100 protein-coding genes are annotated in these 115,343 nt (G+C 39.5%); 50 read left to right on the top strand and 50 right to left on the bottom strand.

What is annotated here, in order from left to right; translation table 11 throughout:
- Nucleotides 1–107 precede the first annotated feature (107 nt).
- Nucleotides 108–1,265: an Atu1372/SO_1960 family protein gene (locus LC454_RS02985; protein ID WP_223579177.1), complete on the bottom strand. Its 1,158-nt coding sequence runs from the start codon at nt 1,263–1,265 to the stop codon at nt 108–110.
- Nucleotides 1,266–1,508: 243 nt separating this feature from the next.
- Here LC454_RS02985 and LC454_RS02980 point away from each other — a divergent pair, with 243 nt between their 5' ends.
- Nucleotides 1,509–7,145, top strand: a complete 5,637-nt coding sequence (locus LC454_RS02980) for a DUF3320 domain-containing protein (protein ID WP_223579175.1) — start codon at nt 1,509–1,511, stop codon at nt 7,143–7,145.
- A 7-nt stretch (nt 7,146–7,152) separates the two neighbouring features.
- Here LC454_RS02980 and LC454_RS02975 read toward each other — a convergent pair whose 3' ends face one another.
- The 4 genes from LC454_RS02975 to LC454_RS02960 form a co-directional block, all read right to left on the bottom strand.
- The gene (locus tag LC454_RS02975) at nt 7,153–7,515 is read right to left on the bottom strand and encodes a hypothetical protein (RefSeq protein WP_223579173.1); all 363 of its coding nucleotides are present in this window, start codon (nt 7,513–7,515) and stop codon (nt 7,153–7,155) included.
- Nucleotides 7,516–7,706: 191 nt separating this feature from the next.
- Nucleotides 7,707–8,078, bottom strand: a complete 372-nt coding sequence (locus tag LC454_RS02970) for a hypothetical protein (RefSeq protein ID WP_223579170.1) — start codon at nt 8,076–8,078, stop codon at nt 7,707–7,709.
- A 185-nt stretch (nt 8,079–8,263) separates the two neighbouring features.
- A complete protein-coding gene (locus LC454_RS02965; protein WP_223579167.1) occupies nt 8,264–8,755 on the bottom strand; it encodes a hypothetical protein in 492 nt (163 codons plus the stop codon).
- A 278-nt stretch (nt 8,756–9,033) separates the two neighbouring features.
- Nucleotides 9,034–10,245 (bottom strand): DUF1266 domain-containing protein, encoded by a 1,212-nt coding sequence (locus LC454_RS02960; protein ID WP_223579164.1) that lies wholly within the window; start codon nt 10,243–10,245, stop codon nt 9,034–9,036.
- Nucleotides 10,246–10,526: 281 nt separating this feature from the next.
- On the opposite strand from LC454_RS02960, the gene LC454_RS02955 reads away from it, so the two are divergent.
- From LC454_RS02955 to LC454_RS02945, 3 genes are all read left to right on the top strand, one after another.
- Nucleotides 10,527–11,051: a Crp/Fnr family transcriptional regulator gene (locus tag LC454_RS02955; protein ID WP_223579162.1), complete on the top strand. Its 525-nt coding sequence runs from the start codon at nt 10,527–10,529 to the stop codon at nt 11,049–11,051.
- Nucleotides 11,052–11,105: 54 nt separating this feature from the next.
- Nucleotides 11,106–11,702: a DinB family protein gene (locus LC454_RS02950; protein WP_223579160.1), complete on the top strand. Its 597-nt coding sequence runs from the start codon at nt 11,106–11,108 to the stop codon at nt 11,700–11,702.
- A gap of 91 nt (nt 11,703–11,793) precedes the next feature.
- Complete coding sequence (locus tag LC454_RS02945; RefSeq protein ID WP_223579157.1) at nt 11,794–12,444, top strand: hypothetical protein; 651 nt, start codon at nt 11,794–11,796, stop codon at nt 12,442–12,444.
- A 79-nt stretch (nt 12,445–12,523) separates the two neighbouring features.
- Here LC454_RS02945 and arsC read toward each other — a convergent pair whose 3' ends face one another.
- Nucleotides 12,524–12,880 carry an arsenate reductase (glutaredoxin) gene (arsC, locus tag LC454_RS02940; protein ID WP_223579155.1) on the bottom strand — a complete coding sequence of 119 codons (357 nt, stop codon included), beginning with the start codon at nt 12,878–12,880 and terminating at the stop codon, nt 12,524–12,526.
- Between the two features lie 471 nt (nt 12,881–13,351).
- On the opposite strand from arsC, the gene LC454_RS02935 reads away from it, so the two are divergent.
- Both LC454_RS02935 and LC454_RS02930 read left to right on the top strand, forming a co-directional pair.
- Nucleotides 13,352–14,260, top strand: coding sequence for a helix-turn-helix domain-containing protein (locus tag LC454_RS02935; protein WP_223579143.1), 909 nt, complete (start codon nt 13,352–13,354; stop codon nt 14,258–14,260).
- 82 nt (nt 14,261–14,342) lie between these two features.
- Entirely contained in the window at nt 14,343–15,344 is a 1,002-nt protein-coding gene (locus LC454_RS02930; protein ID WP_223579140.1) for an aldo/keto reductase, read from the top strand.
- Nucleotides 15,345–15,473: 129 nt separating this feature from the next.
- On the opposite strand, the gene LC454_RS02925 is transcribed toward LC454_RS02930, so the two are convergent.
- From LC454_RS02925 to LC454_RS02920, 3 genes are all read right to left on the bottom strand, one after another.
- A complete protein-coding gene (locus tag LC454_RS02925) occupies nt 15,474–16,559 on the bottom strand; it encodes a porin (RefSeq protein WP_223579137.1) in 1,086 nt (361 codons plus the stop codon).
- Nucleotides 16,560–16,757: 198 nt separating this feature from the next.
- Nucleotides 16,758–16,880, bottom strand: coding sequence for a hypothetical protein (locus LC454_RS26345; protein ID WP_262903021.1), 123 nt, complete (start codon nt 16,878–16,880; stop codon nt 16,758–16,760).
- Between the two features lie 548 nt (nt 16,881–17,428).
- Nucleotides 17,429–17,908, bottom strand: coding sequence for a hypothetical protein (locus LC454_RS02920; RefSeq protein WP_223579134.1), 480 nt, complete (start codon nt 17,906–17,908; stop codon nt 17,429–17,431).
- A 124-nt stretch (nt 17,909–18,032) separates the two neighbouring features.
- Here LC454_RS02920 and LC454_RS02915 point away from each other — a divergent pair, with 124 nt between their 5' ends.
- From LC454_RS02915 to LC454_RS02890, 6 genes are all read left to right on the top strand, one after another.
- Complete coding sequence (locus LC454_RS02915) at nt 18,033–18,764, top strand: class I SAM-dependent methyltransferase (RefSeq protein ID WP_223579132.1); 732 nt, start codon at nt 18,033–18,035, stop codon at nt 18,762–18,764.
- A 128-nt stretch (nt 18,765–18,892) separates the two neighbouring features.
- Nucleotides 18,893–19,624 carry a DUF1080 domain-containing protein gene (locus LC454_RS02910; protein ID WP_223579129.1) on the top strand — a complete coding sequence of 244 codons (732 nt, stop codon included), beginning with the start codon at nt 18,893–18,895 and terminating at the stop codon, nt 19,622–19,624.
- Nucleotides 19,625–19,988: 364 nt separating this feature from the next.
- On the top strand, nt 19,989–21,449 hold the full coding sequence (locus tag LC454_RS02905) for a S41 family peptidase (RefSeq protein ID WP_223579126.1): 1,461 nt from the start codon (nt 19,989–19,991) through the stop codon (nt 21,447–21,449).
- An 84-nt stretch (nt 21,450–21,533) separates the two neighbouring features.
- Nucleotides 21,534–21,689, top strand: a complete 156-nt coding sequence (locus LC454_RS02900; RefSeq protein ID WP_223579123.1) for a hypothetical protein — start codon at nt 21,534–21,536, stop codon at nt 21,687–21,689.
- Nucleotides 21,690–21,902: 213 nt separating this feature from the next.
- Nucleotides 21,903–22,463 (top strand): porin family protein, encoded by a 561-nt coding sequence (locus LC454_RS02895; RefSeq protein WP_223579120.1) that lies wholly within the window; start codon nt 21,903–21,905, stop codon nt 22,461–22,463.
- Between the two features lie 131 nt (nt 22,464–22,594).
- Nucleotides 22,595–22,975, top strand: coding sequence for a hypothetical protein (locus LC454_RS02890; RefSeq protein WP_223579116.1), 381 nt, complete (start codon nt 22,595–22,597; stop codon nt 22,973–22,975).
- A gap of 86 nt (nt 22,976–23,061) precedes the next feature.
- Here LC454_RS02890 and LC454_RS02885 read toward each other — a convergent pair whose 3' ends face one another.
- The 3 genes from LC454_RS02885 to LC454_RS02875 form a co-directional block, all read right to left on the bottom strand.
- Entirely contained in the window at nt 23,062–23,532 is a 471-nt protein-coding gene (locus tag LC454_RS02885) for a hypothetical protein (RefSeq protein ID WP_223579113.1), read from the bottom strand.
- Nucleotides 23,533–23,742: 210 nt separating this feature from the next.
- Nucleotides 23,743–24,060 (bottom strand): DMT family transporter, encoded by a 318-nt coding sequence (locus LC454_RS02880; protein WP_223579110.1) that lies wholly within the window; start codon nt 24,058–24,060, stop codon nt 23,743–23,745.
- A gap of 78 nt (nt 24,061–24,138) precedes the next feature.
- Nucleotides 24,139–24,696: a Crp/Fnr family transcriptional regulator gene (locus LC454_RS02875; RefSeq protein WP_223579107.1), complete on the bottom strand. Its 558-nt coding sequence runs from the start codon at nt 24,694–24,696 to the stop codon at nt 24,139–24,141.
- A gap of 152 nt (nt 24,697–24,848) precedes the next feature.
- Here LC454_RS02875 and LC454_RS02870 point away from each other — a divergent pair, with 152 nt between their 5' ends.
- From LC454_RS02870 to LC454_RS02860, 3 genes are all read left to right on the top strand, one after another.
- The gene (locus tag LC454_RS02870) at nt 24,849–25,211 is read left to right on the top strand and encodes a DUF1801 domain-containing protein (protein ID WP_223579104.1); all 363 of its coding nucleotides are present in this window, start codon (nt 24,849–24,851) and stop codon (nt 25,209–25,211) included.
- A 113-nt stretch (nt 25,212–25,324) separates the two neighbouring features.
- Nucleotides 25,325–28,591, top strand: a complete 3,267-nt coding sequence (locus tag LC454_RS02865) for a carboxypeptidase regulatory-like domain-containing protein (RefSeq protein ID WP_223579101.1) — start codon at nt 25,325–25,327, stop codon at nt 28,589–28,591.
- A gap of 62 nt (nt 28,592–28,653) precedes the next feature.
- Nucleotides 28,654–29,598 (top strand): MBL fold metallo-hydrolase, encoded by a 945-nt coding sequence (locus LC454_RS02860; protein ID WP_223579090.1) that lies wholly within the window; start codon nt 28,654–28,656, stop codon nt 29,596–29,598.
- A 142-nt stretch (nt 29,599–29,740) separates the two neighbouring features.
- On the opposite strand, the gene LC454_RS02855 is transcribed toward LC454_RS02860, so the two are convergent.
- Nucleotides 29,741–30,340: a nitroreductase family protein gene (locus tag LC454_RS02855; protein ID WP_223579088.1), complete on the bottom strand. Its 600-nt coding sequence runs from the start codon at nt 30,338–30,340 to the stop codon at nt 29,741–29,743.
- 142 nt (nt 30,341–30,482) lie between these two features.
- On the opposite strand from LC454_RS02855, the gene LC454_RS02850 reads away from it, so the two are divergent.
- The 3 genes from LC454_RS02850 to LC454_RS02840 all read left to right on the top strand — a co-directional run bounded on the left by LC454_RS02850 (nt 30,483) and on the right by LC454_RS02840 (nt 32,543).
- Nucleotides 30,483–30,782 (top strand): winged helix-turn-helix transcriptional regulator, encoded by a 300-nt coding sequence (locus LC454_RS02850; protein ID WP_223579086.1) that lies wholly within the window; start codon nt 30,483–30,485, stop codon nt 30,780–30,782.
- A 33-nt stretch (nt 30,783–30,815) separates the two neighbouring features.
- The gene (locus LC454_RS02845; protein WP_223579083.1) at nt 30,816–31,388 is read left to right on the top strand and encodes a Crp/Fnr family transcriptional regulator; all 573 of its coding nucleotides are present in this window, start codon (nt 30,816–30,818) and stop codon (nt 31,386–31,388) included.
- A gap of 72 nt (nt 31,389–31,460) precedes the next feature.
- Nucleotides 31,461–32,543, top strand: coding sequence for a DUF418 domain-containing protein (locus tag LC454_RS02840; protein ID WP_223579080.1), 1,083 nt, complete (start codon nt 31,461–31,463; stop codon nt 32,541–32,543).
- Between the two features lie 116 nt (nt 32,544–32,659).
- On the opposite strand, the gene LC454_RS02835 is transcribed toward LC454_RS02840, so the two are convergent.
- Together LC454_RS02835 and LC454_RS02830 are read right to left on the bottom strand one after the other, a co-directional pair.
- A complete protein-coding gene (locus LC454_RS02835) occupies nt 32,660–33,568 on the bottom strand; it encodes an NAD(P)/FAD-dependent oxidoreductase (RefSeq protein ID WP_223579076.1) in 909 nt (302 codons plus the stop codon).
- A gap of 142 nt (nt 33,569–33,710) precedes the next feature.
- Complete coding sequence (locus tag LC454_RS02830) at nt 33,711–34,307, bottom strand: class I SAM-dependent methyltransferase (protein ID WP_223579073.1); 597 nt, start codon at nt 34,305–34,307, stop codon at nt 33,711–33,713.
- 270 nt (nt 34,308–34,577) lie between these two features.
- On the opposite strand from LC454_RS02830, the gene LC454_RS02825 reads away from it, so the two are divergent.
- Nucleotides 34,578–35,240, top strand: coding sequence for a DUF1349 domain-containing protein (locus LC454_RS02825; RefSeq protein WP_223579069.1), 663 nt, complete (start codon nt 34,578–34,580; stop codon nt 35,238–35,240).
- Nucleotides 35,241–35,288: 48 nt separating this feature from the next.
- Here LC454_RS02825 and LC454_RS02820 read toward each other — a convergent pair whose 3' ends face one another.
- From LC454_RS02820 to LC454_RS02810, 3 genes are all read right to left on the bottom strand, one after another.
- Nucleotides 35,289–36,074: a response regulator transcription factor gene (locus LC454_RS02820; protein WP_223579067.1), complete on the bottom strand. Its 786-nt coding sequence runs from the start codon at nt 36,072–36,074 to the stop codon at nt 35,289–35,291.
- Between the two features lie 103 nt (nt 36,075–36,177).
- Nucleotides 36,178–38,733 (bottom strand): BamA/TamA family outer membrane protein, encoded by a 2,556-nt coding sequence (locus LC454_RS02815; RefSeq protein WP_223579064.1) that lies wholly within the window; start codon nt 38,731–38,733, stop codon nt 36,178–36,180.
- 280 nt (nt 38,734–39,013) lie between these two features.
- A complete protein-coding gene (locus LC454_RS02810) occupies nt 39,014–39,463 on the bottom strand; it encodes a DUF1572 family protein (protein ID WP_223579062.1) in 450 nt (149 codons plus the stop codon).
- 570 nt (nt 39,464–40,033) lie between these two features.
- On the opposite strand from LC454_RS02810, the gene LC454_RS02805 reads away from it, so the two are divergent.
- From LC454_RS02805 to LC454_RS02745, 13 genes are all read left to right on the top strand, one after another.
- Nucleotides 40,034–41,329 (top strand): ATP-binding protein, encoded by a 1,296-nt coding sequence (locus LC454_RS02805; RefSeq protein WP_223579046.1) that lies wholly within the window; start codon nt 40,034–40,036, stop codon nt 41,327–41,329.
- Nucleotides 41,330–41,433: 104 nt separating this feature from the next.
- Nucleotides 41,434–42,033 (top strand): TetR/AcrR family transcriptional regulator, encoded by a 600-nt coding sequence (locus LC454_RS02800; RefSeq protein ID WP_120258266.1) that lies wholly within the window; start codon nt 41,434–41,436, stop codon nt 42,031–42,033.
- A gap of 78 nt (nt 42,034–42,111) precedes the next feature.
- Nucleotides 42,112–43,308 carry an efflux RND transporter periplasmic adaptor subunit gene (locus LC454_RS02795; protein ID WP_223579044.1) on the top strand — a complete coding sequence of 399 codons (1,197 nt, stop codon included), beginning with the start codon at nt 42,112–42,114 and terminating at the stop codon, nt 43,306–43,308.
- 19 nt (nt 43,309–43,327) lie between these two features.
- Nucleotides 43,328–46,516 (top strand): efflux RND transporter permease subunit, encoded by a 3,189-nt coding sequence (locus LC454_RS02790; protein ID WP_120258268.1) that lies wholly within the window; start codon nt 43,328–43,330, stop codon nt 46,514–46,516.
- Between the two features lie 24 nt (nt 46,517–46,540).
- A complete protein-coding gene (locus LC454_RS02785; RefSeq protein ID WP_223579042.1) occupies nt 46,541–47,968 on the top strand; it encodes a TolC family protein in 1,428 nt (475 codons plus the stop codon).
- Nucleotides 47,969–48,257: 289 nt separating this feature from the next.
- A complete protein-coding gene (locus LC454_RS02780; RefSeq protein ID WP_223579039.1) occupies nt 48,258–48,740 on the top strand; it encodes a DUF4822 domain-containing protein in 483 nt (160 codons plus the stop codon).
- 469 nt (nt 48,741–49,209) lie between these two features.
- Nucleotides 49,210–50,316, top strand: a complete 1,107-nt coding sequence (locus LC454_RS02775; protein ID WP_223579036.1) for a sensor histidine kinase — start codon at nt 49,210–49,212, stop codon at nt 50,314–50,316.
- Nucleotides 50,313–51,074 carry a LytR/AlgR family response regulator transcription factor gene (locus LC454_RS02770; RefSeq protein ID WP_223579033.1) on the top strand — a complete coding sequence of 254 codons (762 nt, stop codon included), beginning with the start codon at nt 50,313–50,315 and terminating at the stop codon, nt 51,072–51,074. The genes LC454_RS02775 and LC454_RS02770 overlap by 4 nt, the downstream gene beginning before the upstream one ends.
- A gap of 230 nt (nt 51,075–51,304) precedes the next feature.
- Nucleotides 51,305–52,414: an efflux RND transporter periplasmic adaptor subunit gene (locus LC454_RS02765; protein ID WP_223579030.1), complete on the top strand. Its 1,110-nt coding sequence runs from the start codon at nt 51,305–51,307 to the stop codon at nt 52,412–52,414.
- A 35-nt stretch (nt 52,415–52,449) separates the two neighbouring features.
- Nucleotides 52,450–55,599 carry an efflux RND transporter permease subunit gene (locus tag LC454_RS02760; RefSeq protein ID WP_223579027.1) on the top strand — a complete coding sequence of 1,050 codons (3,150 nt, stop codon included), beginning with the start codon at nt 52,450–52,452 and terminating at the stop codon, nt 55,597–55,599.
- Between the two features lies 1 nt (nt 55,600).
- Nucleotides 55,601–57,022 (top strand): efflux transporter outer membrane subunit, encoded by a 1,422-nt coding sequence (locus LC454_RS02755; RefSeq protein ID WP_223579025.1) that lies wholly within the window; start codon nt 55,601–55,603, stop codon nt 57,020–57,022.
- A 386-nt stretch (nt 57,023–57,408) separates the two neighbouring features.
- A complete protein-coding gene (locus tag LC454_RS02750) occupies nt 57,409–58,287 on the top strand; it encodes a DMT family transporter (protein ID WP_223579022.1) in 879 nt (292 codons plus the stop codon).
- A gap of 186 nt (nt 58,288–58,473) precedes the next feature.
- Nucleotides 58,474–58,839, top strand: a complete 366-nt coding sequence (locus LC454_RS02745) for a VOC family protein (protein WP_223579020.1) — start codon at nt 58,474–58,476, stop codon at nt 58,837–58,839.
- A 72-nt stretch (nt 58,840–58,911) separates the two neighbouring features.
- Here the strand turns inward: LC454_RS02745 and LC454_RS02740 are convergent, their stop codons facing one another.
- The 3 genes from LC454_RS02740 to LC454_RS02730 all read right to left on the bottom strand — a co-directional run bounded on the left by LC454_RS02740 (nt 58,912) and on the right by LC454_RS02730 (nt 63,042).
- Nucleotides 58,912–60,141, bottom strand: a complete 1,230-nt coding sequence (locus LC454_RS02740; RefSeq protein ID WP_223579004.1) for a DEAD/DEAH box helicase — start codon at nt 60,139–60,141, stop codon at nt 58,912–58,914.
- Between the two features lie 127 nt (nt 60,142–60,268).
- Complete coding sequence (gene nhaA / locus LC454_RS02735; protein ID WP_223579002.1) at nt 60,269–61,453, bottom strand: Na+/H+ antiporter NhaA; 1,185 nt, start codon at nt 61,451–61,453, stop codon at nt 60,269–60,271.
- Nucleotides 61,454–62,055: 602 nt separating this feature from the next.
- Nucleotides 62,056–63,042 (bottom strand): hypothetical protein, encoded by a 987-nt coding sequence (locus tag LC454_RS02730; RefSeq protein WP_223578999.1) that lies wholly within the window; start codon nt 63,040–63,042, stop codon nt 62,056–62,058.
- A 267-nt stretch (nt 63,043–63,309) separates the two neighbouring features.
- Here LC454_RS02730 and LC454_RS02725 point away from each other — a divergent pair, with 267 nt between their 5' ends.
- The gene (locus LC454_RS02725; RefSeq protein WP_223578997.1) at nt 63,310–64,935 is read left to right on the top strand and encodes an ABC-F family ATP-binding cassette domain-containing protein; all 1,626 of its coding nucleotides are present in this window, start codon (nt 63,310–63,312) and stop codon (nt 64,933–64,935) included.
- A 155-nt stretch (nt 64,936–65,090) separates the two neighbouring features.
- On the opposite strand, the gene LC454_RS02720 is transcribed toward LC454_RS02725, so the two are convergent.
- Nucleotides 65,091–65,945, bottom strand: a complete 855-nt coding sequence (locus tag LC454_RS02720; protein ID WP_223578994.1) for an endonuclease/exonuclease/phosphatase family protein — start codon at nt 65,943–65,945, stop codon at nt 65,091–65,093.
- 332 nt (nt 65,946–66,277) lie between these two features.
- Between LC454_RS02720 and LC454_RS02715 the strand changes: the two genes are divergently transcribed.
- From LC454_RS02715 to LC454_RS02705, 3 genes are read left to right on the top strand one after another with little or no spacing between them, the layout of a single operon-like run.
- Nucleotides 66,278–67,453: a glycosyltransferase family 4 protein gene (locus tag LC454_RS02715; RefSeq protein ID WP_223578977.1), complete on the top strand. Its 1,176-nt coding sequence runs from the start codon at nt 66,278–66,280 to the stop codon at nt 67,451–67,453.
- Nucleotides 67,441–68,442 carry a lysylphosphatidylglycerol synthase transmembrane domain-containing protein gene (locus LC454_RS02710; protein ID WP_223578975.1) on the top strand — a complete coding sequence of 334 codons (1,002 nt, stop codon included), beginning with the start codon at nt 67,441–67,443 and terminating at the stop codon, nt 68,440–68,442. The genes LC454_RS02715 and LC454_RS02710 overlap by 13 nt, the downstream gene beginning before the upstream one ends.
- Nucleotides 68,429–69,688, top strand: coding sequence for a glycosyltransferase family 4 protein (locus tag LC454_RS02705; protein ID WP_223578972.1), 1,260 nt, complete (start codon nt 68,429–68,431; stop codon nt 69,686–69,688). Before LC454_RS02710 ends, LC454_RS02705 begins: the two co-directional genes overlap by 14 nt.
- On the opposite strand, the gene LC454_RS02700 is transcribed toward LC454_RS02705, so the two are convergent.
- From LC454_RS02700 to LC454_RS02675, 6 genes are all read right to left on the bottom strand, one after another.
- Nucleotides 69,645–70,865, bottom strand: coding sequence for a sterol desaturase family protein (locus LC454_RS02700; RefSeq protein WP_223578969.1), 1,221 nt, complete (start codon nt 70,863–70,865; stop codon nt 69,645–69,647). The genes LC454_RS02705 and LC454_RS02700 overlap by 44 nt on opposite strands.
- A gap of 340 nt (nt 70,866–71,205) precedes the next feature.
- Nucleotides 71,206–72,789, bottom strand: a complete 1,584-nt coding sequence (locus tag LC454_RS02695; protein WP_223578966.1) for an MDR family MFS transporter — start codon at nt 72,787–72,789, stop codon at nt 71,206–71,208.
- Between the two features lie 2 nt (nt 72,790–72,791).
- Nucleotides 72,792–73,895 carry an HlyD family secretion protein gene (locus LC454_RS02690; protein ID WP_223578963.1) on the bottom strand — a complete coding sequence of 368 codons (1,104 nt, stop codon included), beginning with the start codon at nt 73,893–73,895 and terminating at the stop codon, nt 72,792–72,794.
- A 14-nt stretch (nt 73,896–73,909) separates the two neighbouring features.
- Nucleotides 73,910–75,220 (bottom strand): TolC family protein, encoded by a 1,311-nt coding sequence (locus tag LC454_RS02685; RefSeq protein ID WP_223578960.1) that lies wholly within the window; start codon nt 75,218–75,220, stop codon nt 73,910–73,912.
- Nucleotides 75,210–75,827, bottom strand: coding sequence for a TetR/AcrR family transcriptional regulator (locus LC454_RS02680; protein ID WP_223578957.1), 618 nt, complete (start codon nt 75,825–75,827; stop codon nt 75,210–75,212). The genes LC454_RS02685 and LC454_RS02680 overlap by 11 nt, the downstream gene beginning before the upstream one ends.
- A 581-nt stretch (nt 75,828–76,408) precedes the next feature.
- Entirely contained in the window at nt 76,409–76,804 is a 396-nt protein-coding gene (locus tag LC454_RS02675; protein WP_223578954.1) for a DoxX family protein, read from the bottom strand.
- Between the two features lie 238 nt (nt 76,805–77,042).
- Between LC454_RS02675 and LC454_RS02670 the strand changes: the two genes are divergently transcribed.
- Entirely contained in the window at nt 77,043–78,107 is a 1,065-nt protein-coding gene (locus LC454_RS02670) for a tetratricopeptide repeat protein (protein ID WP_223578952.1), read from the top strand.
- Between the two features lie 21 nt (nt 78,108–78,128).
- Here LC454_RS02670 and holA read toward each other — a convergent pair whose 3' ends face one another.
- Nucleotides 78,129–79,136 (bottom strand): DNA polymerase III subunit delta, encoded by a 1,008-nt coding sequence (gene holA / locus LC454_RS02665; protein ID WP_223578949.1) that lies wholly within the window; start codon nt 79,134–79,136, stop codon nt 78,129–78,131.
- A 190-nt stretch (nt 79,137–79,326) separates the two neighbouring features.
- Between holA and LC454_RS02660 the strand changes: the two genes are divergently transcribed.
- From LC454_RS02660 to LC454_RS02625, 8 genes are all read left to right on the top strand, one after another.
- Nucleotides 79,327–79,788, top strand: coding sequence for a type I restriction enzyme HsdR N-terminal domain-containing protein (locus LC454_RS02660; protein ID WP_223578936.1), 462 nt, complete (start codon nt 79,327–79,329; stop codon nt 79,786–79,788).
- A gap of 170 nt (nt 79,789–79,958) precedes the next feature.
- Nucleotides 79,959–80,660 carry an ATP-dependent Clp endopeptidase proteolytic subunit ClpP gene (clpP, locus tag LC454_RS02655; protein ID WP_223578934.1) on the top strand — a complete coding sequence of 234 codons (702 nt, stop codon included), beginning with the start codon at nt 79,959–79,961 and terminating at the stop codon, nt 80,658–80,660.
- A 2-nt stretch (nt 80,661–80,662) separates the two neighbouring features.
- Nucleotides 80,663–81,913: an ATP-dependent Clp protease ATP-binding subunit ClpX gene (gene clpX / locus LC454_RS02650; protein ID WP_077435192.1), complete on the top strand. Its 1,251-nt coding sequence runs from the start codon at nt 80,663–80,665 to the stop codon at nt 81,911–81,913.
- A 250-nt stretch (nt 81,914–82,163) separates the two neighbouring features.
- Complete coding sequence (locus LC454_RS02645) at nt 82,164–82,988, top strand: AMP nucleosidase (RefSeq protein ID WP_223578932.1); 825 nt, start codon at nt 82,164–82,166, stop codon at nt 82,986–82,988.
- Nucleotides 82,989–83,439: 451 nt separating this feature from the next.
- A complete protein-coding gene (locus LC454_RS02640; protein WP_223578929.1) occupies nt 83,440–84,603 on the top strand; it encodes an efflux RND transporter periplasmic adaptor subunit in 1,164 nt (387 codons plus the stop codon).
- A gap of 73 nt (nt 84,604–84,676) precedes the next feature.
- On the top strand, nt 84,677–87,829 hold the full coding sequence (locus LC454_RS02635) for an efflux RND transporter permease subunit (protein ID WP_223578926.1): 3,153 nt from the start codon (nt 84,677–84,679) through the stop codon (nt 87,827–87,829).
- Nucleotides 87,826–89,292: an efflux transporter outer membrane subunit gene (locus tag LC454_RS02630; protein ID WP_223578923.1), complete on the top strand. Its 1,467-nt coding sequence runs from the start codon at nt 87,826–87,828 to the stop codon at nt 89,290–89,292. The genes LC454_RS02635 and LC454_RS02630 overlap by 4 nt, the downstream gene beginning before the upstream one ends.
- Nucleotides 89,293–89,318: 26 nt before the next feature.
- Nucleotides 89,319–89,531 (top strand): DUF6965 family protein, encoded by a 213-nt coding sequence (locus LC454_RS02625; RefSeq protein WP_120258298.1) that lies wholly within the window; start codon nt 89,319–89,321, stop codon nt 89,529–89,531.
- 29 nt (nt 89,532–89,560) lie between these two features.
- Here the strand turns inward: LC454_RS02625 and LC454_RS02620 are convergent, their stop codons facing one another.
- The 5 genes from LC454_RS02620 to LC454_RS02600 all read right to left on the bottom strand — a co-directional run bounded on the left by LC454_RS02620 (nt 89,561) and on the right by LC454_RS02600 (nt 93,949).
- Nucleotides 89,561–89,926, bottom strand: coding sequence for a response regulator (locus tag LC454_RS02620; RefSeq protein WP_223578920.1), 366 nt, complete (start codon nt 89,924–89,926; stop codon nt 89,561–89,563).
- A 256-nt stretch (nt 89,927–90,182) separates the two neighbouring features.
- Nucleotides 90,183–90,386: a YwbE family protein gene (locus LC454_RS02615; protein WP_046674525.1), complete on the bottom strand. Its 204-nt coding sequence runs from the start codon at nt 90,384–90,386 to the stop codon at nt 90,183–90,185.
- 242 nt (nt 90,387–90,628) lie between these two features.
- Nucleotides 90,629–91,954: an RIP metalloprotease RseP gene (gene rseP, locus LC454_RS02610; RefSeq protein ID WP_223578917.1), complete on the bottom strand. Its 1,326-nt coding sequence runs from the start codon at nt 91,952–91,954 to the stop codon at nt 90,629–90,631.
- A gap of 15 nt (nt 91,955–91,969) precedes the next feature.
- Entirely contained in the window at nt 91,970–93,127 is a 1,158-nt protein-coding gene (locus LC454_RS02605) for a 1-deoxy-D-xylulose-5-phosphate reductoisomerase (protein WP_223578913.1), read from the bottom strand.
- Nucleotides 93,128–93,142: 15 nt separating this feature from the next.
- On the bottom strand, nt 93,143–93,949 hold the full coding sequence (locus tag LC454_RS02600) for a beta-carotene 15,15'-monooxygenase (RefSeq protein ID WP_223578910.1): 807 nt from the start codon (nt 93,947–93,949) through the stop codon (nt 93,143–93,145).
- A 368-nt stretch (nt 93,950–94,317) separates the two neighbouring features.
- On the opposite strand from LC454_RS02600, the gene LC454_RS02595 reads away from it, so the two are divergent.
- Nucleotides 94,318–95,070, top strand: coding sequence for a hypothetical protein (locus LC454_RS02595; protein WP_223578907.1), 753 nt, complete (start codon nt 94,318–94,320; stop codon nt 95,068–95,070).
- A 102-nt stretch (nt 95,071–95,172) separates the two neighbouring features.
- On the opposite strand, the gene LC454_RS02590 is transcribed toward LC454_RS02595, so the two are convergent.
- Both LC454_RS02590 and dinB read right to left on the bottom strand, forming a co-directional pair.
- Nucleotides 95,173–97,299: a S9 family peptidase gene (locus LC454_RS02590; protein WP_223578904.1), complete on the bottom strand. Its 2,127-nt coding sequence runs from the start codon at nt 97,297–97,299 to the stop codon at nt 95,173–95,175.
- 118 nt (nt 97,300–97,417) lie between these two features.
- On the bottom strand, nt 97,418–98,515 hold the full coding sequence (gene dinB / locus LC454_RS02585; RefSeq protein WP_223578902.1) for a DNA polymerase IV: 1,098 nt from the start codon (nt 98,513–98,515) through the stop codon (nt 97,418–97,420).
- Between the two features lie 248 nt (nt 98,516–98,763).
- Here dinB and LC454_RS02580 point away from each other — a divergent pair, with 248 nt between their 5' ends.
- Complete coding sequence (locus LC454_RS02580; RefSeq protein WP_121121613.1) at nt 98,764–99,168, top strand: hypothetical protein; 405 nt, start codon at nt 98,764–98,766, stop codon at nt 99,166–99,168.
- Between the two features lie 21 nt (nt 99,169–99,189).
- On the opposite strand, the gene LC454_RS02575 is transcribed toward LC454_RS02580, so the two are convergent.
- The 5 genes from LC454_RS02575 to LC454_RS02555 all read right to left on the bottom strand — a co-directional run bounded on the left by LC454_RS02575 (nt 99,190) and on the right by LC454_RS02555 (nt 103,022).
- Complete coding sequence (locus LC454_RS02575) at nt 99,190–100,143, bottom strand: MBL fold metallo-hydrolase (RefSeq protein WP_223578887.1); 954 nt, start codon at nt 100,141–100,143, stop codon at nt 99,190–99,192.
- A gap of 4 nt (nt 100,144–100,147) precedes the next feature.
- Nucleotides 100,148–100,729, bottom strand: a complete 582-nt coding sequence (coaE, locus tag LC454_RS02570) for a dephospho-CoA kinase (protein WP_223578884.1) — start codon at nt 100,727–100,729, stop codon at nt 100,148–100,150.
- Between the two features lie 9 nt (nt 100,730–100,738).
- Nucleotides 100,739–101,689, bottom strand: coding sequence for a hypothetical protein (locus tag LC454_RS02565; protein ID WP_120258309.1), 951 nt, complete (start codon nt 101,687–101,689; stop codon nt 100,739–100,741).
- 125 nt (nt 101,690–101,814) lie between these two features.
- A complete protein-coding gene (locus LC454_RS02560; RefSeq protein WP_223578881.1) occupies nt 101,815–101,988 on the bottom strand; it encodes a hypothetical protein in 174 nt (57 codons plus the stop codon).
- 29 nt (nt 101,989–102,017) lie between these two features.
- A complete protein-coding gene (locus tag LC454_RS02555; RefSeq protein ID WP_223578879.1) occupies nt 102,018–103,022 on the bottom strand; it encodes a BtrH N-terminal domain-containing protein in 1,005 nt (334 codons plus the stop codon).
- Nucleotides 103,023–103,524: 502 nt separating this feature from the next.
- On the opposite strand from LC454_RS02555, the gene LC454_RS02550 reads away from it, so the two are divergent.
- A complete protein-coding gene (locus tag LC454_RS02550; RefSeq protein ID WP_223578876.1) occupies nt 103,525–104,160 on the top strand; it encodes a hypothetical protein in 636 nt (211 codons plus the stop codon).
- A 56-nt stretch (nt 104,161–104,216) separates the two neighbouring features.
- Here LC454_RS02550 and yajC read toward each other — a convergent pair whose 3' ends face one another.
- Genes yajC through LC454_RS02530 form a run of 4 tightly spaced genes read right to left on the bottom strand, consistent with a single transcriptional unit; the run spans nt 104,217 to nt 107,127 of the window.
- Nucleotides 104,217–104,537, bottom strand: a complete 321-nt coding sequence (yajC, locus tag LC454_RS02545) for a preprotein translocase subunit YajC (RefSeq protein WP_120258318.1) — start codon at nt 104,535–104,537, stop codon at nt 104,217–104,219.
- A 26-nt stretch (nt 104,538–104,563) separates the two neighbouring features.
- On the bottom strand, nt 104,564–105,025 hold the full coding sequence (locus tag LC454_RS02540; RefSeq protein ID WP_120258319.1) for a DUF1573 domain-containing protein: 462 nt from the start codon (nt 105,023–105,025) through the stop codon (nt 104,564–104,566).
- Nucleotides 105,026–105,039: 14 nt separating this feature from the next.
- On the bottom strand, nt 105,040–105,987 hold the full coding sequence (nusB, locus tag LC454_RS02535) for a transcription antitermination factor NusB (RefSeq protein ID WP_108632211.1): 948 nt from the start codon (nt 105,985–105,987) through the stop codon (nt 105,040–105,042).
- A gap of 60 nt (nt 105,988–106,047) precedes the next feature.
- A complete protein-coding gene (locus LC454_RS02530; RefSeq protein WP_120258321.1) occupies nt 106,048–107,127 on the bottom strand; it encodes a Glu/Leu/Phe/Val family dehydrogenase in 1,080 nt (359 codons plus the stop codon).
- A gap of 181 nt (nt 107,128–107,308) precedes the next feature.
- On the opposite strand from LC454_RS02530, the gene LC454_RS02525 reads away from it, so the two are divergent.
- On the top strand, nt 107,309–109,090 hold the full coding sequence (locus tag LC454_RS02525) for an ABC transporter ATP-binding protein (RefSeq protein WP_223578873.1): 1,782 nt from the start codon (nt 107,309–107,311) through the stop codon (nt 109,088–109,090).
- A gap of 134 nt (nt 109,091–109,224) precedes the next feature.
- Nucleotides 109,225–109,569, top strand: a complete 345-nt coding sequence (locus LC454_RS02520; RefSeq protein WP_120258323.1) for a hypothetical protein — start codon at nt 109,225–109,227, stop codon at nt 109,567–109,569.
- Between the two features lie 130 nt (nt 109,570–109,699).
- On the opposite strand, the gene LC454_RS02515 is transcribed toward LC454_RS02520, so the two are convergent.
- The 5 genes from LC454_RS02515 to LC454_RS02495 all read right to left on the bottom strand — a co-directional run bounded on the left by LC454_RS02515 (nt 109,700) and on the right by LC454_RS02495 (nt 115,307).
- Nucleotides 109,700–110,944, bottom strand: a complete 1,245-nt coding sequence (locus LC454_RS02515) for an MFS transporter (protein WP_223578871.1) — start codon at nt 110,942–110,944, stop codon at nt 109,700–109,702.
- A gap of 326 nt (nt 110,945–111,270) precedes the next feature.
- Nucleotides 111,271–112,362, bottom strand: coding sequence for a dipeptidase (locus tag LC454_RS02510; RefSeq protein WP_223578867.1), 1,092 nt, complete (start codon nt 112,360–112,362; stop codon nt 111,271–111,273).
- A gap of 1 nt (nt 112,363) precedes the next feature.
- Nucleotides 112,364–113,470 (bottom strand): D-TA family PLP-dependent enzyme, encoded by a 1,107-nt coding sequence (locus LC454_RS02505; protein WP_223578864.1) that lies wholly within the window; start codon nt 113,468–113,470, stop codon nt 112,364–112,366.
- A gap of 10 nt (nt 113,471–113,480) precedes the next feature.
- Nucleotides 113,481–113,945 (bottom strand): RidA family protein, encoded by a 465-nt coding sequence (locus LC454_RS02500; RefSeq protein ID WP_120258327.1) that lies wholly within the window; start codon nt 113,943–113,945, stop codon nt 113,481–113,483.
- A gap of 33 nt (nt 113,946–113,978) precedes the next feature.
- Nucleotides 113,979–115,307 (bottom strand): gluconate:H+ symporter, encoded by a 1,329-nt coding sequence (locus LC454_RS02495; RefSeq protein ID WP_223578861.1) that lies wholly within the window; start codon nt 115,305–115,307, stop codon nt 113,979–113,981.
- Nucleotides 115,308–115,343 lie beyond the last annotated feature (36 nt).

The following is a 115,343-nucleotide window of genomic DNA, read 5'->3' as shown; positions in this document are numbered from 1 at the left end:
GCGCCGTTTTTTTATTCAGGTATCAATGCGCTCGCTGCACTCGGTTTATTGGTCAGAAAGGTCCCGCAGTCGATTTTCACAGCTATCTATCACTCACAGCTATCTAGCTATTCAATTTCGAAGACCGCCTGTATCTCTACAGATGAATTTACAGGTAAAGATGAAGCTCCAAAAGTCGCCCGGGCATGTTTCCCTTTTTCGCCAAATACCGTAACAGCAAGATTGGATGCCACGTTCATCAGGTCGGCATGTTTACTATAATCGTCTTTCGTATTGAAAATTCCTGTTAACTGTACACAACGTTTGACCCGGTTTAGATCTCCACCGACCGCCTCATTAAGAACAGAAAGTACATTAAGCATTGTTATTTCAGTCGCTTCCTTCACCTCCTGCTCACTTACACCGGCCCCTAATTTCCCGGGTTTAAATATTTTACCATCCTTGAGTGCCACCTGATTAATAAAGACTAAATTTCCGGAACGAACATAAGGTTGATAATTCCCTGCCGGTTGGGGTACTTTTGGAAGTACAATATTGTTTTCCCGTAACTTATTATGGATTGCTATCATATCCGGATGAGCTGGGCTACTTTTTTTATCAAGAACCTTATTTTCCCTTGTACACGCTAGAGCTACGGCAACCTTCGCAAAGTTCATTCCCTGCTGCTCGGCCAGATAGCGCTCACTTTTGCTCGGTCTCTCGGTAGCTGTCAATGAAGCGAGACTTGTTGTCCCCAAGACTGTATTTCCCTGTGGAATGGATTTATCTATTTTGTCATTCCCCATAATACCTGTAGGAACCAGAATCATCCCATGTACCGTTAGGCTATTCCAGAATGACTGCAATGCCAACTCCTTTCCTGCACCACTCCCTGCAGACATAAATACTGTAGCAGGGATGCCCTCCAAAGCGTGCTGAGACCATAGATCTACTGTTTTGGACAGGAACTCACTCATTGCTGTACTTATATTGCCAAAATAAACAGGTGATCCAAATGCAATCCCGTCATAATTAGGCAGCTCTTCTACTGTTGCCACTGCAAGACTACTCAGCTTTGAATCAGATGATGGTTTCACCAGTTTAACCACAGCCTGTACCTTACCACTGCGCTCAATACCTTTTGCAACTTCCTTGGCTAATTCATACGTTCCGCCTTTATCGGAATGAATAAGAACCAAGACCTGTGTTTTATGAGCTTGTGCCATGACAACATTGGTCAGCACAGCTAACATTACCCCAATAAGAGGGGCATATAATTTTTTCATCTTAAATCATTTATTAAATCTGACACAAAATTAAAAATGCTTCCTTTATTTATTTTGCCAAAAATTACACTCAAAACGACATCTAGAAATAGCGTATAAAGCAATTGGGAGTATATAAATTTTCTATATCTTTAAACTAATATATTTTTTTTTAAAATGATCGAAACTAATGCTTGTTTTCAGGTTGCAATAGAGAAAGCCTCTCACTTTAATTATAGCTTCTGTTTCCATAATCTGTCGCTAGTGGAAAAAATTAAAATCACCGCAGTTACAAAGGATATTGAACAGATAAAAATTGAGATTACTTCTGAAATCGGATTGTTCAGCCCCTACACATTTTATATAGACAGGTTTTTGGAAGGAACACCAGTAACACTGGAAAATTTAGCTTTCGACTACAATATTTCATTTATCCGGAATCTGGTAGAGAAAGATTTGGATACGCTTACCTGTACGATTTATTCTAAAAATGAAATCTTATATCAGCAAAAATTCACCGTAAACGTATTACCGATGGATTATTTTGGCGGATTAAGTAATTACCCCGAGTTATTGGCTTCTTACGTTTTGCCCAATCATGATATCATCTATACGATTAAAGCTGAGGCGGTCAAAATTCTTGAGAAAAACAGGTTAACGCCAGCGTTTTTGGGCTATCAATCCAATAGCAAGGATCGTGTCCTGCAGGAAGTAATGGCCCTATATCAGGCTATTCTAAATATCAATATTACATACAGCGCCATGCCTGCAAGTTTTGAAACTGAAGGTCAGCGCATTCGTCTGGTGGATCAGATTTGGGAAACGCAGTTTGGAAACTGTATCGATATCTCGCTACTATTTGCAGCCTGTCTGGAAGCTATCGATCTGAATCCAATTCTTATTGTCACTCAAGGGCATGCATTTATAGGCGTTTGGCTCAGCGACCAGCGGCTAGAAGCTGTTGTCAATTATGATCAAGCCGCTATTTCAAAACGGATCGCCCATGGAATTGATGATATCGCTTTGATCGAGTCTACGCATTTATGCAGAGGAAATGCCTATACCATGCGAGAAGCGATGAACATCGCCGAAACGCAGCTATTACATGCCAACAATTTTATTTTATCCCTCGATATCAAACATGCCCGTTCGCATGGGATCCTTCCCTTACCTTTTACTGGAAAGGACGATCTGAACAACGCGGCATTAAAGAATACCACTGGATCAGCCAAAAAACAGGCTATCGATTATTTTAATATCGATGACAACAAACTGGATCTCGTTCTCAGTGAAGTCAAAGATCTAACAAAACAAAAAATCTGGGAACGAAAGCTGCTCGACCTTTCACTCAGAAATAACCTATTGAACCTTCGGTTCACTAAAAGTATGTTGCAGATAGTGGATCTGAAAACAGATCTCTTGGAAGATCATCTATCAAACGGAAAATCACTCACCATACATCCCAACAACAGTCAAGAGGTTTTACGTCGTTACAATCTTTATTTAGAACCCTTGCATTCTTCCGAGCCACTATTCAAGCTTGCTGACGACGAATTCAGATATAATCGCCTGCTAACACTTTATCATCAGGATGATCTGGATAATATCTTAACACACCTGTACCGCAATGCGAAATTGGCCGAAGAGGAAAATGGAAAGAGTACCTTGTATCTGGGCGTCGGTTTATTGAAGTGGTTTGAACCCAAAACCAATCAACAGCCTAGACTTGCCCCCATCCTATTGATTCCTGTTGAATTATCACGCAGATCTGTCAACACCAAGTTTACACTCCGAAGCCGTGAAGAGGAGGCCATGATCAATATTACACTGTTGGAATATCTCAAACAGGAATTTAAGCTTAACCTCAATGCACTGGAAGTGCTACCTATAGATGAGTCAGGGGTTGATGTACAAAAAGTATTCGCGATTTTAAGAAAGTCTATTTTAAATCTGGAAGGATGGGATATTCAGGAACAGGTTGTCCTTGGAAACTTCTCTTTTAACAAGCTTATTCTATGGCAAGACCTAACCAAATATGCAGAAGAAATTAAAAAAAGCACCATTGTAAAGAGCTTGATTGACGGGCGGCTTTCGGATCTATTGGATATCACCGTTGATTCGGAAAATCTTGAGCGGCTCCCCTCTTCCTTGTTAACATTACCCATTCCAACAGACAATTCCCAGCTTGAAGCTGTACATCACTCCAACGCAAATAAAAGTTTTGTACTACATGGCCCTCCCGGTACCGGTAAATCCCAAACCATCACCAATATTATCGCAAATGCACTAGCGAATGACAAAAAAGTCCTTTTTGTCGCTGCTAAAAAGGCGGCTTTGGATGTGGTACATCGCCGTTTGGAAAAAATTGGTTTAGGCTCCTTCTGTTTAGAGTTACATTCAAATAAATCTAAAAAATCAGATGTACTACGACAACTGGAACAGAGCCTGGAAACACCCAAGTATCAAAGTCATATCGATTTTCAGGAAGAAGCGCAACGTATTGACCAGCGAAAAGCAACTTTAAGTCAATATGTTGACTCCTTACATAAGCCCTTTGCAGTAGGTTGGAGCCTTTATGATTCCGTTTCCTATTTAGACAGTCATCATATCGAAATCAACACGGACTGGATGCTATCCCTGCAACTGGAACATATTGACAAAAAGACCTGGAATAATTGGCAGGACTGGGCAATCCCCTTCGGAGAGTTAACGCATAAATTACCAGCGATTGACAAGCACCCATTACGCTTGATCCATTTGAAAGATCAGAACTTTGCTCACAAAAATAATATCGAGAAATCTATCGAAGATTATATACAGGCGGACGCCGAGGCAACTAAAGCTCTATCGGATCTGCAATTAAATCTCACGAAGAATTGGATAGAAAACAAGACCTCGCTATGTTCACTTCTCGAAAAGATTACTCACTTTTCGGCGCATCAGACCATCGTCAATGTTTACTTTGATGTTCGCCAAAAGAATTTACTTGATCATTGGGTTGAACTGCAAAGCCAAAAACAGACACTAGAAAATGCGCTTGTTACAGATTTTGGCAACCGAATATTTACGACAGACTGGAATCTGATTGAATCTACCTGGAATCAGTCAAAACATTCCTGGTTTCTGCCCAAATGGTTGAAACAACGTAAAGTAAAAAAATTCTTAAATGGTTTTGCCACAAACAAAATTACTTCCGAACAGCAGGTTGATCAGTTCTTTTATCAGAAAAATTCCTTCGATCTGGTCTCAAAGAATTTAGCGGAACCGCAATTCTATCCGATAACAGAGGCGACGAGTTATTATCTCATAGGCAATACCTATAATTTAGCTACACTGCAACAGCATCAGCAAGAACTGCGGGCATTCAATGAACTGGCGCAACAGCTCAAATTTGAAAACTTTCAATCTTGGTTAAACTATATACTCGCACATATAGATCTAAAGTTGAGAATACCAACCATTATTTTAGCGCTCCAACATTACGCAGATAAGCATCAGGCCATTTCGGCATTTTTAGTTCATATTCCAGAAGTCGATGTTTTAAACCAAATAAAACAAGATTTAGATCAACTTGAAGACTGGATCCGATACAATTATTATAAGGATCAGGGTATAAAACTGGGACTATCCTGGTTGATTGATCTACTTGAAGCGAACAAAATCAATAAAGATGCACTGTGCATGGATATGGAAAGTGTATTGCATCTCAATTACTTTGTAAATTCTTTGGATCAGTCCAGCATTTTAAATGGTTTTGATGCGGCTGTATATGAGGCACAGATTTTACAATACAAGACACTTCATCAAGAGTTTACCCGATTGGTACGGGAGCAATTGGTTTTGGAGCTCAGCAACAAAATCCCCAACCTCTCCCAGGAAGCAGTTCATAGTTCGGAAATTGGAATCTTACAACGTGCGATCCGAAATCGAGGACGTGGAGTCAGTATCCGTCGTTTATTTGATCAGATTTCGACGTTACTTCCGCGACTCAAACCCTGCATGCTGATGAGTCCGATTTCGGTCGCTCAATATTTTGATGTAAATACCGATCATTTCGATCTGGTTATTTTCGATGAAGCATCGCAGCTACCGACATCAGAAGCAATCAGCGCCCTCGCTCGTGCTAAACAGGCCATTATTGTGGGGGATCCAAAGCAAATGCCACCAACGAGCTTCTTTGCCAGCAACAAAATTGATGAAGATCATCTGGAATTAGAAGACCTGGAAAGCATCCTGGATGATTCCCTCGCCTTGTCCATTCCATCGAAATACCTATTGCGTCATTATCGCAGTAAACATGAAAGCCTTATTTCTTTCAGTAACTCCAATTTTTATGAGAACAAATTATTGACATTTCCTTCCCATGACGATCAGGATAAGAAAGTAAGTTTTCAATTTATCGATGGTCATTATGACAAGGGGAAAACCCGAACAAACCTAAAGGAAGCTGAGGCAGTGATCCAATATATAAAACAGCATTTGGAACATCGTCCCCATCGTTCATTGGGTGTGGTCACTTTTAGTCAAACGCAGCAGAATTTAATTGAAGATTTGTTGCAGTCATTATTCTCAGCGCATCCCGACTTAGAAGAAACGGCACTACAGGGTGATGAGCCTATTTTTATTAAAAATTTAGAAAATGTCCAAGGCGACGAACGTGATTTTATTCTATTTTCCATCGGCTACGGCCCAGACGAAGATGGCAAGGTTTCGATGAATTTCGGTCCTTTAAATCGTGATGGCGGCTGGCGCAGACTCAATGTTGCTGTGACCCGGGCCCGATACGAAATGCGTGTGTTCTCTTCGCTAAAGGGAGATCAGATTGATTTAAGCCGTACCAGTTCGGCTGGTGTGGAGGGACTAAAAGCCTTTTTAAACTTCGCTGAAAGAGGCGTATTGCAGACAGCTGAAGCAGTAGCCCATGATCAGGAAAAATATACCCTCATCCAATCGATCGCGAAATATTTAGACCGACAGGGTATAAAAGTGAAAACAAATATCGGTACTTCGGGCTATCGCGTTGATATTGGTATTGTGGATCCGATGCATGCTCATCAGTATATTTTGGGGATATTGGTTGACGGGAAAAACTATTTCAATACACAGACAACCAATGACAGGGAACTGCTGATTCCGAATGTGCTGCAATCACTGGGCTGGAATATTTACCGCATCTGGACCTTAGACTGGATAAAAAACAGAGATAAAATACTGAATGAGATTAAAGCGGAAATTCAACGCATCGTAAACGATACAGCGGCAAAAGAGCCTATCATCATCGATGCTTCCCAAGCACAATCGAAAACCACTCTTTCAGTGCTATCCGATGAGGCCATTGTTTCATCTAAAATGAAACCTTATGTAAGTGCCAAAGTCAATCCAATGACAACAGCAAGTCCAGAATTAATTTATGATGTGGCCTATCGAACGGTATTGAGCGATCAGATCCTGAAGATCATCCGTACAGAATCTCCAATCAGTCAAAACCATCTCTTTCGCAAGGTGCTACGTTTATGGAACACCACAAGAGCCACATCAAAACTTGTGCAGTATCTAACTGAACTGACGAGAAAATTGCCCGGAGTAAAGGAGGAGCTTTCCCATCAAATTTTTTATTGGGATCAGGAACAATCGGCCACAGCGCTAACATATTACCGCGACAATAACCTTGAAAAACGAGCGATCGAAGATATTGCACCTGAAGAAATAGAGGTTGCACTTATCGAGGTCATGGACAACAGTCTCTCTCTATTAAGAGAGGATCTTGTACGCGCCACAGCCAGAGCTTTTTCCTTTTCTAAAACCGGTGCTCAAATTGATAGCATTATCAATACTTCAATTGATAAACTACTCCAACAGGGTTATTGGAAATCAATAAATGGGAGAATTGTTTTGATATAGATCAGGTTTAGTAGCCTGATCTATACAGTTGATTGATGTAAGCGGTATAAATTCCGATGGGAATCTTGCCAGTCACCGTTCCACGCATCGATTCGGGGCAGGCTGTCAAAATACTGTCCAATGAGAAAACAAATATATTTTCCACTGCATTTTGGAGTCTCCGCTCCCCTTTTTCGTGCATGTATTCCATCAGATGCAGTGCTTTACCCAACTCATCCTCACGTCCCTGCTCAATCATCTTTTCGATATACGATGTAAGGATGCGGATTGTTGTGATTGGATTGCCAGCATTTTCTGGCTGCGAAATTTCTGTTTGCGCCAATGGTATCACCGAAACAATGATTTCCTGAGCTTGCTTTATATTCATCATATATTCACTTTAAGCGGTTTAAACATTATTGTTATACAATAGCTTTTTATAAATCCGATATTAAATATCATCGGCTGTCATCCGAATTTTGGCCCGCAATCGATTTTGATTTGCAATCGGTTATACAAGTCCATCGTATGATTACATTAGTTATTTTCATAGGAATAGTATTCGCCAGGTTTGTTTTTCTCTTAGTCATTCCTACCTTCTGGAAGAATAAGCCGTTGTATCGAAAGCGGCAAACGAGCCTCCAGGTGACTCCATTCAATCGTGTTACATGCTTTTTTAAATCTGGAGAAGGTCTTTGGTAGTAATCCGTTTATTACAATCTGGAGTTCTGAAGTTCCGCGCTCAAGTACATAAGCCACGACCTGCATTACCCATTCAAAACGGCGCCAATCTTTGGCATAAATGACATCCTCCGCAAACTGAGATATGACATTGACAATATTTTTGTAGTCCTTTTTAAGTTCGGTTTTCCTTAGTCTAAGATTCAGCTCCGGGATTACAGCGGCAACAAAATCCACCGTCTGTCCTTCATCCATTTTTTTTCTTGCTTCCATTGCATTGTTTTTATGAATACCAATAATCCATTGTTACTGGTATAAGCCAAACAACATTCCAAAACAAAAAACAAGAAATAACAAACTGAAATACAGCTATATTGATTTATTTTACAAAGTTTTTAACAAGAAAAATGATATCAAAATGAAAAGGTTATTATCAAATTGGGATAAATCGATCTCCTTTACATTGTCCAAAGACTCCATTTCGATTTTATTGCGGCGGGGTTTATTTGCTCTATTTTCTTATAAAATTTAACAAAATCTTTATTCCATAGGGTATAGTTGTGCGTAAACTTAAATACTATTTTTTGATTGTCAGCCCCATGGATAATAACTTGCCAGACCCTATGATTTGTGATTGTTATCGAAGTCTTGCTCAGCTCGATGATTTCCGTTAGCAGGAAAACCGCCTTTCTCTGCTGTTTATTATCAATAGCATAAAAGTTTATATCATCAAAATAGAAATCTTCATCACTGACAAGATTATCTTTCAAGCCAAACAGGAAAGGACGGGATGAAATCTTTCTGATCTCTTCTCCTACCAAATCAGCTGAAGATTCATAACTGACCTGACTATTTTTAGGTTTAAATCCAGCAGTATACTGCCTGAAAATTAGGCCAAATAGTACAATGAATAGCGCAAAGCCTATCAAAAATATAAGGTATAAATGCATTCTTCTCTTTATTAAACGAAACTTGTCTTTCACTCCAGACATCAAAAAAACCGTCTAAATATGTAATGCAGTAATTAATTAGCAGCACAAAATTATCAAATTTAATCCAATATGCAGATTTTTATGGACGACAGCGAAATAAGATGGGCCGAAGGTTTAGATTGGGATGATATCGAGATGGGAACATAAAAAATCACTCAATGCTTGTCACTGAGTAATTGAAAAGCGGCATAATATGCCGCTATTTTTATAATAAACAACAGTATGCGATAAAAAAACTAGCTTCCAAAACTGATATAATACAAGGGTGTATCGCCGGAGTGATTCTCGACACGGTCAAGCCCTTCAAAGAATATATGATCCCCCAGTTCCTTGCCTATCAATTGTTTCTCCATTTGATACAATAGGTCCAGTGCGGTAAAATTCTTCCCATTGGAAGCTTGGACTCGGGCGCATATTTCTACTTGAAAATATCCATCATCTCCATTATCCTCATCAAAAGCCTCTTCTTCATCATCCATTAGTACCTCATTGGGATTCAAATCTTCCATTCCCTTGATCCAACACATATAACAAAGCTCAATTTCGGGCGCATCGACCACAATTTCATTGGCATCCCACTGTGCCCGATCGCCTAAAATATCACGCTGATACTCCGCAACATTGGCATCAAACTCCTGGGAATTATGATACGACTTGGCCTGAAATGTCCAGGCAATAGCTGACAGCACACGGTCTTGGACTGGTTGGGTATTCCAATCAATATTATTCCAAGGACTGCCTATCTTTTCCCTTAAATAGCCAACATATCTTTTTAAATAAGATTTCCCGATTTTATTGTTCAGCCCAACATGATGTTCTCCCTCCAAAAATTTTTCGGAGAAAGTATGCCAATCTTTAAAGTGCAATCTTGCGTAGGAAGAAAGCTTTTTCAAGATATCCAAAGCGGCTGATTTCTGCAGATACCCGACATCCGCTGCTGCAGTCGTGATATGACTACTGACAGTAATAGCAAGCGCATCCACACCGGGTTTGCTGATATCCCAGCTTCCACTGTCGATTTGATCTTCCCGACCTTCCAGAGCGGTTTCCCCTGTCCTAATTCCGAGCAAGTTAAAATATGCTGCTAATATTTGCAGGCAGCTTTCGGTATCTGCAATAGCGAAGTCTCTTTTCAATAGCTTCACCAGTTCATCGCGGTACTCCGCCTGTTTGGGATAAGTTCCGAACTGATATAGATGAACCGGATAAGTTCCATCGTCACCAGCACTGCCGAATACGGTAAACCAATCGCCAAAGACGATAACACGGAATGCCGCGCCCAACGCTGTACCGAATTGCTCTTCATAAGGAATATTGTTCAGCGTATCCTTACTGTTAATTTGCGGTTCTTTTGCTTTATCCAATTCCGCTTCCTGTGCGAGTTCCTCTTTCGCTTCCCTTACGCCCTCCTTTGCTGCACTCAATAATTCTTTGAAAAATTTAAACATAATTTTAAAATATTATTTTTAGCTAATTATTCTTATTTACATTTTATCGCAACCCCAAAAAGGCTTCATGCAGTGAGTTTAACTACTCATGATCACCTTTATGGACTTGAGATTTCAATTTACTGCTGTAAATCTGAAAATAAATATTTACTTTTTATTCAGAAATCCATATTAGTCTGGAGCCCGACCATATTTGTGGCCGAAGACTCCATATTTGAAGGAAGATAACAGGAGTAATTTTCATCATTACGAGAGCTCCATTCATTAAAGCAACATCAGACATGACTATATTCGAAGATCTAATTACACCTGCCGTTTTTAAGAGAACTCTTACATTCAAGCGGAATGAACTGATTAAAAGCAGCGGAACTATAGACTCAAAAATATACTTCATAAAAAAAGGCAGCCTTAAAATTTCCATCTTCCAACAAGATGCCGAACAGATTATCCGGCTAGGTTATACTGGAGATCTTATTGTGGCCATGGACTCCTTCTTTGATGGTTGCCATTCAGATTTTGTTATTCAAGCCATCAAGAAAACTGAAGTATTGGTCGCGGAAAAAGAAGATTTTATGCATTTCGTCTACGAAAGCCCTGAGAACACTTCACTTTACATCAACATATTAGAGGGATTGGTGAAGCAACAACTTGACAGAGAACAGGATCTATTGCAGGACTCCCCTAAAATCCGATATGAGCGTGTTTTTAAGAGAAACCCCACCTTGTTCCAAATTATTCCCAATAAACATATTGCCAACTATTTGAGGATGACACCTGAAACTTTTTCACGGATCAGTAAATCTTGAGTTCAATCAATTTTTTTGCCTTTTTTTTTCGTGTATTTTATCAAAAAAACGAAAATGAAATATAAATCTTTAGCATTACTTGAACAGCTCAGCGCACAGACAAGGGAACATATGGCTTTTGTTGAATCGTTGAAAACACTGTCGTTAGATAATCTCAATAAACGGCCCCATAATGGCTCATGGAATACCTTAGAGTGTATCGCACATCTCAATCTTTATGGAAACTTCTATCTACCTGAAATTTCAAGAAGAATGGCGGCTAGTCAATCGAAAACAGCAAGCTATTTCAGCAGTGGCCTTTTAGGAAACTATTTCGCAAAAAGTATACTTCCAAAAGATCGACCAAACAAAATGAAGACATTCCAGGAGATGGATCCTATATATAAGCAATTGGACAAAAATGTGCTTGCTGTCTTTTTGGAACAACAAGAGAACTTTCTTCAATTACTTGAGCAGGCAAAATCAAAAGATCTCGGCAAAATCCGTACAAATATTTCCATCAATAAATGGATAAAAATCCGTCTCGGAGATACCTTCCGTTTTCTGGTCAACCACAATATCAGACATATCGTACAGATAAAAAATATTCTTTCAAGCTGCTCCGTTATTGATCAGACCAGTCCGGTTTTACCGACAGTTGACCATAGTTAACCGACAATATCTGCTTATTTACCGAATTGTGTCGTACTACCGCCATGCTATTGGCTATTTTCGAAAAAAACACATAAGCAATAGATATTTTATGATGAATCGCCTTATAACAGTATGGACAATTTTACTCGTTTTTGTCAGTTTTCAGTCGATGGGACAGAAAAAAGATACGGATTATTTCTTGGAAAAAGATAATATTAAACATCCTGAAATGGGTAATATTCTGCCTATGCAAATGTTCAATTTCCATGTAAAACCGTATGAAGCATTGGGTACAATAAATTTAGTGGACTCATTGGCTTACAAAGGTAAGCGGTTTGCTATCTACTCATTTGGGATAACTAAGGCTGTTGATCAAAAAGAATACTATTCATTTTTTAATGTTGTCATTCAATTGGAAACCGGTGAATCTTTAATGGAATTGGCAAAAGCGAATAAAATTTTCGCTGCAAATGTATCTAGAAACCATCCTTATTATTTTGGGCAGGGCACCCTGATCAGGAACGACTATCGTGTCAATTTCGTCGCTTTCACTCAGCCTGACAATGATATTGCTATCATTAATACAAAAATTTACCAGTTATCGCAGGGGCGAACAATTTTACTTCGTCAGGATGATAAACATCAATTTATATTGAAAGACCATCAGTTTTCAGACAAAGAAATGCATGCCATAAAAGACCTTAAAGGGCATATTTCGATCCTTCTAGACAAGATTGCTAACGATACTTCAACTATGTAAATAATTTGAAAAGTTCAAGCACCGCAGCAAGTATATTTAGTAGCTGTTTCATGGAAAAAATAGCGCAATTATCGAACCATTAGGATGATCGCGGTGTGAAGAGCTCGATTACTCTTTCCAATGGACGGCCGACAACCGCTTTACCATCTTTAATAACGATAGGCCGTTCTATCAATATGGGATTTTGCAGCATCACCTCAACCCATTCCTCATCTGTCAATTGAAGATGTTGAAATTTTTCGAGGAATAGAGCTTCATTCTTTCGAATAAGCGCTAGTGGTTTAAGTCCGAGTTGTGACAATATTTCAATGAGCTCAGCTTTACTGGGGACATCTTCAAGATACTCTTGCACCTGCAGATCTACAGTATGCTCTTGCAAAAAATCCAACGCTGCGCAACTCTTGCTGCATTGTTTATTATGGTATATTTTAATCATAGTAGCTTGTTGTTGGGTCTTATTATTTGAGATTATTTTTCGAATCTAATAAAAATTCCAAAGGAAATACAGGCAGATTTCGTTTTCTCCCAAGGCGACGCGGTATTCTCCCAGGGGAATTTACTTTTCCCTTAGGGGATTTTGGTTTTCCCATCGAGGAATTTACTTTCCCTCGAAATTCACCCTCGATAAACCAATGCTACAAATCATGCGATTAAAAACAATAAAGCCACTTTTCACAGAAAAATAGCTTGTAATTCAATAAATCACAGGGGTAAAATTATGCCAAAAAGTTTTTTGTACTTCCTAAATTTTGGCACAATTTTACCCCTTCTATATGCTGCGAGTTGTTTATATGGGTGGACTAGTCTCTTATTTATTTGAGAGACACGGAAGTTATCATCAATTCCTCTGGCAAAATTGAACTGTAAATGACCGTGGTTTGTAAAACGAATTTTATAATTTAGTAGTATGAACTCAGCTGAAAGTGTAACAGATTTCTACAAAAGACAACCGGGCTTTGCGAACCTAGACTTCCCGCTTAATAATACGGGTATTGGTCACTTCAATGTGTTTAGCCGAGAATCCTGTACAGTAGTCTCCCCTTATAACCGTCGTGATTTTTATAAAACTTCATTGATTATAGGTCGGGGCAAATTATATTATGCTGATAAATGGATACAGATCGATCGACCGGCGATGTTATTTGCCAATCCGGTCGTACCTTACGCCTGGGAACCGGAGTCTACCACACAATCTGGATGGTATTGTGTCTTTACGGAAGAATTTATTCAACATAGTGAACGCATAGAGAGTTTAAAGGATTCTCCCCTTTTTAAAATTGGGAGCAACCCAATTTATTTTCCAAATACAGAACAACTGGATGAAATCTCAACAATTTTCAAAAAAATGTTGTCTGAGATGAATTCAGATTATGCGCATAAAGATGATGTCTTGCGCAGCTACCTGCATCTATTGATCCATGAGACAATGAAATCAAGCCCTGCTCGGGAGTTTGGTGCATATACCAACGCATCTACCCGGGTATCGAGTCTATTTTTAGAACTCCTAGAACGTCAATTCCCAGTAAATACATTGGATACTGGTTTGCAACTGAAAAGCCCAGGGGATTATGCTCATGCCCTTTCGGTGCATATCAATCACCTGAACCGTTCTGTAAAAGAAACAACAGGTAAAACCACAAGTGCACATATCGCCAGCCGCATTGCGCAGGAAGCGCGGGCATTGCTACTGCATACCAATTGGAACATCGCCGATATCGCTTATAAATTAGGCTTTGAATACCCTTCTTATTTCACGAACTTTTTCAAAAAACATACTGGAATGTCACCAAACCAATTACGGATGACAACTGTTTGAATAATATAATTATCTGTTTGATTGTCTTAAGTAAGACACAGGATACCTTCACTACTTTTGTATTGAACAAAATATAACAGTTATGAAATATAGAAATCTCGGAACAACAAACGAACAGTTATCTGCTATTGGATTAGGTTGTATGGGAATGAGTTTTGCCTATGGACCTACAGACGAAAAAGAGAGTATTGCTACACTTGAAAGGGCATTGGACCTCGGCGTAAACTTTTGGGATACAGCGGACATGTACGGCAATGGCGCCAACGAAGAATTGATCTCAAAAGTTCTGGTTCCCAATCGTGATAAGGTATTTATTGCAACCAAATTTGGCTTTCGTTTCAAGGATGGACAGGCGGGACCAAGTGGCACCGCAAACACCTATTTTGACGGATCACCTGCCTGGATAAAAATTGCTGTAGAAAATAGTCTCAGAAGACTTCGTATCGATACCATAGATCTGTATTATGCACATCGGGTGGATCCGAATATCCCGATCGAAGATACTGTAGGCGCTATGTCGGAACTGGTCAAAGAAGGAAAAGTAAGATATCTTGGACTGAGTGAGGCATCGCCTGCTTCGATCATCAAAGCCAATGCGGTTCATCCCATTGCGGCACTGCAAAGTGAATATTCTCTGCTAACACGTGATGTAGAAAAAGAAATACTACAGACTGTACGTAATTTGGGTATCAGTTTAATCCCTTATTCGCCACTTGCCAGAGGTTTATTTTCCAATACCTTAAATTTAGATAGTCTGGCAGCAGACGATTTCAGAAGGACACTTCCGCGCAACCAGGGAGAACATGCGGAGAATAACGCTCGTTTGATTGCTGAATTTGCGCTCTTAGCTCAAGATAAACAATGTTCGCCAATACAATTGGCGCTGGCTTGGGTGCTCGCTCAGGGGAATGACATCATTCCAATTCCAGGTACGAAAAAAAGAAAGTATCTAGAAGAAAATGTGGGTGCTATCGAAGTACAATTGTCGGATTCGGATCTAAACGCCATCGAAGAAATACTTCGAAAATACCCGAATGTGGGTGCTCGTTATAGCGATGGCGCAATGGCATTGGTCAACAATTAATAGATACATCAATCTGCTCCCACAACTGAGACAGAACTATACCGCTGAAAATGGGGTGCAGCATTTTTTGCGCATCATTTCGAAAACCTTGCTGTTGTCTATTGATCCAACAGCAAGGTTTGTTTTTATTTAGAAACTAACAGTTAGTGCCATAACAGCTGTTGTGCTATTTTTTACCAAACTATTATTCCGATTTAGGAAAATTGCTTCTTTATTGGTCAGATTACGTATTTCTGTCCGCCAAAGTACATTGGGGAGAATTGCATAATCAGCATTGATCGAGTAGCCAAATGTTTGGAACCCATTTTTTGCCTCGGTAGAGATAATGACTCCCTTTTTATCCTGATAGTATTCACCCCGAGCAGTAAGGCTGAATTTATCAGATCCTGCATAACGGGCAATTAATACCGGGGTATACCAGACATTGTATTTGCTGCTCCCTTTTTCCTTTTGCTCTGCACCGATGTCAAAACCCACCGTGAATCCGACCTGTTTATTTAGCTGATAAATAGCATATAAGTTATGAAAATAGCGCATCTGTCTGACACTATCCGCTTTATCACTGCCGATAAAAGATCCACTATTGATCGTTAAATTATCGGTCGGCTTATATACAAGCTGATGTCCGAAGGCAGGCAAACTATTACCATCGACACGCTGTATACGTTGCCAACCGTTTAATACAAGTCCGCTAAGAAATAATTTTCCAGATGCAGAGGTGTAAGATATTTTTGCGCCGGTTTCAAAATAGGGCGAATTATCGGCAAAAAGGCTCCTTGTCACTGTCCAATTGTCCTTTCCAATGGCACTTTCAAAACCCAAATGGGAAGAGAAAATACCGGCATCAATCCATAAATTATGCTTCTTTGAGATGCGTACACCAGCATTGGCTTCATAGATATTCTTCAATACTCCAGGTTCCGCCGCATAGTTGGCATTCATGTAGGTACCTGTTGCCAAGGTTACATTGGCTCGCGTGTTCTCCGTATTATAAGTAGCTTTTAGCAAGGCCAGATTGATATTCACTTCATTGTTCCTGTTATGGCTGTAAACAAAACCCGGACGTGTATTTCCAAGAGGGTTATTGAAATCCCGCATATAATAAGCTTCCACATATCCGTTGAATGAAAGCGGGTTATTTTTTGTTGTGTCTTCCTGTGCAAATATTGATGTTGACCCAAGTACAAGGGAGGTCAACAGGGTTAATTTCTTCATTTATTTAATTTTTGATTGTCATTTATTCTATTCGTATTGCTACGCTTTGGCATTTATTTTCCCATCATTGTCATTCTGCTATCACCTAGATTCGTTTTATTCCGGCTAAGGACTGCAGCCCATTATATACTCGACATAATGGCTACTCCGACTATATCCTTTCGCCAAAAGCTGATATCGCGATTGTTTTTTCAAAATTTAACCGAGATACAGCTGATAGATCATGGTAAGGATCAAGATGATCATCACAACCTTCGCTATGCGATCTATAGACAATTTCCGGGGCGACTGCTGCTCCTGATTTTCTTTTAAATCTTTCATGGCTAACGTTAACTTAAGTGTTGTTCTACTTTGTATTTTCTTAATTTTTCTCAAAGGGATCCATCAGATTTTAAAGAATAACTAAAAGCAATGTATTCCAGTTATTATCGGTACTAGTGTTTTCACTTTGGTGTGGATTATTAAAGATTCGTGAACTATTATTTTCAATCTTGGAGATGTCATATCATCCGCGGTCGGTATATCAGCTTCAATGTGGGCGGGCTCTGTGCCGATTCTTTTATTTTTCTAATCATTTTCATTTTTATATACGTTGTCCCTATATGCCAAACAATATTCCACAGTTTTCACAAACAACGTAAAACACTAAAAGACAATAGATTTAAAAAGAAAAGACTAAAATCAAAATAGCTAGATCCTATCAAAATGACAGGGTTATTTTATCAAAATGAGAATTGATTTGTGAGATGAGCTATCCAAAATGAGGGATACAGTCCCTGTCAACGGCTAATTGATTGATTGATTGATTGATTGATTGATGACTACTACGGCATTTTTATCGGTAAGAATTGGTCAATCGCTAAGGAAAATTAGATTTCCTCACTATCTTCTAAGTTGTCTACCGAGATTGGCATATCTGAAGAAAAATTTATATTGATACCATAAGGATCACAAATGCTAAATAAACCTTCAGCAAAACGCAGCACCCATTCCTCCTGGTCATCGTAAAGAATAACTTCGGGGAGATCCACTGGAAACTCTTCGATCTCCCTCGCTAAATACTCCCTTTCCCTATCGCTTATTTTGAAATCAATAGCTTGTTCGGTCAATGTTCTCTTCAAAAAGGATATTCCAGTTTCGAGATAACTCTCCATATTACCAAGAATAGCTTCGGCAAGCCTTAGCATGTTAACACTTGGCTTTTCTGCTTTGGTTAGTATATAAAGCGGAATTTCTCCATCAAAAAAACGGTTGTCCACAACAATCCGGATAGACCACACGGATGTTTCCTCTGGACCTTCGCTGCGTTCTAGTACACCAAAACTTGTCATAAAACTTTTATCAACCATGCCATTAATTTAATAACAAATCGTATTACTACGCAAAAAATAAGCGTAATAAAAACAAAAAACATGAATAATCTGTAAATTAGGCAATCAAGAATAGGGAGCAAACTTAACCCGCAACAATTAGATGCAAGAAAATAAATACGACGATCCAAAATTTTTCGAAGAATATAGCAAAATGTACCGGTCACAGAAAGGCTTATTGGGAGCTGGCGAATGGCATGAATTTCAAAAGCTCTTACCAAACCTGAGAGACAATGCTGTGCTCGATTTAGGCTGTGGATATGGTTGGCATTGTCGATATGTGATTGAAAATGGCGCAAAATCTGTTATTGGTGTAGATCTATCCGAAAAAATGCTGGAGAAGGCCAACGAGATCAATAAACTGGAGGGAATCAAATATCAACGAAATGCAATTGAAGAGCTTACTTTCAGATCCGGACAATTTAATCTGGTGATCAGTTCTTTGGCATTTCACTACATAAAAGACTTTGATGCACTCTGTCGGAATATTTACAATTGGCTCCAACCTGGAGGGCAATTTTTATTCTCGATAGAGCATCCTGTTTTTACCGCGCAGGGCAACCAAGATTGGATATACAACAAAGATGGAGACAAACTCTATTGGCCTGTAGACAACTATTTTCTCATGGGGGCCAGAGAGACAACATTTTTGGGAAATACGGTTCTGAAATACCATAGAACAATTACTTCTTATCTCAGTAGCATTCTACAAAGTGGATTTAAAATAAACGCTTGTGTTGAACCTGAACCCAGTACAGAAATGCTCGAAAATTTTCCAGCAATGGGCGACGAATTGAGAAGGCCAATGATGTTGATTATTTCCGCTGAAAAGTAGTTCCCTACATCGGCTTCCTCTGTAACAAATTTGCATAAGAGCCTGTATTTATAATGGAAAGCAAACATTAAAATTTATTTTAGTATATCAAGTCCCTAAAAACATTCATATACGACAAACTTTAAACAATGATAAACTTAAACCTATTCAAAAAAATTGCAGTGGCTGCCTGTATCAGCTGTCTATTTTATTCGTGTAATAAGGAGGCGAGTGCTCCAAATACATTGACTGAGGAAGAACAAAAAGAAGGCTGGCAGCTCCTATTTGATGGCACTACCCTGAACAATTGGCATACCTACAACAATGAGAAAAAAGCACCGACAGCCTGGTTGGTGCGGAATGGTACAATCTATTGTGATCCAAACAACGAAAGTCAAAAATATGATCTTGTGTCCAACACTGACTATAAGAATTATGAGTTCAAATTTGAATGGAAACTGGAAAAGGAAGGCAACAGTGGCGTTTTCGTCAATGTACAGGAACAGCCGGATATCAATGCGACTTATCACTCAGGCCCTGAATATCAATTGCTCGCAGATTCGCACCCTGACTTTGACAAACCATTGAAACGTGCTGGTTGTCTCTATACGTTTTTACCACAACAAAATTTTGTCAGCACCAAAGCTAAAGATGATTGGAACCAATCAAGCATTATACAAAAAGACGGTAAAATAACCTTCTACCTGAATGGTACAGTCACAGCTGAAATGGATTTCAATTCGCAAAAATGGAAGGATCTGGTAAAACATAGTACTTTCAAAGATTTTCCGGAATTCGGTCAACATGTTAGTGGCAAGCTCGCTCTTCAAGACTGGTCAAGGGGTGTATCCTTTAGAAATCTAAAGATAAAACAATTATAATCACCCCTGCATATAGCCTCAAAAATCCTTCGTTTTTTGTATGAACGAAGGATTTTTTTTGGCCTGATTTTATTTATTCACCCCAAATACCTGATTATTTATTTCTGATCTGGACAGGTTAAATCACAATTAAAGTTCAGCTAATTTTAGCACGATTTACAATCGCTCCTCATTTTAAAATTGAGTCCCGTTGTACCGAATACCCAGCAAAATTTCGCAACATGCACCGTTCGTAAACGAACAATTATGCCCGTCATCGAACATTTTTAAAATCCATAGCAAAGCATATCTGACTCAAAACAAAGCAACTATAAACTTGGCTAAATAATTGTTATACCTCAGCTAATTAAAAACCCTAAATAATATGTTTAAGCTTATTCTATCTTTTGTTTTTATTTTCATTTTCAGCTGCAATTTACAAGCACAAAACTGCAATTGTGCTGAAAACCTTAAATGGGTTAAAAAAATTATCGAAGAAAATGATGCTGGTTTTCAATATGTCTTAGACCAAAAAGGGTTGGACGCTTACCAAGCGCATAACACTAAAATAGAGCAGAAATTAGCAGGTGTTAAATCAAATTTAGACTGTACAAAACTCCTATCAGAATGGCTACAGTTTATCCGCAAAGGCCATTTGTCGATCAACCGAATCGATGGAAAAGATGTTGATGTACTTGTCTCCAAAGACGATCATAGCGTCAAGATAGCTCACCCTTCCATCCCTTTCTCCGAAGAAGAATTTAAGCTTTATCTCTCTGCGAAAAAAAGACAAGATTTAGAGGGAATATGGGACTCTCCTCCATACAAAGTAGCTATCAAAAAGTATCCTGAAGGATATAAAGGCATTATCGTCGGATCTACAGCGGATAATTGGGTGGTCGGTGACGTCAAATTCACCCTAAACAACGAACTATCAGAAGGCACTTATTATCTTAGAGATAAATCCCAGGAAAAAATATCCTCCACATTAGCCATTGGGAAAAATATCTTTCAATTGGGTAATTACCTATACACTAGAAAATATCCGACAGTAGAAAACACGCCTTTAGAAGCTGATTTTGCAAGATCATACTCAACAGATAAACCTTATCTGCAAAAGATTAATACAAAAACAATTCTGTTACGTATCCCCAGCTTTAACGGTAGGCAAAAACAAACAATTGATAGCCTTACCGCTGTGCATAAACCGCAGTTGGAAAAAACAGAAAACTTAATTATTGATATCCGAAATAACGGTGGTGGTAGTGATGGCAGTTATGCTGAAATTATTCCTTTTTTATATACAAACCCTATTCGTACCGTTGGTGTAACATTTTATTCCACAAAATTAAATAACCAACGGATGTTGGACTTCTGTGAAAAGTATGAAGAATATGGTATTGATCCAAAAGACGTTCCTTTCTATAAAGCTGCATATGATAGTTTAAGCAATCATTTAGGAAAGTTTGTCAATCTTAGGCCAAACCGAACAATGATCAATATTGATTCAAGCCACACAGCACTTCCCTATCCAAAACAAGTGGCTATCATTATCAATGGTGGAAATGGAAGCACGGCAGAGCAATTTTTACTTGAGGCTAAGCAAAGTAAAAAAGTAAAGCTTTTCGGTACAACAACCGCTGGTGTACTTGACATCTCAAATATGTATTTTGTTGAATCCCCGTGCAAAGAATATAGGCTGGGCTATTCACTTAGCAAAAGTTACCGGATCCCTGAAATGGCCATTGATAATAAAGGGATACAACCCGATTTTTATATAGACAAAAGTATACCTGCCCACGAATGGGTTGACCATGTCAGAAAAGTACTTGAAGATTCGAAATAACTGTTAGTTTTAACAAATTATACAGTATTAAAACAATTGTGATATGGTATTAACCATATATAAAATAAACTGACCTCTAAGTACATGAACACAAGCAAATCATTATTTAACCTATTACTTTTCTTTGCAATTGCCTCTCCTGTAGTCGCACAGACAAAAATTGAAATTGACCAATCTATTTCTCAGGTAGAATCAGGATTAATGCCAGCGATACGATTTGACGAGTGGGCTGTTAGATAATAGCCTGTCTACTATGTACAGCAACCTGATACTTATAGATTTTATCTTCTTCATTTATCAATATTCAGCGACACATCTATATTTCAGAATTAAAATTCAAAAAATAGAAAATAAAAGAAATAAAATATTTGTTAAACATTAATGTATCGAATTAAATTCCGAACACGTTAAGAGTTAGAGAGTCACCAAAATCGTGGCTTCTACATATATTAAATGAAAAAAATGATCATGATTTGCCTTATTGCACTCTCGCAATTAAAAGGCTACGGACAGGAAATCCCGCAAAGAAAATCTGAAATCAGAGTTGGCTATGGGCTTGTACCTGTCCAAGAAATCGGAACACTATTGGGAGATTGGATTACAATGGGGATCGTGGGCAGAAGAGTGGAAAGTACCGAGGGTACCGGTGCTATTTCCACAGGATACTCGCTCAATTTAACACAACGATTTTCAGTGGGAATCGACGGTTTTTATGGAAAAAATACAGTCCGTTACAAGGATGATCTTGGAGATTCCAAATGGAGCGCTTATGGTGGACTGGTAAATGCAAAATATCTCTATCTGGATAGGGGAAAATTGAACTTATACGGTAAGGGTGCTGTTGGATATGCACAATACCACAACCGTCAAAAAGATAACTCCGACAACTTTGGCGCACTATCCTACCAAGCTTCACCATTCGGTATTCGTTATGGTAATAAAATCGGTGTATATGGCGAATTTGGTTTCGGATATCTGGGTATCGCCAATGTTGGTGTACCTTTCAAATTATAATATTTCATACTATAAATTAGTATAGTTTTTCAAACATTTAAATAAAAATTACAATGATCAAATCTATCATATCATTACTATCTGTTGCGCTTATAAGCAGCAGTTGTTCAACAATCCAACATAAAGAAAAAATGGATTCAACTAAAAACAGTGTATCGGTAAAACTTCAGAATTCCAATCCCGTTACCATCAAAAATCCTTCTGGTAAAATTACCCTCTATGCTGTGGCTGCAAACATCGCAGATGTACCAGCAACGATAATAGCTGAAAAAAGCTTTAAACAAAGTGAATTACCATTTGAGATCAAATTGGATCTTCCAAAAAATCATTACAAATTAATCAAACCGGCAGTTAATGAAACTGATCCCATAAAATATTACGTCGCTTTGGAATGGGATTCTAATGGTGACCTTACAGTGGGTAAAGGAGATGTGAGGGTTGACTTTAACAAGAAATTTCCAACCATATCTCTTGGAAATAATAATGAGGTATTTGTCTTACAGGCAGAGTAGTACTTTTTACAGCTTTCCAAAAGTATTTTCTTAAAAATGCTTTTGGAAAGTATCATTATAGACGGCCCTATTGTCCGTCGAAACTATTATCGCAAATCGATACGGGCATCTATCCAAAAGTACGCCCTGTTTTTGCGGAATAAATCATCGGGTAATTGATGGTTATAAATCAGTTCTTCCAATGTATTAAAATTATAACGCAACACCTCATCGCTCTTAAACTGGATCGGACGTAAAATCGCGTCTTCATCATCAATAAAAATATCAGATTCGAAAAGATTAATTTGATTTGTTGTGACCCAGGCTATAGCCGCTACTTTATCCATTTTTATCAAAGCCTTGGACGCTTCTTGATATTGTTTCATTTCCCAAGGGAGATCTTCGGGATAATGGGAGGCTACATAGTCCTGATATATTTTTATATCCCCTACTCGCAGGCATTCGTTGCGAATCAACAGCCTTGTTGTATCGCGGGCAAAGCTCACATAGTCGGGATGCATAAACAAGCCGTACCGTTTACTATACAATGCAATCTTATCTGCTAATTCTTGCCTCATAATTTATGTACGCAACAAAAATCATCCCAACATCCTCTTTTATAGTAGGTTTTAAACCAGATTATTGATTTTTTAGGTAAAAAAATATGATTTATTCAAAATCAAGCAGTATATGGGAAATATAAAGAGTTAGTTTTTCCAATAAAAGAGAAAGGATTCTGATATCACTCCTATTTATATGCATAGTGATATCAAAATCCCTGATTGTTATTAAAATATTTTTAAGCCTACAATACCCGCCACAATTAGCATCGCCGACAAAAGTCTAAAGACATTTGCTGAATCGCCGAAGAAGAATATCCCGACCAACAATGTACCGACAGCACCTAAACCAGTCCAAACCGCATAGGCTGTACCGATTGGGATAGCCTTTTGCGCATAAAACAATAGTGCTCCACTGATAGTCATCGAGACAACAGCCAATATAATCCAACCAAATTTATTGCCATCTGGCTGTTGTGCCATCTTTAATCCTAAAGGCCAACCAATTTCAAAAACACCAGCGATAATTAATGCAATCCAATTCATTTTCAATTATTTAAATGATCCACTACAAAAGTAGTGACTTGATTGACGGCATTTTTTGATCTATATCAAAATCGTTCGTTAACGTCTGATCCGGCTCAAGGTCTCCTGCGTAATTCCCAAATAGGATGCAATGTGGCCAAGATTGACTCGATTTAGCAAATTTGGTTGCAACTTAATCAGCGATTGATAGCGTTCTATAGCAGATTCGGTGTGCAACGAGATAATACGTTCTTCTAAGACAATGCATACTTCCTCCGCAATTTTTCTTCCGATAAGGTTTAACGCCGGATATTTACGATAGAGTTCATTCAGATCATCCACAGCAATTGCATAGACCTCCGAATCTTCTAGAAATTGAATATTCTCAAAGGAAGGTTTTTCTGTATATACAGGTAATATCGATCCAAAAATTTGATTTTCTTCACCAAACCAGCTGTTGAGTTCCCGCCCATTTTTGAAGAAATAGGCTCGAATCAGACCTTTACTGAGCACAAAATAACTGGATACATGCTGCCCCTCTTTTAGAAAATGTTCTCCCTTACGCTTCGAAAAATACTTGATCCTTTGTTCGATCTCCTTTTCGGCGGCTTCATTGAGATGCCCATATCTTCTGAGCTGCTGGATTAATGGATTCATGACTTACTATAAACTAATGGATCTGAAGATACAAAACTCTCAAAAAAACAGTGAAGGATATGATAAAAATTCAGGTGTAATGTATCTTTGTCTAAACGGCAAATCAATAAAAATTAATCCGTTTAGAAAAAGGCAGTATAAAATCTATAAGTATGCAAGAACTCAACCAGTTTTATTTAAGCCAGCAAGAGCCCAATAAGAGTTGCTTGTTGGCACTAAAGCATATTATTCTCCAACAGGATACAGAAATCAGGGAAACGGTAAAATATGGAATGCCTTGTTTTTGCTATAAGAACAAAGCATTTTGTTACCTGTGGACCGATAAAAAAACAAAACATCCTTATCTGCTAATGGTAGAAGGAAAATATCTGAATTATCCTGTGCTCGAAACCGGAACACGTTCACGGATGAAGGTATTTCCTGTTAATCCAAATGAGGATCTTCCACTGGAGACCATTAGAACTATTTTAAATGCAGCGATCAACCTATATCGCGATGGAAAAATCGGCATTTAGCACCATCCTCCAAAACATTTAAATAATACTTACTTAACCTAAGATCAATAATACAGCACTACCTTTACCGCGGTTTAAAAAATCACCTAGTCATTTAAACAGCTACTAAACAAATGAGAAAACATTTGATTACCAGCATTTTGCTAAGCACAATTGGTACATCGATTACCTATGCGCAAAATGAAACTACCTCTGCCCTAAATGGAACAGTCAGAGAGGGGAACACTCCTATCAATGGTGCAACAATTGAGGCTATCCATTTACCATCTGGGACAAAATACACGACTTCATCACGCAACGATGGCCGTTATAACCTTCCGAATATGCGTATCGGTGGTCCTTATCAAATCACGGTAACTTATTTAGGTCATACACCAAATGTCAAGCAAGTAGAAAAACTGGCATTGGGACAAAGTTCAACACTTGATATTCAGATGATCGCCAATGATCGGCTTTTGGAAGAAGTAGTTGTCGTGGGCACAAGGCAGGGAAAAGTCTTCAATTCAGGTCGAACTGGAGCTTCACAGAATATCTCACGTACGGCAATACAGAATCTACCCACACTCAACCGAAGTTTTACAGATTTCGTCAAGCTGACGCCTCAATTTTCAATGCAATACGGCAATCCTTCATTTGCAGGAAGAAGCAATCTTGCGAACAACTTCACGATTGATGGCGCATTGTTTAACAATGCTTTTGGACTACAGGGGACAATTGGAAGCCAGACAAACTCGCAACCGATTAATATGGATGCTTTTGAAGAGATCTCTGTTAATATCGCTCCCTACGATGTGAGACAGAATGGCTTTACAGGCGCTGCAATCAATGCTGTCACTCGAAGTGGTACAAATGAAATACAGGGTTCATTAAACTATTATTTCAGAAATCAGGATCTCGTCAATAAGTATAATTCAGCGGGTCTGAAAGCTCCTGTCAATAATTTTAATCTCAAAGGATATGGGTTTACAGTCGGCGGTCCAATTATTAAAAATAAGCTTTTCTTTTTTGCTAGTGGAGAAATTGAGCGAAGGGTGGATCCCGGAACAAACTTTATCGCTTCACGCGGAGGCAACACGGGCCCGAATGTGTCAACTGTCTCAGCCGAAAAACTAGATGATCTAGCAAACTATCTCAAATCTATCGGATACAACCCTGGCTCCTATCAAGATTATCCTTTGAATACACGCAGTGACAAGTTTTCGATCAAATTAGATTACAACATCGACTCCAAAAATACGCTGAGTGCCAAATACTTTTACTTCCGCTCTTATCGGGATATCCTGCCGTCAAATAGTGGGGCGCCAAAAAACAATAGACAACCCTCGAATATAAGCCTACCCTTTAGTTCAGCGGGCTACGGTATCAACAACAATATGGATAATGTGAATCTGGAGCTGCGTACGCGTATCAGTAGTAAGTATTCCAACTCCCTAACCGTAGGCTATAATGTGATGGATGACTATAGAGAATCTAAAGGTGGACAGCCATTCCCTTTGGTAGATATTATGAATCCTGATGGTAGTAGCATGACTGCTTTTGGCTATGAACCCTTTACGGCATTTAACAGTCTAAAAACAAAAGTTTTTCAAGCGACTAACAACTTCAATATATATGCTGGTAAGCATGAAATTACACTAGGCGCTAACTTTGAAAATTATAGAACAAGAAACGGCTTTGCACCAAACTACTATGGAGCTTATACTTTTGCCAGTCTTGACGATTTTTATAATTCAGCCAAAAAAGGCGTTTCAAATGCAACAAAATACCAGATACAGTATTCTGTATTGGCTGATGGATCGTTCCCTTATGCAGAGGTTTCTGCCAATATGTTTGGCCTGTATGTGCAGGATGCCTTTGCTGTAAATAATCATTTTAAACTCACCGCTGGACTACGGGCTGATTACACACACTTATCATCACCCAGTGATCTGAAAAATGATAATGTCAGCAAATTGACCTTTGATCAGGGCGAAAAAATTGATGTTTCAAAATACCCTAAAGGAACTATTCTTTGGTCACCCCGTATTGGATTTAACTGGAATGTCAATGGAACCAATCAAACTCAAATACGTGGGGGTTCAGGGATCTTTACCGGTCGCCCGCCATTGGTATGGATCTCCAACCAAGCTGGCAACAATGGTGTTATGTTTGGATCTGAAACAATAGACAAGCCCACCAATCGTCCTTTTACTCCGGATGTGGATGCCTATCGCAATGTGAATCATCAAACTGCGGCAAACAATTCGAGTTATAACCTTGCTGTTACGGCCAATAACTTCAAATTTATGCAGCTATGGCGTACAAATCTTGCCGTAGACCAAAAATTGCCAGGCGGAGTCATCGGTACATTTGAGGCAATGTATTCCAAGGATATCAATTCTGTTTATTTCCGAAATGTCAATCTAAATACGACAGATGGTACAGCTTTAACCGGTGCTGATAACCGTATGCGTTATACGACACAACGTATATATGGTGCTGCGAAACCTACTCCTGAAAATCCAAATATTTCAGATGCGATCGTCATGTCCAATACTTCAAAAGGATATAGCTATACGCTGACAGGAACATTATCCAAAGAATTTAAAGGTGGATTTTTTGCTAATATCGGTTATACCTATACTGATTCAAGATCCGTTAACGACGGCGGTTCTATTGCACAATCGATGTGGCGGGATCGGTATGTATCTGGGAACCCGAATAATGCGGACCTCTCCTATTCAACTTACCTGGTAAAAAACAGATTTATTGCCAACTTCTCTTACCGGAAAGAGTATTTTGATCATTTGGGAACAACATTCTCCTTGTTTTATCAATTGCAGGATGGCCCACGCTATTCTTATACTTATGGAGGCGACCTAAATAATGATGGTCTGTCTGGTAACGATTTGATTTATATTCCAAATAATAAGGCGGAAATCGCATTGGTAGGTGATAATGACAAAGATATGCGTACGCCAGATCAACTGTGGTCACAATTGAATGGCTATATCAATCAGGACAGCTACCTGAATGCACACCGGGGTCAATACGCGAAACGCAACGCGTTGGTCGGAAAAATGATCGGTACGCTTGATATCCGCGTTGCTCAGGATGTATTCTTAAATGCTGGTGGAAAAAAACATCAATTACAGCTTACATTCGACGTATTCAATTTTGGAAATATGATCAATAAAAGTTGGGGTGTGGCACAATTTGCCAATAAGGCGAATGGTATCCTAAATTATAAAGGACTCAATGCGGAGGGCCAACCAACTTTTTCTTTCCCTTATTTAGATGCGACGAATCAGATTCCATTGACCAGTACATTTTCAAATAGTGTTGACGAAACATCGCGTTGGAGAATTCAACTTGGCGTCCGTTATCGCTTCAATCAATAAGTAAAAAATAATGTAAATTTGACCCATCCTTGTTTAAGGATGGGTTTTTAGTTTAATATGGTATGAAAAAAATAATACTTTCTTTTGTTACTCTCTTTGTATATATTTCCTCCCAAGCACAACATTTCGACTTAATCCCTTTAGGTATATACGGTGGTGAGCAAGAGGATAATCTATCGGCCTACCTGGTTGGGGCTCCAAAGGACACTGCATTTCTCTGTCTTGATGCCGGTACAATAAATACCGGGATACGAAAAGCCATTCAGCTGAAAAGTCTCTATGGAACAGAAGAGACGATACTACACAATCAAATAAAAGGGTATTTTATTTCTCATGGTCATTTAGATCATCTATCCGGTCTGATTATCAATTCTCCAGCGGATAGCAAAAAAAATATTTTTGCTCTTGCTCCTGTACTTCAAATTTTGCAAAACCATTATTTTATAAACGATACCTGGATTAATTTTGCTGATCAAGGTCAAAAACCAATTCTTGGAACGTATCATTACAGTGAATTGCAAGAGGGAATAGAACTTGCGGCACAAAATACCTCTTTCTTCCTGACGGCATACGAATTAAGCCATGTAAATCCATATAAAAGCAGTGCTGTGCTGGTGCGCCATCATGATCATTATCTGCTTTATCTCGGAGATACAGGTGCTGACCGGGTTGAAAAGGCTGACCGACTTGACAATCTTTGGAAAAATATTGCGCCATTGATTAAAAAAGGTCAATTAAACACGATATTAATTGAGGTGTCTTTTCCCAATAGCCAAGCCGAAAACCTCCTGTTCGGTCATCTTACCCCTAATCTGTTATTGGAGGAGTTAAACAAACTAAAAGATAAGATCGGGCAAAATGATTTAAAAGGATTAAACATCGTGGTCACTCACCGAAAACCAACAAGAGATAATCCAGAAATCATAAAAAAGGAGCTCTTAAAAAATAATCCTTTAAAAGTAAATTATATTTTTCCTGAGCAAGGAAAAAAGATTAGTCTACCTTAACCATGTCTGGCAACAAGATGTCGAAAAAGTGCTATTACACTGAAATTTAATTGCTGAAAGAAGACGATTGAGGTTACGAACAAAATTAAAGAACAATAGGGATGACCAAGTTTTTTGGCCATCTCTATTGCTATTAAGAGAACTATATTGCCTGAATAATATCCGCCATATTCAAACGTGATTTAGCTGTTATGCTAGGTTGATTTGAATCCTCCACATTTCGATAGCCAATGGCGACGGCAAATAAGGTATGGTATTGCTCGAGTCCCAGAATTTGATCATAACGTTCATTCTCAATTCCCTCCATTGGTGTTGCATCAATATTATTTGACGCACAGGCCGCAAGAAAAAATCCCAAAGAAAGATACACCTGCTGTTTCATCCAGGATTGCACATGTTGTTCTCCCTGTGATTTTAAAAAACGATGGTAATAATTTATCGATCCCTCGGGAAGCGTGCTGTTGATCTGTTCCTCAAACCGTTGCACATCGTTAAGAGCACTAAAGACGACAAGATGACTTGCCTCATTAATTTTCTCTGCATTCCAATAGGATGCTTCTGCTAATTTTGTTTTTGTCTCTCCATCTGAAATAAAGAAAAACTTCCAGGGTTGGCTATTGATAGATGATGGACTCAAGCGGAGTATTTCTTTTAGCTCAGCAATCTTGTCCGCTGAAATTCTTTCTGTTGAATTATACTTTTTTGTTGTATAACGTTGTTTTGCTGTTTCTATAAATGCCATAACATACAATTTTAAATTAACTATATTTTTTATAGTTGCAAACTTAAATATAGTGTTATATATTTGCAATAACGGTCAAAGTTGATAGTAACAGATGTATTTGATAGACAACAAACAATACCCATGCAGTACCAGCCTGACAATGAAATACATAGGCGGAAAATGGAAAGCAGTCATCCTCATTCATTTAATTGAAAAAAAACGTTATAATGAGTTGAGAAAAGAATGTCCAATGATTACCGAACGTACATTGAGCCTACAGCTAAAGGAGCTGGAAGCAGACGGCTTGGTCACACGGACAGTACACACGGACAAAGCGCCATTAAAGGTCGATTATGAACTTACGGAATTTGGCAGGACACTTATTCCTCTATTGGAATCTATTGCACTATGGGGCAGAGAAACGGCAAGTAGAACCGGAGGAGTTCAACAGGTTAAATAGAATCCAGGTAGTGGCTGTGCTTATCAGTGACATATGAATGAACATCTCCTTAAGATCAACAGCATTATTGAACAGCTCGACGGGGACACCCTCGGTGCTCTCGGGGCTGTCTCAAAAATAAAAACCTATAAAAAGGGTGATTTTCTACTCTATCAGGGTGAGGTCTGCCGATATGGCTTTTGGATCGAATCTGGTATCGCAAGAAAATTTTATCTGAACGAGAACAAAGAGCTAACGACTGAGCTGCTCTTTGAGAATGACCTTGCGGTTGCGTTTAGCAGTTATGTTACCCAACAGCCCAGCCAAGAGTTTATACAAGCGGTCACAGATGTTAGGGTATCATCAATTGATAATAGCTCTTTCCAGCGTATAAAAGGTCAATTTTCGGCTTTAATGGAGCTCGATCTCTTGATGACCGAGTATTACACCATGTGGCTGGAAAAAAGACTATTTGATTTTCATACACTTGACGCTTCCACGCGTTATTCTCAGCTCCTGAGAGATCAACCCAATATTATACAACAGGTTCCCCTTACCTATATCGCATCTTACCTGGGCATTTCATTAGAAACCTTAAGCAGAGTCCGTGCAAAAATCAAATACTGATTATTTGACTTAAGTCAAATGCCATATTAATACATCTTTCAAAATTTGCATAACATTTTGAAAGCAATTATCATGGTAGAAAAAACGAGATTTATAGGATTTGACTTACTAAGAGCATATGCAATCTTTGGGATGTATATCGTGAATTTTAACATGGTGTTTGGAGACCATAACGATACCAGTTGGCAGGGACAATTCCTCTCCCTCTTTAGCGGCAACTCGAGCACTATATTTGTTATGTTAGCAGGTATGGGATTAACCCTGATGACCAAAAAACATGTATTTGGCACCGCTGAAGAACAGCTAAATCAGAAATATATTGTAATTAAACGAGCCGGATTTTTATTTGTTTTGGGATTATTACTCGCTATCTGGTGGCCAGCGGATATTCTACATTTTTACGGGTTTTATATGTTCATTGCCTCCTTTTTCCTTTTCCTCAATAAAAAACAATATATCTACGGCGCAATTATCTTTGCCGTCGTCTTCCATCTGCTACTTCTTTGGATTCCCTACGAAACAGGATGGAATTTTGACACACTGGAATATAAAGATAGGTGGACTTTAGCTGGTTTTATACGAAACTCCTTCTATAATGGCTGGAATGCTGTTTTCCCTTGGATGAGTTATTTTATTACCGGAATGTACTTGGCAAAACTAGACTGGACGGATTTAAGTATACAGAGGAAAACATTTGGTATCGGACTAGTACTGTACTTATTGATCCAACTATTGCAATGTATCCCCAAAAATCTGATGACTCCTGAGGTTGATTTTTTTCTGAATGCAGATTATCTCCCCCCTTTTCTACCGTTTTTAATCAGTACAATCGGCTTTGGATTAATGTTAATTGCTTCTTTTATGTATATCAGCAAATTTATTGCACATCAAAAATTTGCAAACGATTTGGCCAAAACAGGACAAATGACATTAACACATTATATTTCCCATCTAACAATCGGATTAGTTTTCTTCTCATTTATAATAAAGCAGGGATACTTTGCCAAGATCAACCCATCTAAATCACTATCCCCAATACTCATATTTATTATTTCGCTGCTCTATTTTATATGCAGTTACTATTTCAGTAAACGTTGGACCAAAAGATTTAAACATGGTCCGTTCGAACTTCTACTAAGAAAAATTTCTGCTTAAGTTTGGCTAAACACAACGGCTCTTAAAAAGTTCTTCATTCGGAAGCGTTCATCCCAGATCGCTTCCGAATGAAATTAAGATTAAATTTGTTGTAGCTACGATCTTGCAAGTTTATATCAGAAGCTTGCTTCAACCAATTCTTTATTGACCATTGCTCCCGCTAAATTGCCTGCTGCTACAGCACTGGAAACGGACCGCATCATGTTCGTATTATCGCCGCATGCAAAAACTCCTTTAATTGTTGTTTTCTGAAAACTGTCAACGACAATATGCCCTTGTTCAGTCAAGTCACAGCCCAACTCAACAGGAATACTTGAATGCTGCCTAAAAGGGATTGCTGCATATACGGCATCAAATGCTATTGCTTTGTTGTCCTTGAAAATCACTTTTTCCACCCAGCCATTCTTGTGCTGGATTTTACTCACCTGTTCTGTTATGACAGTAACACCGTGCTTCTTCAATTTTGCAGCCTGCTCCACACTGAAATTCGCTTCTCCAGAAGTCAGTATTGTCAGATCGGTGGAGAGGTTGTTGACTAAAGATGCCAAATGTAAAGCCCGTTCACCGTTAGCCATAATTGCTGTTTTCTTGCCCCTGAATTCATATCCATGGCAGTATGGACAATGGATAACTGAAATCCCCCAACAGGCCGAAAAACCTTGGATACCTGGCATGATATCTTCTACACCAGTCGCAAAAATCAACTTTTTTGCACTAAATAGTTCACCATTTTCAGTATTGATTTCAAAGCCATTGCTTGTTTTCTTTCCACTTACAGCAAGTCCTTTCTGGAATCTTACTGTTGGATAATTTAATACCTGCTCTTTCGCTTTTTTAGCAATAACCGATGGTTTTTCACCGTCATGAGTTATAAAATTATGCGAATGCGGTGTTTGTCTATTACATGGTAGACCACTATCAATAATAAGCACCCGACGTAGTGATCGCCCCAGTGCCATTGCCGCCGAAAGTCCGGCATAACTTCCTCCAATAATGATGACATCAAAATTTTTATCGTCTTTCATCTTTCTAAATTTGATTTTAAATGCTGATGATACTAACAGATTTATGAACCTGTAAGTAAAGTTTTCGTCCACCGGACCTATTCATTTCAGCGGGTGAATTAAATAAATCAGAATAGTTTCATCTATGATTGTTTTGTTTATTCTATTTTTTACAAATGATCAAATAGAAAGGATAATTCTCTTCTACTTCCTTGATTTCAATCAATCCGTATTTTTCAAATTCTGAACGAATAGACGCCAAGTCATAAAAGAATATGCTAACACCTCCAAACATTTCAAAACGATCTGTGTCTATGGCAATCCCTTGCCTATAAATACTTGCCTGTTTTGACACAGTCGTAAAGATCATATAACCATCGTCGGATAACTGCTCGTAACAGTCACGTATAAATTTCGCCCGCTCCTCAGTTCCCAGAAGATGGATGAGTGCATAACAAAATATACCACCATATTTTTTGGTATCAAATGGCATATCTACGACCGAACCATGATGTATGATCGTCTGACTTCCAACATATTTTCGGGCGATTTCAATTGCTGTATTGGACAACTCAATTCCAGTAACAGCTATTCCATTATCTAGAAATATATGACCATTTCGCCCATAACCAAAGCCCGGAATAAGGATTTCCTTGATATTTTCTGTTATAAAGAGATCTTTCGCTAGGTGTGCTGAATGGGCAGGACTGCCTCCCCACATCTCCCCCTTTTCTATAAAATTACGTTCCCAAAACTCCATATCTGTAGGTTTTTACATTAAGTATACGGTCTATTTTTGATTGAATTCTGCTTCCGATAGACTCTTTAATTTCAATAATAGAACGAAGGTAAGATATTTTATTATTGCAACTATGTAGCAAAATCATTAAATGCAATTAAATTGCAAATAAATTACATTTAAAGACCGCTATCCACATAATGGTTATTTATCAGTATTGAAAAAGACAGTACACCGACGATATCTTTGCCTTTAGAAAAAAGAAATACACCTCTTGCTAAAAAGAATAGAATGAAAAAAATAAAGACACTTTTTGCGGCTTCATTGCTTCCTTTCTTCGCCACACAGGCCTCCGCACAACAATTGGACAAGATGACCTGGTTTAACGAACCTACGGAATGGACAGTCAGTAACAACTCCCTTTCCATGTTTGTCACACCCAAGAGCGACTACTGGCGAATATCACATTATGGATTTACCGTAGATGATGCACCTTTTTTCTACACGGAGAGAGGGGGTGAATTTGAAGTGAAAGTCAAAATTTCGGCCAAGTATAAAAATCGTTTTGATCAAGCAGGTATCATGCTGCGTATAGATCATGAAAATTATATAAAAGCGGGAATAGAATTTGTCGATGGCAAGTACAATCTGAGTACTGTCGTCACGCATCGAACCAGCGACTGGAGCATCGTCCCAATAGATAAAGAAATCCCTTTTATATGGATAAAAGCAATTCGAAGATTAGATGCTGTAGAATTCTTTTATTCTTTTGATGACAAGGAGTACGTGATGATGAGAAATGCCTGGTTACAAGATAATCATCCTGTCATGGTTGGTTTGATGGGTGCATCCCCGGATGGTGATGGCTTCCAGGCTAAGTTTGAACACTTTGGGATCAAGCATCTTCCAGACCAGCGCAGAACCAAATGGCTAAAAGAAAATAATTCCAATTGAGCAGCTTAGTCAGGTCTGTCAAAAGCCACTCTTTTGACAGACTCTTTGCTATAGCGAAGTATCATCTTGATTATACATTTTGTTGTATATACTGATCGCTTCATGCGAGTTGCGCACCCGTAGTTTTTGCAGAATATTCTGTCGGTGTCGATTGACGGTATTAACACTCAAAGCTAGCTTCTCAGCAATATCTTTACTGCTCATACCTGCTCTTATACACCGTAAAACCTCCTTCTCCCGCACACTCATGACATCCTTCATCTCCTCTTTGTCAAGCGGAAAAACTTCGCCGCTGACCTGATTAAAAATATAGTTTTTCTTACTTTGACGATCTTCTCGATCAGGCATCAACGTATAGCAGCATAATGCCAGTTGGGGAAATTCTTGGCCGGGGGTATCCAAATAGATAATCTGATGCGACATCAACATAATTTGCCCATCTTTTCCTTCTACACGGAGTACACTATTTGCCTGATATCGAAAACGTTCTTTCGGTTCGGTTTTCTTAACCAGATCAAGAAACTGCAGTTCAAGTGCATGTTTTACAGCCAGATCTTCAGGGTGTACGCGCTCTAAGAGAAAATCCTCCCATATACTGTTGATCTCCAATTTTCTTTTGGGCGAACTCAAATGTAAACGTTCAGCAATCTCGCCCATAAAGGTAAAACTCCAATTGGCTGTCAGATCACTCAATACTACAATGCCGTTATGAATCTCGGCATATGTTTTAGCATATTGCTTATAGTATTTCAAGACAGATAGGTCTACACTTGTATTTCGCAGTCCTTTCCCAGCAAGATTTTTATTTAGTGTCTTTTTTAAATCCGATCCCATAGTTAAATGTTTCGCAAGTTCATGGACATCCCTGGACCATTTATAATTTATATACAACCTGACCGAACTTTTCGATTCTCCCTTGTTAGGCAAACATTTACGCTTAAAAAGAAAGACCGATCCTAATATATGGCAAAGTCGCCTCTTTGCTAAAACCCAGCACTCCTTGAATCGTAAGAAGCTCTCCCGGCATAAAATAAATTCCTCCGCCATAGCCCATATGCCATGTATCTGAACTTTCCGCTGTCATCCAAACCCGCCCAACATCGTAAAAACCAATCGCTCCTACCGTTCCTGGAACAAGATAGGATGAATAACTGAACAGTTTCAATCGCATGTCAAAATTATTATATACAGCTGTTTTCCCCGTAAAGCGTCTTGAATTATATCCACGCAGACTCATCTCACCCCCGATTTGTGCGTGCTGATAAAAATATGGATCTCCCCAAACAGCATCTATCCCTGTCCTATTCGCAAATGTGATGTAGTCATTAGCAATTGTTTTATAAAAACTCATCGCATGATGCAGCTTTGTATATTTCCGTGTCTCTCCGCCGATCTCAGCATTCCATCCTACTCTGGTATAGATATGTATACCAGATTTTGGATTTGCAGCGTTATCACGTGTATCATAATCTATTCCCCCAGTAATTCCTGTAAAAAAATTGCTCCCATAAATAGGTTCAGAAGGAAACTTAGTACTAAACTCCTCAAAGTATTTTCCAATATTATTAGCCTCTTTACTGTTGTAATATTCAGAAGATGAACCATAAAATAATTTCAGTTTAGGATTTAGATACTTTTCCAGAAAAAGGTCGCCACTTACAATATCAAATCTATTTCGATAGTAAGAAATACTCCTTGAATCCGATTTTTCAAACAAGGTGTTGTTTCCATAACCAAAAAAATTGCTCAGATTTCTAGGGCCAAGTGATGAAAGGTGAATAGAAAGATCCTGATCTGCAATCAGTTTCTTAAAGTGGCCTTTGTAATCAAACATAAATGATTCGCGTCCTGTTAAATAACTGGCCATAAATTGGTGCCGATAAGCATAGGGTTTCTTCCTAAACCCTTGATTTTCTATCAGGTATCCTAACCCGAAAATTAAACCGCGGTCAACACCATAATCCAGATTGACCACAACTCCTTTACGATCGTATACAAAATTATCGTACTCAAATTGGTGAATAGCGGTATCTGTACTCAGCTTTAGTCGCACATTTTTATCAACCTGAATATTGGAAGCCCGTTGATTTTTAGCGTCATAAATATAAACCTTATGTCCATTGTCAAATTTATCAGAAGTACGATATAGATCTTCACCTTTTCCACCTATTAAACGAAGTTTGATGGGAGATCGGCCAGATCCATGGATTTTATATTCATCCGAGCCTGAAATCCCATAGATTCTGATTTCCTCGGTTTGATTAGGTAAAAAAGTACGTTTTATAAGTTTTCGACCCTCAGTACCATCCTTTTTCTTATTGTGTATATCGACCGATACAGAACCGTCTTTATTGTAATCGATATCAACGAATTCAGATTTGGCAGATAAGGGCAAATCAACAACTCGGGCAAGAAAACGGTAATAGGTTAACCCACTCTCCATGAGATCGTCCCTTCTGGATCGAATATTTGTTTCCAGTTCATTCGCGCTTAATTTTACGATAGTATCAGGCATAGTAAGCATAGCCTGGTGAATCAGCGAATCGGTAAGTGTTTTCTGAACAAATTTTATTTCATCGATCCATTCGTCTTCTGTAAGATGGGTAAGAAAAAAGTGATCAAAATGACGTGCGTTAAAATTCCAATGGGCCACATTACGTATGTGTGGGCTAAATGGTTGTAAGTGGGCCTTTAACCATTGATAGGAAAGTAAAGTCGGAAACAGACCCGAGGTTTTATAATAAACCTTATCCCTATCACGTGGTACAGGGGTGTAAATCTTCTTGCCCTTCTCTTTTTCGGGATCCCATCGCCAATTATCTTGATGACGGTCCCAATCCCCTAACGTAAAATCGAGTAATCGTGACCTTAAAGTCAGTTTTTGATCAATCTGTGTATCATTATCTTCCAATACCTTTCGGATAACTTTTGCACTATTATCTGTTTTTTGGTCTTCAAAGGGCGTACGTGCCTCAAACATATAAGGCCTATTTTTAAAGACCTCGCGATACTCGCTAAATCCAGGATCATCACCAACAAAAACGAGTTCCGGAGATGCATGTGGAATACCTAAGGCTTTATTAAATGGCGGAACAGTCAAAGCGCCAAATGGATGGTGTATTGATATTTGATCCTGAACGATATCTTTTGCAAATGTTTTTCGAAGACTTTCCGGAAGACTCCGTTCCGGATATTTCTGTATAGACCGAAGCACCCATTCTCTACCAGAAGGATCGGCCATCCGAAGTGATTGGGTCTGCATCCCCCCGCCCAGTTTTATGATATGAAGTCCCCCTTTTTCTGTTTGAAGATCCATCACACGCATTTTTACAGGCGTATTATATAATTTACGGTAGCTATCGCCCAACCAGAAACGATGAACCAAGCCCACTTGGTCATATTCAGGTGCAATAACAGATGTAATACTGTCAACTTGTTGACCCTGTGAATTTAACGCACAACAGCAAGCAATTAAAGTAAATATTCTTCTCATTTTATCTAAGTCGGTCTTCGGGGGAATCAACATTCAAATTAATAGCATATGCAGATTCTCTTTCTGTATTAAGCAATAGATCAATAGTCACCTGTCCTAAATAATTAAAGTGCTAACAGTCTATTCAGGCTAAAGTTCATGTTTTAAAGCATGGAATCAAAAACTTTCTGTCCCTTTTTTGGTTTAAACCTTATATTTTTATGAAATTTATTACTTTCTATTCATAGGACATTACATCTCACACGCAAACGAAGACAACGTAAGATAATCGAGTGCAAAACTAGTGTATATCCAACAAACGACGATGATAATTTATCTGCCCTAAATGATAGGTTAAATGCGTAGTTAAATGTACCAACAAATACTCTGTTGTTGTCTTCTCCTCAAACACCAAAATGGGATATATTACAGCAAGATCATCTTCTTTCAGTGTATCCAAAGCTTGATCAACGACGCTAATGGTATCGTCTATACCAGCTAAAAGTACTGATCTTGGAATATCCCGTAATGAAAACTCCGCCACCCTATTTCTTACATAGTCAGTTTTTCCGATCTCCACTCCAATATACGTCTGCAGATTTCCGATTAAATGCAAGCACAAATTTCCGGCTGAGTTAGCAATTCCCTGATCAACAATCCAGATATTCTCTTCTCGACTATAGGATTCAATTTCTGTTTTCAACCTATTTAGATCTCTATAAAAAAGAGCTTTTAATGTTTTTATAAGCATAATCCACTTTTTAAAATAACGCCTTTATTATTTTCTCAATCAAAACTAACGCTTTTAAATTATAATCGTTTTCTTATGCAAAAGAAATTGAGAACACACTTCATTCAGTTTACAAAAGGTTGAAAAAAGATAGACCAAAACCTATTGAAAAGTACATGCATCAAATATTCATAAGATATTGTATTTTTATTTATAACAACAATTGTCTTTATGCGTATGTTTCCAAAGTTTCCCAGAGCAACTTGGCTCATTTTTTTTATTTTAACGGTAATCATAACCATCCTATTTTCGAGATTTGACAGTCCCTCGGATGGTAACGATGCGATTGGTTTCCCCTTTCCATTTTATACATATTTGGGAGGAAAGCGTTACCCAGAACCACCGGACAGAACATATTTCAACGGCATATATCTTCTTCTGAACCTTATCATCTATTTCGGAATCTCTTATGCATTAACTTACTCTATAAAAAAGTTTAGAAATAAAAGAGCTAATACGAAGTAAACAATCTATTTGTGAAACCTGTTATTTTTAACACCTTAAATTTTAATTACAAGAATTGCTATCACCATGAAAAAAAACACGCAGATAACCAACCTGAGTATAGAATCCGCTGGTTTACCTAAAGATCCGAAACTGGTCATTGCTGAATATATATGGAACGGCTTTGACGCAAGAGCTACCGAAGTCGATATTGCAATTGATAGCAACGAGCTCGGTTATATAAACTGCATTAGTATCAACGATAATGGTGAGGGGATCGTTTTCGATACACTACCCTATTCATTTGGTAATTTCCTCGATTCAGTAAAGAAAAATAGTATCAAGCGAAGTTCCTATACAAGAGGAAAGAAAGGAAAAGGCAGATTTTCATTTTCATTGTTTGCAACAAGAGCGATCTGGAATACAATTGTAAAAGAAGAAGGAGTTTTAAAAACATACCGCATCCAAATTGATAGGGACAGCAAAGAACAATATGACGTTAGCGAAAGTATCCTGGTAGAAAATCAACAGACAGGTACCCGAGTGAGATTGGAGGGAGTTTTCGGGCTAAATTCATCCCATTTAGAATCAAAAGAATTTATAGATTTCATGGCGCAGGAATTTGGCTGGTTTCTATACCTTAACCGCGATTTAGGCTACACCATACGAATTAATGGAGCACCGTTGATATATGATCATCTGATTCAAGAAACAGATCACCTATCTTGGACTTTATATAGTCCAGAAGGTGATTCCTCCTATACTTTTCAGGTCAATTACATTCGTTGGAACCAACAGATCGGAGACCGCTATTACTATTATTTGCGCAATAGCGAAAAAAGAGAAGTGGCAAAAGTTCTCAGTAGTTTTAACAATAATGCAATAGATTTCCATCACTCGGTATATGTAACATCCAACTTTTTTGACACTTTTGAACAGGAAGATATCAGCATATCTACAGACGTAAATCTCTTCACGGGCAAAGAAAAACAAGTTGTCTACCGTAATTTGCTTGCTGAATTGCGTGATTTTCTGGATCGTAAGCAGAAAAAATACATTCGTGAAAACGCCGTTGCTGTCAAACTCAGTGAATTGGAAAAGAAAGGATTTCTACCCCATTATGGCCAAACGGAAAACGACAGGAAAAGAAAAGAAATACTGCTCGCATTGATTCAGGAAATCTATATCATCGATCCACGCATATTCTTTGGAGTCAAAACCGACCTGATCCGTACCTATTTAGGGTTCTTGGATCTCCTACTACAAACAGAGAAAAGTGCAGAGATCTTGCCCATACTGGAAAAGGCAGTTTCATTGTCTGACAAAGAGAGGAGCCGAATAAAACAGATACTTCCAAATAATCCCAACAAAGGAGCCATTTAAGCCAAATTGAGCGGTATTTTTATTTAATGACTTTTATATGTCATTAAATAAAATAAAAAGTTTCAATTTTGCTTAACACTGTTAAATCATTTATGCATTAAGGCATGGGTAGTAAAGAACGCATACAACGTATCAAAGATGAGAATAGAACTAATATTCTCGACGCCGCTCTTCAGATCGTAAAAGAGGAGGGATGGCAGGCATTGAGCATGCGTAAAATCGCGGATATCATTGAATATACCGCACCCATGATTTATGAGTATTTCGCAAATAAAGATGCAATTTTAAATGAACTCGCCAACCAGGGTTATCTCTTACTTGCCAAAAAAGTCAGACAAGCCAAATCAACTCAAACCGACCTGGAGAAACAGCTGGAAGCGATGTGGTTCAGTTATTGGGATTTTGCATTCGAGGAGCGCGAATTGTACCAGCTCATGTTTGGCGTTGGAACAGCCTGTTGTGGATTTGAAAAGACCTATAAATGTGCGGAATCTCATGGTAGAATGATCAGTGATGTGATTCGTGAGATCATGAAGGATAAAAACCCATCGGAAGATTTGATCTGTAGAAAATATTTTACATATTGGTCAATTATACATGGGCTAATATCAATCAACTTAGTTAACCAGGGTAATGGTGAAAATACCAACCAAGAGGTTCTAAAAGATGCAATCTACGGTATCACCCGCTCGCTTACTGACTAAATTTTTTTAAACAAGAAAATACAACGTTAAAAAATCTAACACCGTTAAATACACCAAAACTTCAATTTTTAATATCACATGAAAACAAATGTATCACCAAGTCTTAAGAAGATTTACATTCCAGCACTTAACAGTGTTAAACGAATTAATATCGTAAAGACCGCATATGTGCTTAGTGCAATCTTTTTATACAGCTGTTCAACAGGAACCAGCAAACCTATTGATCCTCCCCCTGTTAGCCTACCTGTTGTTGCCATCGAAAATGGTAACGAGACAGTCTATCAGGAATATCCAGCAACAATAGAAGCTTCGGCTAATATCGAGATCAGACCTCAGGTTGAGGGGATTTTGGAACAGATTTTTGTCGATGAGGGTGCGAAAGTCAGTAAAGGACAGGCGCTTTTTAAAATTAATGACCGACCATTCCAAGAGCAATTGAATCAGGCCAAAGCCAATTTATTAGCTGCAAAAGCTGCGTTGGAAAACGCCGAGTTGGAAGTTGAGAAAAAAACAAAATTAGTCAATACCAAAGTATTGACTGACTTTCAATTAAAGACAGCGATCAGTGCACGTAATGCTGCTAAAGCGAATGTTCAATTGGCATTATCTGCTGTGGAAACAGCTAAAATCAATGTTGGTTATACGCTGATCCGTGCTTCGGCTGAGGGCTATATCGGAAGACTACAACGAAAACAAGGAAGTTTAGTTGGACCATCAGATCCGCAACCTTTAACTGCACTGTCAAATGTCAGAGATCTTCACGTCTACTTCTCATTGGGAGAAAATGATTTTATTGCTTTCAAAAATAATACAGAAGGCAATAATCTTCAACAAAAATTGAACAACCTCCCCCCGATCAGTTTAGTGCTTTCCGATCAAACAATCTATGATCAAAAAGGAAAAATAGATATGGTGGATGGTCAGTTTGACAAAAACACAGGCGCAATTACATTACGTGCGACATTCAGTAATCCTGAAGGAGTTTTACGTAATGGAAATACGGGCCGTGTCAGACTCCAAAAGAAATACGATCAGGCTTTACTGGTGCCACAACTTGCTACACTTGAAATGCAGGACAAGATCTTTGTGTATACTGTCGGAAAAGAAAATAAGGTTGTACAGCAGCCCATCACAGTCATCGGAAAAAGTGGCGCAAACTATCTCGTAAGCAAGGGAATCAGTGCCGGAGATCGCATTGTTTACAAGGGTATTGATTTACTTCAAGATGGTCAAAAAATAACACCACAACCTTTATCAAAAGACAGCATCAATTAATATTATAAACAACAAACTTATGCTTAAGAAATTTATAGAAAGGCCAGTACTTGCCACCGTAATCTCCATATTACTTGTGATATTGGGAGTGATCGGTATCCTAAAGCTGCCCTTACAGCAGTTTCCAGATATTGCCCCACCAGCAGTACAGGTAACAGCATTATATCCCGGCGCAAATGCCGAAACGGTACTTCGTGCCGTAGCCCCCTCTTTGGAGGAATCCATCAATGGTGTCGAAAACATGAGCTATATGAGCTCTACCGCCAGTAACGACGGATCATTGATGATTACGGTATATTTTAAGCTGGGCACTGATCCTGATCAGGCTGCTGTAAATGTGCAGAATCGTGTGGCGCAGGCTACCAGCCAACTCCCTGCCGAGGTGGTTCAGGCGGGAATTACAACGGCCAAACAACAAAATAGCTTGATCATGGTATTGGATCTATATACTGAGGACGAAGGTAAATATGACCAAACTTTTATCACCAACTATGCGCAGATCAATATTATTCCAGAACTTAAACGTATCCCTGGAGTGGGACAAGCATTGGCTTTCGGTGGTAGTAAAGATTATTCCATGCGCGTATGGCTTAATCCTAATCAAATGGCCGCCTACAAATTAACTCCGGAGGAGGTTATGGGAGCAATTCAAGATAAAAACGTCGAAGCTGCTCCAGGAAAATTTGGAGAAAGCAGCCGTGAAGCTTTTGAATTTGTCATCAAATATAAAGGTAAGCTTAACCAGCCAAGCGATTACGAAAATATCATTATCAGATCAAATACCGATGGTTCCGTCTTAAAGCTTAAAGATGTGGCTCGGGTTGAATTGGGATCGTACACCTATGCAAGTCATACGCGTATTGATGGTAAAGCAGGGCTCAATATTGGGGTAATGCAATTAGCAGGATCCAATGCAAATGAAATCCAGATTGCTATCCAGGAATTTATGGAGAAAGCTTCCTTAAGCTTTCCAAAGGGTGTAAAATATCTTGTTTTATATAATACCAAGGATGCGCTTGATCAGTCTATTGACCAAGTTAAACATACCTTGATCGAAGCTTTTATTCTGGTCTTTTTAGTTGTTTTTCTATTCCTTCAGGATTTTAGATCAACACTGATACCGGCCATTGCTGTGCCTGTGGCGATTGTGGGGACGTTTTTCTTTATGCAGCTTTTTGGCTTCTCCATCAATCTATTAACATTATTTGCGCTTGTACTGGCAATCGGTATCGTCGTGGATGACGCAATCGTGGTGGTTGAGGCCGTACACGCCAAAATGGAGCATAATAATCTCCCACCCAAATTAGCAACGACCTCCGCCATGAGTGAGATCACGGGAGCCATTATCTCCATTACCCTTGTCATGTCCGCGGTCTTCCTCCCTATTGGTTTTATGGAAGGTTCGACAGGAGTTTTCTATCGACAATTTGCCTTTACACTGGCCATAGCAATTGTAATTTCAGCGATCAATGCGCTGACTTTAAGTCCAGCCCTCTGTGCATTATTTTTAAAACCTACGCACCATAACCACGACGAGACTAAAAAACTTAATTTCAAAGAACGTTTCTTCACAGGATTCAACGTTGGTTTTGATCGCCTGACCAAAAACTATTTAGGCAGCTTACGTTTTCTGATCCGTTACAAATGGGTAGCTTTTGCAGGTTTAGGTATCACCTTGTTGCTGACAGTTTTTATGATCCGTCGTACACCTACGGGATTTATCCCTTCCGAAGACCAAGGTTTTATCGCAGTATCGTTGTCCATGCCTGCAGGTGCCTCTTTGGACCGTACTTCGGGGGCATTGGCAGAAGCTGAAAAACAACTTCAACATGCTGATTTCACTAAGACACTAAACGTTTTGGCTGGTTTTAATATTTTAACGCAATCAACCAGTCCATCGGCTGGTGTAGCATTTATTTTGCTGAAACCACATAAAGAACGTGGCGGCATCAAAGATATCAATGCTATTATGGCTGATGTGAATCAACGCTTAGCAAATATCAAAGGCGCCAACTTCTTCGTGTTTACCTTTCCCACAGTCCCTGGATTTAGTAACGTCGATGGTCTCGATATGGTTCTTCAAGATAGAACAGGTGGACAACTTAGTAAGTTCAGTACAATAGGTCAAGGTTTTATTGGTGAACTCATGAAGCGTCCCGAAATCATGATGGCCTTTACAACCTTCAAAGCCGATTATCCGCAGTACGAACTACAAGTTGATGATATTAAAGCTGAACAACTTGGTGTAAGCACCAAGAGTATCTTACAGACGATGCAAGCCTATTTTGGTAGCGCGCAGGCGTCAGATTTTAATCGATTCGGAAAGTACTATCGTGTTATGGTCCAAGCGGATGCAAAAGATCGTAGTGAACCAACTTCTATGGACGGAATCTTTGTTAAAAACAGATTAGGCGACATGGTACCTATCAATACATTAGTTAAACTGGAGCGTGTCTATGGCCCCGAAACGGCTTCGCGTTACAATCTATTCAATTCGATCGGAATAAATGCAATCCCAAAACCTGGTTATAGCTCAGGGGATGCAATCCGTGCCGTGGAAGAAGTGGCCAAACAGCATTTGCCAACTGGATTTACCTATGAATTTTCGGGTATGACGAAAGAAGAAATTGTCTCCGGAGGTCAGTCTACGCTTATTTTTATCCTCTGTTTGATCTTCGTTTACTTCCTTCTCGCGGCGCAATATGAGAGTTACATTATCCCATTAGCGGTTATACTATCTATTCCAACAGGTATATTTGGTGTCTTTGCAGCAATTAGCCTCACCGATACTGCCAATAATATTTACGTTCAGGTAGCTTTAGTCATGTTGATCGGATTACTGGCGAAGAATGCTATTTTAATTGTCGAATTTGCCATTCAAGGTCGAAAACAGGGGCTTTCAATACCAAGCGCTGCGCTTAAAGCTGCACGCTTACGTCTGAGACCTATTATCATGACATCTTTGGCTTTCATTGTAGGTATGATTCCTATGATGACCGCAGTGGGTCCCTCAGCTCAAGGTAATCACTCGATCAGTATTGCAGCGGCAGGCGGAATGCTTAGTGGGGTTGTATTGGGGCTTTTTATTATTCCTATCCTCTTCATTGTATTCCAGTTTATACAAGAGAAAGTAAGCGGTACGCCAAAAGAAAAACAACTAGAGAATGAGCATATTTCTTTGGAAATTCCTGTGCATACAAATAATTAGTAAACAATGACAACATCGAAATATATGAATAGAAAAGTAAAGCTACTGACGGTTTTCATCTTATCTTTTGTCGCGTGGTCTTGTAAAACAGATAAACTGGTTAGCAATAAACATCTTGCACCAAATCTGCCTGAGCAATACCGTGATCAGGGAAAAGCAACACAAGAAAACAATATAGGTTCTATTCCATGGCGTGATTTCTTCAAAGATCGTGTTTTACAAAGCTTGATCGACAGCGCAATCCAGCATAATCTGGATATGCAATTGGCACTGAAAAATATAGATGCATCTCAACTGAGCTTGAAACAGGCAAAAGCGGGCTATCTTCCCACAGCACAGTTGCAGGTCAGAGGAAATAGTACCAACCCATCCAATAATAGCATGAACGGATTGAGCTTGAATCAATTTTTAAAACAACATCACGTCGAAGACTATACAGCATCCATTGGGTTATCCTGGGAGGCTGATCTATGGGGGAAAATCAAGAATCAAAATGTGGCAGCCTTGGCTTCTTACCTGCAAACTGAAGAAGCAAAAAAAGTTATACAAACACAATTAATTGCCCAGGTGGCGCAAGGTTATTATCAACTTTTGATGCTCTATCAATTACGAGATATCGCACAACAAAATTTACAGTTGAGCGATACCACGCTCCGTATTGTCAAGCAACAATATGAAGTTGGTGATATTACACTACTTGCTTTGGAACAAGTCGATGCGCAACGTCTTTCTGCTGCTGCGCTTATCCCCGATTTTGAACAACAAATTCATCTTCAAGAGAATGCGATCCAAATTCTCAGTGGTAAACTCCCAGCGGAAATCAAAACGCAAGAACAATTGGTTAACGTTCGTTTTCCTGAAGATCTTGCAACAGGAATACCAGCAGATTTATTAAGCCATCGTCCTGATGTTAAACAGGCAGAGCTTGCTATCACTGCTTCTCAGGCCTATCAAAAATCTGCTAAAGCAAGAATGTATCCTTCGCTGGTCATTAGTGCTGAGGCAGGTGTCAATGCATTTAAAGCAAGTAATTGGTTTAATCTGCCTGCATCTTTATTTGGTGCAATCACAGGTAGTATTACGCAGCCTATTTTTCAGCGTAGAGAGCTGAAAACGCAATATGAGCTTGCCCGCATAGAACAAGAGAAGAATGTAATGATTTTCAAACAAAAAGTTATTTCAGCTGCCGGAGAAGTTTCCGATGCCCTGATTTCAATCCAAAAATTGAAGGAAAAACAACAGATTACTTTGGATAGAACGACTCGTCTAAAAGAGGCTACAAAACATGCCAACCTTCTCTTTGAAACTGGTATGGCAACTTATCTGGAAGTAATCACCGCACAAAGCAATATATTACAAAGTGAACTTGAGCTGGCTCAAGTGAAGAAAGCGGAACTTTCGGCTGTAGTAGATCTGTATCGCTCCTTAGGAGGTGGATGGAGCAATAACTAATTTTAAAAATTTGCAATTTTTCTAATTTTATATCACATATCTGGGAGACAGGGGACCGCGAGGGTCTCCTGTCTTATTTTATAGCAACATCCTTAAACAATGACCACTCCCCGTTCATTGGCTTACTCCTACTCCTACTAAGCATCAAAACAATAAAGTAGACGCCCTTTTTAGAGGATATTGCCTGTCACTATAGTCATCGTTATAAATCCTTCAAACCTTGGAATAAAAAAGACAAATGCAACAGTTACAAGGCAATTACTTTTGTAATACAATAAATTTAATGATTATGAAAGATTTAAAAATGATTGCATTGGTATGTTGTATTGCCATTTGTACTTTACTGATTATGAGCTGCAGTAAGGATGATGAAGTTACACCAGAGCCTCAGCTTACACCAAGCGAAGTATTGGCTAGTACCGCTTGGGAAACAACAAGCGCCAAAAATAACAAAGGTGAAAATGTGGTATTGACAGATGCCAATGTCTCAAATTTTGTAGGTTTTGCCTACTTCAAATCCGATGGTACCTTTACCATGTTCAATCTTGATGACTCTCCCAAAATGAGTGGAGACTGGTCTGTTTCAGCAGATGGTAAAACACGGACTATCGTTGCTAAAAATGCAGCAGGAGAAACACTTTTCACACGTGTCGTTGATATAACGGTATTAACAAAAAAAGAATTTACCTACCGGATTTATCCAAACAACGACAATAAAAACGTTTATTTCGATATTATCCATACACCAACTACACACAAAGAACCGAAATAATCAATAGGGAATATTTGATTATATAGAGGCATAATCCCTCTTAAACCATAAGGATTGACAAAATGAAACTTTGTCAATCTTTATTTTTTTCAGCAAAACGCTCAACACTTTTTTAGATTATATCAACTGAGAAAATCGTTAAATTCTTCAATGTGTGATAACCGAAAACTTTAATAAAAGCATATCAAAAAAATCACAAAATATAGTGAGAGCTCCATATCAATTTTCTTGGCGATCAATTTAAGAAAATAATGGATTAAATACCTTTATTTTAATTGTAAAACAGAAGAGAATTCCTTATATTATATACTAAGGACAGGGATCAGAAGATTTAAGCAATATACGGCTGGGTTATACCAAAGTGATATTTCAGCTTGCTCTTTGTACGTTTCAGAATAAATTTGTGATTCAATCCTTAAACGAATTGCGAAATTTGTAGTGATTTAATAGCTATATACAAGTAAAACGAATGCAGGATAAGACTATCTATAAAAATGAGAAAAATCTAATCAGTACAAACAAGAAAAGGTTATTATTTACCCTACTATCTTTTTTTCTCATCTATCTTGTTGCCTATATTATAGACCCATTTTCTAGTTGCTGGAATGGCTATTTTCAGCGAAATATGTTTGAAATATTGGGAGAATGGACCTTTACCATTATTTACAGTTTCCTTATTTCAGAGTTCAGTATTATTGTCCACAATAAATTGGATCGTATCTTAACATGGAAAGACAATCCAACAGAAAGGCTTCTGATTGAAACCGTCATTAACCTCATCGTGGTTCTTCTTATCAATTTATTACTGGTTTACATTATTTCCCGTTATTATTATGAGCTACAAAACCTCACCATTGCAACATCCTTAGAAGAAAAAAGAGGCGCCATACAAAATATCTCCATCAGTGTTATGATCGCTTTAATGATTATGGGGATTAACATTGGCATTCATCTGATCAACAACTGGAAGAATGAATCTATACGCGCCGCCAAACTGGGGCAGGTTATTCTAGAAACAGAACTTCAATCACTGAAGCTACAGATTGACCCGCATTTCGTTTTCAACAATTTGAGCGTATTATCCGAAATAATTTTAGAGGATCAGCAACTTGGCTATGAATATGCTGAAAATTTCTCCAAAATATACCGTTACCTATTGGTGAATTCAAAAAAAGATGTTATTTCTCTTGAAGAGGAACTCAATTTCTTAGATTCCTATATTTTCTTAATAAAAAATAGATTTGGAGAAGGAGTTCACTTTGAAATAAATGTAGATCCTACAAAATCCAATTATCAACTACCACCACTCACCTTACAGCTTTTGGTTGAAAATGCACTAAAGCATAATCAAACCAATAAAAAACGGTCGTTAAAAATTAAGGTATACACCAATGCACATAACCAGTTAGTTGTCGAAAATATTTTGATACCAATAGAAAATGTATCAGAGTCATCGGGAATAGGTATTTCGAATATCATTAAAAGATATGATTTATTGTCAAATCTGCAACCAGAGATCTTGAACAATGGAAAGACATTCAAAGTTAATCTACCACTTATAGAACAAAACTCATGAGTATTACCAACGTATTGATTATTGAAGATGAAAAACTTAATGCTGATCGTCTAAAACGACTATTGAAAGAAATAAAACCATCAATACAGATACTGGATGTCTTGGATAATATTGCCGACAGTATCACTTGGTTTCAAAGTAATGAGTCTCCGGATTTGGTCATGATGGATATCCGTCTTTCTGATGGTCTAAGTTTCGAGATCCTGGAAAGTATTAAAATTGACTGCCCCATTATCTTTACGACAGCATTTGATGAATATGCCGTCAGAGCCTTTAAATTCAACAGTATAGACTATCTCTTAAAACCTGTAGAAAAAAAAGAATTAGAAAATGCATTGGTCAAATTAGACAGTCTACAACTTCAACAGATGAGTCAGGCTCCGATCCAAGGCCTATTGGATTTTATCTATCCCAAAGATTTCAGAACCCGGTTTCTCCTGCCCTACAAAGACGGTTATAAAACAATACTGGTTGAAGACATTCAATATTTTTACTCAGAGTTTAAGTTAACACATGCCAAGCTGAAATGTGGTACCGTCGAAATTGTGCCGCAAACCTTAGAAGAGCTGGAGCAGCAATTAAATCCCAAAGTTTTTTTCCGTGCCAATCGACAATTTATAGTGCATATAGATGCAATAAAGAGATTGCATAACCATTTTAATGGCAAACTTAAAATCGAAATCAAACATAGCGAAGATGTCGAAATCCTTGTCAGTCGGGAAAAGGCCCAGCTCCTAAAAAACTGGTTGGACTATTAGTAAACAGTGGTTCTTATCTCGAAATTTTTGGGCACAATCAACGAACTGCAGTCAGGTGTTTAGTTAGCGTCTTTCTAAGGAAAACGACAAAAAAGACCTGTTTTGATTAAATAATATCAAAATTCAGCGCATTATAGCTACGTTTCAGTAAGCAATTGTTACGTCTCGGTAGATTTCCTTATTATATCCCTTAAAAGAATTCTTTCTTTTGCTTTAAATAAAATGATAAAATGGCACTAAGAACGATGACTTTAAAACCTATCCTTACATTTATTACAGCAGCTACACTATTATCGTCCTGTGGAGGCAGCCAAGAACAACCGCAAGAGCAGGCAGTTACTGTTGACTTTATCGAATTATCCCCCGCACAAGCGGAGACGGAAAAAAAATACCCCGGTACTCTGGAGGGCGCCGTCAATGTTGATGTAAAAGCTCAGGTAACAGGTTACTTGGAGCAAATCTATGTGAAAGAAGGGGATTATGTCACAAAAGGCCAAGCCCTTTTCAAAATAAAAGGCGATGTATACAATGAACAGGTAAATAATAGCAGAGCAGCCTATCAAGCGGCACTATCTGCGGAACAAAATGCGAAACTGGAAATTGAAAAAATCAAACCACTCGTAGAAGGTAAAGTGTATACCGACCTTCAGCTTAAAACTGCAGAAGCGAACTACGCTGCGGCAAAAGCGCAGGTTGCCCAAGCACAAGCGGCTTTAGGTTCCTCGCAGATCAATGCAAGATTTACATTAATCAATGCACCCGTAAGTGGCTACATTGGACGGATTCCCAATCGTATTGGAAATCTGATCACTGCAGCAGACGCAATGCCATTAACAACATTGTCTGAAATCAATACCGTGAACGTTTATTTTTCGTTGAGCGAGGCTGATTTTATCACCTTTATGAAGGATCATAATACGAAATCAAGCAATCAACAAGCAACATTGATTCTCGCTGACGGTACAGTATATAATCACCCTGGAAAAGTAGAAATGGCCAGTGGTAATATCGATAGGACGACTGGTAGTATGACACTAAAGGCAGTTTTCACCAACCCAGATAAGATACTTCGTTCTGGCGGTTCAGCCAAGGTTGTCTTAAAAAAGGCGCATGATAATGTATTGTTAGTCCCTATGGCAGCTGTTAAAGACATTCAGGATCGCTATTTTGTCTATGTTATTGGAGACAAAAACAAAATTGCCATGAAGCAGATCGAAATCGCCGGAAATACGGCCAATGAGTATCTACTCAAATCAGGTCTGACAGCGGGCGAAAAAATCGTAATGAATAGAATTGATATGCTTAATGACGGAATGCAGGTTCAACCTACTAAAAAATAAAAGCCTGTATTAGATTTATCTAAAATTAAAATAAAATGCTGAAGAAATTTATTGACAGGCCAGTTTTGGCAACTGTTATATCTATCATATTTGTCATACTCGGGATAATTGGTCTTTTAAGGCTACCGCAGACACGGTTTCCCGATATCGCTCCACCTACAGTCCAAGTTACGGGAAGTTACCCCGGTGGTAATAGTGAGACCGTATTACGGTCAGTTGTCACACCGCTGGAGGAGCAGATCAATGGCGTTGAGGACATGGAATACATTACCTCAACAGCAAGTAACGATGGTACATTCTCCGTACGTATTGTCTTTAAGGCTGGTGTAAATCCGGATCAAGCAGCTGTAAACGTACAGAACAGGGTGCAACAGGCAACACCGATCCTGCCACAGGAAGTTGTGCGGATGGGATTGACGACCTCCAAACAACAGAATAGTATGATCATGATTTTTAATATCTATACTGTGGATAACAAAAAATATGATGAACTATTCCTACAGAACTATGTGAATATCAACCTGATTCCACAGATCAAACGTGTTCCGGGTGTAGGTCAGGCTATGGTATTTGGTTCGAAAGATTACTCTATGCGCGTTTGGTTGAATCCTCAGAAAATGGCGAGTTATGGTCTTGTACCCCAAGAAGTCATCGCTGCCATTTCCAAGCAAAGTCTGGAGTCCGCACCCGGAAAACTAGGTGAAGAATCAAAGGCACCATTGGAATATGTGATTCGATATAAAGGGAAAAAGAATCTTCCGGAACAATATGAAAACATTATTGTTAAAAATAATGATGTTCAGATCGTCAGGTTGAAAGATGTTGCCCGGATAGAATTCGGTTCGATAAGTTATAGTGGTAATTCGCAAAACAATGGTTTAAATACAGTTACTATTGGTATTTTCCAGACTTCTGGTTCCAATGCCAACGAAATTGAAATAGGTATCGATAAACAGATCGAAATAGCGCAACGCTCATTTCCTCCTGGAATCAAGATATTTAAACTGATAAGTACCAAAGAGCGCCTAGATGAAAGTACCGCTCAAGTCCGTTCGACATTAATTGAAGCGTTCATTTTGGTCTTTTTGGTTGTTTTCTTATTCTTACAGGATATCCGATCGACCATTATTCCGGCGATCGCGGTACCAGTAGCCATCGTAGGTACATTCTTTTTCTTACTGGTGTTTGGGTTTACCATCAATATATTAACCCTTTTCGCCTTGGTATTGGCCATCGGTATTGTGGTCGATGATGCCATTGTCGTCGTCGAAGCTGTCCATGGTAAGATGGAAACATCGACCATGACCGGTAATGAGGCCACACACAGTGCCATGAGTGAAATAACCGGTGCGGTCATCTCGATTACATTGGTCATGTGTGCAGTATTTATTCCTATCGGTTTTATGACCGGTTCATCGGGAATGTTTTACAAACAGTTTGCCTATACACTGGTTATCGCCATTGTGATTTCAGCGATCAATGCATTGACGTTGACGCCGGCTCTTTGTGCCTTGTTACTGAAAAACACACATGCCGAAAATCATGATGGTCAAACTCAAAAAACAGGATTCTCACAACGGTTTTTCAAAGCCTTTAATGCTGGTTTTGAAAATATGACAAATAGATACGTTGGCTCGCTGAAATTTCTTGTTAAGAAAAAATGGTTAGCAGCGTTATTAATTATCGCTACAATAGGCGCTGCAGGATATCTCATGACAAGTACGTCAAAAAGCTTTGTCCCTATGGAAGATGATAACTTTGTCGTGTACAGTTTGGAGATGCCTCCGGGTACCGGTCTCGATCGGACAACAAAAGCTGTAGGAAAAATAGAGAAACTATTGGCTGACTTACCTTCTATTGAAAGCCATACGAGTATCACTGGTTTCAATATGATTGGTAACAACTCCAGTGCAGCTTACGCAACAGGATTCATCCGTTTAAAGGATAAGAAAAAACGTGGCGAAATGAATGATATCGATCAGATTCATCAGGTGATTTCTCAAAAGCTAACTACGGTTAAAGAAGGTAATGCAATGGCTTTCCGCTCCCCTCCTGTTGATGGTTATGGTATGATGAACGGTGCCGAACTTGTACTACAAGACAGAGCCGGAAAATCTCCGGTAGAGCTTAAAGCGATGTCCGATTCTGTTATCGCGAAGATTATGCAACAACCAGGTGTACAATTTGCCTACACTATGTTTAGAGCGGATTATCCACAAATGGAATTGGAAGTTGACGAAGATAAAGCGGCTCAGCTTGGTGTCGATGTCAGTGAAATGCTTTCGTCTGTTCAGACGTATTTTGCCGGCGACCAGTCATTGAATTTCAATCGCTTTGGTAAGTTCTACCGTATCGCTGTAAAAGCGGACGGAATTTTTAGGACAGATAAGGACGCATTCAATGAAATATTTGTCAAGAACAACAAAGGGGAAATGCTACCGGTAAATACATTGGTAACACTTCGCAAAGTCTATGGACCAGAGTCCGTGACACGTTACAACTTGTACAATTCGCTTACCATTAACGTCGTTAGTAATCCAGGTATCAGTAATGGTGCTATTATGGAAACACTGGAGAAAAATGTGCTGAACAAATTACCAGGAGACTATAGTTACGAATGGACAGGACTAAGTTTGGAAGAAAAATCTTCTGGCAATCAGACGATGATCATTTTGACATTGAGCTTATTGTTCGTCTACTTCTTACTTTCCGCGCAGTATGAGAGCTACCTATTGCCACTGGCGGTGCTGTTATCTATCCCGACAGGGATAATAGGATCGTTCTTAGGAACACGTGCTATCGGTCTGGACAATAACATATACGTTCAAGTCGGATTGATCATGTTGATTGGTCTCTTGGCGAAGAATGCGATCCTGATCGTTGAGTTTGCATTGCAGCGTAGACGGGCGGGTTCTTCACTCATTGATTCTGCCCTGGAAGGTGCCAAAGCGCGTCTTCGCCCAATTTTAATGACTTCATTAGCCTTTATAGCGGGTATGATCCCGCTGATGTTTGCTACTGGAGGAACAGCAACAGGTAATCACTCTATCAGTACTGGAGCAGCTATGGGTATGTTAAGCGGGGTGATCCTTGGTGTTATCGTTATACCGTTATTGTATCTGGTGTTTCAATATTTACAGGAGAAGGTTTCAAGAAAAAAACTCGTGGACAAGACAAACGATTAAAATGAAAAAATTTCATCACTATATTACTATTTTAGCAGGTACTTCCCTACTTCTCGCTTCGTGCAGTGTGGGCAAAAAATATACACGTCAAGACATGGAGTTACCGGACAATTTCAGAAATAACGAAATTGTCCTGACCTCAGATACACTGGCATTATCGTGGCGGAAGTTTGTGAAAGATCCTAATTTGACCGCGCTCATTGAAAAAGCACTGATCAAAAACACTGACGTTAGTGTAGCGCTCTTGAGCATGCAGCAGCTGGAGCTCTCCTATAAACAATCAAAAAAGGGTCTTTTACCAACACTTGATCTAAACGTAGGAGCGAATAGGACTTGGTTATCTACCAATTCCCTGAATGGATCGCTCAGCGATCAATTTATTGGGACACCTTATATGGATGACTATAACGCTACACTCCGACTTTCTTGGGAGGTAGACATCTGGGGAAAGGCAAACATGCAGAAAGAAGAAGCATTGGCAAATTTCTTTGGACAGAAGGAGAATTTATCTGCGTTGAAAACCCGTATTATAGTTCAGGTTATCCAATCTTACTACAATCTGATCGCATTGGACGAACAGTTAAAGATTGCACAAAAAAATGTACAACTTAGTGACAGTACATTAAGTATGATACGTCTGCAATACAATTCCTCGCTCGTGAGTTCATTAGCTGTAGAACAGGCCGAAGCGCAAAAGAAAACTGCCGAATTGCTGATTCCACTGGCAGACCAGAATATCGCTATTGAAGAAAATGCCATAAGTATACTATGTGGTGGTTTCCCCGATAAAATCCAGCGTTCCGAAGGTCTTGATGCAACTGTTGTCGGTGGGACATTGGCAACGGGAGTTCCAGCCGAACTGCTTAGCCGGAGACCTGATGTCAAAGCGGCCGAGTATGCCGTTGTTGCAGCTAACAGTAGAATAGGATTGGCCAAAGCAGCGATGTATCCTTCAATAAGTTTGACTCCTTCGATTGGAACAAACTCTTTTCAATTCAATCGCTGGTTTGATCTACCGGGGTCTATTGTGAAAACAATAGCAGGAAACATCACCCAACCGATCTTTCAAAAAGGTGCGTTAAAAACGAACTATGAGATTTCGATAATCGAACGGGAAAAATTAGCGGTACAGTTTAAACAGTCTGTTATGCTTGCAGTTTCGGAGGTATCGGATGCCTTAGCGAAAATAAAGCATAGCGACCGGAGACTTCTGCTGATTGAAGCTAAATCCAACTCATTGGCCAAAGCGACTTCAGACGCTGCCCTGTTGTATAAAAGTGGCATGGCAAATTATTTGGAAGTCATTACTGCGCAAAACAACGCTTTACAAAATGATCTCGAACAGATTAGCATTAAACGGGAAAAACTTAATGCCGTGGTGGATCTATACCGTGCATTGGGAGGAGGAAACGATACCGAGTAATAAATCATCGCTTGTACCGACCTTGGTTCGCTCAATTCTTGAGGATATTCAGGATCATAATAGTTTAATTTAAGAGGGCTAACGAAAGTTTAGCCCTTTTTTATTCGCTTTTAGTCATCATATAAAATACAATTCCCTTTAACTAGTTACTGATATTCGCTAAAATTATTTGAATTAAACCACTGGATTTTATTATCTTCGGATAAGAAATAGAATGTTATGAACAGAACAAGCTGTCTTCCTCCTCCAATCGCTTAATATTTTTTTAAATATTAATAAAGCATGGCACCGAATAATCGGCTGATTCCCCATGTTTTATATTCTCAATCAAATTTTATAACAATAGTATCTGTCTTTTCAAAGATAGATCTGGAAGACGACATTTTATGAAACATTCATATTTCATACTACATCTCGCTGTGGTATGTTTGGGCATATCCGGAGTATTGGGCAAAGTCATCAGTCTCAATGAAGGTATGCTAACTTGGTATCGTGTATTTTTTTCGGCAATTTTCCTTTTTCTTATTTCAAAATGGTCAAAAGCAACCAATGAAGTCAGCTTGCGTGAAAAATTAGCGATTGCAAAAAATGGCCTATTGATTACCGCCTCCTGGCTACTTTTTTATGCCAGTATCAAATACTCCAATATTTCAATCGGGGTAGTTTGTTACTGTATGGCAAGTTTCTTTACTGCAATCTTTGCTCCTATCATTAACAAAACGAGATTTAAAAGTTCAGAGTTTTTTCTGAGTGGACTAACGCTTTGTGGTATAGCTTTAATATTTCATTTTGATACAGCACATCAATTGGGTATTATTTTCGGGATCATTTCACCGGCCTTTGCTTCGCTTTATGCAATTTATAATGAACGCCTGGTCAGGCGACACAGCAGTATAGTCATCAACTATTATCAAATGATTGGTGGAAGTGTTGGTCTTGGGTTGATCCTCCCCTGTTATCTTTATTATTATCCGATATCATCTTTTATCCCCAATACAATGGATCTCATTTACCTGCTAATTTTGTCGCTGTGTTGTACCGTTGCTGTATACCTTGCTTTCACAGAAATCTTAAAGAAAATTTCTGCCTTTACACTCAATTTAAGTCTCAATCTAGAACCTGTATATGCCATCCTGATTGCATTTTTATTCTTCAATGAATCCAAAGAGCTCAATCTTTCATTTTACATCGGGCTTTCCCTGGTTATGCTTTCTGTACTTATACAGGCGCTCATCAGTAGAAAAAAAGAAAAACCAGAAAATTAACACATAAAAAGTGGCTTTTGAGTAATATGGTATGGTTGATATCGGATTAAACGATGTCAATTCAAACAAAGAAGCCTAAATTCTGTTCGGAGAAAATCCTATATTTACATAACATCCGACATCCACTTGATGTTGGAAATTCAGGTAGATTCTTCCAATAAATGACAATATCAATTAAACAATATCATGAGCAATTCTTCTTCAGAAAACAAACTTATCCACGAACAAATTCAATACCTTGAATTTATATCTAGCGATCTTGAGAGAGCCAAAAAATTCTATTCAGCAAGTTTTGGCTGGAACTTTACAGATTACGGCCCTGAGTATACAGCCTTTGATGGTAAATATGTAGATGGAGGATTTACAGTCGGTACACCGGTAAACGGTAGTATTTTGGTTGTCCTTTATTCGAATGATTTGCTATCCACACGTGATAAAGTCGTCCGTGCGGGTGGCACTATCGTTAAAGATATCTTTAGCTTTCCTGGTGGTAAACGATTTCAATTCAAAGACCTCGATGGTTATGAATTGGCCGTATGGGCAACAGAATAATCCCTATCATATATAGAATAGGCCCCATCGAAGCGAACATTGGGTAAAAACAGAAAAGAGCTTAATTTATCATTAAGCTCTTTTCTGTTTTTGGTAATTTTTATTTTTGTTCTTATTGAAACGTCTTCGATTTTGTGGATTGCTGCTTTTCTTAGCCGGATTATATTCAGGCCCAGCTTCAAAGCCTTCCGGTAAAGCGATTTGTTCTACGGGATAACCGATCAGGTTTTCGATCTGGGAAAAGCGCTGCTGATCTTTATCATTCACAAAAGTAATCGCTGTACCCGTTGTCGCTGCACGTGCAGTACGTCCGATACGGTGTACATAATCTTCGGGATCTGGTGGGACATCGTAGTTTACAACCAGACTGATACCTACGATATCGATACCACGCGAGATAACATCTGTTCCCACAAGTACCCGCACCTGACGTGATCTAAATCTACTCATGATATCCTCACGTTTAGCCTGCTCAAGATCTGAGTGAAAGCCCTCGGCATCTATACCCTGCTTTTGAAGTTCTTGCGCCAGTAATTTAACTGTAGTTTTTTGCGAAGCAAAGATGATCACAGAAACATAATTAACGTCTTGTAAGATGATCTTCAAAAGATCCATTTTTTGCTTATCATATACCAGATATGCGCGCTGGTCTATACCTTCTGAAGGTTTTGAAATGGCGATATTGACCTCAACAGGTTGATAAAGGATTTTTCTCGCAAAATTTCTGATCTTGAGGGGCATAGTTGCTGAAAAAAGCAACATTTGCTTTTTCTTAGGTAAGTAACTGACGATACGCAATATATCATCTTGAAAGCCCATATCCAACATGCTATCTGCTTCATCCAGTACGAAATGCGTCAGATGAGTTAAATCGACTTTCATCGACGTAAGATGGCTGATCAATCGACCGGGGGTAGCAACAATAATATTAACCCCTTCCCGAATAGCTCGTTTCTGTTGTTCGTAGCCCATTCCATCTCCACCTCCATATATGGAGATAGATGTCGCCCCTGTATAATAAGACATGCCCATGATCTGTTGATCTATTTGCAGTGCCAATTCCCTTGTCGGAACCAGGATAATCGCGCGAATAGACTCCTTTGCATCTCTCGCAACAGCATCTAAAATTGGCAACATATATGCGGCCGTTTTACCGGTACCTGTTTGCGCACAGGCAATCATATCACTACCCTTCTTAATGACGGGGATTGTCTGTTCCTGAATAGGCGTAGCCTCTTCAAACATCATGCTTTCTAAGCCCTCTTCCAATTCCGGAACAAAACCAAATTCAGTAAATCTCAAATTTTATTATTTTATTAAATATGCGCTAAGTTACTAAAACTAATCTATATATGATGTCAGCATTTGTTACGCTAGGAGTTACATAGAAAATATGTCCTCAGAACTCCCCTACCGAATCTTCGTTATTTTAACCTAAGTTACTTTTGGAATTATCAGCCAATCTCAACAATGTGTATCCTAATATACCTGCACAAAGAGAAGCAATGAGCACCGCAAATTTAGCTTCCTCAATCAAAAAGGCATCGTTAAAAGATAAGATAGATATGAAGATAGACATGGTAAAACCAATACCTCCCAATAAACCAACGCCGAATATCTGCGGCCAACTTGCACCTTCTGGAAGTTGCGCTATTTTCATTTTTTTAGCAATAAAACAAATCACGAATATACCAATTGATTTTCCTGCAATCAATCCCGCAATAATACCCAGCCCCAATTTGGATGTTAAACCGCCAACCATTTCAGCATGAATTGGAATTAATGTATTTGCGAAAGCAAACAAAGGAATGATTATAAAATTTACAGGCTTGGTCAGCAGATGCTCCAGTTTTTCCAGCGGAGATTCTTTTTCATCTGGCGTTGTAGGTAGCGTCATGGCAACCAAAACTCCGGCTATAGTTGCATGAATGCCCGAATGGTGGATAAAATACCAAATGAATACTCCGGGAATAAGATAGGCCCATAGGGCTTTTACACCAAGTTTATTTAGAATGATCAGAAAAGCAAATATCCCTAGCGCAATAAATAGATAGGTCGCATGAATTCCACTGCTATAAAACAAAGCAATGACTAAGATCGCAAGCAAATCATCTACAATAGCCAAAGCTGCTAAAAAGATCTTGAGGCTTGCCGGAACTTTATTTCCCAAAAGGGTGATAACAGCAAGCGCAAATGCGATATCCGTAGCCATTGGGATCCCCCATCCGTGTGCGGTATCGGCGGCATCTTTATTGATCACAAAATAGATTGCCGCTGGCAGGAGAGCTCCCCCTACTGCTGCCAGAATAGGAAGAACAGCTTTACTTGCTGAAGATAATTCCCCCTCAACGATTTCTCTTTTGATTTCCAATCCGACTAATAGGAAGAAAATAGCCATCAGCCCATCATTGATCCATAGCAGCCATGAATATTTTAAATGGATATTATCCGTTTCAAGTCCCACCTCCCGAAGAAGAAAGTCCATTACCGATCCATATAGCGATGTATTTGCTACAATGAGTGCCAAGATAACACAGGAAAACAGAATAATCCCACCAGCAAAGCTAGATTTCAAAAATTCTCGGAATACAGTTAAATTAACAAGTTTTGACATGACGATAATATCTTTAAACACTTAAAAGGTTCACAATATACAACTTTACGTCCATTAATCCGCCTTCGGAGCGGCATTACCTGAATCTGCTCCATTAGCAGGCTAAAAAAATCTTCTTTTTCACCGGTCCGCTCTAAATCCAATATTTTAACAACAACTTTGGCAATTATAGGAGTGATTTGACTTTAAAGCCCCTTTTCAAAACATGTATATTTCGCAAAATCAACAGCTTACATTACAATGTATATAAAACCACATTTAAATATTGTCATTTTTGTAAAATTAATTTGTCTTTATTGCAAAAAATAGTTAGCTTGCTAATATAGTTAATAAACCGTTTATTATGTGCAAGAAGTGGATTTTCATGGTGCTTCTTTTCGTAGCAAATTTTACATATGCGCAGACGACAGAGGATACAACCCAACATCAACAACAATCAGGCTCCCATTACATCATTTTAGGGATCATAGCAATTATTGTCATCGTTTTTATATTATACAGGAGGCAAAAGAGGAAATTTAATGAATAAGGGAGATCAATTGATCTCCCTTATTGTTTCTCCCTAAATTTCTATAGAAATAAATCCCTTTTTTTTATCCACATCATTCTTCGTGTTTAATTGGCTCATTTGTCTGTGCCAGGCGTTGCGATCCTGTATTTGCTGGACAAGCAATATCATCTGTCGCGTCGTAAACCAGCTTTTTACCTTTCAATTTCGTGATCAGTTCCTCCGGTACATACACTTGTACTTTGGTTACGGAGTAACCACTCGGAAAATAACGTACGTAATAGCCATCCGGATGCAGTGTCCAGATTCCACTCGGAACATCCGAACGAGGTTCGGCCATACCTGCCATAATTGCATACTTTTCAAACTCAGCATAAGAATAGTTGCCTGAAGAGACCAGCTGTCTGATATTATTTTCTGCTTCAAATATCGCCTGCACAGCTGGGGGCATCTGGTCTTTAGCCTTTTGCACCACATCAAACGGCAATATGCCTAGCGCTCCGCCTTCCAGCAATAATAATTGCTCTGGTGTCAACAACCTCAATGCCGTTTCCTTGACCTCCCCGGAATAGTCTATAAATTTAGTTTTAGCAATAATTGTCCATAATAACATCTGTATTGATGATTGTTCAACTTCCGGATGTTTTTCCGCACTTTTCAAGATAGCGATGACAACCTCCCGCTTTTTCCCTAATGTAGGGGCATACATATAGCCATCCCCCTTAGAAGGTGCGTAAGTCCCTGCTTTTAGGCAATAGCTTTTGTTAGTCATTTCAAAATGTCCTGCTTCAAGCAAATAGCCGTCCTGGCCATTTTTCTGCAGATTTTCCAGCGGCTTATAAGTAACCGTATTTTGAAAATCAGGCATCTGTTCGCCTTTCCGATTTACATCCTCAAAACTTGTGCTTATCGCTTCAGGTTCCTTTAAAAGTTTGTCTAGTCCTAACGCTTTACTCCCTTTCGAAGCAACTGCCTTGCTTGCTTTGTCAAGCAATCCCCCAAATTGAGCATAGGCACCCTGCAAATTCAGCAAAAATGCAACAACGAGTACCAAAGCATACGTAATGCTATTTCTTTTCATAATTGATTTCATTTCAACACCAATGCCACAAAAAAGAAGCCAATTTATTAGCAAAATCCCAATTCATAATTTATTAATCTGGTACACATCCTTTTCAACGATATGCGGTTATCTGAACTGTCTCAAATTGTTATATTTCATTTTTTCGTCCGTTCGTCAATCACTTGGAAAGTGATATTTCTCACAATCCATTATTAGGGTTATTCGGTAAGGAATTGATGTTTGGAAATAGTTAAAAAATACAAGATTAAAACGTATCTTTGCAGCATGATTAATGTGTCAAATCTCTCCCTTCGTTATGGTAAACGTGTACTATTCGAAGATGTCAATTTAAAATTTACACCTGGCAACTGTTATGGCATTATTGGTGCCAATGGAGCTGGTAAATCTACTTTCTTAAAAATTATTTCTGGCGAAGTTGATCCCTCTACAGGTTCGGTGGCATTCACGCCTGGCGAACGTATGTCTGTATTGAGTCAGGATCACTATGCTTTCGATGAATATACGGTATTGGAAACTGTCATGATGGGTAACCAAGAGCTTTACAAAATCATGAAAGAGAAAGACGCTATTTACATGAAAGAGGATTTCTCTGATGCAGATGGTGAACGTGCCGGTGAACTCGAAAGTCTTTTTGCAGAAATGGACGGATGGAATGCAGAATCCAATGCAGCTACCCTATTGAGCAGCTTGGGCATTAAAGAAGAGCTCCACTACAAGTTAGTCTCTGAAATTGATGGTAATCAAAAAGTACGTGTCTTATTGGCACAGGCACTCTTCGGTAATCCAGATATCTTGATTCTCGATGAGCCTACCAATGACTTGGACATCAATACAATCGCTTGGTTAGAAGACTTTTTGGCTACCTATGAAGCAATTGTACTCGTTGTATCCCACGACCGTCACTTCTTAGATGCGGTGTGTACTCACACTGTTGATATCGACTTTGGTAAAATGACCATCTATACAGGTAACTACTCGTTCTGGTACGAATCTTCCCAATTAGCGTTAAAACAACGGTCTGATCAAAACAAAAAGATGGAAGACAAGGTTAAGGAACTTCAGGAATTTATCCGTCGTTTCTCGGCCAATGCATCCAAATCAAAACAAGCTACTTCCCGTAAGAAAGCTTTGGATAAGATCAATATTGATGAGATCAAACCTTCTAACCGCAAATATCCTGCAATCATGTTCAATACAATGAACCGTGAACCGGGTGACCAAACATTACAAGTAGAAGGTTTGAGCAAAACGGTCAATGGTGAGGTCTTCTTCAAGGATATCACATTTATGATTAATAAAGGTGATAAAATTGCAGTGTTGGGTCCTAATTCCCTAATCACAACAGCTTTTTACGATATTATCACAGGTAGAGACACTGACTTCGGTGGTGAATTCAAATGGGGTATTACCATCACTCCTGCCGATATGCCAATTGAAAATGCAGCATTTTTTGAAGGCAAAAACGAAAATTTGGTCGATTGGTTAAGAGACTATACAACAAACCCTGAAGCGGATGAGCAGTTCCTACGTGGATTCTTAGGAAAAATGCTATTCTCCGGTGAAGAAGTTATGAAAAAAGTTTCTGTCCTTTCCGGGGGTGAAAAAATGCGTTGTATGTTTTCAAGAATGATGTTACAGGGAGCTAACTTCTTGATTTTTGATGAACCAACCAATCACTTGGACTTAGAGTCAATCACGGCATTAAATAATGGTATGTCAGATTTTAAAGGATCAATGTTATTCACATCCCGTGACCACGAGTTGACTGAGACTGTTGCAAACAGAATCATTGAATTGACACCAAAAGGAATCATCGACAAGTTGATGACCTATGATGAGTACATTAACAGCGATGTTGTCAAAGCACAACGCGCAGAGATGTATAAATAAGATAATTTATCCCAATTTTATAAAGGCTCCATAATTCATTTTATGGGGCTTTTTATTTATACATCCCCCTTGGACAGTCTAAAATGCCAAAACACAAAAAAGCACTGAAGGGGACTCAGTGCTAATCGCGATTGATATGAAAGAATTGAGAAAGTCTATTGAACTGAAGGTTTTATCAGATGCCACCCCAATTGTAGCGATACCGCGCAATGGTCAGACAGGTCCTGTCCCGCCCTATTTTGAAAAAGTTTCTTTTGAACCTGATAGTTCTTTGCTTCAAATACCATCTGATCATTATTACGATAATAGATCTTATCAATGCCCTCACAGTCATCTGTTAACTCTAATGCGGCCATGGCAACAAAGTTTTGCTTGCTCTGAGGTATCTTACCACTATTTTTCAAATTCACCCATGCATCTACCAAGCCTAATTCTCCTTGAAAGGAAACGATATTATCCAATGCGTACGCATAATGAGCATTAAAATCTCCCATGATTAACAAAGGCTGTCCTGCGGAGATCTTTTGAATATAGTTTTTCAATTGATTCAAGTTTTTCTGACGTGCTATTGCCGCATCGGGATCATCCTGGGCTGTTGCATGTACATTGTAAACATCAATAAAAACTTCTTTTGCCAATTGAATGCGTGCATATGAAAAACCTTTAGGAGTCAAACAATCCGCTCCATTACAAGCGTCCCACCTTACCCGCTCAAAGTCTTGTATCGGATATTTCGACAACGTACTCAATCCGTCACCAAAAGGTACACCACCCATATTTTCCGTTCGATAGCTATGTCTATTCTTACTGTACAAAAATTTATTGTAGTTGAAATCCTCTTGCACATTCACTATATCAAAAGGATTTACCAGCTCGCCAATGGAAGTAATACTCGGAGCTCTTTCCGTTACAGCGCTTGAAATTAACTCTGGAAGACCTGCAATATTATAAGTTAATAAATTAAGCTTTCCTTCGCTGACATCAGGCATATCGACATACACCATATTCATTGGTCTAACTTGTTTAGGCTTCAATTTGAATCCTAACATGATGCCTGCAGAAGCACAAACAGATAAAATAAGAACTTTACGAAGACCTTTAAGTCTAGTTTTCCTTTCGAACAATAAATCTAACAACATGGACGGAATAATTTGTTCATTTCAAAAGTAAAGCACCAAGATTAGCTTAACTATATTCTTAAATTAATTTTACTTATAAAAATTATTTACAAATTATTAATAATAAACAATTTATAAACACTTTGATGATAAAATATTAATATCAAAATAGCTTTTGAGTTATCCTTTTCGAATACTTTTATGAAACCCCTAATAAGAATAAAATGAGAAAGGTAGCCTTCTTTACAGAAATACTCGTTGAGGATTTCGACGGTGCATCTCGCACAATGTTTCAGCTGATAAACCGTATTGATCAACAGAATTTTAAGTATTTCTTTATTTATGGTGGTGGTCCCACACAATTCCGGGACTTTCATTCTTACAAAGTGCCTACATTTAAAATACCGGTCAATGATGATTATTGTCTGGCTATTCCGCAGCTCATCAAAAAAAAGCTCGAACTGGCTTTGGATGAATTCGCACCGGATATCATTCATATCGCGACCCCCTCTCTTCTCGGTTTTTTTGCGTTAAATTATGCCAAACGTAGAAATATACCTGTATTAACGATCTACCACACACATTTTATATCCTATATCGCCTACTATTTCAAAAATATCCTACCTCTGGTCAAACCCACCGAACAATGGATGAAACGGGCAATGAACAATTTTTATAACAAATGTGATATTGTCTATGTTCCCACCAAATCTATCCTAACCGAGCTCCAACAGATTGGACTTGAACAGGACGGCTTAAAACTCTGGCAAAGGGGCATTGATACGCAATTATTTACACCCCAAAAAAAGAATAGCAGTTATATTCAACAACTGACTAAAAATAACAAACCAACGGTATTATTCGTTAGTCGGATCGTTTGGGAAAAAAATATCAAAACCCTAATTGACATCTATCAGCAGATACAAACCCAACAACTGGGCTACAATTTTATAGTTGTCGGAGAAGGAACGGCCAAAGTAACGGCAATGCAAGAAATGCCTAATGCTATTTTTCTGGGAAAAAAGACACATCAGGAACTTGCGGTGCTGTATGCATCAGCAGATGTATTTGTTTTTCCTTCAGTTTCAGAAACCTATGGCAACGTTGTCGTCGAAGCATTGGCATCGGGGCTTCCATGTGTGATTGCTGATGGTGGCGGTTCAGCATCGCTTATTCAACATGGAGTATCCGGGTTTAAATGTCAGCCTGAAAATGCAGCTGGATATGTCTATTATTTAAAGAAAATTCTCTCTGACAAAGTGCTAAGAAAAAATCTGATTAACGCCGGACTTTCCTATGCAGGCCAATTAGATTGGACACGACTATCCCAACAGTACTTTGATGACATTGAATTACTTGCTGGCAAAACGCAAGACGCGGACCTCGCATGGGCAAATTAACAACATCCCGTCAACTGATCAAAGCTGTCTTTTTACTTGTGATCTTGACATCTATGGTAATTTTTGTAATCCACAGTGATCTTTCGGCGTTGAAAAAAGAGCTGTCAACGATTGGCTACCGCTTTATTTTTATCGTATTTACGACTTTAGTTGCCTATCTTTTTGGAACGCTAGCCTGGTGGGTTTGTCTAGGCCCTTCAAAAAAAAAGATCAATATTTTCGAACTTTTTGCCGTGCGTCAAATTGGCGAAACTGTTGGACTCTTTAATCCCACCAGTATTATTGCAGGCGATTTACTGAAAGCCGAGCTGATAACCCGCTATGACATCCCTTTACAGCACGGACTCCGCTCTGTCGCCATCTCACGCATTACAGCCATACTTTCCCAGTTAAGCATTTTCTTACTGGCCATGATCTGGCTGATGCTTTCGCCCTTAAAAAACGAGGTAATGCAGTATACGGGCCATGCTATCTATGTCGTATGCATAGTCTTGCTGCTATTCGTCGTTTTAATATTCTACTGGCTAGTTTCCACCAAAAAACCTCCTAAAAATAACCCTGCTGATACTTCATTTTTATCGAAATCAAAAAATCAGCTCCAGAAATTACTTTGGGATACGAAAGACTTCTATCAACAACAAAATAAAGTATTTTGGTACTCCTACCTGCTGTTTGCGATACATTGGCTAATTGGTAGCCTGGAATTCTATCTGATCTTAAAATTTCTGGCTGTCGATGTCAGGGTTATTCACGGATTAATTTTAGACATGAGCGTCATCCTATTTAAGAGTGCAGGCGCATTTATTCCCGGCCAATTGGGCGTTGAGGAAATATCCAACAAACTACTGCTTAGCATGATCGGAATTTCAGGTGGAAGTATCTGGTTGAGTGTCTCTCTCCTGCGTCGTGGCCGCCAGGTATTCTGGACAGCTATTGGCGCTATATTTTATCTATGCATCAAAAGAAAAACCGTTCATGTTACCATCTGAAATAGAAATTTTGTTTATCAGCCATAAATATCCACCTGCGATTGGAGGGATGGAAAAACAGAGCTTTGAACTCATTAATAATGCTGCGCTCTATCTCAAGGTTCATACACTCGTTTATGACAACGAAGAATCCATTTTGACATTCTTCCTTCGCCTAAATCAACGTATCCTGTCCAAAATTAAAGACAATCCGGGTATTCGGCTTCTTCATTTTAACGATGGATTAATTGCTGCTCTAGCATCTTTTCACAAGGGCTACGATCATCTAAAAAAAGTTGTCACCCTTCATGGACTTGATATTGTTTTTCCATTTCCTTACTTCCAACGTAAAGTGATCCCCCGCTTCAATACATTTGATCAGGTTATTGCGGTCAGTCAGGCTACCGCCGAAGCCGCTCAATCGCGTGGTATTGATTCTTCCAGGATCTCAGTTATCCCAAATGGAGTAGATCCTGCCCTTCCCAACACTGCTTTAATACCAGATAAGCACAGGGATTTCACCGAAACTGAGCATCTTCAATTAAAGGGGAATACCCCAACTCCGCCTTATTTTATCACATTGGGTAGGCCTGTAAAACGCAAAGGGTTCTCCTGGTTGATGCAGCAAGTCATTCCTGCCCTTCAAGGCGATTTCAAGCTCCTGATGGTAGGCCCGTTTGATCAAAGACCAACCTTGAAAGAGCGTGTGCTCAATCTTTTACCAGCTAAACTCTACAATCTCTCCACCTTATTCTTGGGGTATCCAACTGATCAACAAGAAATGCGGAGATTGTTGAAAGCCTATCCTGAAAAAATCCAGCACCTGGGGAAAGTTCCCTTCGCCCAATTGCAGCATCTTCTTGCAAATGCGCAGGCTTTCCTGATGCCCAATATCCACGTACCGGGAGATATGGAAGGTTTCGGTCTGGTTTGTCTTGAAGCATCTTCAGCAGGCACTGTTGTCGTAGCCTCCGAGTTGGAAGGAATCACGAGTGCAATTACACATAATCACAACGGCCTTTTGCTCAACAGTCAGGATACCAATGCCTGGATCGGGCAATTGCAATCCATTTTGGATAATCCCGACTATTATCAAAATATTGGACAGCAATTTAAGAACAATACCAGTGCAGATTTCAGCTGGGATATCATGGCCAGAAGCTATTGTCATACCTTCGTCGAACTCTGCCAAAACTACCAATCAAACGACAAACTTAGCTCTTTCACAAATGAAGAATCCGTTCGTAGTAATGTTTTATTGGCTTAAAGAAGATCAACTGAGTTATCGTGCATGCAGAGAGGACAAACAGCGCTGGAAAAGAAATGAAAGTAATTGCTATAAATAGCAACAACAGAAAAAGACGTAACATTTCGAGTGGAAAGACCCATTTCTCATGTTCCAACAATCCACCAATACAGATGACACTGCACAGAATAAAAAGACCACCAACAAGCAATTGTACAGTATTTTGATAATTACCATAAAGCAAAAAGAAAAACAGAAGTCCCATGGTTAGCATCGATTGAAAAAAAATATATTGACTCAATCTCTTTCCGTGTACCTGAACTTTGGTTCCCGCAAAGATTTTCTGTTCCAATTCGTCCCTAATTTCAGGTTGTATATCATCGGGGCGGCCAAATATCGTCCGAATCTTGTTTCTAAATCCCTTCGCACGATTAAAAGACATCCCTATTTCAAAAAGATAATGAAAATGCTGCCAAAGGAACGTATACCGATGAATAGGTTTGGTCAGTCCATAGACACAGGGCTCTTCTTTCTTCTCATCAATAAAAGTTCCAAACATTTTATCCCAAATAATCAAAATATCACCGTAGTTCTTGTCCAAATAAATCTCATTGCTACTATGATGTACACGGTGATGAGATGGGGTGACAAGAATTTTTTCAAGAATCCCCAAACTACCCACCGTTTGCGTATGAGAAAAAAATGGGTACACACCGTGAATCAATAAGATTGTGGTCATCATAAAAGGTGGAAAACCCAAAAGTGGAATAAAGGCCCAGAACAAGGAACGAAATACTGCCTGAAAAATAGTGATCCTTGCTGCAACGGTAAAATTATAATCTTCACTTTGATGATGAACCACATGTGCTGCCCATAGCAGATTTATCTCATGACTGTAACGATGATACCAATACCACAAAAAATCTGTGAATAGAAAAAGTAGGATCCATGTCCAAAGATTCGCTTCAATATGGAAGATTGCAAATTTTTGATAGATCCACACAAAGAAAAAGTAGAATAGGCTAACTGAAAACATGTCGCACATGCGTTCGACGATACCGACATTGAGATTAGCGATAGATTCATCAAACGTATAATATCGCTTTTGTTTCTTCAGACTATACCAATACTCCAACAGCATCAACACCAAAAACAAAGGGATAATAAAAGCTAAAAAATTAAGTCTTCCTGTATCCATGCTTGCTTATTTTGAAATAATAACTTCTTTGCATCGACCACCTTGTGGAACTAAATTCCAAAGATTTTTTTTATTATTTAACAATCAATTCCGAATCAGGTTTTCTTTTTATATCTTTCTGTTTATAAAAACCTGCATTCTCCCACGAGCATCAACAGTTATGAAAATCGATTGAAGGTTCTTGCTAGCCAATTATCCGGGTATATCGATCACGTTGATACCTTAATTAAAAAAATAAGAGCTAATAAAAACAGGTATTTCCACAAAAAAGCCCTCAAAAAAAATTTCTGAGGGCTGATCAAATTATATAAATTCGAGAATAACGTATTCCTTACGATCGCTAGTGCACACTTGACATATCCACCTGGGTTTTGCCTTGTTTGATCATCAGTACAAAAGGTACACAGATTAAAAATACAACACCCAAATACAGGAATACATCCATGTACGACAATACCGTAGCCTGTTTCATGACAGTCATGTCCAGTATCTGGTGAGCTTTGGCCAAGGCCTCATTTGGGGCAAAGCCTTTCGCCTGAAAACTCATTTGCAACTGTTGCACACGTTGCTGTACCTCAAACTTACTGGGATCCAGATTAGCAACCAAATCAACACGATGCTTTTGAGAGTCACGCGCGATAAATGTTGTGATCAACGCAATACCAAATGAACCGCCAAGCTGACGCATCATACCAGTAAATGCCGCCCCCTCTCCGATGGATCTTCCATGTAGCGTCGATAACGACAATGTCATTACTGGCACAAATAATAAGCCCAGACCTACACCACGAAGGATAAGTGGCCAAAACATATGTTCAGATCCCGTGTCATTCGTCATCAGGCTGTACATCCAAAAACAAAAGCCAAAGAATATGCTCAAACCAACCGCAACCATATATTTTTGCGGAACACCATTCTGGATCATTTTACCAATAAAAGGCATCATGATTCCGGTCATGATTGAACTTGGTAACAGTAGTAAACCTGCGTCTGTGGCGGTCCATCCCAATATGGATTGTGTGTAGATTGGAATAATAAAAGTCGATCCAAATAAACCAAATCCAAGGATAAAACTCATCACAACCCCTACCTGGAGGTTTTTATCACGCAATACCCTCAGGTTCACGATAGGTTTGTCATACACCAATTCTCGCCAGATGAAGAACAGCAATCCGAATATAGATAAAATCGACAATCCTAAAATTAACGGGTCATCAAACCAATCGTCCTGTTGACCATGTTCTAATACAAACTGGAGTGAACCGATAAACATAATCAAAAAAATCATACCGAACCAATCCACCTCTTTTGCCGATTGCTTCTGGCTATATTTAGGACTACGTACAAAGGACAGTGTCAGCAAAGTAGCAATAATTCCCAAAGGCACATTGATATAAAAGATATAAGGCCAGGAGAAATTGTCTATGATATAACCACCCAGTGGTGGACCCAAAGTTGGTCCAATGATAACCCCCATCCCGTAAATCGCTTGCGCCATACTCCGTTTCTCTTTGGGGTAACTTTCGGTGATAATGGTCTGTGCGGTCACCAATAAGGCTCCCCCACCCATCCCCTGCAAAAAGCGAAATGCCACAAGCTCCCAGATATTGGTCGCGTTACCACATAAAAATGAAGATATTGTAAATATGACAATTGACGCCGCAAAGTAATTACGTCTTCCAAACTGTTGGGACAACCAACTGGTCATCGGAATAACGATTACGTTTGCAATGGCATAAGCCGTAATAACCCAAGCCACGTCTGTCAATGTTGCCCCCAACGAACCTTTCATATCGTTTAAGGCCACATTCACAATCGTCGTATCCACGATTTCCAGCAGGGCACAGAGCACAGCCGTAATCGTGATGACTACGCGTCGAAAACCATATTCAACCAGACTATCTTGTTGATTTATATTTTCCATAGTTATTGAACATGCACATCTACGTCAGCATTCATGCCCGGTCTGAGCAAAGCCACATTTTCAGCTTTATTATCTTTTGACAATTTGATTTTTACCGGCAGACGTTGTACCGTCTTCACAAAGTTACCCGTCGCATTATCCGGAGGCAACAAGGAGAAACGTGAACCTGTAGCTGGAGAAAATGAATTGACTTCGCCTTCAAATTCGATATTTGGATAAGCATCCACTTTAATACCCACCTTTTGGCCAGGTTTCATTTTTTGTAATTGTGTCTCTTTAAAATTTGCCACCACCCAAGTTTCAATATTATCAACAATGTAAAATAAAGACTGACCAGGGTTGATCATCTGCCCAGGTTGCACTTTGATATTGGATACCTGACCATCTACCGAAGCCAATACTGCGGTATAAGACAAGTTCAATTTCGCAGCTTCCAACTGTGCTTTTGCTCTTTTTATATTTGCCTCAGCGACAGAAGTTTGTTTCGAAGCTACTGTAGTCTTACTCACGATTGCATTACGTTGAGAAGCACTGGCATTACGTTGTTGTTGCAGGATTTCGACTTGTTTATCCGCTTCCAACTTGGTCGTCAAAGCCTGCTCATATTGCTGTTTTGTAATCGACTGATTGTTATATAGATTTTGGTAACGAATGTAATCGTTATTCGCCTGTTTCGCACGGATACGTGCGGCATCAATGCTACCTAAATTTGATTGTATTGTTGCGTCAGAGATGGCTACATTGGCAGATGATGCTGAAACGTCCGCTTTTGATACATCAAAGCTACTTTCCGCAGCAGCCAATGCAGCAGCAGCTTCATCTACTCGAACTTGATAATCTTGGCTTTCGATTGTGAACAAAGTATCCCCTTTCTTCACCAAATCGTTGTCTTTGACATAAACCTTGGAAATAAATCCACCAACCCGAGGGATGATCGGACTCATATTTTTCTCAACCTGCGCATCGTCCGTGGTCTCATGTGCTTGACCATGCAAGTATTTATAACCACCATAAGCCCCGCCAAAGATGACCAAAGCGGCTAGAATAATTGTGAATTTTTTATTTGTACCTTTTTTTTCAGGTGCGTTTTCAACTGTATTTTCCATGTCTAGATTAATTGCTATTTAATGTTTAACGACCCATTTGCCAATTGCAGGTCATAGTATTTTTCAATTGTGTTTGCCTTGCTTATCGCTAGATTTATTTTGCTCTGAAGCTGTTGTACATCAGCGGTCAATAAGTCGTCCGTATCAGCAATACCATTATCATATTTATCCTTCGTGATGCGATAATTTTCAACGGCTTGATCTACCGCCTGGTGGTACACCACATCCTGTTTTTGGGCCAACATGTAGTTTTCATTTGCCTGTTGCACCTGAACCTTTACCCGATCGTTGAGCAGTTCCAAATTTTCATCAATTTCCTTGATCCGATTTTTGACGACATTGACCTCCCTTTTGTTTTTATACAAAGATCCAATATCATAAGATACCCCAACACCTACCATTGCCGCGTTGGTTACCGTAACGACCTTCTGTAGACCAAAAGCATTGTAACCTGCCGTTGCCGAAACCATTGGCAATGTCGAAGACTTGGTAACTTTCAATTGATCTTCGGCAACCTTACGTTGAGAAGCCAACGATTTTAGATCCGAACGCTCAGTTTTTGCAGTTTCATAAGAAGCCTTCAATCCGAGATCAATTCCAGTTACCTCAGCCAGATTAATCTGATCCAATTGTGTATCCTCCGCAATTTTTAGCAAATTGGCCAATTGATAATTTAGCACCTTAATGTTCTTCTGCGCTTCTTGGAGCGACACCTGATAATTAGACAGCTGCAATTCCGCTTTAAGGAGATCGTTTCTTGCGATCAGCCCATTATCCAACATCGCTTTAAAGTCTGAAACACGTTGCTCAGACTGCTTAATATTTTCAGCGATCAACAAATTGGTTTGCTGCGCTTTATATAAATTCAGATAAAGTGCTATCGCACGTGAAGCCAATTGTTCTTTGCTTGCTACGGCGTTCCATTGTTCGGCTTGTAGCGCATCTTTTGCTATCGCTATTCCCCCTTTAATCCTACCCCCGGTATAAATAGGCATGCTGACAGATGCCTGCCCCAGCCACAGCTGATTTGCTGCAATATCCGGAGCCGAGCCACCCTCGCCAAGTGCCAACTTCAGATTCACATTAGGTGTAGTCATCGCCATGTATTGCCCGCTCAATTTTGCATCAGGAAGCTGTTTCGATTTGGCACTTTCGACCTCTAGCTGTCTTCCCAACACTTTGGTATCGGCAGTTTTCGCTTCCACACTTTGGTTTGCAGCCATGTGAATTATTTCTTCCAAGCTTAGGTGTTTGTTGTCTTGTGCCAGCAAACCCAGAGGACTCAAAAGCAATAAAGCACTTAAATTGGCCAACTTATTTTTCATATGTCAATAAAGCTTTAATTGTTTTCTGTATAAATTGTGTTAATGTTGTTTCAATATATTTCCCATAGCCATCATCATCGGCTATACCCAGTTGATCCTGTAAAAAGACCTGGTTCATCTGAAAATTCATAAAAGTCCCCATCATCATGGAATGAATTAATATGGGATCATTTCCTGTTTTAAATACCCCCTCTGCGATACCACTGTTGATGATAGAAGTTATTACGTCAAGATTATGAATCTTTAATTTTTTAAACGCTTCTGATATCAACATTCGCTGTTTTAGGGTACTTTCTATTGCAATAACCCGGTAGAGCTTCCGATGAGAGCTCATCGATTTGACATACCTATCTACCATCACATCTACTTTATCGAGGGCATTATCTACCAAAGCGAGCTCATCCACATTGATCATAAAATCTGGAACACGCCATTCAAAAAAGGTATCCAGCAACTTATCTTTCGATCCAAAATAATAGTTGATCATGGCTACATTGACATTCGCCTCCTGCGCAATATCACGCACCGAAGTCCCGTCAAACCCTTTTGTTGCAAAGAGTCGCTCCGCGGCAAGGAGGATATCTATTTGCTTCTCGTTAAATTCCATTTAAAACCCAATCTTTTTATAGATAATTATACCCACTGTTTTGAAGGATAAAATCATCATTTGTTAAATGCGGAGCAAATTTAAACAAACGTTTAATTTAAACAAATGTTTAATTATTAAATTTATGTAAAAAAATACATCAAAACCTGAATACAGACAGCCAAAAAAATATTTAATAAGCTATATTACAACACATTACACATTAAAAAAAATAACACCCATTTATTGCTATTTCAAATAGAATACAGATCGTATGAAAGAAAAAGGGTACACAAAAGATAGAATAGAGTCAATCATAGCTTAGAAAAGGGGTTAGAAAAAGATTATCGGAACTGCACGAAAGGGACTACCTTACTATATAAAAGTTTCATCCTCTTATAAAATGAAAGCGGATTATCCGAATTATCTGAAAACATGCGCTGTCAATAAGCTGCTGGAAAGACCATTACTGAATTTATGGTTTGTTTATATATCGCTATTGGGTGAAGCGACAGAAAAATATTACTATAAAAAGTACAAGTTCGATCCCCAGCCGCCTATAATGTTCGGGCAAACAGTATAGGCGACTGATAAGGATAAGACTAATGGTTGTATAAAAACTTCTTCTCACTGGGCCTAAAATACCAGGACACAGCAATAAGGACCAGATAAAGTAGTGCCGGAGCTATGAGGCCAACAGAATCCTCTACAACAATGTGTGAATATAAAGCACCAGTCACTGTGAAGAAAATACCCGCATAAGCCCATTCTTTCAATAGGGGTCTCTTTGGTGACAGCAGTGCTACTACCGCTAATATTTTCCAGAGCCCCAATAGCGGGAGGATATAGTCCGGGTAACCCAGATGATCTACATTTTGCCCCCCTCCTGCTCCCTCAGTTTTTATCCCAAAGATTTGTATAATGGCGGTAGATACCAACCCCAAGGACAACCATACGGTTGCAATCCAATAAATTATTTTATCCCTCTTTTTCATCATTATTTTGTTTTAGTTTACGATTGGCTATTTGTTGTGATCACCTTGAAAATTAGCAAGGCTTAAATAAGTAGCTACTTGACTACAAATATACATGTAGTTATTTAACTACGAAACATTTTTTGTTTTTTTTACGATTGATGCAAATTTGAATAGTTTTTATTTTCGGTGCCAATTCAGCTCTGAAAAAAGATTGGAACAACAATTGTATGCAGTTGAGTCAATATTAAACTTTAAAAGCATGCCATTAAAAGCTTATTTTTTTATCCTGTTCATGGGCCTATCTCTGCTTTCGGTAGCTCAACCCAGACACATACGATTAGTAGATGCTCTTTCAGCCGAAAATTTCGCAAAACATTTTAATACAGATACGGTACAACTAAGCCGAATAAACACAAGCGAAACACCTGCAGGAGTTTTTGTTGCTTACAGAAAAGCTGATACCCTTAATTTCAAGCATGAATTTTATAAGAGCTTTGATGGCCCAGGTTACACCAAAGTCGGATTGGCTTTTTATGCCAGAAAGGGAAACGACTATCAGCTGTCTTTTCATAATGATAACGCTTTCTATTGCGAGTCATGCAATAATATGCGTGATTACCATGTAAGTGTCAGTAGCGATACTGTGTACATCTCTATTTCATGGGGAACGAACGATTTTGGTCAAAGTGAGGGGTTTTATTTTGTCTATCGGCCAATTCCAAAACGCTGGCAATTGGCAGAAATACATAGATCTGGCTCAGGTGATATAGGCGAAAGTCGCAAAGAGTATAGGACCTATACTAAAAACACCAAGGTATACTTGGATGACTATTACGCCGAGGGGCTTCCTTATGATTCTACAGTGATCAGCAATCAGGCCATTAGTCTTACTTACCAACCGGGCAATTATGCAGCTTTGCTCCGATCATTCAAAGAAATACCTAAAAACAGTCTATTCTTGCTCCCTAAAGTTTTTAACGAGAACACTGCACAGTATTTTATGGAAGCCGGTCTTGATGAGGATCAGCCTGACAATGCAAATCCTATTCATGCCAAAAATGTCCTTGCAGCTAATGAGATCGGTTATTTTCTGGAGCAGGCGAATCAACTGGATGCGGCACAAGTGTTTTTGGATAAGGTAATAGCACGTTTTCCTGAGCGTGAGGTTGCCTATTTAAACCGCGGTGATGTATTTTTCAAAAAAGGCCAATCTTCTTACAAAAAAGCCCAAAAAGATTACCGCACCTATATTGCACTAATGAATAAACGCGGCTTGCAGGCAAAAATTCCACAAAGAATAGCGACATTTTTGAACGCACAATAGTCTTTGATAGACTGCAATTACCTAATTTAAGATCCTATAGACCATTTCTTTTAGGATCTCCTCGCTATTGAAATTGCTAGGCACGTTGACACCCTTTGATTTCAGATCGGTCTCTTTGAGGACATTCAGTACACCAAAAGTTTTCCGCCGATTGTAATTTCGGGCAGCCAACTCGTACTCTTTGAGGAAAAACGGATGCACTCCCAACTCTTTTGCAGCAACGGATTTATCAATGAGGTAATGATATTTTAGTATTTTAGTAAAATAAGTGGCCACCTGTCCGACCACCATTACCAGCGGGTTATTCTTTGGATTTGCCACAAAATAATCTACGATCTGATAGGCCTTCAAGGCATTACGTTTTGCTAGAGCCGTATTGAGCTCAAATACATTGAAATCTTTTGAAATACCGATGTTACTTTCGACATCATCCATACTGATCTCCTGACTCTTGGGTACATTGAGCATCAGTTTATCCAGTTCATTGGACACTTTCGCCAGATCATTCCCAAGGTAATCCGCGATCAGTGTCGCCGCCTGTGGGTGGATGCGCCAGCCGGCATCCTTTAGATAGCCACCGATCCAGGGGGCAACTTTATCATCATATAATTTAGCTGCATCGATAACCAATCCGGCTTTTTCAAATACCTTATAAATCTTTTTCCGCTTATCGAATTTCCCGTGTTTATAGCAAAAAACCAAGATGGTTGTTGGTGTCAGATGTTCGAGGTATTTCGTTAACATCTCCTCCGTGTCCGATTTCCACTTTAGTTCCTGCGCTTCCTTTACAATAATCACCTGATGGTCGCTCATCATCGGGTATCGTTTTGCCGCATTCACTACTGTGGAGATATCAATATCCTTCCCGTAAAAAACTGATTGATCAAAGCCTTTTTGAGCATCATTGAGCACAGTAGATTCCAGTGCGTCTGCGATGGTATCAATAAAATAGCTTTCCTCCCCTTGTAGTAGATAGACAGGCTTAAAGGATCTGTTCTTTATATCGGATAAGATCGGATTTATATTCATATAGGCGAAATTACGATTTTACTATCAAATCCGTAGCAGCCCAGCGATTAGAATTCGACTTATTATCCAATTTATTTCGATAAAAAAGATCTAACCGACTGATTAAAAGAAGTAATTTTAAAAGCGAAAAAAACCACTTAAGAGAATCGTTTGATGTACTTTTTTTGCTAAAATTTTAGTATATTTGTGTATGTTTTCACCGACACCACTCAATTTGCCTCCATTCAAAGCCAAAATATCCAAAAAGAATAATGCGGTTTATATTTTTGATGAGTTGCGAAAAAAAGAACTGGTATTAACGCCAGAGGAATGGGTCAGACAACATTGGATAAACTATTTAGCATTGATCAAGAATTATCCAAAGGCACTGATGAATATTGAGGGTGGATTGAAACTAAATAGTCTCCAACGACGGAGTGATTTACTGATTTATAATAATGCGGGACAGAAGGTAGTTTTGGCCGAATTCAAAGCACCGCACATCAAGATCACACAAAAAGTATTCGAACAGATCGCCAATTACAATTCTGTGCATCGGATTCCATACTTGTTGGTGAGCAATGGCATAAATCATTATTATTGCAAAGTTGACTTTGAGAACGAATCATATCAGTTTTTAGAAGAACTTCCCGACTATAACGAAATCGGTTAAGGACTTCTATTTGAAACGGATAAAGCATAAGCCCTATTATAAAAATGCCTTTCTTTGCTGAAAGAGGCGGTATCGAAAAAATGTAAAGTGGATGTAAAACATCTTTGCAATTTATTTGATTTTTAAAATATAGTTTTATATTAGTCCTACAGAATAGAAAAAATAAAAAGATGAATATAGATAAAAACGAATTCAGAAAATATGCAGTAAAGCATCACCGTATTGGAAGTCAACATGTTGACAGTTTCATTGCCCGTACAGAGACTAGCATTCCGACAAATCTCACACCTTACATCGTTGAGGAGCGTCAGTTAAATGTTGCACAGATGGATGTGTTTTCACGTTTGATGATGGATCGTATTATATTCTTGGGAAGCGGTATTGATGACCAAGTAGCAAATATTATCCAGGCACAATTGTTGTTTTTACAATCCACAGATGCACAACGTGACATCCAGATTTACATCAATTCCCCAGGAGGAAGTGTTTATGCAGGTTTGGGTATCTACGATACGATGCAATATATTACACCAGACGTAGCGACTATCTGTACAGGAATAGCAGCATCTATGGGTGCAGTTCTTCTTGTGGCAGGAGCAAAAGGCAAGCGTGCTGCATTACGTCACTCACGTGTGATGATTCACCAACCATCTGGCGGCGCTCAAGGGGTTGCGGCAGATATGGAAATCAACTTACGTGAAATGATGAAATTAAAAGAAGAATTATATACCATTATTTCAGAACACTCCGGACAATCCTATGAGTGGGTAGAAAAATCTTCCGATCGTGACTACTGGATGAAAGCCAATGAGGCCAAAGAATTCGGTATGATTGACGAGATTTTACTTCCTAAGAAGGAGATTATTAAATAACGATGGCGAAGAATAACGATAGAGACATTCATTGTTCGTTTTGTGGAATAAGCAAAAATGAAGCTCAGATGCTCATTGCTGGAAATGGAGCGCACATCTGTGATAGATGTATCCAACAGGCAGGAGAAATCTTGGCAGAAGAATTAAAACAACGGAAAAGCAAGACATTACAGACCGCATTAAAATTAATACGCCCCCAAGAGATCAAAACACACTTGGATCAGTATGTAATTGGACAGGATGATGCGAAGAAAGTAATCTCAGTAGCTGTCTATAATCACTATAAACGTTTGAATCAAAAAGTGGATAAAGATGAAATTGAGATCGAAAAATCCAATTTGATTATTGTTGGTGAGACAGGTACCGGTAAAACATTGTTAGCAAAAACTGTTGCCAAAATATTGAACGTTCCTTTCTGTATCGTTGATGCGACGGTACTAACCGAGGCCGGCTATGTTGGAGAAGACGTGGAGAGCATTTTAACACGCCTGCTTCAAGCAGCAGATTATGATGTTGCCTCAGCAGAACGTGGTATCATCTATATTGATGAAATTGATAAAATCGCGCGCAAAAGCGACAACCCTTCTATCACGAGAGATGTCTCTGGTGAAGGTGTACAACAGGCACTATTAAAGATTTTAGAAGGTACAGTTGTCAACGTACCACCTCAAGGTGGCCGTAAACATCCAGACCAGAAAATGATCGCTGTCAATACCAGCAACATCCTATTTATCTGTGGTGGTGCATTCGATGGAATCCAAAAGAAAATTGCAAACCGTCTACGCACACAGACAGTGGGTTATAAGATGAATGAAGACGAAGAGGAAATCGACTTGAACAATCTATACAAGTATATTACACCTCAGGATCTCAAAAACTTTGGATTGATTCCAGAGTTAATTGGACGTCTTCCGGTCTTGACCTACTTAAATCCACTGGATAAAGAAACCTTGTTGAGTATTTTGACTGAGCCAAAAAATGCATTGGTCAAACAATACAAAAAATTATTTGAGTATGAAGGCGTCGAATTGAAATTTGATCCCGAAGTATACACGTTTATTGTAGATAAAGCTGACGAATTTAAACTTGGGGCCAGGGGCTTACGCAGTATATGCGAAGCAATTATGCTGGACGCCATGTTTGAAATGCCGTCAACGAAAGAGCAAACGGGACAGAAAAGTTTGGAAATCACCTTGGATTATGCGAAGAAAAAATTCGAAAAATCCGATCTGAAAAAGCTTAAAGTCGCTTAAAAAAAATCCCGTTCGCTGAACGGGATTTTTTTTTACCCCTTGCGTTTAAACTGGTTCCCCTTGATGCTGGTTCATCTCATGAATGCTATCCAACGACATTTTATTGAAAGAATTTAATGGATAAAAGCGCTTAAAACAAGCTAAAGCATAATAAAAAAAGAATTAAAAATCTTATATTACAATAATAACATAGCCATAACGGAATGTTGACAGACAGATAAGAGATTAGTGAAATTAAAATTTAATGACTATGACAAAGAAAACTACAAAAAATACTGTAAATAGTCCGATAACACCAGGTTTAAAAACCAAAGAGGAAATCGTGAACAACTGGCTTCCACGTTATACCGGGAGACCTTTGGAAGAGTTTGGGGAGTATATCCTATTAACAAATTTTTCAAAATATATTCATCTATTTTCGGAAATGCATGACAATGCCCCTATCTACGGGGAAGACAAACCTATGCAATCCGTGACCGCTGGAGGGATCACCATTATCAATTTTGGAATGGGTAGCCCGATGGCCGCAACGATAATGGATCTGCTATCCGCCATTGCCCCTAAGGCCGTGCTATTTTTGGGCAAAACTGGAGGAATCAAGAAAAAGATTCCTGTAGGAGAATTGATCCTCCCTATCGCGGCGATCCGTGGTGAGGGAACATCAAATGATTACTTTCCACCCGAAGTGCCTTCATTACCTGCATTTGCTATGCAAAAAGCGATCTCCACGACAATCCGTGACCATCAACGGGACTATTGGACGGGGACAGTCTACACCACCAATAGACGCGTATGGGAGCATGACAAAGCATTCAAAAAGTATCTGAAGTCGATTCGGGCCATGTGTGTCGATATGGAAACAGCCACAATATTCAGTGTCGGTTTTGCAAACAAGATCCCGACAGGTGCTTTGCTTTTAGTTTCCGATCAACCGATGGTCCCAGAAGGAGTAAAAACATCTGTAAGTGATGTCACGGTAACAGCGAAATACGTAGAAGAACATATCAGTATCGGTATTGATGCCCTAAAACAACTTATCAATAACGGACTGACTGTAAAACACCTTAAATTTTAAGGGGTTGATACAATAAGGAACCCGTTATTGAAGTTCACATAAAAAGTTGGATAAAGTTAAAAAATTAGTTACAGTGATGAGTCCGATATGAGATATGCCCCAAAAAGTTAGAAACTATTTGGGGCATATCTATATATTATTGGGCTCATTTTTTTGGATGGAGTTTTTTATTCCACCCTCTCCTTCTAGTCCGTTCGGACTGCCTACAACCTGTCTATTTTGGCCGATTATGGTTCGCTCAATAAACCTATTGTACCGACTAGCTAATGCCCCCTGAAAACTAGACAGTTAAAACTAATACATAGAATACTTGATTATTAATTGAGCGATTATTAACTACAAATTGAAACGTTAACAAATGTTAATTTACACAATAATTAAACTATTTGGCGTTATATCTTGTATTAATAACATTACAAAAGCACATATATCAAAAATTTAATCAAATATTGTGAAGAAAAAAACATTATCTATTTTCAGCGTATCCTTATTGATTTGTTCAGCCTTAGCCACCCAGGTAAGTTGTTCTTCAAGCTCTTCCAAAGAAAATAATACCAATGAAAAACCTGTAGCCCTCCCCGTTTATACGGTTGTAAAATCTGATGCCACCACGATCAAGGACTATCTAGGTACCATTGAGGGAAAAGTGAATGTGGAGGTCCGTCCCCAGGTTGAAGGCCTACTGCAAGAAATCTATGTCGATGAAGGTTCTTTTGTACAAAAAGGGCAAAAATTATTCAAAGTAGATCCTTCTACCTATCAAGAAAATTTAAACAATATGGTAGCCACGGAACAGGTTGCGCGGGCCAAACTTAAAAATGCGCAATTAGAAGTCGACCGTCTGAAACCGTTGGTTCAAAATGACGTTATTTCAGATGTAAAACTGGCATCAGCCAAATCTGACTATCAAGTAGCAAAGGCAACCCTAGATCAGGCCAGTGCCGCTGTACGTTCCGCACAGATCAGTAAAGACTTTACGATCATTACAGCACCTGTAAGCGGATATATCGGGCGTATTCCTAAGCGTATAGGGAATCTAGTTTCCAAAGGCGACAAAGAGCCTCTCACCTACCTCTCCGATATACAAGAAGTGTATGTTTATTTCTCCATGAACGAATCCGACTTCCTCTACTTCTCAAAAGCACAGGCGAAAAAAGACAGTATTGAGGGCAAGAAATACAACCAGAATCAAAAACTGGTATTTCCTCAGGTAACGCTGGTTCTCGCCGACGGTGAAGAATATGCGAAAAAAGGGATTGTCGATGCCGTCAATGGGCAGATAAACAGAACCACAGGGGCAATTTCTCTACGTGCAACTTTCCAAAACCAAGACAATATTTTACGTTCGGGAAGTAGTGGCACACTAAAAATTGCAGAAGTAAAAAAAGATGTCCTACAGATCCCTCAGATTGCTATCAATCAATTACAGGACAAAACTTTTGTCTATATATTGGATCAAAACAATAAAGCACAACGCCGTAATATTCAGCTTTCAGGCAAAAGCAAAGGCAATTATATCGTAGACTCAGGTCTCAAGGAGAACGACCGTGTCATTACCAGTGGATTTGACAAACTAACCGATGGTTCGGCCGTCGCCCCTATTCCTCAGAAATAATTATCGCACATTTTTACATCGCTGTGTTAACCTATTTTCAGGTTTGCCCGAGCTATGTCTAAAATTCTATTATATGTTAAAAACCTTTATAAATAGACCCGTTTTAGCCACGGTTATTTCTATTATTTTAGTCATATTGGGTTTGGTGGGATTAAAGCTGCTCCCTGTATCTCGATTTCCTGAGATAGCACCACCTAGTGTCCTTGTATCACTGAGTTACCCCGGTGCAAATGCTGAGACAGTAGCAAAAAGTGTTTTATTACCTATTGAGGAGGCCATTAATGGTGTGGAAGATATGACCTATATCAAATCGTCTGCATCCAACTCCGGTTCGGGTAGTGTGTCCGTCTATTTTAAGACCGGAACAAATCCGGACATTGCCTCAGTCAATGTGCAGACCCGTATATCCAAAGCGATCAGCTCTATTCCTGCTGAAGTAAACGAAGCAGGGATTACCGTCATGCCACGCCAGACAGGGGTTATCATGACCATTAATCTTTACTCGGATCATCGAGATAAGGCCTACGATGAAACCTTTTTACAAGCTTACGCACAGATCAATCTTATGCGTCCTTTATTACGTGTAGATGGCGTAGCACAAGTATCGCGGCTCGGTGCAAGGGATTATGCCATGCGGCTTTGGCTAAATCCAGAAAAGTTGGCCCTTTATAATCTGGTACCACAGGACATCATGAATGCCATCAAAGATCAAAACTTTGAGATAGCACCAGGTAAATTTGGTGAAACTTCCGATGAGGCATTTGAAACGGTCATTCGGCACAAAGGACGCTTTACCACACCCGAAGAGTTTCAGGGTATCGTCATCAAGACAAACAATGATGGTTCGGTGCTATACCTCAAAGATGTTGCACGTGTAGAATTTGGTGCAACAAATCTTAGTAGTGACAATAAGGTCAATGGTCATCCCGGACTGACACTCAATCTGACGCAAACCAGCGGCTCCAATGCCCATGATATTGATATCGCTGTACGGAAAGTACTCGAAGAACAGGCCAAGACATTCCCAAAGGGATTGCATTATGAAGTGACTTATTCTGTACGTGACCAAATTGATGAGTCCATCAGCCAGGTTGAACACACACTTTTCGAAGCATTCATTTTGGTCTTTATCATTGTTTTCATCTTCTTACAGGACTTTAGATCGACCTTAATTCCAGCGATCGCTATACCTGTTTCGTTGATTGGTACCTTCTTTTTCCTCCAGCTCTTTGGTTTCTCGCTCAATGTATTGACGATGTTTGCCCTTGTATTGGCCATCGGTATTGTTGTCGATGATGCCATTGTGGTTGTGGAGGCCATCCATGAGAAGATGCATAGTACGGGGTTAAAAGCTAGAGCGGCGACATTGTCGACCATGTCAGAAATTACCGGTGCCATCCTCTCCATTACCATGGTCATGGCAGCGGTATTTTTGCCTGTTGGTTTTATGGAGGGTCCAGCGGGTATCTTTTATCGACAATTTGCTTACACGCTGGCGACAGCGATCCTAATTTCAGCACTAAATGCATTGACATTGAGCCCTGCCCTATGTGCATTATTGCTCAAAGCCCCCAAGCAAAAAGAAGAAGAAGAAGCTAAATCAAGAATCAACCAGTTTAAGGATCGTTTCTTTAAAGCATTCAATACCTCGTTTGATCGCCTGACCGCTCGATACGTATCCATTGTACAGTTATTGATCAACCATAAAAAAATAGCTTGGATAAGCCTGGTATTGATTACTGCAATCGGAGTCATTTTAATGATCAAAACGCCAAAGAGTTTTATCCCAACTGAAGATGACGGTTTTATCACCTATAACATTGCTCTTCCCCCTGGGGCTTCATTAAACCGTACGACAGAAGTACTCTATCGTGCAGACAGTATATTGAAAAAAAGAAAAGATATCGAGGGTATGACGACAGTCTCTGGTTTCAATGCACTGGACGGTAGTTCGAGTCCAGCCTTTGCTGCGGGGTATATTACACTTAAACCACATGCCAAACGCAAGCACATCAAAAACATAAACGCCTTTATGGATACAATCAGGAATGACCTTGCACAAATAAATGAGGCTACATTTACGGTATTTCCCAGGCCCACAGTACAGGGATTCGGTGATTTTGCCGGTATAGAGATGGTTCTTCAAGATCGTATGGGCGGTGATGTGAGGGACTTTAATACGATTGCAGATACTTTTATCAGCCAGCTGAATACCTGTCCTGAAATCCGTAGTGCTTACACCAGTTTTAAATCAAATTTCCCCCAATACGAAGTGAATATTGATGCTGTCAAAGCAAAATCACTCGGTGTTGAGATCAAAGACTTAATGTCCACCATACGCTCCTATTTTGCACGGGTGCAAGCCAGTGACTTTAATCGTTTTGGCCGTCAGTACCGCGTGTATGTACAGTCCGATTTTGATTTCCGCAAAGATCCAGCGTCTTTCAATTCGATTTTCGTACGGAACAACAAAGGCGAGATGGTGCCCATCAATACCGTTCTGACACTGGAAAAAACTGTCGGCCCCGAAACCATTACCCGTTACAATCTATACAATGCAATTTCCGTCAATATCACACCAGCAGAAGGCTATAGTACCGATGATGCTATGCAAGCCATCCAAAAGCTAGCCGATGAAAAACTACCCGGAAACTATGGCTATGAATGGACTGGTATGAGCTATGAAGAAAGTCAATCTGGATCTCAGACTATCCTGATTTTCGTATTGAGTATCTTATTTGTATACTTTTTACTGTCCGCACAGTACGAAAGCTATATCCTGCCCTGGGCAGTTTTACTATCCATTCCTGTCGGTCTAATCGGCGTCTTTTCGGTCATTAACCTTGTTGGCCTACAGAACAATATCTATGTCCAGGTTGGATTGATCATGCTGATCGGTCTACTGGCTAAAAATGCGATCCTCATAGTCGAATTTGCCGTACAGGAACGCAAAAATGGAAAAACTATTGTGGAAGCCGCCATCAGTGGTTCAAAGCTAAGGTTAAGACCAATCCTAATGACCAGTCTTGCCTTCGTTGCCGGCCTGGTTCCACTGATGTGGACTGTTGGCCCTTCGGCTATCGGCAATCACTCCATCAGCTTCAGTGCCGCAGGCGGTATGCTATTGGGAGTTGCCTTTGGCATCTTTATTATTCCGGTACTCTTTGTTGTCTTCAAAGGTCTGGATGAAAAACTACACGATAAACTAGCTAAAGAAGAAGAATGAAGGACATAAAAAAATACTTTTCAGCACTATTTATAGCTACGGGCTTATTGATTTTGATGAATGCCTGTAAAGTCGGTAAAGATTACGTTCAGCCCAAACTAAAATTGCCCAGAACCTTTCGTGGTGACACCTTAGATTATTTTGGTGATACCTTAAGCATGGGGTTGATTCATTGGAAATCGTTCTTTCATGATCCTACCCTCAAGTTACTGATCGATTCGGCACTGACCAATAATTTTGAAATGAAAACAGCGCTGCTCAATTTACAGATCTCCAACAGGCTAATGGCTCAAAATAAGTCAAATTATCTACCAAGTGTCAGTGCCACCATAGCTAATGGAAACCGTACCTGGCGATCGAAAGATTTTGCGAGTGGACCATTGGCAAAATATTATGAACACAAAGGTGAAAAAGCGCCAGAAAATATGTTTGTTTACCAATCTCAATTTGGATCTGACATCAGTTTCAGCTGGGAAATAGATATCTGGAAAAAAATTAGCAGCAAACAAGAACAGCTGCTGGCGGAATACCTAGACACACAGGAAGCCAAAAATGCCATTCAGACCAATATTATCACGTCTGTTGCTAAAGGTTATTTCAATCTGTTGATGTTAGATGCTAAAATTGAAGTCGCCAAACGTAATGTTCAATTGAACGATAGCACATTACGTATGATTAAGCTCCAATACAAAGCAGGTGAGATTACCGCACTGGCCATTCAACAGACAGAATCGCAGCGTCTATTGGCAGCCTCCCTTGTCCCAGAATTGGAAAAACAGATTACGATCCAAGAGAATGCACTTCAGACATTAACAGGAAGGCTCCCGGACAGCATCAAGCGAAGCACTTCATACGAACATCTGTTTGCAGAAAGCAAGGATATATCGCTTGGTTCGCCCATTGAAATCATACGCAATCGACCAGATATCCGTTCCTCCGAGTTTCAATTGATGGCGGCCAATGCCAATGCAAATATACAACAGGCTATGCGTTATCCTTCGCTGAATATAGGCGGTGTACTGGGCGTAAATTCCATGCTTCCCCGAAATTGGTTCAACATCCCCGGTGCACTATTAGGTGGCATCACCGGCAATCTGACCACCCCTATTTTCAAAAACAAAACATTAAAAACACAATATGAAGTTGCAAAACTTGAACGGGATAAGGCCGAAATTCAGCTTCAACAGCGAGTTGTCGAAGCAGTTGCCGAAGTCTCCAACGCTGTAGTTACGGTAGACAAGCAGCGGGAACAGCTCGAGCTTGCAAAAAAAAGAGTGGATAACGCGCATCTTGCGGTAAAAAATGCAAACCTGCTCTTCAAAAGTGGCTATGCTACATATTTAGAAGTTATCACAGCCCAAAGTAATGCCCTGGATAGCGATCTGGATCTGGTTGAGCTACGCCAGCAGCATCTGGATGGATTTGTGGATCTTTACCGTTCTTTAGGTGGTGGTTGGAGATAATGAATTAAAAACGCTATTTTTGTCTTATGACACCAGAAGAATTACAACAATATTTCCAGTCCAGGGAATTACCCAAATCACTGGAAATACAACAAGATATGCAAGTGTTTGATGTGGAAAGATTTATCAGCACAAGCTTTATCCATGTTGGATTATGGAAAAAAGATCTGAGCAAATGCCCGGCATGGGTCAGACTTTTAAAATTTAAGGAAGCACTGGAAAATAACGAAAAAGCCTAACAAATTGTTAGGCTTTTTTATGCTTTTTGCTAGAGTTGTTGTAACAATGCGGACATATCCTCTTTCGCGAAGATCTGCTCCACCCCTCCGGCCAACATTTCAATCCGTTCGCTTTCATCACTACTCGAGGTCAGACCAAATATACGAATCGAAGGAAATTTGTCTCTAACGATCTTTGCGGTTTCGATACCGTTCAAAATCGGCATGTGCAGATCCAATATGCACACCTCAGGAAGCGCTTTATTATGTTCAATCAAATAGTCGATAAGTTCTCTACCATTAGAGGCACAATAAACTAATTCCAATGAATGGGATTGGGCCATGGCCTTCATCATAACATGATGGATCATCGCATCATCTGCGTAGACAATCTTACATTTACTTTTGGTATCCATTCGAAAAAGAGATCATTCAACTAATTAATACAATAAAATTCTATAAATATGTAATAAAATAAAAAACTTAGAAATAAGTTAATAAGAATTATGTTACTATGCAAATCTTATTTGAAAAAAGTGCAACACAACACAACTATTAAATTCAATTTAGATCGAATAATAAGAACATCATTAGGTAGCAATAAATTCATTTAGACAACACATCTAAAATATTAGGAGTAGTCGAGAGAGCTACTATAGCGATACGATATTGTTAAAAGTCATCCTCTATAATTTCAGCCACTCGTCCTACTTGACCATCTGTCAGCCTTACTTTTATCCCTCTTGAATGATAAGATGAGGATGTCAGTAAATCCTTTACAATGCCCTCTGTAAGATTCCCCGTGCGCTGGTCTTTTTTCAGAATGATATTAACCAACATTCCGGGCTTTACATCCGCTCTATTTCTTCCGTCCATGGTCAAATGTAAGAAATAAAAAAGGAGTTTTCCAAAAGAAAACTCCCCTATTTTTTGTTGAATTATTTATTTTTATCATCTCATATAGCCGTTGAAACCATTAACATCAAGATTTTGATCTATATTTTTTATTTTCAACAAGATACATAAGTGACTTTTTATTGTTGTTTATTCCAAATGCTACGAACCTGTACTGTATCCATCCTATTACAAGAAATACATAGGGACATCTGGGCGATAAATTATTTGAACAATTTAAAAATATCATTTCCGAATATAAACACCATCAGACCCAAAAGGATAAAGAATCCGACCATTTGTGCTTTTTCGAGAAATTTTTCACTCAGCGGTTTGCCTTGAATCATCTCGATCAGTAAGAATACGACGTGACCACCATCCAGTGCCGGAATAGGCAACAAATTCATAAATGCAAGCGCCATTGAAAGCATACCAACCAAAGACCAGAACCGAATCCAATCCACTTCAGTACCGAATAATGTGGCAATACCGATAGGTCCAGATAGCGCTTTATCAGCACGTACCTCCCCTTTGAAGATTTTACCGAATCCTTTCGCATTATCTGTGATTACCGTAAATGCTTTTTTAGCACCGATCGGAAAAGCTTCCATAAGCGAATAATTCGTTGTAAACGACTTGATCGAATTATCATGATTGACACTGATACCTAACATTGCATCCGCTGGTACGTTTCCTTTTAGGGGAACCTCCGTTCCCGAACGGATTACTTTAATGACAACAGGTTTATTGATATTTGCTTTAACTAACGTTCTGAATTGATCAAAGAAAGGCACTGGAGTATCATTTAGGGCGACAATACTATCCCCTTTGGTAAAACCCATCTTGCTTGCCACTGATCCTGGAGCCACTTGTGCGATACTTGTTGTTTTAAAACGAGGTTCAATAAATTTCTCTCCCTTTTTATCAGACAAGGTATTCAATAAGTCTGCTGGAACCTTGATTTCTGTTGTCGCACCGTCACGCTCTATTGTAAGGACTACACCGCCCATCAATACTTTAGAACCGAGCAACTCGGAGTAGTTTTCAACACGGTGTCCATCTATTGCGATTACTTTATCACCGGCTTTAAGACCGATAGATTCACCAATGGATCCCGGTACGATACCGTTTACTAACTGATCCATCTTGACATCTGTATTACCCATCTTAAAGGTCAACATCCAAAAGACAACGACACCAACGACGATATTAACGATAATACCGCCCAACATCACGATCAGACGCTGCCATGCTGGTTTTGAACGGAACTCCCAAGGTTGCGGCTCGCCCTTCAATTGTTCAGTATCCATCGATTCATCAATCATACCGGCAATCTTCACATAGCCACCAAGAGGCAACCAGCCGATACCATACTCACAGCCTTTATAATTGAATTTAAACAATTTCACTCCCCATGCATCAAAGAACAAATAGAATTTCTCCACTTTAATTCCAAATGCACGTGCTGCTAAAAAATGTCCTAACTCATGTAGAACAATTAAAATTGACAAGCCTAAAATCACTTGTCCGACCATAATTAAAACACCCATGTATGCTTTCTATATTTAATCTTTGATTATTTCTTTTGTTATTAACCTTGCTAGCCTATCCGTCTCCAGATAGTCCTCCAGTGTTGGATTGGCTATAAATTCCACTTTTTCCAATGTACTTTCGATGACGTCGCTCATTTCCAGGAAGCCAATTTTATCAGCGAGGAAAGCAGCCACGACAACTTCATTTGCTGCATTCAATATACAGGATTTATTTCCACCGGCGCGAAGTGTTTCGTAAGCCAGGGCCAAGTTTCGAAAAGTCTCCATATCCGCTTTTTCAAAATGAAGCGTTGGATAGTCCATAAAATTGAAACGTTCAAAATTATTTTCAAAACGGGCGGGATAAGTCAATGCGTATTGAATAGGCAGCTTCATATCCGGAACACCCATTTGTGCTTTCATAGATCCATCTTTAAATTGAACCAGGGAATGCACGATCGACTGTGGGTGTACGATGACATCCACCTGATCGATAGCTAGATCAAAGAGCCATTTGGCTTCGATCACCTCCAGTCCCTTGTTCATCAAAGAAGCTGAATCTATGGTAATTTTGGCCCCCATAGACCAATTGGGATGTTTTAGGGCCTGTGTTTTCGTTACCTGCAGCAACTCCTCCCGCTTCTTCCCACGAAAAGGACCGCCAGATGCCGTCACATAAATTTTTTCAATCGGATTTTGGTCCTCACCGACCAGGCATTGAAAGATTGCCGAATGTTCAGAATCTACAGGCAACATATTGACACCGTATTCTTTGACCAAGGCCATAATCAATTCCCCGGCAACAACAAGGGTTTCCTTATTTGCCAAGGCAATATCTTTTCTGGATTGAATAGCCATTACCGTAGGTTTTAAACCTGCGGAACCCACGATTGCATTTAAGACAATACCGATTTCGGCATATTGCACCACTTCAATCAATCCCTCTTCACCAAATAATACCGTCGTATCCTGAAACGCTAAGGCTTCTTTAACTTTTTTATATTGGATTGGATCGGTCACAACGACCGATTTTGGTTTAAACTCCAACGCTTGTTTGATCAATAGTTCAGCATTGCTACCGCAAGTCAGAACAACCGCTTCAAACTTATCCGGAAAGGCTCTAATAACATCCAAGGCTTGTGTACCGACACTACCCGTTGCCCCTAAAATGGCAATTCCTTTTTTACTCAAAACCTTCTCTCTTTATTAAAATATATTATTCAAAATCTTCGGGTCCTCTCCACCGTGATAGTCCGACATCATTTCCCGGTACGCAACCGAAACAACAATACTAGCCAAAGGTACCACTAAGAACGAGCTCACAAGGTTCAAAATAATAAAAATTATGTAATATTCTAAATAATTAAAATACATCTGCAGCAATTGAAAAAAAGCAAATACGGCCAAGATTAATAATAATTTGAAAACATTGCCTTTGGTCAACGCAAAGCTAAAGCGTAGTGATTTAAAAGTTCCCGCATGTTTATCAATAATAAAAAAAGGATAAAATGCGATGCGAATAATCAAAATAAATGTCAGTATTGCTGCCACAAAAACGACAAAGACAGTAAACTTACTCATGATTTCTGCCCGATTTTCGCCATTTTCAAATAAATACAAAAATGGAAGCGATACAGCTCCTAATATCATCAATAAGGCAATAGACAGTACCATGATACTCAACATCGCACCGAAAAAATAAGCGATTTCTTTTGAACTTGGTATACAATGGATCAATTTCTTATCCTGGTTACCATCGATCAGATTGAGGATGTATTTAAACAATGTAAGGTTCAGCCCAAAATACATGATCATAAAAAAGAAGGCCATAAAACCACTGAGTACCACATTAAAATCACTGATCGTCGTTGCCAGGAAATTGGATAAACCAGAGGTTATAAACAGTAAAAAACATAGGCCAGCAACAGAAAAATAATGCTTTTTCAATAGTTCCCACGACCTATTAAAAACTTCATTTACGGCAAAAGTACTTTCCTTTAGGAATTGAATCATTTTTTCTTTGTATAAACTTTTACAAAGATGCCATTATTTTTAATTTTCAACAATTTACACCCACATAAAATTGACATTTTTTAAGTTTTTTAACATCATATTCGATCCAACTATTTTTTCAGGGCATCTATAGCCTCAGCTTTATTTCAATGCCTGTAAAAATCCACGTCAAATGTGTTAAAAAAAACGTATGACGGTCTAAACATTCAATTCATTTTCTGGGATTTTTGCTATTTTAGAACATCCGGACAAAGTCATCTACCGTTTCAGCGAGAGATGCGATTGATCGGAAAAATACGGTTTCGCAGAACGACCAAACAGCCAAAAATAAGTTAAAGCAAAATCACTATAAGACACAACCAACAGGTATGGAAACAGAGGATGCCTATCGTCACATGGAATTTGAAGAATTTCAGCTTTTAAAAACACCCTGGGAGCTTCATAAATTAGCGACACAATGTTTTTTCTACATCCAACAATGGATCGTTGAAAGCCCATTTTGTAGTGAGGCTACTGCCCTGATGTTATTCTGGGATAACTATCCTTTTGAAGCTATTCGTCGAAGCTGGAAAACAAGAAAAGGAACTGACGAAAACTTCGATATTATAAAAACGGTTATAAACAACTCTGAAAAAGGGTTTTATCTCAAAACAGACATCAGTTACGATCCCGCTGAAAAAATTGCACAAGCTCCAAAAATACCAGCAGTCGTTTTGCAAGCAAGCCAGGGAGAGGAACCCTATATTTATTTAGAAGAAACGGAAGTTCATAGCTGGTTTGGAGAACATCTGATCAATCAGATCAGACGGAGTGATAGCACCATTGAATTGTACAACATCGCCGTCTTATTGAAACATCGCGAATTCGACGTATATCAAACTGTAATTGAACATAAATACTGCGATAAAGCAATCGCTCTTATGGTTTATTGGCTGCTTGAAAGGTACTCGACCTTGGCATTATATGCCGAAGATTGGCCCGAAATAAGACCTATTTTGAAAAATATTGTTGATAAGCTCGAACGAAATGAATACCCTGAGATTTTAAGTTATGATCCGGTCAAAGAAGTAAATCCCATCAAATGGGAGATTCCCGATTGCTTATTTAAAAGAATCAACTAACCACACACAAAAAAAACACGCGCTTTAGCTGAACCGCGTGTTTTTCTGTAATCACATAGAGATACTGAGATTTTCCAGACTCAAATTCCGGACCCCAGCAATCTACTTAAACTCTTTTGGAAGAGGTTTCTCCAATAGATATTGATAGTAGAAGCGTGCACGCTCGTTAAAGTCATATTTACTTTTTGAACGGTCAAATCCATGACGGCTGCCCGGATAGATCATCAATTCAAAAGGTACACTTCTATCTGTTAATTTATCAACCAGTTGCGTTGTATTCTGTAGATGAACATTATCATCCATATCACCATGCATAATGCGCAGTACGCCCTTATAATTGTTTGCATAAGTCAATACCGACCCCGCTTTATAACCTTCAGGATTATCTTGAGGCGTATCCATCCAACGTTCGGTATAATGGGTATCGTATAACTCCCAAGACGTTACCGGCGCACCAGCAATACCAAAGTCAAATACATCGGCAGCTTTAGTCATCGCCAGACAAGTCATATAACCACCATAGCTATGGCCTGTGATCAATACTTTGTTTTTAGCTACCCAAGACTGAGATTTCAACCATTTTACAATCGTAGAATAATCGATAATTTCCCAATGTCCTAGATTACGGTGCATATAAGCTACGCCCTGTTTACCGAAATGACCAGAAGCCCTGTGATCCGCTGATACCTGGATAACACCTTCATTCGCCCAATACTGATTGCCCGTACCTTTCCAGGTATCCTTCACAGTACCCGCATCTGGACCACCATAGATACTGAAAACAACAGGATAAGTTTTCGATTTGTCAAAATCCGTAGGATAAGTGATCGTCAATGGTAAATCAAATAGACCGTCATCCGATTTAATATGTAAGTACTCCGTTTTACCGTAGGTGTACGAACTAAAGTCCGCAGCTTTGCTATCCGCCAATTGACGCACCACTTTACCCTGATTATCCACTAAGGCAAAACGATCCGGTGTGCTCACATTAGAATATCGGGTGATAAAATACTTTCCGTCAGGCGATACGTTGACATCATGTGAATATTCACCAAAGGTCAAACGTTTCAGATTTTTACCCGAGTAATCCACACGGTACAGATCGAAACGAGCCGAATTTTCTTTACGTGCGGTAAAATAAAGCACCTTATTTTTCTCGTCTATCCGTTTGATTTCAGTCACCTGCCAATCGCCGGATGTAATCGGGTTCACTAATGTTCCATCCAATTTATACAGGTAATAGTGCGCCCAACCGGTTTTATCTGATTTTAAGATGTAATATTTATTGTCAGCAAGGTAAGTAATACGCTCGTCATGATCCAGGTTGATCCAAGAAGCTTGGCGTTCATCATAAATCTCCTTTTTCGAACCAGTATTTGGATCCACCTGATAAAATTTCAGGTTATTCTGATCCCGGTTCATCCATTGCACCATGAAATTTTTACTATCGAAAGCCCAGTAAGGCTGGCCGAAATACTGATCATCCTTTTCATTGAAATCCGCCCAGGTCACCTTTCCGCCATTCAGTTGAACGATACCCACTTTCACCTCAGGGTTAGGATCGCCTGCTTTCGGATAACGTGTTTCCTCTAGATAACCATGTTGTCCTTTGGATGAATATATCGGAAACATAGGTACTTTGGTATCATCAAAACGCATAAAAGCGATCTTCTTGCTATCCGGAGACCACCAAAAAGCCTTATAATTTGTAGGACGTCCCAAAATTTCCTCATAATAAACCCATGAAGACCAACCGTTGTAAATTACATCGGTACCATCATTTGTATACTGCGCCTCTTTCCCCGTAGCGACCTCCAAACTATACAAATTGCTTTTACGTGTGAAAGCAACATATTGACCGTCGGGCGATAAAGTTGGGTTCTGTTCCGCAACGTCAGGTGAATTGGTCAATTTCTTTGGAGTACCTGAGCCATTTTTGATAAAAATATCATTTTTCTCTACATAGACCACCGTCCCCTCTTTGGCAGGAATTGTATAGATACTTCTCTTCCCCGATTTGACGTTGACCTGATAGAGCCTGCTGTCGTTGACGTCATTTTCCAGATAAGCGGCTCCATCCGCCCAGCCCGGATATTGATTTGTGCGCACGGTTAAAGACTGTTTCTGTCCCCAGGATTGCGCAAAATCCAATTTCTTCTGTGCAAAAGTGAGATCATGCACAAAAAACACAATAGATGCACCTAAGAGCACTCTTGATACTGTATTCATTAATTCTTGGATATGTTTATTAATTATTTCAGCTAAGATAAAGAATTGTGGTAAATAACGACAATTTTACCTGTAACAAGCTTATTCAGCTCCATGTACAGGTGATAGCTATCCCCTCTTACTGATAATTCTCAAAAAGAGCGAGTTGGACACCCTCTTTTGGAAAATCTGTCTCATCAACAAAATTAGAGATCGAAATCCCCAGCAGCCGCACCTTATTTGCTAACGTAATCTTACTCAGTAAACTATGGGCTGTCGCATAGATTTTCTCTTCAGAGTCGAAACTTGTATCCAGTGTCAGGCTTCGCGTCAGCTGCACGAAATCCGCATACTTTAGTTTCAAGGTCAGTGTCCTGCCCGATATTTCTTTTTTGCCGATGCGTCCCCAAAGTTGTATGCTCAGTCTTTGCAATATGGCGTTCAGTTCTTCAAAAGTTTCGATATCAGCCTCAAAAGTATCCTCTATTCCAACAGATTTGCTGTTCCTGTTGGGTGTAACCGGCCGTTCGTCTATCCCACGGACAATACGGTAAAAAAAATGTCCGGTCTTACCAAACCAACGCACCAGATCGTCCTCACGCTGCTTTTTGAGATCCATCCCCGTAAATAAACCCAGTTCGTGCATTTTCCTGGCGGTCACCTTGCCCACGCCAAAGAATTTCTCTACCGGTAAGGATTCCATAAATTTCATTATCTTTGAAGGGCCTATAAATGTCAGGCCATTGGGTTTATCCATATCGGAGGCAATCTTGGCGACAAATTTATTGACCGAAACTCCCGCAGAGACTGTCAGATTAAGCTCTTCTTTAATGGCAGATTTGATCGCTTTGGCGATATCAATGGCCGAACCAATTCCCTGTTTATCCATCGTTACGTCCAAAAAAGCCTCATCAAGCGACAAAGGTTCAATTAAATCCGTATACCGCTGAAAGATTTCCCTGATCTGATACGAAACCTGCTTATATACCTCAAACCGTGGTCGGGTAAATATGATCTCTGGGCAGAGCTGCAGTGCTTTGCGGGAACTCATGGCTGACTTGACACCAAATTTCCGTGCTTCATAACTGGCCGTAGCGACTACCCCTCGCCCGTCAGGCGAACCACCCACAGCAATAGCTTTGCCCCGATATTCAGGAAAATCCCGCTGCTCCACAGACGCATAGAAAGCATCCATATCCAGGTGGATAATTTTACGATATGTTTGGGGCGAATCCATTACCCAAATTTACAAAAATTAGCAAGAATCACTATAAACCGCAACAAAATACTAACATAATTAGTTTATCAAACCAATTCTCAGGCAGTTAATTTCTTAATCAGACCTAACTAGTATTAGACCTTATACTTATCAAACCCTTATAATTGGCCGAGTTCTTGTGTATGATGGACATGGACAGCTTTGCGCCAAAACATATTAGAATAAAATGAAAAGAAAATAATACAATAAAAACTAGCGAAAAAATTATGGAAAATTTACCGGAACAAAAAAAGACCAAGTCTGGGTTTAAGAAATTTTTATTTATCCTGCTCCTCTTTTTGTTAGTAGGCTTCGGATCCTATGGTTACTGGAAATACTATTACGTATTTGGTGAAGGGGTGAAATCTGGCTACTTAAATTTTGCTGTCAAAAAAGGCAATATATTTAAGACCTATGAGGGGAAGCTGATTCAGGAAGGGTTTGGAAGTGTCAAGACTGGCGGAATTGCCAGCAACCAATTCGAATTTTCTATTGAAGATGACTCTATATTTCGTCAGCTTGAGCTCAATAGCGGTAAATATTTTGACCTTCAATACAAAGAATATCACGGTGTATTGCCTTGGCGTGGCAATACGGTATACGTTGTTGACAAGATTATCAATATGAAATAATAAAGGAGGGTATACCCTCCTTTATGCTGTAAGCACATCTCTTACCATTAACCTATCGCCAAAATAACTTTTGAGTATTGTCCCGTCGCCATGCAATGTCCATACCTCTTTCGGGTCAACCATCTTAATATAATGGAGAATATCATTCCAGTCCACGTGATCCGAAATATACAATTCGACATCATTCTGCGCCTGTAGTCGCTTCCATCCAGAAGCAAAGGCCCGCAATACTTTTGTCGCCCTAAAATAACTATTGAAAGTCATGGGCGGCACCAGATAAACCTTATTCTGCTCACCCTGCTTCATCTCTCTACGGTTGTAAGGTTCATAAGTCATTTTTTTAAGTCCATGTTCATCATATAGACGGTGGTAAGGCAATATTCCACTATGTACCAGCACCCTTCTTTCCGGACAATACCTATTGATCAGATCTGTGATCCGTTGCGCCTTCCCCAGCACATAAGTTCCCAATAGAATATTGCTCGCCTGCCCCTCCAGTTTCTTGATCTCCTGAATGGGATCCGGATGGATAACTTCTGGATTTGCGAAAGTACTTTCGGTGATCAATACATCAGCCTGCTGCATTTCGATAGGTTCACAGGTCTCATCAGCCTGCAATTTGTAATCGCCTGTATACAAATAGCGTACCCCCTGATATTCCATTAAGATCTGCGCCGATCCCAATATATGACCAGCCGCTAGAAAGGTAATTTCCACCGGACCGATTTTAAAAGTGCCGTTAAACAGTTTGACCTGATAGGAATCCTTACGGTTCTGCTTATAGCGATAGCTCATAAACAATGCTGTTCCATTTGTACAATAGACATAATCATGTCCCGAACTAGCGTGATCACCATGGGCATGAGATACCACATTATGTGCTACGGGGCTACCCGCATCGATAAAAAAGTCGCCATAGCGGCAATAATACCCTTCCGGTTTTCTGACCAGAAAGTCAGACAATATGATAGACATATATTTATTTTAGAAATTTTTGATGCAATGTCCACACTTGCGGTAGTAGTGGAGTGATTCCATCGTTAACGATGACGAAGTCCGCAAGCTGCAGTTTCTCCTCGTCAGACAATTGTTTGCTCATACGTTCCTGTACCTGTTGTTCAGTTGCGCCATCCCGCTCGATAACACGTTGTATACGAATATCCATTGGCGCAGTAACCAATATGGTATAATCCAGTTCTTTGTACGAGCCACTTTCAAAAAGTAGCGCAGCTTCTTTGAGCGAATAACGTGTAGTCTGCCGCTCAGCCCAATCCTTAGCTTCCTGGATGACAATCGGATGTACAATACCGTTCAGGAGTTCAAGTTTATCTTTATCCGAAAAGACCATATTGGCCAGGAATGCCCGGTCCAGCAGCCCATCCTTGTAAGTTGACTCACCAAACTGCGCAATAAGCTTTTCCTTGATCCGTATATCGGTATTCATCAACCTTTTGGCTTCCTCATCCGCGTTATAAACCGGTATACCGAGAGCCTCAAAAAGCCTACAGATAAAAGTCTTTCCGGAACCTATTCCGCCTGTTATTCCTATTTTCAGCCCCATTTCTATTCCCTATTTTCGTACAAAGAAGTCCACATTCTGTGGTACAACACTGATAATCTTACAATAATCCGGCACCTTGGTCAGCAGGATTGGTAAATATTGCACCTCATTTTTCTCCCAATCGGCCAGATCTACCACAGCCTCAAAATCACGGGATGTATAATTATTATAATCCTTGACCGACATCAGCACGGTGATCACCACTTTACTTGGATTGGGCCTCACGGAACTATAGCGCTGTCCATTTTCAACTTTTACGGGCAGTTCGATGACTTTCTCCGTCAACTCCCCTACCGGCATCAGCACCTCCACAGATGTGGGATATACATTGATATTTCCCTTTTGATTGCGGGTAAGATTTGCCACAGTGCGCACATCAGTCTCTACCTCTTTCCCACGTACGGTATCTGTTTCCCAATATTCTATGGTCGAAACATCCTCATACGGCCCTGTAATCGTCACGTATGCAGGCGTAACCTTCGTATCAGCGATAACACCATAGCCCCTTTTAAACAAGATATTGGACAAAGGTTTTACAGGAACCTTTCGCTGTGTTTGTTTTGAAAAATCAAAAAACAAGGTATCAGGGCTCACTGACACCACACGTTGTTCATGCGGAAACTGTCGGTTGATAAATCCCAGCTGGTTGGAAAATACAATCCAATCTTTTGTTTTCAGCGAGCTGAGATCCACCTGTACTTTGGGTGTTTCCAATGCAGCTTTCGAAAACAGGAATTGCCATCCCGTCATCTCGAGCTTTACTTTGACTGTATCCGATTGTTGTGGGTGAAAAGCCCGTTTTTCGGGCAGGTTGACATATTCTATCGCAGCCTTGACAGACACTGTATATTGGTTGGAAATCGAAAACAACAACCAAGCCAGCAACGAAATTGCAACACAACGCACAAAGATGTTGATCTTGCGTCGCTGAGTCTTATTTAATCGAACTGCGTTTGCCATGTTACAAACTTAATCAATTTACGTAAAAATCAGTTCTTGGTGGGATAAAAACTTGGTTGGGAATCTCCGCCATCCTTCAATAAGTTTAAAAAGTTCAAGATCTCTTCATCAAATATATCCATAACCTATTTTTGAAAGGGTTTATGTAGAATTTTAGCCTTTTTAAGCGTTTGCTGAATTTTGTAAAGACGCGTAGCCATTTCAAATCGTTCTTTAAATGTACGGCTAAGGCCTTCCTTCAACAAAGCAATCTCAGATTCACTAAATGACTGTAAGGCATTTTCTTTGTTGTTATACATCGTATTAAACTTAGTTAAAAACTATTTCTTTACAAAGATACCTGATTATTTAGGTATCCACTTAAAGTCCCTAATCGCTCCATCACCTTTTTCTCTTTTGTCGCCAGGATTTTGAGTGTTTCCGAAGCTTGCTGTATGTACTCGCTCCGAGAAGTCTCACTTATTTGATAAAATAAGTCTGAAACGGATCCCCATAACAAGGCTATCTCCACAAATTCTTGATATGCCTCATAAAGTTGCTCAATCTGGAGCAGGTCATAACTTTCCTTTAGAAAATCGCGATATAAATTTCGAAACAGTGCACCGCCAGTGCCGGCTTTTTCCATCAGATTGGCAGCCATTTTAAATTCGGTGGCTACATCCTTACTCCTATTAAACCATTTTATAAGCTCCTGACTTGTCTTCAAAATCCCCTTGTAAGAAATATTTGTGATGGGCGGATTTAGATATTCGTTTGCATTGTTAACAATAGCGGTAATGACAGACTTTTTTAAGTCAAAGTCTTCACTCGTTCGCTGTATCGTGTAGTATAAATTATTTGATGCCATTGGCCCCTTCTCAGCTCTCGCCAAAGCCAGACTTTCGAGCGAGGTTTTGACTTTCCCACCCTGCTGTCTGGTATCGACCAAAAAAGCATTTTGATTGTCATAACCATAAATCGCTACATAATGCCCAGCGAAATGGAACGGATTGGTGAAATACTCAAGGTAGTAGGCATCAAGTTTGAGCCCGACGATTTGCCCCTTATCTAAAAGCTGTTTGACCTGTTGCCAGGCATTTGTTTTCGAGGTGGTTTCCCTTACAGAAAGCTCGAGCTTGAGGTTTTTACAGAGACTCTTTGTCAACAGATCAGTCTTTATGCGTCCTCCCAAAAAAGGGAAATCCATTGTTTTCATATTCCAATAGATAAAACTAAGCCCCTCCCCGAGTCCAAAAAGCATGGGTTCGGAAAGTTCAATTCCGAGTTGTCGCAGTATAGTTCCAGTGGCAGTAGTTTCACAATGTTGTCCGTTAAACAGTTTTAGATTGCTCATGATTTTTTCATTTGCTTAAAATTAGCAGTCTGAATTGACATCACTATGTCAACAGGTAGTTATAGATTAGAAAATACCATCGATACAGCAAGAATACTTAATACAGTCAGTCACTTGTTCCGAGTATCAATATTTATCTTCATAATCGATAACATAAGTCATTAAGTTACAAAAGTTATTTTCACTAGTATAACGCTCTCTATTTTACCATGGTTGATAATTCCTAAAGTTAAAATCACTTTTGAAAGTCAAAGTATCTAAGGGAGTGCTCTTCATCATGTTAGGTACAAGATAATAATTGCTTATTACCAACTTTTGAATTAATAGGGTAAATACAGGGAGTTAACAGGGGGTTAACAGGGGTATTACAGGGCTAAATCCCTATTAACCCCCTATTAATACACTGTAAAAATAGTGTTACTTGACTTTTAATCGCGGATTTGATATTAACTTGGTAATAAGTTGTATACCAACGATTATAAACCAATAGAAAGAAACGACTATGGCAATTTTACAAAATGGTCCCAATGGCCCTATTACCGGAAAATTTGGTTCTGTCAGTGCTTATATATTGAATGGTCAAAATATTGTACGCGGCCCTAAAAGAAAACGTACCTCCCCGCCCAGCGAAGCAGAGCTTCTCAACAGAAAAAAACAAAAAGTTGCCGGACGATTTGCTGGAGACAATAGCGCAATATTTGATTTCGGTTATCAGTCCCTCGCAGAAAAAGGCAGCCGGATAGGTGCATTCCAATTAGCTCAGCGCCATATTTTTAAGGAGGCCATGGAAATGGATCCAGATAATAACCCTTTCGTTAACCCTGAAAAGCTACTTGTATTTGCGGGCCAGCTAGTCCCATTGACTAACTGTCAAATCAACCTTCATGGCGATGTGATCAAACTTAAATGGGCTCCCAATGCGCAATATGAAGATAGTATATACAAAATCAATCTCGCACTCATCGGCTTGTATGGAGAATCTCATTTGAGAACCTCAATCGCCGAAGTGAGACAGGGAGCCTGCTCATTACAATTTAATGGGATAAGTAGAAAAAATTGTGATTATCACGCTTATGTGGGTATATGGGATACCCTGCGCGACAACTTTTCAAATTCCATCTATTGTGGAGTAATATAAAATAAATAAAGCCAGTCCCTTTTGGAGACTGGCTTTCAATTTTTTAAAGAAAAACCTTATGAAGCGCTTTTCTCCGTTGCATTTGCAGCTTTTGAAGCATCTAAAGCAATGGCAGACTTGTCAAAACGAATTCTCACGCCTGAACCTACATCTACCAAGAAAGTAGTGTCAGATACCTCTACGATGCGTCCGTGGATGCCCGCAGTAGTAACAACTTTAGAGTTTACGCCCAATTCTTCAATATATTTCTTATGGTCTTTTTGCTTCTTCATCTGTGGTCTGATCATGAAGAAATAAAATACAACAATGATCAAAACCATTGGTAAAAAACTCATCATGCTACTCCCACCTGCTGCTTGTAATAATACTGTATTCATCTGTTATTATATCGTTTAATAATGTGTTATTTTGGTAATACTTCGCCCTTTAGCTGAACAGTCGTCATACCGTTGGAAGCATTCGATTGGATCGTGATGATCTTTTGCTGCTTACCGACCTGTCCCTCACTCTTGAAAGTCACATGGATATCCGATGTTCCTCCCGGTAAAATTGGGCTTTTTGAAAACTCAGGCTGTGTACAGCCACAAGAAGCAGTCACTTTGGACAAAATAACGGGCGCATCACCTGTATTCTTCAATACGAATGTATGTTTCACTTCTGCACCCTCTTTGACCTGACCAAAATCGAAAGCCGACTCTGCAAATTCTACCTTACCCAATTGTGCCGCAGCTTTAGAAAGACTGTCTGTTGCTACTGCCTCAGTTCCTGTCTTAGCAGCTTCTTCTTTTCCTTTTTGAGAATTTCCGCAAGAAAAGAAAAGCACTGATGCCAAAGCTAAAACTGAATATTTACTAAAGTTCTTCATTTGTTGATTGATCTTTAATCCCTTAAACCACGACCTGCCTTCTGGATTCTTCCCTGTTGGTTCAAGTCGCTTAATATTTTATCTAAGATACCATTAATAAATGTATTACTTTTCAATGTACTGAATACCTTAGAAATTTCAATATACTCATTTATTGTCACTTTCACAGGAATAGATGGAAAATTCACCAATTCGCATATTGCCATGCGCATCAATAGGGTATCCATCAAAGCAATACGATCTGATTCCCAGTTTTTTGTCTTATCAGAGATCAGTTTCTGATACTCATTTGTATTGCGGATTGTCTTACCCAACAAGGCAATGACATAATCGCTATCATCGTTCCAGTTTTGCGTGATTTCAGCAAGCTTGTTTTTACGCGGATCTTCTGAACTGAAGTTCTTAAAAGTTTTCGCAATCAATGCTTGCAACACTTCTTTATCGACAGGCCAGTTGATAAATTTCTCCTCAAAAACCTGCTCGATAACCGGTGATTTCAAAATGATCTTTTTAAAGATATGTTTGATGATATCTTTTTCGGTACCGATCGAACGATCTTCTTGCTGTAAATACTCCAAATAAGCTTCAGAATCTTTTAGCTGTAAAAATACCGTGCGCACGATCTCCGGATCAAAGCTCCATGAAATCTTATATTTTTTGACTCCCTCGGCATACTGCGGATTTTGTCTTAATGACTCAATAAAAGTATTTGTACTTAACTTGGTCGTTAGAGACAAGTCTTTTTCAGTTGGCAAAAACTTATTGGCTCTGCCTTCTGCGTCTATCAATACATAATCAGATACCTCATCCAATAGATTCAGTGTCCAAATATACATCTCGTAGACCTCATCCACATTTTTTAATAGTGCTTTTTCAAATGTTTTGATGTCTTTGTCTTCTGTAAGACTGTACGCATAAAGCGTTTGCACTACTTTTACCCTCAGGTGTCTCCTGTTTAACATAGTAATTTTAAAGAACGATTTTTTATAAACTAATAAATAAGAACGATTTTGGAAAGAAGACTATCTTTTGATTTTTTTAATATCTTGGATACGCTTCTCCGCAATGCGATTGGCCGCTTCAAAAGTAGAGATATTCTCTTCTTTTGATTTTTTCAACACGTCTCTAGTCGCATTATATATGTTTTTGATCACAAACTCCGTGTGATCCACACCATAATTCTGAATTTCTGAATAACAGCTAATCAATGCACCTGCATTGATCAAGTAGTCCGGTGCATACAATATACCTCTTTCGTGAAGAATAGTACTCGTCGCTACTTCATCTTTCAGTTGGTTGTTTGCTGAACCTGCAATAATTTTACATTGCATTTTTTGTGCAGACTCTGGATTTACCGTACCGCCCAATGCACAAGGTGAATAGACATCAAACTCATGGTCGAATACCTCATTGTATGGAATTGGCTCTGCTTTGTATTTCGCCGCCACCTTAAGCATTTTCTCTTCCGTAATGTCACTTACATAAACACGTGCATTTTCTTCACGCAACATGGCGATCAATCGCTCACCAACGCTACCTACTCCGTGTACAATAACTTTTTTGCCTGCTACACTCTCCGATCCGTACAACTCTTTCAAACAGGCTTTAATTCCGAAATAAACACCTTGGGCTGCAAAAATTGATGTATCTCCAACACCACTACCGTGAATTGCTTTTGGCAAACCAGCAACATGATCTGTCTCGGTATAAATATATTCTAAATCACGCTGGGTGGTACCCACATCCAAAGACGCAATGAAATTACCATTCAACCCTTCTATAAACTGGCCCAAACGGCGCAATAAAACCTCAGATTTGTCCAAACGACTGTTACCAATAATAACAGCACTTCCGCCACCCAAATTCAATCCAGTGATTGCAGATTTATAGGTGATGGCCTTGGATAAACGTAAAGCATCCTCAATAGCTTCTTCTGTAGTTTCGTATGGCAACATACGAACTCCTCCTATTGCCGGACCCAATGTGGTATCATGGATCGCAACAATAGCTTTTAAGCCCACTAATTCATCATTACAGAAAAATAAGTTTTGATGGCCAGACTGGCTCATCAATTCAAAAATAGAATTTTGAGATGTTGACATAAAATGTACTACTCTAATTTGTTTTAATTTTTTAAGGTACTTGATGCAAAAGTAGGAAAATTATTCGTTGTGCATAATATCTTTTTTTATCCAAGACTTAACATTTGATTTCCCAATGACAGTAATTTCATCGAAATATAAAGCAGAGTTGACGAATTAGTCCTATTTTTGTACCCATAATATGAAGGATCTCGCTTACTTAAATAAGTACTTTTATAAATACCGCTGGAAACTGGTTCCAGGGGTGATTTTTGTCATCATTTCCAATTACTTTGGGGTGCTCCCCGCCAAAGTAATCCGTGAAGCGTTTGACCTGGTACAGGAAAATATTTATCTCTACCGCCTATTCGACGGATTTGACAGACAGGAGCTTATTTATAAGGTATTTGGCACGAGTCTGTTGTTCTTTGGGTTTGTGGTCCTGCTACTTTCTCTCCTGCGGGGTATTTTCCTATTCTTTATGCGGCAGACCATTATTCTGACTTCCCGTTATATCGAGTATGATCTTAAAAATGAAATTTACAACCATTATCAAGAACTGAATTTCGGGTTTTTCCGCAAAAACAATACGGGTGACCTAATGAGCCGTGCAACGGAGGATGTCAACCAGGTACGTAATTACCTGGGGCCAGCCATTATGTATGCCATTAATACCGTGGTACTGTCCATCATGGTCATTTATGCAATGTATAGTGTGAATGGAAGACTGGCGACTTATGCATTGGCGCCTATCCCTGTCCTATCTGTCATTATCCTTTTTGTCAATAAAATCATCAATAAGCGCAGCTTAAAAATCCAAAAACAGCTCGCAAACCTCTCCTCCTTTGTTCAGGAAACCTTCGCTGGAATCCGTGTAATCAAGACTTATACCCGGGAGCAGAACAAAATGCAGGCCTTTGAAAAGGAAAGTACAGTCTACCGCAACACAGCTCTGGATCTGGTTAAGGTACAAGCAGTTTTCTTTCCGCTTATCTTATTGCTGATCGGTCTCAGTACTGTCATCACCATCTATATCGGCGGGATTGAAGTTGCCAAGGGAACGGTCACAGCCGGAAATATTGCTGAATTTATTATCTATGTCAATCAATTGACCTTTCCGGCCATGTCTTTAGCATGGGTGACCTCACTGGTACAACGTGCCGCGGCATCACAAAAACGGATCAATGAGTTCCTTGAAACCCAATCGCCAATTGCCAATGGGAAAATAGATAAAGAAATCGTAGGTGAAATCAAGGTAGAAAATATCTCGTTCACCTATCCCGAAACAGGCATTCAGGCCATTAAAAATATATCATTCCAGGTACCTATCGGAAAAACACTGGCTATCATCGGAAAAACGGGTTCCGGCAAATCTACTTTGGCCAACCTATTACTGCGGATGTACGATATAGATCAGGGTAATATCCAATACGATGGTATTGCTTTAAAGGATCTCAACTTCAAAAATCTACGTCAGCAAATTGGTTTTGTCCCACAGGATGTATTCTTATTTTCGGATACTATTGCAAATAACATTGGTTTCGGACTGGATCATTTCACACAGGAACAAATCGAACAAGCCGCTAAAGACGCTGCTGTATATGATAATATTATCGCTTTTGAAGATGGTTTTGAAACTGCTGTTGGAGAGCGTGGTATCACCCTATCGGGTGGTCAAAAACAACGAGTGTCCATTGCCAGAGCATTGGTAAAAGAGCCAAATATATTGATCTTTGACGACTGCTTATCCGCTGTTGATACCAAAACCGAAGAAACAATCTTACGCTCATTAAGCCGCATCATGAAGGGCAAAACCTGTATTTTCATTGCCCACAGGATTTCAACCATCAAAAATGCTGACCATATTCTTGTCATGGATCAAGGTCAGATTGTCGAACAGGGCACCCACCTTGAGTTAATGGAGAAAAGAGGTGAATATTTTGAACTTCACGAAAAACAATTACTGGAAAGCGTCGAAGGATAGTCACTGCTGCCCTAAATAATGGCAGTAAATACTGCACAAAATTAAATATCCCTGAATTCAGCTAAAGAAAACAGGGATTTTCTCTTTTACATTTGCCTTATACATTTACATCACAAATTTATCGTATAAGTATCATGGAGAGAAACTCAGTGCAGAGCACATCATCAAACGAAGGCAAAACAGTTGCTATTATTTCCTATTTAACCCTCATCGGCCTGATCGCTGCCATCATCATGAACAATAAGGAAAAGACTTCTTTAGGTCAGTTCCACATCAGACAAAGTATTGGTATTACCGTCACAGGAATTGCATTGGGCTTGTTGCGCTTTATCCCGGGTATTGGTGGAATAATTATGAGTGTTGTCGGTATAATCTTACTGATCGCTCTTATATTGGGTTTAATTGCGGCATTCTCGGGTGAGAAAAAAGCCCTTCCTTTTATTGGCGAAAAATATCAGCAATGGTTTGATATGATTTAATCAGACCTTATTTAGCCCCTATTTTAGAAAAAAGGCTGTTCAAAAAACCGGAATGAACCCCAAAAGCAAAACAAGTACTTTTGAAGGTCAGTTCAGCGTTTGAGCAGCCTTTTTCACTACTTTGCTAGAATTACTTTATATCTCCTACTGTCTCAACCGTTTTTTCTTCTTTGAAAAAAACAGCAAACAGAAGCAGACAGAAAAATGAAATTCCAGCCGGTATAAACCATAGGTATTCCCAGAACTGATCGGCATAGGCCACTTTGAGGTAATCTGAAACACCACCGGCAACCCAGAATCCGATCAGCATTCCCACACCATACATGGCAATCGTAATCAGTCCCTGCGCCGAAGCTTTATATTTCTCTCCTGCAATCCGATCGGTATAGATCTGCCCGACGACAAACATAAAATCGTAACAGATTCCATGTAGAACGATACCTAAGATAAGCAGAAAAGCCTTTTCCTGCCCATCTCCAAAAGCAAAGAACAGATAGCGTAATGCCCATGCAGCAATACCCAATAAAATCATTTTCTTATACCCTAAACGTCTAAAGAAAAATGGAATCAACAGCAAACAGATCGCTTCCGAAAACTGGCCCAACGCCATTTTTGCAGTAGGATTGGGCATACCGACATTGACCAAAAATGGATTGGCATTCTGATAATAGAATGAAATGGGAATACAGATCACGATGGCCGTAACAAAAAAGATTAAGAAACTCTTTTGTTTTAACAGTCCCAGGGCATCTAAACCAATGGCTTTTCCAAAATCAAATTTTTCATCTTTAACCCGTATCTGCGGTGGAGTTTTGGGAAGAAATAGGCTGAATAATGCCAAAAGCACTGAACAGACCGCTCCCAAAATAAAGGTATTGTGCAGAGTTCCCTGACTTATTGCCTCCGGACTATCCCAACGGAACAGGTAACTGATCACAAGCCCCGAACAGATCCAACCGATTGTCCCCCATACCCTTACCCCCGGAAAATACTTTTTGGCATCTGCGATATGGCGGAAAGCAATACCGTTGGAAAGGGAAACAGATGACATATAAGCCATGAAATACACAAAGACATAGGGGTAAAAATGGCTGGCGTTAGGTGCCTGGGACATTCCATAAAGCAATGCCGCACCCAATAGATGCAAAACCGACAGTACCCGCTCCGCATTAAAATAACGGTCTGCAACAAAGCCAACAAAGAAAGGCGCAAATACAGCCCCCAGGGATTGCGTAGAAAATATATTGGCAACCTCCATTCCTGATGCATTCAGGGACTTGATCAGGTAGGTACCTAAGGTGACAAACCAAGCTCCTTTGATAAAATACTCCAAAAACATCATCAAGGATAATTGGAGGCGTAAAGTAAACGTCATAATGGTCTAGAATTGTTCCTATTTACGAATATATCATTTATTTAGAGGACATATCCACCAGGAAAGCAGCCTTACATGTAACGATCTGCTTACCATAATCTGATTTTATCCTCAACGGTTAACCTTGAAGTAACTTCCCGGAAGACCGCTGCTCTCTAAAGGTCTAAATCTGTGTTTTCAACGATCATTTTTTTTGTCAACGATCATGAACTTAATCGCCAAAGTTGAAGATAACTATAGTATGCTAGGCATCTCGATAGGACGATAGTTATCACGAACTGCTATTACCCAGGGAAGACTTTCCGCTATTCCGGTAAGGTATTCCCTTATTCCGGCAAAGCATTCTGCATAAAACTCAACCAGTTCTGGCTGGCGATTTTTTCAAGATCAGCGCTGCTGTACCCGCGTCGTTTCAATATCCCAAAAACCTTTTGGATATCGGCAATGGTTTCCAGATCGTAAGGACATTGTTCCCGACCAAAGGCTCCATCCAGATCACTCCCTACCCCAACATGATTGACATTGCCCGCCAACTGACAGATATGATCAATGTTATCGGCCATGATTTCCATCGAACAATTGCTGGATTTGGGATCAGATATACCACGTACCCAGTTGGGCACCATCATCCAGGCATCTAAAGCAACGCCGATAACGGCTCCCTTCTCCACCAGAATCTTGATCATCTCATCGCTAAACTGCCGGTTGTGATCCACAAACTTCCGACAATTGTTATGGCTGGCCCAGATTGCCCCATTGTATCTGCCCATCGCATCCCAAAAAGCATCGTCATTAAGATGTGTTGCATCCAGGATCATCCCCAATCGTTCCATTTCCTGCAATAACTGTACACCTTGCGCATTCAGTTTACCGGAGGAATCTGTTCCATTAGCATATCTCCCCGGCCCATAATGTGCTGGGCCGATCGCCCGCAAACCGTAATTGTAGGCAACTTCCACATGACTGATATCCACCAGAGAATCGGCGCCTTCCAAACTCAGCAGGTAACCGATGGGCTTATTTGAGTGATCAGTTCCCCGGGACCACAAAGCACGATGTTGATCCAAATCGCTCTTTGTTTTAATCATTTTCATATGTCCGTCAGCCTCCATGGCCTTGTACCAGGCCAACTGCCCCTGTGTCTGCGCCCAGGCCTGCTCTGCCGAGTACCAACCCGGCAAAGTGCTGTCTGGACGGACAAATCGTGCAATCTGCGTAGCTACAACGATACCGATATTTCCTTTGCGTAGCTCTTCAAAAGTAACTGTAGCTTTTGCCCGGTCGGGCTTATCTTCCATCCCCTGCTCCCTTCGGTTCAATTCCTGAATGGGTAGTCGGAGATCTCTATTCCACTCCATGGCATTCATGCTCAAGTCTAAGTGAGCATCAACCACAAAAGGCATTTCAAATTCGTACATATCAATAATTTATCTTTTTACTTCGCGCAAGCACCTTCCAGACCTGATCCACAACTGCATTGTTGACCACCTGCAATTCGTCATAACAGACAACTGTCGGACAGATATGCCGCGGCACACAGAACAACTCATCACCTATCTTAAAGTCGGCACTGTCCCTGACCTCAACCACGAGATGTTCTTCACTCTGCATTTTAATCTCACCAATCCGCAGGTCAAAAAATTTGACACGGGGCTGCGGCGATTCGCAGGCAACAGACTTGTACCCAAGATCCAAGCAGAGATGCTTGTGATCTACAATGGAAACAACACGTGTCAGCAACACCGCGGCAACTAAAAAGTCCTGTTCCGCATAATTTTCGGCGTAACCAAAATCCCAAAACACGAATGTCCCCGGACTGCATTCTACATCACTACGCTCGGCATGAAACGGAAAACTGGGCGATCCGCCGATCACCTTCGTTAATGGGGTGGTCGTGGAAACCTGCGCCATGACATAAGCCATTTCGAGCAGACTGTAAGCCTTTTGACTTTGTTGCTCACGTACTTTGTAATCTTTATCGTGGATATGGCCATCGTAGCCGTGTACACCGACCAGTTGAATTCCATCCAATAGCTGAATGTCTAACACAAGGCGCTCTATCTGTGCGATAGAAGCTCCAGTACGTCCCATACCAACGTTCACATCAATATAAACTGCGATAGGTCGCCCTGTTTCCACCCCGCGCGCTGATAGCTGTAATGCAGAATCCGCATTATCGACCAGACAGGCATAATGTGTATCGGGGAATGCTTCAATCAGCTGCAGCAAACGATCAATCTTGGGTCCCACAGGCTGATAAGCCAACAGCACATCCTTGGCTCCTACTATACCCAGCAATTCGGCTTCTGCAATGGTTGCACATTTGAATTTGCTAATCCCACGCTCCAGCATCAGCTGACAGACCTCCTTACATTTATTGGTTTTGATATGTGGCCGTAGACGATCCACACGGCCGTCCACAAACTTCAGTGCACGGTCTATATTGCGAACGATACGATCAGGGTAAACCAGCAGTGCCGGTGTATCTACCTGATCGACATTTTGTACCCGATACCAAGTTTCCATGATCAGCTCTTTAATATAACTCGAATAGCGCTTCGATTTCGACCGGGATATTATCAGGTAAAGAGCCGAAACCAACGGCACTCCGTGTACCGATTCCATTTTCTTCGCCCCAAACCGCAGCAAACAACTCACTACAGCCATTGATTACCCCAGGGTGGTACAAGAAATCGGAGGTACAGTTGACCATACCCAATACCTTAATAACACGTTTAATTTTATTTAATGAACCCAAATTGGTTTTGATCGTCGATAACATCGTCAAGCCTACCTGTCTGGCCGCGAGTTTCCCTTCCTCGGGACTGATATCGCTACCAATCCTTCCTATAATCAGAGAAGCATCATCCTGTACCGGCCCATGTCCAGAAAGATAAAGATACTTTCCATCAATAACATATGGTTTATAGACACCTTTAGGTGCTGGTGCCGGTGGTAATGTCAAACCTAATTTCTCAAATTGTTCATCTGCGTTGTACATCGTGAATGATTTTAAAGTTTAAAAATATAATAGCTAATATAAAATTATTTGCAATAGCAAAACAGCAACTAGTCCGACGATGGAAACAATTGCCTCCATAATCGACCAGGAGAATAAAGTGTCTTTGACGCTCAGACCAAAATACTCCTTAAACAGCCAGAAGCCCGCATCGTTGACATGGGAAAACATGAGACTTCCCGCGCCGATTGCCAATACCATCAGATTGGGGTCAACTTTACCCGCTGTAACAATGGGTAATAAAACTCCCGCAGCAGTCAATGCAGCAACTGTTGCTGACCCCACACAACCTCTAATGACTGCAGTAATTAACCATGCTAACAGCAAGGGTGAAATAGGAAGTTGCTGTAGGATATTGGCCAGCAATAAGCTCACACCGCTATCCTCCATGACCTGTTTAAAAACTCCAGATCCGGCAATAATCAATAAGATCATCGCAATATCCCTGACTGCTGACTCATAGATCGACATGACTTTGGGCATGGAACGGCCAAGTTTCAATCCCAATAAGTAGGTGGCCACAACGATCGCAATGACCATGACCACTGTTGTGCTGCCTATAAATTTCAACCAGCGCTGTACGGTGGCATCATCGGTATGGTATATATAAGGTATAAGGGTAAATAAGATAATCAATAGGACGGGTAACAAGGCAACGAACAAACTGGTACCAACCGTAGGCTGCTTGTACTCCTGTTGATCGACTGTTTTTTCCTGCCGAAAGATTGATTCTTGACTCGGGAGCATATTCCGCAGCGAGCGGCCAAAAATAGGGCCACCTAATATGATAGCGGGAATGGCAATCAGAAGACCATATATCAGGGTCAGCCCCATATCCGCATGAAAAAGTGCGACCAGCGCAACTGGTGATGGATGTGGAGGGATAAAACCATGGGTGACCGATAATGCAGCCAGCATGGGCAGCCCAATATATACGGCCGGAAGCTTGTATCGATAAGAAATCGAAAAAATCAGCGGTACCAGCAGCACGAAACCAACCCCGTAAAACAACGGAATGCCCACGACAAAACCGGTCAGCATCAGACCCCACTGCAGGTATTTCTCCCCCATCAGCCGAACCATCTGCACAGCAATGATTTCAGCAGCGCCACTTTCGGCAACAATCTTGCCCAACATGGCGCCCAGAACAATAATCAGGGTCAGGCTTCCCATAACCCCTGCGATACCTTTTTCAACGGTACCGACCAATTGATCCGGCGCAATACCCAAACACAGTCCGCTGAGAATAGAAACTAATAAAAAAGAAAGAAACGCATTAATCTTAAAATAAGTAATGCATAGGATGAGCAAACAAATGCTGATTACAATGAGGATTATGGTCATTATATCAATATTAGGTCCACCCCTCAATAGAGAGGT

It is taken from the genome of Sphingobacterium sp. GVS05A, from assembly GCF_019969845.1.
Taxonomy (GTDB): Bacteria; Bacteroidota; Bacteroidia; order Sphingobacteriales; family Sphingobacteriaceae; genus Sphingobacterium.
Note: the sequence above shows the minus strand (reverse complement) of the source record. Positions and strands in the feature narration are given on the sequence as shown.

What these genes read in the sequence shown, in the direction of transcription:
- LC454_RS02565 (WP_120258309.1), bottom strand. Translation starts at nt 101,689, where the DNA reads ATGGCAAACGCAGTTCGATTAAATAAGACTCAGCGACGCAAGATCAAC.
- LC454_RS02505 (WP_223578864.1), bottom strand. Translation starts at nt 113,470, where the DNA reads ATGGAAACTTGGTATCGGGTACAAAATGTCGATCAGGTAGATACACCG.
- LC454_RS02775 (WP_223579036.1), top strand. Translation starts at nt 49,210, where the DNA reads ATGCAGGATAAGACTATCTATAAAAATGAGAAAAATCTAATCAGTACA.
- LC454_RS02955 (WP_223579162.1), top strand. Translation starts at nt 10,527, where the DNA reads ATGACTATATTCGAAGATCTAATTACACCTGCCGTTTTTAAGAGAACT.
- LC454_RS02645 (WP_223578932.1), top strand. Translation starts at nt 82,164, where the DNA reads ATGACAAAGAAAACTACAAAAAATACTGTAAATAGTCCGATAACACCA.
- LC454_RS02660 (WP_223578936.1), top strand. Translation starts at nt 79,327, where the DNA reads ATGTTTTCACCGACACCACTCAATTTGCCTCCATTCAAAGCCAAAATA.
- LC454_RS02495 (WP_223578861.1), bottom strand. Translation starts at nt 115,307, where the DNA reads ATGACCATAATCCTCATTGTAATCAGCATTTGTTTGCTCATCCTATGC.
- LC454_RS02855 (WP_223579088.1), bottom strand. Translation starts at nt 30,340, where the DNA reads ATGGCATTTATAGAAACAGCAAAACAACGTTATACAACAAAAAAGTAT.
- LC454_RS02780 (WP_223579039.1), top strand. Translation starts at nt 48,258, where the DNA reads ATGAAAGATTTAAAAATGATTGCATTGGTATGTTGTATTGCCATTTGT.
- LC454_RS02825 (WP_223579069.1), top strand. Translation starts at nt 34,578, where the DNA reads ATGAAAAAAATAAAGACACTTTTTGCGGCTTCATTGCTTCCTTTCTTC.
- LC454_RS02930 (WP_223579140.1), top strand. Translation starts at nt 14,343, where the DNA reads ATGAAATATAGAAATCTCGGAACAACAAACGAACAGTTATCTGCTATT.
- LC454_RS02695 (WP_223578966.1), bottom strand. Translation starts at nt 72,789, where the DNA reads ATGGAAAATATAAATCAACAAGATAGTCTGGTTGAATATGGTTTTCGA.
- LC454_RS02815 (WP_223579064.1), bottom strand. Translation starts at nt 38,733, where the DNA reads ATGAGAAGAATATTTACTTTAATTGCTTGCTGTTGTGCGTTAAATTCA.
- LC454_RS02970 (WP_223579170.1), bottom strand. Translation starts at nt 8,078, where the DNA reads ATGGAAGCAAGAAAAAAAATGGATGAAGGACAGACGGTGGATTTTGTT.
- LC454_RS02945 (WP_223579157.1), top strand. Translation starts at nt 11,794, where the DNA reads ATGATGAATCGCCTTATAACAGTATGGACAATTTTACTCGTTTTTGTC.
- LC454_RS02685 (WP_223578960.1), bottom strand. Translation starts at nt 75,220, where the DNA reads ATGAAAAATAAGTTGGCCAATTTAAGTGCTTTATTGCTTTTGAGTCCT.
- LC454_RS02760 (WP_223579027.1), top strand. Translation starts at nt 52,450, where the DNA reads ATGCTGAAGAAATTTATTGACAGGCCAGTTTTGGCAACTGTTATATCT.
- LC454_RS02890 (WP_223579116.1), top strand. Translation starts at nt 22,595, where the DNA reads ATGGATTCAACTAAAAACAGTGTATCGGTAAAACTTCAGAATTCCAAT.
- arsC (WP_223579155.1), bottom strand. Translation starts at nt 12,880, where the DNA reads ATGATTAAAATATACCATAATAAACAATGCAGCAAGAGTTGCGCAGCG.
- LC454_RS02845 (WP_223579083.1), top strand. Translation starts at nt 30,816, where the DNA reads ATGAATGAACATCTCCTTAAGATCAACAGCATTATTGAACAGCTCGAC.
- LC454_RS02795 (WP_223579044.1), top strand. Translation starts at nt 42,112, where the DNA reads ATGAAAACAAATGTATCACCAAGTCTTAAGAAGATTTACATTCCAGCA.
- LC454_RS02820 (WP_223579067.1), bottom strand. Translation starts at nt 36,074, where the DNA reads ATGGGATCGGATTTAAAAAAGACACTAAATAAAAATCTTGCTGGGAAA.
- LC454_RS02810 (WP_223579062.1), bottom strand. Translation starts at nt 39,463, where the DNA reads ATGCTTATAAAAACATTAAAAGCTCTTTTTTATAGAGATCTAAATAGG.
- LC454_RS02835 (WP_223579076.1), bottom strand. Translation starts at nt 33,568, where the DNA reads ATGAAAGACGATAAAAATTTTGATGTCATCATTATTGGAGGAAGTTAT.
- LC454_RS02950 (WP_223579160.1), top strand. Translation starts at nt 11,106, where the DNA reads ATGAAATATAAATCTTTAGCATTACTTGAACAGCTCAGCGCACAGACA.
- LC454_RS02520 (WP_120258323.1), top strand. Translation starts at nt 109,225, where the DNA reads ATGGAGAGAAACTCAGTGCAGAGCACATCATCAAACGAAGGCAAAACA.
- LC454_RS02720 (WP_223578994.1), bottom strand. Translation starts at nt 65,945, where the DNA reads ATGAATATGGTGTATGTCGATATGCCTGATGTCAGCGAAGGAAAGCTT.
- LC454_RS02675 (WP_223578954.1), bottom strand. Translation starts at nt 76,804, where the DNA reads ATGATGAAAAAGAGGGATAAAATAATTTATTGGATTGCAACCGTATGG.
- LC454_RS02965 (WP_223579167.1), bottom strand. Translation starts at nt 8,755, where the DNA reads ATGCATTTATACCTTATATTTTTGATAGGCTTTGCGCTATTCATTGTA.
- clpP (WP_223578934.1), top strand. Translation starts at nt 79,959, where the DNA reads ATGAATATAGATAAAAACGAATTCAGAAAATATGCAGTAAAGCATCAC.
- LC454_RS02865 (WP_223579101.1), top strand. Translation starts at nt 25,325, where the DNA reads ATGAGAAAACATTTGATTACCAGCATTTTGCTAAGCACAATTGGTACA.
- LC454_RS02900 (WP_223579123.1), top strand. Translation starts at nt 21,534, where the DNA reads ATGAACACAAGCAAATCATTATTTAACCTATTACTTTTCTTTGCAATT.
- holA (WP_223578949.1), bottom strand. Translation starts at nt 79,136, where the DNA reads ATGAATATAAATCCGATCTTATCCGATATAAAGAACAGATCCTTTAAG.
- LC454_RS26345 (WP_262903021.1), bottom strand. Translation starts at nt 16,880, where the DNA reads ATGAAAGATTTAAAAGAAAATCAGGAGCAGCAGTCGCCCCGGAAATTG.
- LC454_RS02730 (WP_223578999.1), bottom strand. Translation starts at nt 63,042, where the DNA reads ATGAAAAGAAATAGCATTACGTATGCTTTGGTACTCGTTGTTGCATTT.
- LC454_RS02800 (WP_120258266.1), top strand. Translation starts at nt 41,434, where the DNA reads ATGGGTAGTAAAGAACGCATACAACGTATCAAAGATGAGAATAGAACT.
- LC454_RS02915 (WP_223579132.1), top strand. Translation starts at nt 18,033, where the DNA reads ATGCAAGAAAATAAATACGACGATCCAAAATTTTTCGAAGAATATAGC.
- LC454_RS02635 (WP_223578926.1), top strand. Translation starts at nt 84,677, where the DNA reads ATGTTAAAAACCTTTATAAATAGACCCGTTTTAGCCACGGTTATTTCT.
- LC454_RS02920 (WP_223579134.1), bottom strand. Translation starts at nt 17,908, where the DNA reads ATGGTTGATAAAAGTTTTATGACAAGTTTTGGTGTACTAGAACGCAGC.
- LC454_RS02540 (WP_120258319.1), bottom strand. Translation starts at nt 105,025, where the DNA reads ATGAAGAACTTTAGTAAATATTCAGTTTTAGCTTTGGCATCAGTGCTT.
- LC454_RS02885 (WP_223579113.1), bottom strand. Translation starts at nt 23,532, where the DNA reads ATGAGGCAAGAATTAGCAGATAAGATTGCATTGTATAGTAAACGGTAC.
- nusB (WP_108632211.1), bottom strand. Translation starts at nt 105,987, where the DNA reads ATGTTAAACAGGAGACACCTGAGGGTAAAAGTAGTGCAAACGCTTTAT.
- LC454_RS02985 (WP_223579177.1), bottom strand. Translation starts at nt 1,265, where the DNA reads ATGAAAAAATTATATGCCCCTCTTATTGGGGTAATGTTAGCTGTGCTG.
- LC454_RS02510 (WP_223578867.1), bottom strand. Translation starts at nt 112,362, where the DNA reads ATGTACGAATTTGAAATGCCTTTTGTGGTTGATGCTCACTTAGACTTG.
- LC454_RS02750 (WP_223579022.1), top strand. Translation starts at nt 57,409, where the DNA reads ATGAAACATTCATATTTCATACTACATCTCGCTGTGGTATGTTTGGGC.
- LC454_RS02625 (WP_120258298.1), top strand. Translation starts at nt 89,319, where the DNA reads ATGACACCAGAAGAATTACAACAATATTTCCAGTCCAGGGAATTACCC.
- LC454_RS02560 (WP_223578881.1), bottom strand. Translation starts at nt 101,988, where the DNA reads ATGTATAACAACAAAGAAAATGCCTTACAGTCATTTAGTGAATCTGAG.
- LC454_RS02630 (WP_223578923.1), top strand. Translation starts at nt 87,826, where the DNA reads ATGAAGGACATAAAAAAATACTTTTCAGCACTATTTATAGCTACGGGC.
- LC454_RS02555 (WP_223578879.1), bottom strand. Translation starts at nt 103,022, where the DNA reads ATGAGCAATCTAAAACTGTTTAACGGACAACATTGTGAAACTACTGCC.
- coaE (WP_223578884.1), bottom strand. Translation starts at nt 100,729, where the DNA reads ATGGGGCTGAAAATAGGAATAACAGGCGGAATAGGTTCCGGAAAGACT.
- LC454_RS02895 (WP_223579120.1), top strand. Translation starts at nt 21,903, where the DNA reads ATGAAAAAAATGATCATGATTTGCCTTATTGCACTCTCGCAATTAAAA.
- LC454_RS02770 (WP_223579033.1), top strand. Translation starts at nt 50,313, where the DNA reads ATGAGTATTACCAACGTATTGATTATTGAAGATGAAAAACTTAATGCT.
- dinB (WP_223578902.1), bottom strand. Translation starts at nt 98,515, where the DNA reads ATGGATTCGCCCCAAACATATCGTAAAATTATCCACCTGGATATGGAT.
- LC454_RS02550 (WP_223578876.1), top strand. Translation starts at nt 103,525, where the DNA reads ATGGCAATTTTACAAAATGGTCCCAATGGCCCTATTACCGGAAAATTT.
- LC454_RS02620 (WP_223578920.1), bottom strand. Translation starts at nt 89,926, where the DNA reads ATGGATACCAAAAGTAAATGTAAGATTGTCTACGCAGATGATGCGATG.
- LC454_RS02690 (WP_223578963.1), bottom strand. Translation starts at nt 73,895, where the DNA reads ATGGAAAATACAGTTGAAAACGCACCTGAAAAAAAAGGTACAAATAAA.
- LC454_RS02515 (WP_223578871.1), bottom strand. Translation starts at nt 110,944, where the DNA reads ATGACGTTTACTTTACGCCTCCAATTATCCTTGATGATGTTTTTGGAG.
- LC454_RS02530 (WP_120258321.1), bottom strand. Translation starts at nt 107,127, where the DNA reads ATGTCAACATCTCAAAATTCTATTTTTGAATTGATGAGCCAGTCTGGC.
- LC454_RS02670 (WP_223578952.1), top strand. Translation starts at nt 77,043, where the DNA reads ATGCCATTAAAAGCTTATTTTTTTATCCTGTTCATGGGCCTATCTCTG.
- LC454_RS02860 (WP_223579090.1), top strand. Translation starts at nt 28,654, where the DNA reads ATGAAAAAAATAATACTTTCTTTTGTTACTCTCTTTGTATATATTTCC.
- LC454_RS02580 (WP_121121613.1), top strand. Translation starts at nt 98,764, where the DNA reads ATGGAAAATTTACCGGAACAAAAAAAGACCAAGTCTGGGTTTAAGAAA.
- LC454_RS02850 (WP_223579086.1), top strand. Translation starts at nt 30,483, where the DNA reads ATGAAATACATAGGCGGAAAATGGAAAGCAGTCATCCTCATTCATTTA.
- LC454_RS02680 (WP_223578957.1), bottom strand. Translation starts at nt 75,827, where the DNA reads ATGGAATTTAACGAGAAGCAAATAGATATCCTCCTTGCCGCGGAGCGA.
- yajC (WP_120258318.1), bottom strand. Translation starts at nt 104,537, where the DNA reads ATGAATACAGTATTATTACAAGCAGCAGGTGGGAGTAGCATGATGAGT.
- LC454_RS02840 (WP_223579080.1), top strand. Translation starts at nt 31,461, where the DNA reads ATGGTAGAAAAAACGAGATTTATAGGATTTGACTTACTAAGAGCATAT.
- LC454_RS02715 (WP_223578977.1), top strand. Translation starts at nt 66,278, where the DNA reads ATGAGAAAGGTAGCCTTCTTTACAGAAATACTCGTTGAGGATTTCGAC.
- LC454_RS02575 (WP_223578887.1), bottom strand. Translation starts at nt 100,143, where the DNA reads ATGTCTATCATATTGTCTGACTTTCTGGTCAGAAAACCGGAAGGGTAT.
- LC454_RS02910 (WP_223579129.1), top strand. Translation starts at nt 18,893, where the DNA reads ATGATAAACTTAAACCTATTCAAAAAAATTGCAGTGGCTGCCTGTATC.
- rseP (WP_223578917.1), bottom strand. Translation starts at nt 91,954, where the DNA reads ATGGGTGTTTTAATTATGGTCGGACAAGTGATTTTAGGCTTGTCAATT.
- LC454_RS02870 (WP_223579104.1), top strand. Translation starts at nt 24,849, where the DNA reads ATGCAAGAACTCAACCAGTTTTATTTAAGCCAGCAAGAGCCCAATAAG.
- LC454_RS02500 (WP_120258327.1), bottom strand. Translation starts at nt 113,945, where the DNA reads ATGTACAACGCAGATGAACAATTTGAGAAATTAGGTTTGACATTACCA.
- LC454_RS02805 (WP_223579046.1), top strand. Translation starts at nt 40,034, where the DNA reads ATGAAAAAAAACACGCAGATAACCAACCTGAGTATAGAATCCGCTGGT.
- LC454_RS02590 (WP_223578904.1), bottom strand. Translation starts at nt 97,299, where the DNA reads ATGAATACAGTATCAAGAGTGCTCTTAGGTGCATCTATTGTGTTTTTT.
- LC454_RS02765 (WP_223579030.1), top strand. Translation starts at nt 51,305, where the DNA reads ATGGCACTAAGAACGATGACTTTAAAACCTATCCTTACATTTATTACA.
- LC454_RS02960 (WP_223579164.1), bottom strand. Translation starts at nt 10,245, where the DNA reads ATGTTTAAATTTTTCAAAGAATTATTGAGTGCAGCAAAGGAGGGCGTA.
- LC454_RS02595 (WP_223578907.1), top strand. Translation starts at nt 94,318, where the DNA reads ATGGAAACAGAGGATGCCTATCGTCACATGGAATTTGAAGAATTTCAG.
- LC454_RS02880 (WP_223579110.1), bottom strand. Translation starts at nt 24,060, where the DNA reads ATGAATTGGATTGCATTAATTATCGCTGGTGTTTTTGAAATTGGTTGG.
- LC454_RS02790 (WP_120258268.1), top strand. Translation starts at nt 43,328, where the DNA reads ATGCTTAAGAAATTTATAGAAAGGCCAGTACTTGCCACCGTAATCTCC.
- LC454_RS02615 (WP_046674525.1), bottom strand. Translation starts at nt 90,386, where the DNA reads ATGGACGGAAGAAATAGAGCGGATGTAAAGCCCGGAATGTTGGTTAAT.
- LC454_RS02600 (WP_223578910.1), bottom strand. Translation starts at nt 93,949, where the DNA reads ATGATTCAATTCCTAAAGGAAAGTACTTTTGCCGTAAATGAAGTTTTT.
- LC454_RS02785 (WP_223579042.1), top strand. Translation starts at nt 46,541, where the DNA reads ATGAATAGAAAAGTAAAGCTACTGACGGTTTTCATCTTATCTTTTGTC.
- LC454_RS02935 (WP_223579143.1), top strand. Translation starts at nt 13,352, where the DNA reads ATGAACTCAGCTGAAAGTGTAACAGATTTCTACAAAAGACAACCGGGC.
- LC454_RS02875 (WP_223579107.1), bottom strand. Translation starts at nt 24,696, where the DNA reads ATGAATCCATTAATCCAGCAGCTCAGAAGATATGGGCATCTCAATGAA.
- LC454_RS02705 (WP_223578972.1), top strand. Translation starts at nt 68,429, where the DNA reads ATGTTACCATCTGAAATAGAAATTTTGTTTATCAGCCATAAATATCCA.
- LC454_RS02905 (WP_223579126.1), top strand. Translation starts at nt 19,989, where the DNA reads ATGTTTAAGCTTATTCTATCTTTTGTTTTTATTTTCATTTTCAGCTGC.
- LC454_RS02975 (WP_223579173.1), bottom strand. Translation starts at nt 7,515, where the DNA reads ATGATGAATATAAAGCAAGCTCAGGAAATCATTGTTTCGGTGATACCA.
- LC454_RS02830 (WP_223579073.1), bottom strand. Translation starts at nt 34,307, where the DNA reads ATGGAGTTTTGGGAACGTAATTTTATAGAAAAGGGGGAGATGTGGGGA.
- LC454_RS02745 (WP_223579020.1), top strand. Translation starts at nt 58,474, where the DNA reads ATGAGCAATTCTTCTTCAGAAAACAAACTTATCCACGAACAAATTCAA.
- LC454_RS02925 (WP_223579137.1), bottom strand. Translation starts at nt 16,559, where the DNA reads ATGAAGAAATTAACCCTGTTGACCTCCCTTGTACTTGGGTCAACATCA.
- clpX (WP_077435192.1), top strand. Translation starts at nt 80,663, where the DNA reads ATGGCGAAGAATAACGATAGAGACATTCATTGTTCGTTTTGTGGAATA.
- nhaA (WP_223579002.1), bottom strand. Translation starts at nt 61,453, where the DNA reads ATGTCAAAACTTGTTAATTTAACTGTATTCCGAGAATTTTTGAAATCT.
- LC454_RS02700 (WP_223578969.1), bottom strand. Translation starts at nt 70,865, where the DNA reads ATGGATACAGGAAGACTTAATTTTTTAGCTTTTATTATCCCTTTGTTT.
- LC454_RS02725 (WP_223578997.1), top strand. Translation starts at nt 63,310, where the DNA reads ATGATTAATGTGTCAAATCTCTCCCTTCGTTATGGTAAACGTGTACTA.
- LC454_RS02525 (WP_223578873.1), top strand. Translation starts at nt 107,309, where the DNA reads ATGAAGGATCTCGCTTACTTAAATAAGTACTTTTATAAATACCGCTGG.
- LC454_RS02710 (WP_223578975.1), top strand. Translation starts at nt 67,441, where the DNA reads ATGGGCAAATTAACAACATCCCGTCAACTGATCAAAGCTGTCTTTTTA.
- LC454_RS02755 (WP_223579025.1), top strand. Translation starts at nt 55,601, where the DNA reads ATGAAAAAATTTCATCACTATATTACTATTTTAGCAGGTACTTCCCTA.